The sequence below is a fragment of the Duganella sp. BJB1802 genome, assembly GCF_013369445.1.
In the GTDB taxonomy this organism is placed as follows: domain Bacteria; phylum Pseudomonadota; class Gammaproteobacteria; order Burkholderiales; family Burkholderiaceae_D; genus Rugamonas; species Rugamonas vulcania_A.
In genome coordinates, this window is record NZ_JABWEF010000004.1 from 1 (window position 1) to 110,981 (window position 110,981).

116 protein-coding genes, 1 tRNA gene and 2 pseudogenes (1 of these 119 running past the window's edge) are annotated in these 110,981 nt (G+C 64.5%); 48 read left to right on the plus strand and 71 right to left on the minus strand.

Annotation, left to right across the window (positions count from 1 at the left end; genetic code table 11):
• Positions 1–419, minus strand: a pseudogene (locus tag HUX88_RS07625) (hypothetical protein); the annotation flags it as partial.
• Between the two features lie 420 nt (positions 420–839).
• Here HUX88_RS07625 and HUX88_RS07630 point away from each other — a divergent pair.
• The 10 genes from HUX88_RS07630 (at position 840) to HUX88_RS07675 (ending at position 9,865) form a co-directional block, all read left to right on the plus strand.
• Positions 840–1,895, plus strand: a complete 1,056-nt coding sequence (locus HUX88_RS07630) for a porin (RefSeq protein WP_117012646.1) — start codon at positions 840–842, stop codon at positions 1,893–1,895.
• Between the two features lie 118 nt (positions 1,896–2,013).
• A complete protein-coding gene (locus tag HUX88_RS07635; protein WP_117012645.1) occupies positions 2,014–2,682 on the plus strand; it encodes a DUF484 family protein in 669 nt (222 codons plus the stop codon).
• A gap of 8 nt (positions 2,683–2,690) precedes the next feature.
• Positions 2,691–3,626 (plus strand): tyrosine recombinase XerC, encoded by a 936-nt coding sequence (locus tag HUX88_RS07640; protein ID WP_176361380.1) that lies wholly within the window; start codon positions 2,691–2,693, stop codon positions 3,624–3,626.
• Between the two features lie 131 nt (positions 3,627–3,757).
• Positions 3,758–4,825 (plus strand): GTP-binding protein, encoded by a 1,068-nt coding sequence (locus HUX88_RS07645; protein WP_176361381.1) that lies wholly within the window; start codon positions 3,758–3,760, stop codon positions 4,823–4,825.
• Positions 4,826–4,914: 89 nt separating this feature from the next.
• On the plus strand, positions 4,915–5,364 hold the full coding sequence (gene dksA, locus HUX88_RS07650) for an RNA polymerase-binding protein DksA (RefSeq protein ID WP_070271465.1): 450 nt from the start codon (positions 4,915–4,917) through the stop codon (positions 5,362–5,364).
• A gap of 66 nt (positions 5,365–5,430) precedes the next feature.
• On the plus strand, positions 5,431–6,744 hold the full coding sequence (locus HUX88_RS07655; RefSeq protein ID WP_176361382.1) for an STAS domain-containing protein: 1,314 nt from the start codon (positions 5,431–5,433) through the stop codon (positions 6,742–6,744).
• 71 nt (positions 6,745–6,815) lie between these two features.
• On the plus strand, positions 6,816–7,358 hold the full coding sequence (hslV, locus tag HUX88_RS07660) for an ATP-dependent protease subunit HslV (RefSeq protein WP_117012641.1): 543 nt from the start codon (positions 6,816–6,818) through the stop codon (positions 7,356–7,358).
• Positions 7,355–8,704 (plus strand): ATP-dependent protease ATPase subunit HslU, encoded by a 1,350-nt coding sequence (hslU, locus tag HUX88_RS07665; RefSeq protein WP_176361383.1) that lies wholly within the window; start codon positions 7,355–7,357, stop codon positions 8,702–8,704. Before hslV ends, hslU begins: the two co-directional genes overlap by 4 nt.
• 12 nt (positions 8,705–8,716) lie before the next feature.
• Positions 8,717–8,923: a hypothetical protein gene (locus tag HUX88_RS07670; protein WP_176361384.1), complete on the plus strand. Its 207-nt coding sequence runs from the start codon at positions 8,717–8,719 to the stop codon at positions 8,921–8,923.
• Between the two features lie 186 nt (positions 8,924–9,109).
• A complete protein-coding gene (locus HUX88_RS07675) occupies positions 9,110–9,865 on the plus strand; it encodes a helix-turn-helix transcriptional regulator (protein WP_161091712.1) in 756 nt (251 codons plus the stop codon).
• On the opposite strand, the gene HUX88_RS07680 is transcribed toward HUX88_RS07675, so the two are convergent.
• From HUX88_RS07680 to gpmA, 19 genes are all read right to left on the minus strand, one after another.
• Positions 9,855–12,086, minus strand: coding sequence for a patatin-like phospholipase family protein (locus HUX88_RS07680; RefSeq protein ID WP_176361385.1), 2,232 nt, complete (start codon positions 12,084–12,086; stop codon positions 9,855–9,857). The genes HUX88_RS07675 and HUX88_RS07680 overlap by 11 nt on opposite strands.
• An 8-nt stretch (positions 12,087–12,094) precedes the next feature.
• Positions 12,095–12,673: a type II secretion system protein N gene (locus HUX88_RS07685; protein WP_176361386.1), complete on the minus strand. Its 579-nt coding sequence runs from the start codon at positions 12,671–12,673 to the stop codon at positions 12,095–12,097.
• A 16-nt stretch (positions 12,674–12,689) separates the two neighbouring features.
• Entirely contained in the window at positions 12,690–13,910 is a 1,221-nt protein-coding gene (gspF, locus tag HUX88_RS07690; RefSeq protein ID WP_176361387.1) for a type II secretion system inner membrane protein GspF, read from the minus strand.
• 10 nt (positions 13,911–13,920) lie between these two features.
• On the minus strand, positions 13,921–15,342 hold the full coding sequence (gene gspE, locus HUX88_RS07695; RefSeq protein ID WP_176361388.1) for a type II secretion system ATPase GspE: 1,422 nt from the start codon (positions 15,340–15,342) through the stop codon (positions 13,921–13,923).
• Position 15,343: 1 nt separating this feature from the next.
• Entirely contained in the window at positions 15,344–17,599 is a 2,256-nt protein-coding gene (gene gspD, locus HUX88_RS07700) for a type II secretion system secretin GspD (protein WP_176361389.1), read from the minus strand.
• A gap of 21 nt (positions 17,600–17,620) precedes the next feature.
• Positions 17,621–18,394 carry a type II secretion system protein N gene (locus HUX88_RS07705; RefSeq protein WP_176361390.1) on the minus strand — a complete coding sequence of 258 codons (774 nt, stop codon included), beginning with the start codon at positions 18,392–18,394 and terminating at the stop codon, positions 17,621–17,623.
• A gap of 16 nt (positions 18,395–18,410) precedes the next feature.
• The gene (gene gspM / locus HUX88_RS07710) at positions 18,411–18,929 is read right to left on the minus strand and encodes a type II secretion system protein GspM (RefSeq protein ID WP_176361391.1); all 519 of its coding nucleotides are present in this window, start codon (positions 18,927–18,929) and stop codon (positions 18,411–18,413) included.
• Positions 18,926–19,432, minus strand: a complete 507-nt coding sequence (gene gspL, locus HUX88_RS32935; RefSeq protein ID WP_373886769.1) for a type II secretion system protein GspL — start codon at positions 19,430–19,432, stop codon at positions 18,926–18,928. Before gspL (HUX88_RS32935) ends, gspM begins: the two co-directional genes overlap by 4 nt.
• Positions 19,339–20,172, minus strand: a complete 834-nt coding sequence (gene gspL / locus HUX88_RS07715) for a type II secretion system protein GspL (protein ID WP_301549462.1) — start codon at positions 20,170–20,172, stop codon at positions 19,339–19,341. The genes gspL (HUX88_RS32935) and gspL (HUX88_RS07715) overlap by 94 nt, the downstream gene beginning before the upstream one ends.
• A 27-nt stretch (positions 20,173–20,199) precedes the next feature.
• On the minus strand, positions 20,200–21,168 hold the full coding sequence (gene gspK, locus HUX88_RS07720; protein WP_117012630.1) for a type II secretion system minor pseudopilin GspK: 969 nt from the start codon (positions 21,166–21,168) through the stop codon (positions 20,200–20,202).
• Positions 21,165–21,791, minus strand: a complete 627-nt coding sequence (locus tag HUX88_RS07725; protein ID WP_176361392.1) for a type II secretion system protein J — start codon at positions 21,789–21,791, stop codon at positions 21,165–21,167. The genes gspK and HUX88_RS07725 overlap by 4 nt, the downstream gene beginning before the upstream one ends.
• Entirely contained in the window at positions 21,788–22,159 is a 372-nt protein-coding gene (gene gspI, locus HUX88_RS07730; RefSeq protein WP_117012628.1) for a type II secretion system minor pseudopilin GspI, read from the minus strand. Before gspI ends, HUX88_RS07725 begins: the two co-directional genes overlap by 4 nt.
• Positions 22,160–22,630 (minus strand): GspH/FimT family pseudopilin, encoded by a 471-nt coding sequence (locus HUX88_RS07735; protein ID WP_161091723.1) that lies wholly within the window; start codon positions 22,628–22,630, stop codon positions 22,160–22,162. It lies immediately after the preceding gene.
• Positions 22,631–22,650: 20 nt separating this feature from the next.
• A complete protein-coding gene (gspG, locus tag HUX88_RS07740; RefSeq protein WP_117012626.1) occupies positions 22,651–23,097 on the minus strand; it encodes a type II secretion system major pseudopilin GspG in 447 nt (148 codons plus the stop codon).
• Positions 23,098–23,238: 141 nt separating this feature from the next.
• A complete protein-coding gene (locus HUX88_RS07745; protein ID WP_176361393.1) occupies positions 23,239–25,356 on the minus strand; it encodes an amidohydrolase family protein in 2,118 nt (705 codons plus the stop codon).
• A gap of 30 nt (positions 25,357–25,386) precedes the next feature.
• Positions 25,387–26,136, minus strand: a complete 750-nt coding sequence (locus HUX88_RS07750) for a HesA/MoeB/ThiF family protein (protein WP_117012625.1) — start codon at positions 26,134–26,136, stop codon at positions 25,387–25,389.
• Positions 26,137–26,163: 27 nt separating this feature from the next.
• Positions 26,164–27,720 carry a S41 family peptidase gene (locus tag HUX88_RS07755; protein ID WP_176361394.1) on the minus strand — a complete coding sequence of 519 codons (1,557 nt, stop codon included), beginning with the start codon at positions 27,718–27,720 and terminating at the stop codon, positions 26,164–26,166.
• Between the two features lie 14 nt (positions 27,721–27,734).
• On the minus strand, positions 27,735–29,183 hold the full coding sequence (locus HUX88_RS07760) for a murein hydrolase activator EnvC (protein WP_176361612.1): 1,449 nt from the start codon (positions 29,181–29,183) through the stop codon (positions 27,735–27,737).
• Positions 29,184–29,244: 61 nt separating this feature from the next.
• Entirely contained in the window at positions 29,245–29,991 is a 747-nt protein-coding gene (gene gpmA / locus HUX88_RS07765; RefSeq protein ID WP_117012623.1) for a 2,3-diphosphoglycerate-dependent phosphoglycerate mutase, read from the minus strand.
• A gap of 107 nt (positions 29,992–30,098) precedes the next feature.
• Between gpmA and HUX88_RS07770 the strand changes: the two genes are divergently transcribed.
• From HUX88_RS07770 to HUX88_RS07790, 5 genes are all read left to right on the plus strand, one after another.
• Positions 30,099–30,500 (plus strand): rhodanese-like domain-containing protein, encoded by a 402-nt coding sequence (locus tag HUX88_RS07770; RefSeq protein WP_117012622.1) that lies wholly within the window; start codon positions 30,099–30,101, stop codon positions 30,498–30,500.
• A gap of 10 nt (positions 30,501–30,510) precedes the next feature.
• Positions 30,511–30,771: a glutaredoxin 3 gene (gene grxC / locus HUX88_RS07775; protein ID WP_117012621.1), complete on the plus strand. Its 261-nt coding sequence runs from the start codon at positions 30,511–30,513 to the stop codon at positions 30,769–30,771.
• Between the two features lie 153 nt (positions 30,772–30,924).
• Positions 30,925–31,410, plus strand: a complete 486-nt coding sequence (gene secB / locus HUX88_RS07780) for a protein-export chaperone SecB (RefSeq protein WP_117012620.1) — start codon at positions 30,925–30,927, stop codon at positions 31,408–31,410.
• A gap of 98 nt (positions 31,411–31,508) precedes the next feature.
• Entirely contained in the window at positions 31,509–31,952 is a 444-nt protein-coding gene (locus tag HUX88_RS07785) for an SH3 domain-containing protein (protein WP_176361395.1), read from the plus strand.
• 38 nt (positions 31,953–31,990) lie between these two features.
• A complete protein-coding gene (locus HUX88_RS07790) occupies positions 31,991–33,019 on the plus strand; it encodes an NAD(P)H-dependent glycerol-3-phosphate dehydrogenase (RefSeq protein WP_117012618.1) in 1,029 nt (342 codons plus the stop codon).
• A 111-nt stretch (positions 33,020–33,130) separates the two neighbouring features.
• Here the strand turns inward: HUX88_RS07790 and HUX88_RS07795 are convergent, their stop codons facing one another.
• Genes HUX88_RS07795 through mscL form a run of 3 tightly spaced genes read right to left on the minus strand, consistent with a single transcriptional unit; the run spans position 33,131 to position 35,459 of the window.
• Complete coding sequence (locus HUX88_RS07795) at positions 33,131–33,808, minus strand: DUF2461 domain-containing protein (protein ID WP_176361396.1); 678 nt, start codon at positions 33,806–33,808, stop codon at positions 33,131–33,133.
• 9 nt (positions 33,809–33,817) lie between these two features.
• Positions 33,818–34,987 (minus strand): Do family serine endopeptidase, encoded by a 1,170-nt coding sequence (locus HUX88_RS07800; RefSeq protein WP_176361397.1) that lies wholly within the window; start codon positions 34,985–34,987, stop codon positions 33,818–33,820.
• A gap of 37 nt (positions 34,988–35,024) precedes the next feature.
• A complete protein-coding gene (gene mscL / locus HUX88_RS07805) occupies positions 35,025–35,459 on the minus strand; it encodes a large conductance mechanosensitive channel protein MscL (protein WP_117012615.1) in 435 nt (144 codons plus the stop codon).
• 361 nt (positions 35,460–35,820) lie between these two features.
• Between mscL and petA the strand changes: the two genes are divergently transcribed.
• From petA to HUX88_RS07835, 6 genes are all read left to right on the plus strand, one after another.
• On the plus strand, positions 35,821–36,429 hold the full coding sequence (gene petA, locus HUX88_RS07810; RefSeq protein ID WP_026334826.1) for a ubiquinol-cytochrome c reductase iron-sulfur subunit: 609 nt from the start codon (positions 35,821–35,823) through the stop codon (positions 36,427–36,429).
• 3 nt (positions 36,430–36,432) lie between these two features.
• A complete protein-coding gene (locus HUX88_RS07815; RefSeq protein ID WP_117012614.1) occupies positions 36,433–37,845 on the plus strand; it encodes a cytochrome bc complex cytochrome b subunit in 1,413 nt (470 codons plus the stop codon).
• Between the two features lie 36 nt (positions 37,846–37,881).
• Positions 37,882–38,646: a cytochrome c1 gene (locus HUX88_RS07820; protein ID WP_117012613.1), complete on the plus strand. Its 765-nt coding sequence runs from the start codon at positions 37,882–37,884 to the stop codon at positions 38,644–38,646.
• 114 nt (positions 38,647–38,760) lie between these two features.
• Complete coding sequence (locus HUX88_RS07825) at positions 38,761–39,372, plus strand: glutathione S-transferase N-terminal domain-containing protein (RefSeq protein ID WP_008443913.1); 612 nt, start codon at positions 38,761–38,763, stop codon at positions 39,370–39,372.
• Positions 39,373–39,462: 90 nt separating this feature from the next.
• Positions 39,463–39,942, plus strand: a complete 480-nt coding sequence (locus HUX88_RS07830) for a ClpXP protease specificity-enhancing factor (RefSeq protein ID WP_176361398.1) — start codon at positions 39,463–39,465, stop codon at positions 39,940–39,942.
• 26 nt (positions 39,943–39,968) lie between these two features.
• Positions 39,969–40,044, plus strand: a tRNA-Thr gene (locus HUX88_RS07835).
• A gap of 61 nt (positions 40,045–40,105) precedes the next feature.
• Here the strand turns inward: HUX88_RS07835 and HUX88_RS07840 are convergent.
• The 3 genes from HUX88_RS07840 to HUX88_RS07850 form a co-directional block, all read right to left on the minus strand.
• Positions 40,106–40,525: a HipA N-terminal domain-containing protein gene (locus HUX88_RS07840; RefSeq protein WP_176361399.1), complete on the minus strand. Its 420-nt coding sequence runs from the start codon at positions 40,523–40,525 to the stop codon at positions 40,106–40,108.
• 1 nt (position 40,526) lies between these two features.
• Positions 40,527–40,889, minus strand: coding sequence for a helix-turn-helix transcriptional regulator (locus HUX88_RS07845; RefSeq protein ID WP_176361400.1), 363 nt, complete (start codon positions 40,887–40,889; stop codon positions 40,527–40,529).
• 132 nt (positions 40,890–41,021) lie between these two features.
• Positions 41,022–43,007, minus strand: a complete 1,986-nt coding sequence (locus tag HUX88_RS07850) for a prolyl oligopeptidase family serine peptidase (RefSeq protein ID WP_217916257.1) — start codon at positions 43,005–43,007, stop codon at positions 41,022–41,024.
• Between the two features lie 231 nt (positions 43,008–43,238).
• Here HUX88_RS07850 and HUX88_RS07860 point away from each other — a divergent pair, with 231 nt between their 5' ends.
• Both HUX88_RS07860 and HUX88_RS07865 read left to right on the plus strand, forming a co-directional pair.
• Entirely contained in the window at positions 43,239–43,754 is a 516-nt protein-coding gene (locus tag HUX88_RS07860) for a hypothetical protein (RefSeq protein ID WP_176361402.1), read from the plus strand.
• Positions 43,755–44,309, plus strand: coding sequence for a S41 family peptidase (locus tag HUX88_RS07865; RefSeq protein WP_373886770.1), 555 nt, complete (start codon positions 43,755–43,757; stop codon positions 44,307–44,309).
• A 23-nt stretch (positions 44,310–44,332) separates the two neighbouring features.
• Here the strand turns inward: HUX88_RS07865 and HUX88_RS07870 are convergent, their stop codons facing one another.
• From HUX88_RS07870 to HUX88_RS07915, 10 genes and pseudogenes are all read right to left on the minus strand, one after another.
• A complete protein-coding gene (locus HUX88_RS07870; RefSeq protein WP_176361403.1) occupies positions 44,333–44,920 on the minus strand; it encodes a TetR/AcrR family transcriptional regulator in 588 nt (195 codons plus the stop codon).
• Positions 44,921–44,987: 67 nt separating this feature from the next.
• A complete protein-coding gene (locus HUX88_RS07875) occupies positions 44,988–45,956 on the minus strand; it encodes a dicarboxylate transporter/tellurite-resistance protein TehA (RefSeq protein ID WP_373886762.1) in 969 nt (322 codons plus the stop codon).
• 91 nt (positions 45,957–46,047) lie between these two features.
• Positions 46,048–46,395 carry a carboxymuconolactone decarboxylase family protein gene (locus tag HUX88_RS07880; RefSeq protein ID WP_176361405.1) on the minus strand — a complete coding sequence of 116 codons (348 nt, stop codon included), beginning with the start codon at positions 46,393–46,395 and terminating at the stop codon, positions 46,048–46,050.
• Positions 46,396–46,461: 66 nt separating this feature from the next.
• Positions 46,462–47,166 (minus strand): type 1 glutamine amidotransferase domain-containing protein, encoded by a 705-nt coding sequence (locus HUX88_RS07885; protein ID WP_117012598.1) that lies wholly within the window; start codon positions 47,164–47,166, stop codon positions 46,462–46,464.
• A 192-nt stretch (positions 47,167–47,358) separates the two neighbouring features.
• Positions 47,359–47,883, minus strand: a complete 525-nt coding sequence (locus HUX88_RS07890; RefSeq protein ID WP_147330360.1) for a hypothetical protein — start codon at positions 47,881–47,883, stop codon at positions 47,359–47,361.
• A 6-nt stretch (positions 47,884–47,889) separates the two neighbouring features.
• Positions 47,890–47,988, minus strand: a pseudogene (locus tag HUX88_RS32940) (hypothetical protein); the annotation flags it as partial.
• Positions 47,942–49,009 (minus strand): alcohol dehydrogenase, encoded by a 1,068-nt coding sequence (locus HUX88_RS07900; protein WP_176361406.1) that lies wholly within the window; start codon positions 49,007–49,009, stop codon positions 47,942–47,944. The pseudogene HUX88_RS32940 and the gene HUX88_RS07900, both read right to left, overlap by 47 nt.
• Positions 49,010–49,014: 5 nt before the next feature.
• Positions 49,015–50,124 (minus strand): FAD-dependent oxidoreductase, encoded by a 1,110-nt coding sequence (locus HUX88_RS07905; protein ID WP_176361407.1) that lies wholly within the window; start codon positions 50,122–50,124, stop codon positions 49,015–49,017.
• A 2-nt stretch (positions 50,125–50,126) separates the two neighbouring features.
• Positions 50,127–50,795: a cupin domain-containing protein gene (locus HUX88_RS07910; RefSeq protein ID WP_117012595.1), complete on the minus strand. Its 669-nt coding sequence runs from the start codon at positions 50,793–50,795 to the stop codon at positions 50,127–50,129.
• Between the two features lie 5 nt (positions 50,796–50,800).
• A complete protein-coding gene (locus HUX88_RS07915) occupies positions 50,801–51,079 on the minus strand; it encodes a hypothetical protein (protein ID WP_117012594.1) in 279 nt (92 codons plus the stop codon).
• A gap of 128 nt (positions 51,080–51,207) precedes the next feature.
• Between HUX88_RS07915 and gcvA the strand changes: the two genes are divergently transcribed.
• The gene (gene gcvA / locus HUX88_RS07920) at positions 51,208–52,173 is read left to right on the plus strand and encodes a transcriptional regulator GcvA (protein ID WP_176361408.1); all 966 of its coding nucleotides are present in this window, start codon (positions 51,208–51,210) and stop codon (positions 52,171–52,173) included.
• Here gcvA and HUX88_RS07925 read toward each other — a convergent pair.
• Entirely contained in the window at positions 52,110–52,418 is a 309-nt protein-coding gene (locus tag HUX88_RS07925; protein ID WP_158568754.1) for a putative quinol monooxygenase, read from the minus strand. The two genes, gcvA and HUX88_RS07925, sit on opposite strands and share 64 nt — an antisense overlap.
• A 144-nt stretch (positions 52,419–52,562) precedes the next feature.
• Between HUX88_RS07925 and HUX88_RS07930 the strand changes: the two genes are divergently transcribed.
• Entirely contained in the window at positions 52,563–53,573 is a 1,011-nt protein-coding gene (locus HUX88_RS07930) for a GlxA family transcriptional regulator (protein ID WP_176361409.1), read from the plus strand.
• On the opposite strand, the gene HUX88_RS07935 is transcribed toward HUX88_RS07930, so the two are convergent.
• Entirely contained in the window at positions 53,546–55,048 is a 1,503-nt protein-coding gene (locus tag HUX88_RS07935) for an FAD-dependent monooxygenase (RefSeq protein WP_176361410.1), read from the minus strand. The genes HUX88_RS07930 and HUX88_RS07935 overlap by 28 nt on opposite strands.
• Before the next feature lie 54 nt (positions 55,049–55,102).
• Here HUX88_RS07935 and HUX88_RS07940 point away from each other — a divergent pair, with 54 nt between their 5' ends.
• A complete protein-coding gene (locus HUX88_RS07940) occupies positions 55,103–55,741 on the plus strand; it encodes a TetR/AcrR family transcriptional regulator (protein WP_176361411.1) in 639 nt (212 codons plus the stop codon).
• Positions 55,742–55,826: 85 nt separating this feature from the next.
• A complete protein-coding gene (locus HUX88_RS32145) occupies positions 55,827–56,186 on the plus strand; it encodes a hypothetical protein (RefSeq protein ID WP_229219244.1) in 360 nt (119 codons plus the stop codon).
• Positions 56,187–56,193: 7 nt separating this feature from the next.
• Here HUX88_RS32145 and HUX88_RS07950 read toward each other — a convergent pair whose 3' ends face one another.
• Together HUX88_RS07950 and HUX88_RS07955 are read right to left on the minus strand one after the other, a co-directional pair.
• Complete coding sequence (locus HUX88_RS07950; protein WP_117012588.1) at positions 56,194–56,928, minus strand: ABC transporter substrate-binding protein; 735 nt, start codon at positions 56,926–56,928, stop codon at positions 56,194–56,196.
• A gap of 61 nt (positions 56,929–56,989) precedes the next feature.
• The gene (locus tag HUX88_RS07955) at positions 56,990–57,841 is read right to left on the minus strand and encodes an alpha/beta fold hydrolase (protein ID WP_176361412.1); all 852 of its coding nucleotides are present in this window, start codon (positions 57,839–57,841) and stop codon (positions 56,990–56,992) included.
• Positions 57,842–58,013: 172 nt separating this feature from the next.
• Here HUX88_RS07955 and HUX88_RS07960 point away from each other — a divergent pair, with 172 nt between their 5' ends.
• The 3 genes from HUX88_RS07960 to HUX88_RS07970 all read left to right on the plus strand — a co-directional run bounded on the left by HUX88_RS07960 (position 58,014) and on the right by HUX88_RS07970 (position 60,040).
• On the plus strand, positions 58,014–58,913 hold the full coding sequence (locus tag HUX88_RS07960) for a LysR family transcriptional regulator (protein ID WP_117012586.1): 900 nt from the start codon (positions 58,014–58,016) through the stop codon (positions 58,911–58,913).
• 124 nt (positions 58,914–59,037) lie between these two features.
• Positions 59,038–59,241, plus strand: coding sequence for a hypothetical protein (locus tag HUX88_RS07965; protein ID WP_117012585.1), 204 nt, complete (start codon positions 59,038–59,040; stop codon positions 59,239–59,241).
• 25 nt (positions 59,242–59,266) lie between these two features.
• Entirely contained in the window at positions 59,267–60,040 is a 774-nt protein-coding gene (locus HUX88_RS07970) for a GIN domain-containing protein (RefSeq protein WP_176361615.1), read from the plus strand.
• An 81-nt stretch (positions 60,041–60,121) separates the two neighbouring features.
• On the opposite strand, the gene HUX88_RS07975 is transcribed toward HUX88_RS07970, so the two are convergent.
• The 11 genes from HUX88_RS07975 to HUX88_RS08025 form a co-directional block, all read right to left on the minus strand.
• Complete coding sequence (locus tag HUX88_RS07975; protein ID WP_217916258.1) at positions 60,122–60,814, minus strand: LytR C-terminal domain-containing protein; 693 nt, start codon at positions 60,812–60,814, stop codon at positions 60,122–60,124.
• A 9-nt stretch (positions 60,815–60,823) separates the two neighbouring features.
• On the minus strand, positions 60,824–61,759 hold the full coding sequence (locus HUX88_RS07980; RefSeq protein ID WP_176361414.1) for a type II secretion system F family protein: 936 nt from the start codon (positions 61,757–61,759) through the stop codon (positions 60,824–60,826).
• 10 nt (positions 61,760–61,769) lie between these two features.
• Positions 61,770–62,747, minus strand: coding sequence for a type II secretion system F family protein (locus tag HUX88_RS07985; RefSeq protein ID WP_176361415.1), 978 nt, complete (start codon positions 62,745–62,747; stop codon positions 61,770–61,772).
• Positions 62,748–62,751: 4 nt separating this feature from the next.
• Positions 62,752–64,098 carry a CpaF family protein gene (locus HUX88_RS07990; RefSeq protein ID WP_176361416.1) on the minus strand — a complete coding sequence of 449 codons (1,347 nt, stop codon included), beginning with the start codon at positions 64,096–64,098 and terminating at the stop codon, positions 62,752–62,754.
• A gap of 20 nt (positions 64,099–64,118) precedes the next feature.
• The gene (locus tag HUX88_RS07995) at positions 64,119–65,291 is read right to left on the minus strand and encodes an AAA family ATPase (RefSeq protein ID WP_176361417.1); all 1,173 of its coding nucleotides are present in this window, start codon (positions 65,289–65,291) and stop codon (positions 64,119–64,121) included.
• A gap of 26 nt (positions 65,292–65,317) precedes the next feature.
• Positions 65,318–65,596 (minus strand): hypothetical protein, encoded by a 279-nt coding sequence (locus tag HUX88_RS08000; RefSeq protein WP_117012578.1) that lies wholly within the window; start codon positions 65,594–65,596, stop codon positions 65,318–65,320.
• 13 nt (positions 65,597–65,609) lie between these two features.
• Positions 65,610–67,142, minus strand: coding sequence for a type II and III secretion system protein family protein (locus HUX88_RS08005; RefSeq protein WP_176361418.1), 1,533 nt, complete (start codon positions 67,140–67,142; stop codon positions 65,610–65,612).
• 7 nt (positions 67,143–67,149) lie between these two features.
• Positions 67,150–67,992, minus strand: a complete 843-nt coding sequence (gene cpaB, locus HUX88_RS08010; RefSeq protein ID WP_176361419.1) for a Flp pilus assembly protein CpaB — start codon at positions 67,990–67,992, stop codon at positions 67,150–67,152.
• Positions 67,989–69,341, minus strand: a complete 1,353-nt coding sequence (locus tag HUX88_RS08015; RefSeq protein WP_176361420.1) for an ATP-binding protein — start codon at positions 69,339–69,341, stop codon at positions 67,989–67,991. The genes cpaB and HUX88_RS08015 overlap by 4 nt, the downstream gene beginning before the upstream one ends.
• Positions 69,342–69,441: 100 nt before the next feature.
• On the minus strand, positions 69,442–69,972 hold the full coding sequence (locus HUX88_RS08020; protein WP_176361421.1) for a prepilin peptidase: 531 nt from the start codon (positions 69,970–69,972) through the stop codon (positions 69,442–69,444).
• Positions 69,973–70,027: 55 nt separating this feature from the next.
• Positions 70,028–70,207: a Flp family type IVb pilin gene (locus HUX88_RS08025; protein WP_117012573.1), complete on the minus strand. Its 180-nt coding sequence runs from the start codon at positions 70,205–70,207 to the stop codon at positions 70,028–70,030.
• Positions 70,208–70,673: 466 nt separating this feature from the next.
• Between HUX88_RS08025 and HUX88_RS08030 the strand changes: the two genes are divergently transcribed.
• The gene (locus tag HUX88_RS08030; RefSeq protein WP_117012572.1) at positions 70,674–71,717 is read left to right on the plus strand and encodes a GGDEF domain-containing protein; all 1,044 of its coding nucleotides are present in this window, start codon (positions 70,674–70,676) and stop codon (positions 71,715–71,717) included.
• A gap of 3 nt (positions 71,718–71,720) precedes the next feature.
• On the opposite strand, the gene HUX88_RS08035 is transcribed toward HUX88_RS08030, so the two are convergent.
• Positions 71,721–72,941: an HD-GYP domain-containing protein gene (locus HUX88_RS08035; RefSeq protein WP_117012571.1), complete on the minus strand. Its 1,221-nt coding sequence runs from the start codon at positions 72,939–72,941 to the stop codon at positions 71,721–71,723.
• A 130-nt stretch (positions 72,942–73,071) separates the two neighbouring features.
• On the opposite strand from HUX88_RS08035, the gene HUX88_RS08040 reads away from it, so the two are divergent.
• The 3 genes from HUX88_RS08040 (at position 73,072) to icmF (ending at position 81,173) form a co-directional block, all read left to right on the plus strand.
• The gene (locus HUX88_RS08040) at positions 73,072–74,004 is read left to right on the plus strand and encodes a LysR substrate-binding domain-containing protein (RefSeq protein ID WP_176361422.1); all 933 of its coding nucleotides are present in this window, start codon (positions 73,072–73,074) and stop codon (positions 74,002–74,004) included.
• A 212-nt stretch (positions 74,005–74,216) separates the two neighbouring features.
• Positions 74,217–77,786: an indolepyruvate ferredoxin oxidoreductase family protein gene (locus tag HUX88_RS08045; protein ID WP_176361423.1), complete on the plus strand. Its 3,570-nt coding sequence runs from the start codon at positions 74,217–74,219 to the stop codon at positions 77,784–77,786.
• 99 nt (positions 77,787–77,885) lie between these two features.
• A complete protein-coding gene (icmF, locus tag HUX88_RS08050) occupies positions 77,886–81,173 on the plus strand; it encodes a fused isobutyryl-CoA mutase/GTPase IcmF (RefSeq protein ID WP_176361424.1) in 3,288 nt (1,095 codons plus the stop codon).
• 21 nt (positions 81,174–81,194) lie between these two features.
• On the opposite strand, the gene HUX88_RS08055 is transcribed toward icmF, so the two are convergent.
• The gene (locus HUX88_RS08055) at positions 81,195–81,425 is read right to left on the minus strand and encodes a hypothetical protein (protein WP_117012567.1); all 231 of its coding nucleotides are present in this window, start codon (positions 81,423–81,425) and stop codon (positions 81,195–81,197) included.
• 412 nt (positions 81,426–81,837) lie between these two features.
• On the opposite strand from HUX88_RS08055, the gene HUX88_RS08060 reads away from it, so the two are divergent.
• Positions 81,838–82,263 (plus strand): hypothetical protein, encoded by a 426-nt coding sequence (locus HUX88_RS08060; protein WP_176361425.1) that lies wholly within the window; start codon positions 81,838–81,840, stop codon positions 82,261–82,263.
• A 149-nt stretch (positions 82,264–82,412) separates the two neighbouring features.
• Here the strand turns inward: HUX88_RS08060 and HUX88_RS08065 are convergent, their stop codons facing one another.
• A complete protein-coding gene (locus HUX88_RS08065; RefSeq protein ID WP_229219245.1) occupies positions 82,413–83,858 on the minus strand; it encodes a polysaccharide lyase family 1 protein in 1,446 nt (481 codons plus the stop codon).
• Between the two features lie 297 nt (positions 83,859–84,155).
• Positions 84,156–84,599 carry a redox-sensitive transcriptional activator SoxR gene (soxR, locus tag HUX88_RS08070; RefSeq protein ID WP_176361427.1) on the minus strand — a complete coding sequence of 148 codons (444 nt, stop codon included), beginning with the start codon at positions 84,597–84,599 and terminating at the stop codon, positions 84,156–84,158.
• A gap of 69 nt (positions 84,600–84,668) precedes the next feature.
• Here soxR and HUX88_RS08075 point away from each other — a divergent pair, with 69 nt between their 5' ends.
• Positions 84,669–85,061 (plus strand): RidA family protein, encoded by a 393-nt coding sequence (locus HUX88_RS08075; protein WP_176361428.1) that lies wholly within the window; start codon positions 84,669–84,671, stop codon positions 85,059–85,061.
• Here the strand turns inward: HUX88_RS08075 and HUX88_RS08080 are convergent.
• The 7 genes from HUX88_RS08080 to HUX88_RS08110 all read right to left on the minus strand — a co-directional run bounded on the left by HUX88_RS08080 (position 85,058) and on the right by HUX88_RS08110 (position 92,140).
• Positions 85,058–85,468 (minus strand): type II toxin-antitoxin system VapC family toxin, encoded by a 411-nt coding sequence (locus tag HUX88_RS08080; protein WP_117012772.1) that lies wholly within the window; start codon positions 85,466–85,468, stop codon positions 85,058–85,060. The genes HUX88_RS08075 and HUX88_RS08080 overlap by 4 nt on opposite strands.
• A 14-nt stretch (positions 85,469–85,482) precedes the next feature.
• Positions 85,483–85,695, minus strand: coding sequence for a DNA-binding protein (locus tag HUX88_RS08085; RefSeq protein ID WP_117012563.1), 213 nt, complete (start codon positions 85,693–85,695; stop codon positions 85,483–85,485).
• 63 nt (positions 85,696–85,758) lie between these two features.
• A complete protein-coding gene (locus HUX88_RS08090) occupies positions 85,759–86,772 on the minus strand; it encodes a substrate-binding domain-containing protein (protein ID WP_117012562.1) in 1,014 nt (337 codons plus the stop codon).
• 10 nt (positions 86,773–86,782) lie between these two features.
• A complete protein-coding gene (locus HUX88_RS08095; RefSeq protein ID WP_117012561.1) occupies positions 86,783–88,051 on the minus strand; it encodes a sugar MFS transporter in 1,269 nt (422 codons plus the stop codon).
• A 30-nt stretch (positions 88,052–88,081) separates the two neighbouring features.
• A complete protein-coding gene (gene pgmB / locus HUX88_RS08100) occupies positions 88,082–88,723 on the minus strand; it encodes a beta-phosphoglucomutase (protein ID WP_176361429.1) in 642 nt (213 codons plus the stop codon).
• A complete protein-coding gene (locus tag HUX88_RS08105) occupies positions 88,720–91,044 on the minus strand; it encodes a glycoside hydrolase family 65 protein (RefSeq protein WP_373886763.1) in 2,325 nt (774 codons plus the stop codon). The genes pgmB and HUX88_RS08105 overlap by 4 nt, the downstream gene beginning before the upstream one ends.
• An 88-nt stretch (positions 91,045–91,132) precedes the next feature.
• The gene (locus HUX88_RS08110; protein ID WP_176361431.1) at positions 91,133–92,140 is read right to left on the minus strand and encodes a LacI family DNA-binding transcriptional regulator; all 1,008 of its coding nucleotides are present in this window, start codon (positions 92,138–92,140) and stop codon (positions 91,133–91,135) included.
• A 229-nt stretch (positions 92,141–92,369) separates the two neighbouring features.
• Between HUX88_RS08110 and HUX88_RS08115 the strand changes: the two genes are divergently transcribed.
• Positions 92,370–94,844 (plus strand): TonB-dependent receptor, encoded by a 2,475-nt coding sequence (locus HUX88_RS08115; protein ID WP_176361432.1) that lies wholly within the window; start codon positions 92,370–92,372, stop codon positions 94,842–94,844.
• A 132-nt stretch (positions 94,845–94,976) separates the two neighbouring features.
• A complete protein-coding gene (locus HUX88_RS08120; RefSeq protein WP_117012556.1) occupies positions 94,977–95,318 on the plus strand; it encodes a hypothetical protein in 342 nt (113 codons plus the stop codon).
• A gap of 151 nt (positions 95,319–95,469) precedes the next feature.
• Here HUX88_RS08120 and HUX88_RS08125 read toward each other — a convergent pair whose 3' ends face one another.
• Entirely contained in the window at positions 95,470–96,534 is a 1,065-nt protein-coding gene (locus HUX88_RS08125; RefSeq protein WP_176361434.1) for an MBL fold metallo-hydrolase, read from the minus strand.
• A gap of 88 nt (positions 96,535–96,622) precedes the next feature.
• Here HUX88_RS08125 and HUX88_RS08130 point away from each other — a divergent pair, with 88 nt between their 5' ends.
• Complete coding sequence (locus HUX88_RS08130; protein ID WP_176361435.1) at positions 96,623–97,228, plus strand: TetR/AcrR family transcriptional regulator; 606 nt, start codon at positions 96,623–96,625, stop codon at positions 97,226–97,228.
• Here HUX88_RS08130 and HUX88_RS08135 read toward each other — a convergent pair.
• Together HUX88_RS08135 and HUX88_RS08140 are read right to left on the minus strand one after the other, a co-directional pair.
• A complete protein-coding gene (locus HUX88_RS08135; RefSeq protein WP_176361436.1) occupies positions 97,225–98,313 on the minus strand; it encodes an exo-alpha-sialidase in 1,089 nt (362 codons plus the stop codon). The genes HUX88_RS08130 and HUX88_RS08135 overlap by 4 nt on opposite strands.
• Position 98,314: 1 nt before the next feature.
• Positions 98,315–98,584 carry a MoaD/ThiS family protein gene (locus HUX88_RS08140; RefSeq protein ID WP_176361437.1) on the minus strand — a complete coding sequence of 90 codons (270 nt, stop codon included), beginning with the start codon at positions 98,582–98,584 and terminating at the stop codon, positions 98,315–98,317.
• A gap of 88 nt (positions 98,585–98,672) precedes the next feature.
• On the opposite strand from HUX88_RS08140, the gene HUX88_RS08145 reads away from it, so the two are divergent.
• The 3 genes from HUX88_RS08145 to HUX88_RS08155 are packed head-to-tail and all read left to right on the plus strand — an operon-like array spanning position 98,673 to position 99,636.
• Entirely contained in the window at positions 98,673–98,993 is a 321-nt protein-coding gene (locus HUX88_RS08145; RefSeq protein ID WP_028819641.1) for a hypothetical protein, read from the plus strand.
• A gap of 50 nt (positions 98,994–99,043) precedes the next feature.
• A complete protein-coding gene (locus HUX88_RS08150; RefSeq protein WP_161096320.1) occupies positions 99,044–99,298 on the plus strand; it encodes a type II toxin-antitoxin system HicA family toxin in 255 nt (84 codons plus the stop codon).
• Positions 99,299–99,300: 2 nt separating this feature from the next.
• Positions 99,301–99,636 carry a type II toxin-antitoxin system HicB family antitoxin gene (locus HUX88_RS08155; RefSeq protein WP_176361616.1) on the plus strand — a complete coding sequence of 112 codons (336 nt, stop codon included), beginning with the start codon at positions 99,301–99,303 and terminating at the stop codon, positions 99,634–99,636.
• A gap of 133 nt (positions 99,637–99,769) precedes the next feature.
• Here the strand turns inward: HUX88_RS08155 and HUX88_RS08160 are convergent, their stop codons facing one another.
• Entirely contained in the window at positions 99,770–100,702 is a 933-nt protein-coding gene (locus tag HUX88_RS08160; RefSeq protein WP_308937116.1) for an aminotransferase class IV family protein, read from the minus strand.
• On the opposite strand from HUX88_RS08160, the gene HUX88_RS33245 reads away from it, so the two are divergent.
• Positions 100,701–101,006: a MerR family transcriptional regulator gene (locus tag HUX88_RS33245; protein ID WP_373886764.1), complete on the plus strand. Its 306-nt coding sequence runs from the start codon at positions 100,701–100,703 to the stop codon at positions 101,004–101,006. The two genes, HUX88_RS08160 and HUX88_RS33245, sit on opposite strands and share 2 nt — an antisense overlap.
• A 95-nt stretch (positions 101,007–101,101) precedes the next feature.
• Here HUX88_RS33245 and HUX88_RS08170 read toward each other — a convergent pair whose 3' ends face one another.
• The 5 genes from HUX88_RS08170 to HUX88_RS08190 all read right to left on the minus strand — a co-directional run bounded on the left by HUX88_RS08170 (position 101,102) and on the right by HUX88_RS08190 (position 106,817).
• Complete coding sequence (locus tag HUX88_RS08170; protein ID WP_176361440.1) at positions 101,102–101,395, minus strand: 2Fe-2S iron-sulfur cluster binding domain-containing protein; 294 nt, start codon at positions 101,393–101,395, stop codon at positions 101,102–101,104.
• A gap of 42 nt (positions 101,396–101,437) precedes the next feature.
• On the minus strand, positions 101,438–103,084 hold the full coding sequence (locus HUX88_RS08175; RefSeq protein ID WP_117012769.1) for a PAS domain-containing methyl-accepting chemotaxis protein: 1,647 nt from the start codon (positions 103,082–103,084) through the stop codon (positions 101,438–101,440).
• A 193-nt stretch (positions 103,085–103,277) separates the two neighbouring features.
• Positions 103,278–104,204 carry an ABC transporter permease gene (locus HUX88_RS08180; protein WP_117012548.1) on the minus strand — a complete coding sequence of 309 codons (927 nt, stop codon included), beginning with the start codon at positions 104,202–104,204 and terminating at the stop codon, positions 103,278–103,280.
• A complete protein-coding gene (locus HUX88_RS08185) occupies positions 104,201–105,289 on the minus strand; it encodes an ABC transporter permease (protein WP_175048134.1) in 1,089 nt (362 codons plus the stop codon). The genes HUX88_RS08180 and HUX88_RS08185 overlap by 4 nt, the downstream gene beginning before the upstream one ends.
• The gene (locus HUX88_RS08190; protein ID WP_176361441.1) at positions 105,276–106,817 is read right to left on the minus strand and encodes an ABC transporter ATP-binding protein; all 1,542 of its coding nucleotides are present in this window, start codon (positions 106,815–106,817) and stop codon (positions 105,276–105,278) included. Before HUX88_RS08190 ends, HUX88_RS08185 begins: the two co-directional genes overlap by 14 nt.
• A 275-nt stretch (positions 106,818–107,092) precedes the next feature.
• Between HUX88_RS08190 and HUX88_RS08195 the strand changes: the two genes are divergently transcribed.
• The 5 genes from HUX88_RS08195 to HUX88_RS08215 form a co-directional block, all read left to right on the plus strand.
• Positions 107,093–107,845: a GntR family transcriptional regulator gene (locus HUX88_RS08195; protein WP_117012545.1), complete on the plus strand. Its 753-nt coding sequence runs from the start codon at positions 107,093–107,095 to the stop codon at positions 107,843–107,845.
• A 123-nt stretch (positions 107,846–107,968) separates the two neighbouring features.
• Positions 107,969–108,820 carry an outer envelope protein gene (locus tag HUX88_RS08200; RefSeq protein WP_117012768.1) on the plus strand — a complete coding sequence of 284 codons (852 nt, stop codon included), beginning with the start codon at positions 107,969–107,971 and terminating at the stop codon, positions 108,818–108,820.
• A gap of 24 nt (positions 108,821–108,844) precedes the next feature.
• A complete protein-coding gene (locus HUX88_RS08205) occupies positions 108,845–109,927 on the plus strand; it encodes a BMP family ABC transporter substrate-binding protein (RefSeq protein WP_117012544.1) in 1,083 nt (360 codons plus the stop codon).
• Positions 109,924–110,940, plus strand: a complete 1,017-nt coding sequence (locus HUX88_RS08210; RefSeq protein ID WP_176361442.1) for an aromatic ring-hydroxylating dioxygenase subunit alpha — start codon at positions 109,924–109,926, stop codon at positions 110,938–110,940. Before HUX88_RS08205 ends, HUX88_RS08210 begins: the two co-directional genes overlap by 4 nt.
• Positions 110,937–110,981 carry the 5' portion of a nucleoside deaminase gene (locus tag HUX88_RS08215; RefSeq protein ID WP_176361443.1) on the plus strand. 435 nt of this gene lie beyond the right edge of the window, so the window shows 45 of its 480 coding nt (coding positions 1–45); it begins with the start codon at positions 110,937–110,939; the stop codon falls past the right edge of the window. The genes HUX88_RS08210 and HUX88_RS08215 overlap by 4 nt, the downstream gene beginning before the upstream one ends.

The following is a 110,981-nucleotide window of genomic DNA, read 5'->3' on the forward strand; positions in this document are numbered from 1 at the left end:
CCGGTCTGGTGCGCCAACAGCCATTGCGCCTCGGCCGAGCCGCCGCGCGCGGCGGTCTCCAGCGCCAGCAGCGCCTTGTCGCGCAAATGCAACGCTTCCGGCGGCGCGGCGTGGTTCAACACCAGTTGCGCCAGCACCAGGCCGGCCTGTTCGACCCCGGCGTCGTAGGCGCGGTCGTACCAGGACAGCGCAGACGGCAGGCAATGTTGTGCGTGCTCGAATGGAACGTAGTTGCCGATCAGCATCCAGGCCTCGTCCTGCTCTTGCAGCGCGGCGCGGTTCAGCCAATGCAGCGCCGTTGGCAGGCTGAGCGGCAAACCCGCGCCGCCGAACAAGTAGAGCTTGCCCAGCGCCAGTTGGCAGACCGCGTCTCCCGCGCGCGCCCCCCGGATGATCCCTAACTCTTCTCGATTTGCCATCGTCTCACTATTAGTCCGATTCATCGAAGCGGGCGCAGCCGTGCTGTCTGTGCAGCGTAGGCGACCGTTGCTACTTATGAGTGTAGCGTGCGATCGGCGCCACATCCTAAACAATCTGCGGTTCGCTTTGATTTTGCACAAGCGCCCTACCCCGTTTAGCCCTGTACGCTAAGAGCTGTTTTGGTGCCTGAATGAAAGGAAATAATGCGTTAAACCGGCCTTGGTGGCCTGCGTATCAAGCGTTTCAAAAATACAACAAGAAGCCCGGTTTCTTGGGCTTTCGACCAAAACTAGCCGTCATAATCAACCATTCCAGCGTTTTTGGCCTGGTGAGATATTAAGGTTCCTCTCATCGAGGGTTGGCTTGGCGACCCGCTAGCTTTGGCTGTATGCATGTTCACTCATAAAGGAATAACTCAAATGAAAAAATCTTTAGTGGCTCTGGCTCTCATGGGCGCATTTGCTGGCGCATACGCGCAATCGTCCGTGACCATCTATGGCACTGTGGATGCAGGCATTTCCAAGCGTACCGGCACCACCACCCAGGTGGGCAAGCGCGACAACAACAAACTCGGTTTCAAGGGCGTCGAAGACCTGGGCAGCGGCCTGAAGGCCATCTTCCAGCTGGAGATCCGCTACGAGCCGGATACCGGCGCCGTTGAAAACACCACCGCCACCACCAGCCGTCCACTGTTCCAGGGCCAGAGCCGCGTCGGCCTGCAGGGTGACTTCGGTACCGTGCGCCTGGGCCGTGGCCTGACCGCCTTCCAGGAAACCAGCACCGCCTTCGAGCCATGGAGCGGCATGCCTGGCGTGGCCGGCTACCAGACCGACCTGCAAGTGGCCGGCTACACCAGCGATCCGATGAGCCCGGTCGGCAACTCGAACAACCGCTTCTCGAACGCCGTGTTCTACAACACCCCGATGATCGCCGACATGTTCCAGTTGAACGTCACTGTGGCAGCCAAGGAAGCCAACGGCAATCCGGCCATCGTCGGCAAGGGCACCACGCTCAATCCGCAGTTCCCGGCCAACACCGCTCCGCTGACCACGCCTTACTCGCTGAGCGCCACCGCCGCCAACGGCCCGTTCGCCGCTTACGCCGCGTACGAGAAAAACGCCATCGAAACCAAACTGTGGTCGATCGGCGCGTCGTTCAAGCCAATCAACGACCTGAAACTGATGGGCTCCTACCAGAAGCAGGACCAGAGCAGCAGCACGCTGATCAATCCGAACACCAAGGCCTGGCTGCTGGGCGCCAACTACACCGTCGGCGCCGGCATGATCCGCGTTGGCTATGGCCAGAAGACCCCGGACAACGCGCTGAACAATCCAGCGCTGGCCAAGACCAAGCAAGCGTCGATCGGCTACGACTACAACCTGTCGGCCCGCACCTACCTGTATGTCGATGCCTCGAACAAGAAGGCAGCTACCACGCTGAATTTCTACAGCCTCGGTATCCACCACAACTTCTAAGCCGCGCAGTCGGCAAGAACTGCCGGCGCTTGGGTTGGGGAATGACGGGCATGGGCAACCATGTCCGTTTTTTTTCGTTTAGAATGACTCTTTCCACCCTCGTAAATAAAGTACCTCCATGACTGTCCCACTGGATCACACCCTCGTCGCGCAATACCTGACCGAACACCCGAATTTCTTCGAAGAGCATGCTGAATTGCTGGGAGAGATCAAACTGGCCAGCCCGCTGACGGGACGCGCCGTGTCGCTGCAGGAGCGCCAGATGGAAGTGATGCGCGACAAGTACAAGGCGCTGGAATTGCGCATGAGCAATCTGATGCGCCTGGCGTCGGAAAACGAAGCGATCGCCAACAAGTTCCACCGCTGGACCAAGGTGCTGCTGGAAGCCGAAGATGTGGGTTCCATGCCACACGCCGTGGTCAGCGGCCTGAAGACCAGTTTTGATGTGCCGCAGGTCACGCTGCGCATCTGGGACACCGCGCCGGACTACCTCGGCGAATGGTTCGTCAACGGCGTGTCGGAAGACGCGCGCATCTTCGCCAACAGCCTGATGGCGCCCTACTGCGGCACCAACAAGGATTTCGAGGCGGTGCGCTGGCTGCAGGACGCCACCGGCATCACCTCCACCGTGATCATTCCGCTGCGCAAGCCGGGCAACAAGAACGCCTTCGGCCTGCTGATCATGGGCTCGGCCGACCCGGCGCGCTTCACCTCGCTGATGGCCACCGACTTCCTGGTCCACATCGGCGAAACCACCAGCACCGCGCTGGCCTGGCTGCTGGCCTGAGCGCCGCCATGAGCGCCGGCCCGGACAGCAAGCTGGCCTGGATCGACGCTTACCTGGCCCAGCTGCGCGACCAGCGCCGGCTGTCGCCCCACACCGTCAGCGCCTACGCGCGCGACCTGCAGGAACTGGCCGGCCTCACCGCCGGCCAGGACTGGCCCGGGATCGACCATTTCGCCATCCGCCGCCTCACCGCCAAGCTGCACGCGCGCGAGCTCGATCCGCGCTCGATCGCCCGCAAGCTGTCGAGCTGGCGCGGCTTCTTCGACTGGCTGGGCGGCCAAACCGCGCTGGCGGCCAACCCGGTGCAGGGCGTGCGCGCGCCCAAGCGCGCCAGGACGCTGCCGCGCGCGCTGTCGGTGGACGACGCGGTGCAACTGGTGGCGCCGTCCCGGCCCAGCGCCGGCGCCGCCCCGGTGGCGGCCGAGCTGTGCAACCGCGCCATGTTCGAACTGTTATATTCCAGCGGCCTGCGGGTGTCCGAGCTGGCCGGGCTGGACCTGACCGCCGGCAAGGACGCGCTGGGCTGGGTCGCGCTGGACAATCGCGAAGTCGTCGTCACCGGCAAGGGCAACAAGCAGCGCGTCGTACCGGTGGGCAAGGCGGCATTGGAGGCGCTGGCGGCCTGGATCGCCGTGCGCCCGGCGCCCGCCGACGGCGGCAACGCCCTGTTCCTGAGCACGCGCGGCACGCGGGTGTCGCCACGGGTGATCCAGCAGCGCCTGCAGGCCCATGGCGTGGCCCACGGCGCGCCGGTGCACGTGCACCCGCACATGCTGCGCCACTCGTTCGCCTCGCATGTGCTGCAATCGTCGGGCGACCTGCGGGCGGTGCAGGAGATGCTGGGCCATTCGAGCATTAGTTCGACCCAGGTCTATACCGCGCTGGATTTCCAGCACCTGGCCGAGGTGTACGACAAGGCCCATCCGCGCGCCAAAGTAAAATAGCGCGGCCCGTACTGATGTTGCTCAATCCGGCGAATTGCTAGCGCCGGCCAAATTCCGGCATAATCGCCCGGTTGCATTTCCGCATTTGATCCCCATCTAGGGTTTCCTCCTAGACCAGACTGGTAAGCACCATGGCACTGATACCGACCACCATCCTCACCGGCTTCCTTGGCGCCGGCAAGACCACCCTGCTGAACCGCATCCTACAGGAGCAGCACGGCATGCGCATCGCCGTCATCGAAAACGAGTTTGGCCAGGAAAACATCGACAACGAGATCCTGGTGCGGGACAGCGGCGAACAGATCGTGGAAATGAACAACGGCTGCATCTGCTGCACCGTGCGCGGCGACCTGATCGTCGCCCTCAGCGGCTTGGCGCAGAAGCGCGAAGCCGGCGAGCTGCAGTTCGACCGCGTGGTGATCGAGACCACCGGCCTGGCCAATCCCGGCCCGGTGGCGCAGACCTTCTTCGTGGACGAGGAAGTGGGCACTCACTACATGCTGGACGCCGTGGTCACCGTGGTGGACGCGCGCCACGCCATGGACCAGCTGGACCAGCACGAGGAAGCCCAGCGCCAGGTCGGCTTCGCCGACAAGCTGCTGCTGTCCAAGACCGACCTGGTCAGCGCCGAGGACGTGGCCGCGCTGACCGCCCGCCTCAAGCGCATCAACCCGCGCGCGCCGATCAGCACGGCCGACTTCGGCCGCGCCCCGCTGTCCGAGGTGCTGGACCTGAAGGGCTTCAACCTGAACGACAAGCTGGAGCTGGACCCGGATTTCCTGGAAACCGACCAGGCCCACGACGACGACCACGTGCACGACGAGCACTGCGGCCACAACCACGATCACGAACACGGCCACCACGGGGACCACGGCCACAACCACCACCACGCCCACCACAGCGACGACATCGCCGCGTTTGTGTTCAAAAGCACACGCCCGTTCGACACCGCCAAGCTCGACGAGTTCCTGGGCGGCCTGGTAAATGTCTACGGTCCTCGCATGCTGCGCTACAAAGGCGTATTGTTCATGAAGGACGCCGATCGCAAGGTCGTGTTCCAGGGCGTGCACCAGATCATGGGCAGCGACCTGGGCGCCAAATGGGGAGAAAACGACGTTCGAGGCAGCAAAATGGTGTTTATCGGTAAAAATCTGCCGAAAGATATCTTTATTAGCGGTTTAGAACAATGTCTGGTATAAACTATCCGGGTTTTGTGGGGATGGCTAAAAAGCCACAAATTCCGGGCTGATTAATTGAAAACTCTGTCGTATCGAAGGTAAGCGAAGTTATGACCACCAAAACTAATAAATCGACCCCCGCCGCCGCCGACCGCATCCTGACCGAAGAAGAAATTCTGAAGATGGATGAAAAGGATTATATGAATCCGGCGCAAATGGCCTTCTTCAAAGCCAAGCTGCAAGCGCTTGAAAAGGAACTGCTGAAGAACGCCGGCGAAACCACCGAACACCTGCGCGAAACCGTGCTGGTGCCGGACCCGGCCGACCGCGCCACCATCGAAGAAGAGCACGCGCTGGAACTGCGCACCCGCGACCGCGAGCGCAAGCTGCTGAAAAAAGTCCAGCAATCGATCGTCGCCATCGACGGCGGCGACTACGGCTGGTGCGAGGAAACCGGCGAGCCGATCGGCATTCCACGCCTGATCGCCCGTCCGACCGCGACGCTGTCGCTGGAAGCCCAGCAGCGCCGCGAACTGAAGCAGAAACTGTACGGCGATTAATTCGCCCGGACCTTAAAAAAAGCACGCAACCGCGTGCTTTTTTTACGGCAGCTACCGAGGATCAGCGTGGGACTGTTCTCCATCTTCAAGAAGACCGACGCAACGCCCGCCCCCGCCCCCAGCGACGACGACGAGGCGGCGCGGCTGGCCGCCAACAGCGAGACCGAACGCCAGCAACAACAGGCGCGCCAGCGCGAGATCGCCCGCGCCACCGCGATGAAGATCGACGCCATCGAATCGGCGATGACCTTCGACATCTTCAACGAGCCGGAGCCGGCCTGGGGCAGCCAGCGCGCCGCCCGCCCGGCCAGGCCCAGGGCCGCCGCCCACGCCGGCCCCGACACGCAGGCGCTGGACGACCTGCCCACCACCCTCCTGCTGCGCGACGACGACCTGCCGCAGCAGGCCGTGGCCGCCGAGACCGCGCCGGTGGTGGAGGAAATCGCCATCCTGTACGCCAACGGCCAGGGCGCCGTGGCCGAACAGCTGCTGACCGCCAGCGTCGCCGAGGCCGGCGGCGACCGCACCGTCTGGTGGATGCTGTTCGACCTGTACCAGGTGAGCGGCCAGCGCGAGCGCTTCGACAACCTGTCGATCGACTACGCCAGCACCTTTGAAACCTCGCCGCCGCCATGGAACGCGCCGGCCGAACCGGCCGCAAGCTCGTCCGGCTGGGCCGGCCTGACGCCGACCGAAGCCTTCGCCGGGGTGCTCGACGCGCACATCGACGCCCAGCTGGAGCGCCTGCGCCAGGCGGCCGCCGCCAGCCCGGTGCTGCGGCTGGAATTTTCCCGCGTGACGGCGGTCGAGCCGGCAGGCTGCGCGCTGCTGCTCGACACGCTGCGCAAGCTGCAGGCCCGGCAGCGCGAGCTGATCCTGGTGGGCGCCGACGCCCTGGCCGCGCTGATCCGCGACGGCATCGCGGTCGGCCGCCGCGACGACACCGAGGCGCCGTGGCTGCTGCTGCTGGAGCTGCTGCAACTGCTGAACCGCGAGAAGGAATTCGAGGAAACCGCCATGGACTACTGCGTCACCTTCGAAGTGTCGCCGCCGTCGTTCACCGCGCCGCACAAGGTGGCCACCGCTGCGGCCCGGAAGGTGTCGGCTTCGCCGGACCGCTTCATGCTGCCGCCGCTGCTCGAAGGCCAGCTCGGCCCTTTACTCGGCCAGATCCAGCACTATGCTGATCAGTACCAGACCCTGGTGTTCGACTGCTCGCGCCTGGCGCGCATCGACTACGCCTGCGCCAACCAGCTGCACGCCAGCCTGGCCCAGCTGGACAAGAAGATCGAGTTCCGCGACGTCAACCACCTGGTCACGGCGCTGCTGCGCCTGCTGGGCTTTGCCGACATCGCCAGGATTTACCCGCACAACTACTGAATCTTGCAATTTCCGCGACCAGCCCCACTTTTCAGTCTTGTAGCAGTCCGCGTCTTTACTTTGAGGTAACTATGGAACAATTTCACGGCACCACCATCCTGTGCGTGCGCCGCGGCAAGCAGGTCGCGCTGGGCGGCGACGGCCAGGTCACGCTGGGCAACATCGTCATGAAGGGCACGGCCCGCAAGGTGCGCAAGACCTACCAGGGCAAGGTGCTGGTCGGCTTCGCCGGCGGCACCGCCGACGCCTTCACGCTGCTCGACCGCTTCGAGGGCAAACTGGAAAAACACCAGGGCAACCTGCTGCGCGCCTCGGTCGAGCTGGCCAAGGACTGGCGCACCGACCGCGTGCTGCGCCGCCTGGAGGCGATGCTGCTGGTGGCCGACAGCGAATCGACGCTGGTCATCACCGGCAACGGCGACGTGCTGGAGCCAGAGGACGGCATCGGCGCCATCGGCTCCGGCGGCACCTACGCGCAGTCGGCGGCCAAGGCGCTGGTGGAAAACACGGAACTGTCGCCGGCGGAAATCGTCAAAAAGTCACTGACCATCGCCGGCGAATTGTGCATCTACACCAACCTGAACCACATCATCGAGACACTGGACCCAGCATGAACATGACACCGAAGGAAATCGTCGGCGAGCTCGACAAACATGTGGTCGGCCAGGGCAAGGCCAAGAAGGCGGTCGCCATCGCGCTGCGCAACCGCTGGCGCCGCCAGCAGGTGGAGGAGCCGCTGCGCCACGAAATCACGCCGAAGAACATCCTGATGATCGGCCCGACCGGCGTCGGCAAGACCGAGATCGCGCGCCGCCTGGCCAAGCTGGCCGACGCGCCCTTCATCAAGATCGAGGCCACCAAGTTCACCGAGGTGGGCTACGTCGGCCGCGACGTCGACACCATCATCCGCGACCTGATCGACATCGGCGTCAAGCAGACCCGCTCGGCCGAGATGGCCAAAGTGCGCGCGCGCGCCGAGGACGCCGCCGAGGACCGCGTGCTCGACATCCTGCTGCCGCCGGCGCGCGACTTCGGCTTCCACCCGGCCACGCCGGCCGACGCGCCCAAGGAGGGCAAGGAAGGCGACAGCACCCGCCAGACCTTCCGCAAGCGCCTGCGCCAGGGCGAGCTGGACGACAAGGAAATCGAGATCGAGCTGGCCGAGAACGGCCCGCAGATGGAGATCATGGCCCCGCCCGGCATGGAGGAGATGACCGAACAGATCAAGTCGATGTTCTCCGGCATCGGCGGCAACCGCAAGAAGGCGCGCAAGGTCAAGATCAAGGAAGCGATGAAGGTGCTGATCGACGAGGAGGCCGCCAAGCTGGTCAACGACGAGGAGATGAAGCAGAAGGCCATCCAGAACGTCGAGCAGAACGGCATCGTGTTCCTCGACGAGATCGACAAGATCGCCTCGCGCTCGGAGGTTGGCGGCGCCGACGTCTCGCGCGCCGGCGTGCAGCGCGACCTGCTGCCGCTGGTCGAGGGCACGACCGTCAACACCAAGTACGGCATGATCAAGACCGACCACATCCTGTTCATCGCCTCGGGCGCCTTCCACCTGGCCAAGCCGTCGGACCTGATCCCCGAGCTGCAGGGCCGCTTCCCGATCCGGGTCGAGCTGGAGTCGCTGTCGATCGCCGATTTCGAGCGCATCCTCACCAGCACCGACGCCTGCCTGACCAAGCAGTACGAGGCGTTGCTGGCCACCGAGAACGTCACCATCGAGTTCGCGCCGGAAGGCATCACGCGGCTGGCCGAGATCGCCTATTCGGTCAACGAGCGCACCGAGAACATCGGCGCCCGCCGGCTGTACACGGTGATGGAAAAGCTGCTGGAGGAACTGTCCTTCACGGCCAGCGACGACAGCGGCAAGGTCATCACCATCGACGCCGCCTACGTCAACGCCCGCCTGGACGCGCTGGCGGTCAACGAAGACCTGTCGCGCTACGTCTTGTAAGGAGCGGGGATCATGGCGAACAAGGCACTGGCCACGCGGCAGAAGATGACGATACGGGTCGAGCCGTCGCAGAAGCCGCCGCGCAACCCGGTGGCGCTGGCGGCCAAGGCGCGCGCCGGCGGCGCCGGGCCGCACGCCAAGCCCCACTCCACCGACCGGCAGGCCGCCAAGCGCCTGCTGGCGAAGATCAGCCTGAAGCCGGATCCTGAGGAAAAGTAACCGTTAGCGGACGCCGGTGGTGGCGCCCGCTCTCGGGTTATCCGGTGCCGTCCCTGCTGCGAGGGACAGCGTGCCCGCAGTGTCCCGCACTTCGGCCCGATGTACCAATCGATTATTCCAAGCGCCGCTTTTCACGCCGGCAAGTACCGTGCTACGATACCTTTTGTTAATTTACCAAGGCAGGGTATGAGCTCACCGGAATTGCTGCTGCAAGTGCTGCGGACCCAGATGCGGGCCGCCGGCGTCACCTACAAAATGCTGGCCGAGCGGATCTCGATGAGCGAGTCCAGCGTCAAGCGCATGTTCGGCCAGCAGGACATGTCGCTGTCGCGGCTGGCGCAGATCTGCAAGGCGGCCGGGGTGGCGATGGAGGACGTGCTGCGCGGCGCGGCCGACGCCACGCCGCAGGCGGACGCGCTGACGCTGACGCAGGAAAAATCGCTGCTGGCGCAGCCCCACCTGCTGCTGATGGCGATCTGCTGCCTGGGCCACTGGACCCTGGAGCAGGTGCTGGAAACCTACAACCTGACCGAACCCGAATGCATCCTGCTGCTGGCCGAGCTGGACCGGCTGGGCGTGATCGAACTGAAACCGCTAAACCGCTACCGCCTGCGCGTGTCGAACGCCTTCCGCTGGCTGCCGGACGGGCCGGTGCAGCAGTTCTTCCGCGAGCACGCGGTGCACGATTATTTCAGCGGCAGCTTCGACGGCGCCGGCGAGACGCTGCTGTGCCTACCCGCGCGGCTGTCGCTGCCCAGCGCCGAGGAGCTGGTCGGCCGCATCCAGCAACTGGCCGGCGAGCTGGCGCGGCTGCACCAGGGCGACCGCAAGCTGGCGCCGCAGGACCGCGACGGCTTCACCTTGCTGGTCGGCTTCCGCTCGTGGGAATTCGCCGCCTTCACCGCGCTGCGGCGCGCGCCCGCGACCTCGCTTACCAAATAGGTCCGAGGAACAGATAGGCGCTGCTGTTGCCGCCCTTGGTGGTGCCGGCGCCCAGGTACAACGGACCGAAGCGCGTATCGACCGCGAAGAAGCCGCTGGCCGCCTGGTGCAGCGAACCCCAGCGCAGCGGGCTGGTCGGGCTGTACGCGCCGCCCGCCTCCAGCGAAAAGCCCAACCGCACATCGCCGCCCAGCGCGGCCGGCATCGCGCCGATGCTGCGCGCCATCACCACCCGGCCCAGCAGCGTGCGGTCGCCGATGATCGATTGCGGCGTCGATCCCGACAGGCGCAGGAAGCCGCCCAGGGTGTTGGCCGACGCGCCGCCCTGGCTGCGCGACCATTCCGCGTACACATGGCCGGCCCAGCGGTCCACATGGAAGGCCTGCAGCCCCTGCACCGCCTGCGTGGTCGGCACGGCGCCGGTGGAACCGCTGTGCATCAGGCGCTGCCAGCCCAGCGAGAACAAGGTGCCTCGGGTCGGGAAGGCCACCGTGTCGAGGCTGTCGACATTGAAGGACAGCTGCTGCACCGTCTGCATGTCCGAGCCCTCGGTGCGATCCTCCGGTATGCTTTGGTGATACACCTGCTTCTGGCGCGACACGCTGTAGCGGATATCGCCCCAGCGGCCCAGCTGGCGGCCCAGCGCCAGCTCGCCGACCTGGCGGTTGTAGGCGTAGCGCGCCTGGCGGAAGCCGCTCGCGCTGAAGATGTCGACCGCCGACGAGTCGTATTGCAGCCCCGGCGCCACATACCACTGCGAGCCCGCGCCCAGCGGCTGCCAGAACTGCACGCCCAGCGCGCGCTCGGTGCCGACCCGGCCGACCGTGCGCAGTTCGGCGCCCCAGTCGTTGAGCGACGACAGCACATGCATCACCTTCAGCTCGAACGCGTTGTTCTCGGAAAAATCGCTGGTCAGCTCCAGGCCCACGCGCAGGCGGCTGCGCGCCCAGTCGGCCTCGGTCGGCTTGATCAGCACGTTGCGGCCGTCCTTGTCGTCATGGACCTCGGTCTCCACCCGCGCCAGGTCGCCGCGCCCGAACAGCGCGTTGCCGGCCGCCTGCGCCTGCTCGTTGGTGACCGGCTGCCCCACCTTCAGGCCGGACTGCACCTCCAGCTCCTTCGGATTGATGCGCCCGCTCGGCGCCACCTCCAGCTTGGCCAGCCGCACCGGCTGGTCGATGCCCACCGGCGCCGACAGGCGCTGCAGCTCGTACGCCGCGTACTGCGACTCGGGCAGGGCCAGCTTGACCAGCTTGGCGCTCATGGCCCGCACCGCCGCCTCGCCGGCCTTCATGGCGCGGTCGTGGCGGGCGAAGTCGAGGAAGCCGATGCCGCCCAGGTCCGGCGCCACCAGGATGTCGTCGGGGCGCAGCTCCTTGAGCGAGCGCTGCACGTTCTGCTCGGTCAGGATCTGCAGCATCTGCTGCGCCACGCTGACCGCGCTGATCAATTCCTTTTCCTGCGCCAGCGGCGTGCCGACGTTGACCGCGATGATGACGTCGGCGCCCATGTCGCGCGCCACGTCCACCGGCAGGTTGCGCACCAGGCCGCCGTCCACCAGCAGCCGCTGGTTCACCCGCACCGGCGCGAACACGCCCGGCACCGCCAGCGAGGCGCGCATCGCCAGGAACAGCGGCGTGTCGTTCAGTTCCACCAGCTCGCCCGTCACCAGGTCCGACGCCACCGAGCGGAACGGCAGCTGCAGCAGGTTGACCGGTTTGTCGCGCGCGCCGTGCGGCAGCACGCGGGTCAGCGCCAGCTCCAGCGCCTCGTTGCCGGCGGCGGCCGGCGGCAGCGAAACGCCATCGAGCTTGGCGCCGAACTCGATGCGCGACGGCAGCAGCAAATCCTCCTCGCGGCGGCGGTACACCAGCTCGTCGCGCGGCGGACGGTCGGCCACCACGGCGTTCCAGTCGGTGCGGCGCACCAGCTGCTCCAGCTGCTCGACCGAGCTGCCGGCCGCGTAGGCGCCGCCGACCACGCTGCCCATGCTGGTGCCGACCACGAAGTCGACCGGCACGCGCAACTCCTGCAGCGCGCGCAGCACGCCGATGTGGGCGAAGCCGCGCGCGCCGCCGCCCGACAGCACCAGCGCGACCTTGGGCCGCGGCTTGGGCGCGACGTCCGGCGCGGCGGTTTGTGCGGCGGCGGGCGCGCCGATCGCGGCCGCCAAGAAAAAGCCGCAGCAAAAAGCTGCGGCCAGGGTACGGGAGATCACCATGGGACGGCCTATTGGGTGCGGTCGGGGGCGACCATTGTGCCGGAAACGCTGGAGCGTTGCGGCGGTTGCGGCGGTTGCTGTTGCGGCGGTTGCTGCTGTGGCGGCGGCGCCAGCGGCGGCGCGATCGGCGGCAACGGCTGCTGGCCCGCGCCGGGCAGCAGCGACGGCGGCGCATTGGCGCCCGCGCCGGCGCCGGCATCGCTGGCCAGCTCCACGCGCTTGAGCGCACCGCCCTCGGACAGCAGCACGTAGTTCGGATGGACCTCCTTGACCGTCACGCCGGGCACCACCTCGCGGCCCACGCCCAGCGCCAGCGGCGGCTGGCCGTCGACCACGATGATGGCCGCGCTGTCCTCGCCGCGCGCGGCGACCACGCCCCGCAACTGGTAGTTGCTGACGGCGGCCACGGTGATCTGGCCGCCGAACAGGCCCTTGGCCGCCTCGATGTTCAACGGCGCGGCCACCTGCCGCGGCGGCGCGGCGATGGCGCGCTGCTGCGGCTTGAACAACTGCAGGCCCCAGTAGGCCAGCGACGCCGACAACAGCACCACGGCAAGGACGGTAACGAATAATGGCAAACGCTTCATGGTTCTCTTTACTTCCTCAGCGTACCAGCTGATTAATTTCGATGATAGGCATCAGGACCGCCAGCACGATCAGCAGCACCACCACGCCCATCGCCAGGATCAGCGCCGGCTCCAGCAAGCCGGCGATGGTCAGCGTGCGGCGTTCCAGGTCGGCCTCCTGGGCGGCGGCGGCGCGGTCCAGCATGGCCGGCAGCTCGCCGGTGATTTCGCCGGCCCGTATCATGTGGATCAGCATCGGCGGGAAGTGCTTCTGCGCCGACAGCGAACGCGCCAGGCTCACGCCCTCGCGCACCGCGTCGCTGGCCTCCTCCACCAGCTCCTGCATGGCGACGTTGGACAGCGTGTCGCGGCTGGTCTCCAACGCGCGCAGGATAGGCACGCCGGAACCGGTGGTGATGGCCAGCGTGCTGGCGAAGCGCGCCGTGTTCAGGCTGCGCTCGAATTTACCGTACAGCGGCGCGGTCAGCAGCCAGGTGTGCCAGCGCCGCTTCAGCGCCGGGTTCTGCAAGGCCCGGCGCCACATGAACCACGCGCCCACCAGCAGGATCGCCACCACGATGCCGTAGCTGCGCACGAAGTCCGACACCGCCAGCATGATGACGGTGAGGATGGGCAGCTTCTGCTTGGTGTTGGCGAACACCGAGACGATCTGCGGCACCACGTAGGTCAGCAGGAAGATCACGATGGAGAACGCCACCACCGTCACGATGGCCGGATAGGTGAAGGCCAGCCGCACCTTCTGGATCAAGGCGTTGCGGCGCTCGATGTAGTCGGCAAGGCGCGACAACACGCGCGACAGCTGGCCGATCTGCTCACCGGAGGCGACCAGCGCGCGGTAGATCTCGGCGAAGTCGCGCGGATGCCGTCCCAGTACGTCCGACAGCGAGGCGCCGCCGATCACCTCGGAGCGGATGGAGGCGATCAGGTCGCGCATGTAGGGGCGCTCGGCCTGCTCCAGCAAGGCGGTGAAGGCCTGCTCCAGCGGCAGGCCGGCCTCCAGCAGGCTGGCCAGCTGGCGCGTGAACAGCGCCAGCTCGGTGGCCGACAGGCGCTCGCCGAAGCCGCGGCTCTTGGTCACGCCGGCGGCGTCGACCTGCGCGGCGATGGCGTCCACCTTCAGCGGCACCAGGCCTTGCGTGCGCAGCTCGGAACGCGCCGAGCGCGCGCTGTCGGCATTGAGCACGCCCTTCTTGGTGGCGCCGCCGGCGTCGACGGCTTCATAACGGAATGCGGGCATCGTCGGTCGCCTAGTCTTTGGTCACGCGCAGCAACTCGGCCTGCGTGGTGATGCCGGCGGCCAGCCAGCGCTCGCCGTCCTCGCGCATGGTATGCATGCCGCCCGCCAGCGCCGCCGCCTTGACCTCGGCCTCGGACGCGCGGTTGTGGATCTGCGCGCGGATCTGCTCCGTCGTCTGCAGGAATTCGTACACGCCCACCCGGCCCTGGTAGCCCGTGTGGCCGCAATGCTCGCAGCCCACCGCGTGCCACTGCTGGCCGTCGAAGCTCTTGCAGCTGCCGCACAGTTTGCGCACCAGCCGCTGCGCCAATACGCCCAGCAGCGACGACGACAGCAGGAACGGCTCGATGCCCATGTCCAGCAGGCGCGTGACGGCGGCGGCGGCGTCGTTGGTGTGCAGCGTGGCCAGCACCAGGTGGCCGGTCAGCGAGGCCTGCACCGCGATCTGCGCGGTTTCCAGGTCGCGGATCTCGCCGATCATGATCACGTCCGGGTCCTGGCGCAGGATGGCGCGCAGCGCCTTGGCGAAGGTCATGTCGATGCGCGGGTTGACCTGGGTCTGGCCGACGCCGTTCAGGTCATATTCGATCGGGTCTTCCACCGTCATGATGTTGGTGGTGGCCGCGTTCAGCAGCGACAGCGCGGCGTACAGCGTGGTGGTCTTGCCCGAGCCGGTCGGCCCGGTCACCAGCACGATGCCGTGCGGCTGGTTGATCAGCGCATCGAACTGCGGCAGCATGGTCTCGCTCATGCCCAGGTGGTTCAGGTCCAGCCGGCCCGCTTCCTTGTCCAGCAAACGCAGCACCGCGCGTTCGCCGTGGCCGGTCGGCAGCGTCGACACCCGCACGTCCACCGGCTTGCCGCCGATGCGCAGCGTGATGCGGCCGTCCTGCGGCAAGCGCTTCTCGGCGATGTCCAGCTGCGCCATGATCTTGATACGCGAGATCAGCGAACCGTGGATGGCCTTGCGCGGACGGACGATGTCGCGCAGCGAACCGTCGACGCGGAAGCGCACCACCGAGGTCTGCTCGAACGGCTCGATGTGGATGTCGGAGGCGCTGTCGCGCAGCGCCTGCGTCAGCAGCGCGTTGATCATGCGGATCACCGGCGCGTCGTCGGACGATTCCAGCAGGTCCTCGATGGCCGGCACGTCCTGCAGCAGCTTGGTCAGATCGAGGTCGGCGTCGAACTCCTCGGCCACCATCGAGGCGTTGCCGCCCGAGCTGGCGTAGGCCGCGGCGATGGCCGTTTCAAGGTCGGCGCGCGGCATGCTCTTGAGCTGCACGCGGCCGAAACGGCGCGACACTTCGGCGATGGCCGCGGGCGCGGTGGCGCCGCAGACCAGCACGTCCACCGTGTGTTCGGCTTCGTCGCTGTGCTGCGCCAGCACCACGAAGTCGCGGGCGAAGGCGTAGGGAAGGAGATTGCTCATATCACTGCTGCTTGGCTGGTTCGGCGGCGCCCGGATCGCGCACCGGCGCCGGCGCGGGCGGAATCGGACGGACAAACGCGCCGCCCAGCGGCGTGCCGTTCTGCAGCGCGGGCACTTTCGGCTGGCCGAGATCCCGAACCAGGATGCTTTCCTGCAGCTGGATCGCGTCCTGCTGCGCGCGCATGTAGTCGTAACGGTCGGTCGCCAGCGAGGTGCTCTGCTCCTTGCTGCGGATGACCACGGGGCGCAGGAACACCATCAGGTTGGTCTTCTTGCGGCTGCGGGTCTGGTACTTGAACAGATTGCCCAGCACCGGAATGTCGCCCAGGCCGCGCACCTTTTCCACGCCATCGCCTTCGGTGTCCTCGATCAAGCCACCGAGCACGATGATCTGTCCATCGTCGGCGATCACATTGTTCTCGATCACGCGCTTGTTGATGGTGATGCCGGCCGTGTTCTTCAGCGACGTCGCGTCGACGCTGGAAGTCTCGTGGTAGATCGCCAGCTTGATGGTGCCGCCCTCGGAAATCTGCGGACGCACCTTCAGCGTCAGGCCCACTTCCTTGCGGTCGATGGTCTGGAACGGATTGTTGTTGGTGCCGGAGGTGGTGGTGAACTGGCCGGTCAGGATAGGCACGTTCTGGCCGACCGAGATGGTGGCCAGCTCGTTGTCGAGCGTGATCATGTTAGGCGTCGACAGCACGTTGGCGTTGCCGTCGGTTTCCAGCGAGTGCGCCAGCGCGCCCAGTCCCAGGCCGCCCGCCACCTGCTTGAACACGCCGATGGACAGGCCATTGCCCGGCAGGCTAGGCGCGGTGGTCGTGGTGGAGGACTTGTTGAGCAGCTGCGTGGCCAGCGTGCCGATGTTGTTGCCGCCCGAGGAGTACGATTGCAGGCCGCCGACGCGGTAGGTGCTGTTCTCGTTGCCGGTCGCGCCCACCCACTGCACGCCGAATTCGGACGCCTTGTCGGAGCTGACTTCGACGATCAGCGATTCGATGTAGACCTGCGCGCGGCGCACGTCCAGCTGGTCGATCACGGCGCGCAGGTTGCGGTACACCGATTCCGGCGCGGTGATGATCAGGGTGTTGGTGGTGGAATCGGCCTGGATGTAGCCGGCCGTGCCGCCGCCGCCCTGCTGCTGCTGGTTGGAGCCGGTCAGCAGCGGATTGGATGGGCCGCTGCTGGTGCCGGAGTTGCTGCCGCCGCCCATGCCGCCGGTGTTGCTGCTTTGGCCGCCCAAGCCGCCCTGACCGAGACCGCCCTGGCCGGACTGGCCGGTGCCGGTGCCGCCGACGCCCGTGGCGTTGGCCGCCGACGTGTCGCCGGACACCACGCTGCGCAGCGTCTGCGCCAGCTTGGCCGCTTCGGCGTTCTTCAGGTAGACCACGTGGACGTTGCCCAGTTCCTGGGTCGGCTGATCGAGCTTGGCGATCAGCGACTTGGCCAGGTTGGCGCGCGCCGCCGACGGCGCCCGCAGGATCAGCGCGTTGGTGCGCGGATCGGCCAGCACGCTGACCTTGCCCGCGTCGCCGGCGCCCGCGCCGGTGTCCATCAACTTGTTGACCATCGACGCCAGGTCGCTGGCGATGGCGTAGCGCACCGGGATCACATCGAGGTCGGCGACGGCCGGCGCGTCCAGCGCGGCGACGATCTTGGCCAGGCGCTTGACGTTGTCGGCGTAGTCGGTGACGACCACGGTGTTGTTGCCAGGGTTGGCGTTGATGGTGTTGTTGGGCGAGATCAGTGGACGCAGCACCGTCACCACGTTGGCCGCCGACTCATAATTCAGATGGAAGATCTGGCTGACGATCTGGTCGCCCTTGGCCGAGGCCTGGCTGGCGCCGACCTGGGTCGGCCCGGCCTGCAGCTTGGCGTCCGCCTCCGGCACCACCTTGGCGTAGCCGTCGCCGCTGACCACCGCGTAGCCCTGCAGGCGCAACGCGGAAGTGAGCAGGCCGAACGCCTGCGACTTGGTGACCGGCTTTTCCGACACCACCGTCAGCGTGCCCTTGACGCGCGGGTCGATCACGAAGGTGATGTTGGTGTAGTGGCCGACCGCCTTGATCACCGACTCGATGTCGGCGCCGACAAAGTTCAGCGCGGCGTCGTCGGCCGCGGCGTGGGCGGTGGCGGGCAGCAGCACCAGCAACGGCGTCACGACCGGCACGACGCTCGTCGCACAGCACAGCATCGCGCCCGCGCTCAGGCGGCGCAGCGCGGGAAGGGTGGATTTGCTCACGGACTGTTTTTTCATTGTCTGAACTTTTATCTGAACTTAGTGGAACTCTAAAGCGATGATGTTGCGGTCACTATTCGGTTTGCGCTGGCCCAGCAAATTCAACAGGTTGGCCAGCTGCTCTTCAAATCCTTTTGCTGCCTCGGCCTGCCCGGAAAACCGCAGGCGGCCGTTATTCAGGTTGCCGGAGCCGCTCAACAACAGCGGCCCCTTGACGGAGTTGAGCGTCAGCGCTGCCGACTGCCCCTGCCAGTCCAGCGCCAGCGCGTAGCTGCCCAGCGGCCGCACCGACGACAGCCGCGACGCCATGTCCGTCATCTCCAGCGTGGTGCGGCCGTGGATGGCGATCTGGCGGTCGGCCAGCGCCAGCTCCAGCGCGGTCCACGACAGCCGCATCGTGCCGCTGGGCGCCACGGTGTTCAGCGGCGCGCCAAGGCCGGCCAGTCCCTCGGCCGGCAGCAGCAGTGCCGATGGACTGAGCTGCCATTGCGACCAGCTGCCCTTGAAGGTCAGCGGCTGCGCCAGCGCCTCGCTGTTTTCCAGCTGCAGATCGACCATGCCGATCAGCGCCAGCGGCGATATCTTCCAGCTGAAACGCCCCGGCAGCAGCGGCGTGACCGGGCTGTTGCCGCTGGCCGCGCCGCCGATAAAGGCAGAGCCGCGCCACAGCGTACCCTGCGCGTCCCCCAGCGTCAAACGTCCTCCCGTGCGCGCCTCCACCAGCGAGCCTAGCCAGGCCGCCGGGAAGAACACCGCCAGCGTCGCCGCCACGCTCAGCGCGATGGTCAGCAACCATAGCACGAGGCGCTTCATGGACAGCCTTTTCGCATCACCGGCCGCCCGCGTTCTGGCGCAGCGTCAGCGTGGCGTTGACCATGCCGGCGGTGTCCTGCGCGCTGATGTTCGCTTCCGAGACGGCGATGCGGCTCTCGGTGCGGATCGCGTCCAGCCAGGCGATCAGCGCCGGGAAAGGCACGCCGTTCATCTGCACCTTGGCGTATTCGCCAGTGACGGACACCGATTGCGTGGTCAGGCCGCGCGCACCGAGGCCGGCGTTGAGCATCTCGCGCGTCATCGGCGCCGGGGCGATGGTATTCTGGCCGCGCAGCGCGGCCGCCTCCAGCGCCAGCCCTTGCAGCTCGGCGGCCTGCTGGCGCAGCTCGGGCAGCGACTTGCGCAGCTTGGCGCCGCCGTCCAGCGCCGGCGCGATCAGCACCGAATAAAACAGCGCCACGCCCAGCACCGCGCCGCCGACGCCGAGGAACTTGCGTTCCTGCTCGGTGCGTTCGATCCAGAAGGCCGAGGCGCGGGCGCGGTAGTCTTGCATCGTTTGGGTCAGTTTGTTCATGATTTTCCTCCGCCCGCGCCGCTCGCCGGACGTATCTGCCAGGCGCCCGGATTGGTTTCCGACAGGTCCAGCTTGCGCGCGGCCAGCGCGGAGCGCAGCTGCGCCAGCGTGCCGCTATCGACGGTGTTGGGCTTGACCTTGATCTGCAGGGCGCGGTCGCGGTACTCCAGCGTGGCGATGATGTCCTTGCGCGGCAAGGCGCCCAGCGCCTCGCCCAGGGCGGCGCTCAGCGCGGTGAATTCGTCGGCGGCGGGCTGGCCGCCGTCGGCCTTGGCCAGCGAGATATTCTTGCGCATCTGCGCGGCCGGATCGAGGATCACCGGCTCGTTCGGATAGGCGGCCTTGAAGGTCTGCAGCATGGACTGGCTGACCGCGGCGGCCTCGCGCTTGAGGCGCAGCCATTCGACGTTCAGCCCAACCACGTTGACCAGCAGCGCCAGCGCGGCGATGCGCAGCGGCCAGCGCCAGCGCTGCCACTGGCGCGTTGGCCGCTGGCGCCCAATGCCGGCGCCAGGTCCAGCCCCGCCGAGCGCGAGGCGGCCACCCAGTGCGCCCAGTGGTCTTCCATCAGGGTGACGCCGTGGCCGGCGTCCGCCGTGGCCACCAGCGGCGCGAACTGCGCCATCTGCGCCGGCGCCAGGTACAGCGTGACCGGCTCGTCGCCCGCCATCGCGCGCAGCGTTTGCAGCGCGGCCTGCGGCTGCGCCGGCAGCGTCAAGCCCATGCCCATGGTCTGCGACTGGCGCAGTATCAGTTCGAAGCCGGCGTCGCCGGTGGTCAGCGCGGCCGACACGGAGCCCGGCTGGAAAGGGAGACACAATTGCGCCGGCAGCACGGAGATGTGATGCGCGCCCTGCGCCAGCAGCGCCTTGACCAGCACCTCGATCCAGCTGCGCTGCACCACGGCCACGGTGCGGCCGCCGTCGGCGTCGGCGGCGCCGGCCGCCAGCACGCAGTCGGCCGGATCGCCCAGCACCTGTTCCTCCACCAGCGCCGGCAGCGCGGCCTTCAGGCGCGCGGCGGACAGCGGCGGCGCCACCACGCGCAGCAGCGTGACGTCGGCCGCGGCCAGCAGCAGCACCACGCGACGGGACGATGCCACCAGGTCCGACAGGTTGCCCAGCGGGGAAACGCCCTGCTGCAGCAGGTTGCCGCCATCGCCCACCAGCGCGAACGGGCAGGTCTGGGCCGCGCCGCTGTCGACGCTGGCCTTGGCCGGATAGCGGATAAGTAGTGTAGTCAAAGGGTCTCGCTTTCGTTCATGCCAGTTCTAATATTCCCGTATCCAAACCACCGTCGTGATGCCATTGCTCGCCCGTACCAGCAGGGACTGCGCGTCCAGCGCCGCCCGGTCCAGCCTCACCCGGCTGTAGGCCAGGAAGTAGCGGCTCTTGACATCGTATTTCGTCTTAGGCAGCTTGTCGCTGCCGGACACCTGCGGCAGCGCGTTGAAGTTCGCCTTGTCGCGATAATAAACGCGCTGCCGCGCATTCACCATGGCTGCCGCATCCGACAACGACAGCTGCTGGCACATGGCCGAAAGCAGTTCGGCAGACACGGTATTCACGTTCAATTCCGTTCCGCGCTCCGGCAGGATGATGACGAAGTCGCGCAGCCGCTCTATCGACTGGGGCGTAAAGCCGCTCACCGCCAGCAGATCCTCCACGCGCAGCAGGTCGATCGGCTGCGGCCCCGAGGTCTGCACCGGCTGCTGGCCCTGCCCTTGCTGCCCCTGCTGCGGTGGCGGCGCCGTCTGCGCATTCGCCACCTGCGTGGCCACCGCCTGCGCCAGCGACGGATCGAGCCGCAGATTGGTCAGCAGGCGCTCGAACACCTTCACCTCGTCCCCCTGGATCGCATGGTTCACGGCCAGATTGGCAAGATTGTAACGCGACTGCGCGTCGATCATCTTGCCGGACAGGGTGGCGTTGAAATTCTCCGCCTCGGCGCGTTCGCGTTCGATGTAGTCGTCCAGCCGCGTTTCCTCCAGCGGCGTGGCCCAGACCCCGTTGAGCTGCGTGACCGTTGGCGAATCCAGAGAGTCTTGATACAGCACCAGCCGGCTCAGGTCCAGCGCGCCGCGCACGATCCAGCGGGTCTGCAGTTGCAGACGCTGGTTCTCCATCGAGCGCACCTGCACCTGCTGCTGCCAGAACAAGCTGGCGACGATGGTCACCGCCAATGTGGTCAACAGCAGCGCCGTGATGACGGCGACGCCGCGCTGGCGCCGCAGCCTCACAGTGCCCCCAGCAGGAAGGATTTAATCATCGGCACTTCCACGCCGTCCAGGTTCATCGACACTTCCATGCCGCTCGGCGCTCCCACCGCCGGGGCGGGGGGCGCCGGCACCACGCCGGCCGCCTGCACCCAGCCCTGCGTGGTCCAGAAGCGCATCGTCATGCGCTGCACGCCCGACTGCAGCGCCACGCCATCGGCCGGGTCGGCGTCGCCGGTGGCGGCCTGCCACAGCGTGTCGAGCTGCACCAGGTCGCGCGTGCCGGCCGATTCGCGCCGCGTCAGCACGCCGTCGCGCACGCGGTAGGACACCACCTGCAAGCGCGTCGGCTCGTTCTCGCCCAGCGACACGCGCACCAGCGTGATGCGGCCATCCTCCGCGCGCAGGATGGCGCGGGTGCCGATCAACGCCTGCGGCACGAGATTGGCGCAATCGCTCTGCAGCTGGGCGAAGGCCAGTTGCAGGCCGCGCGTCTGCTCCATCTGCGCGGTCAACGCGCCGCGCGAGCGGATGATGCCGTCCAAACCGCGCCAGCCCAGCACCGCGACGATGGCGAGGATCGAAATCGCCACCAGCAGCTCGATCAGCGTGAAGCCGCGCGCGCGGCGGCGCAATGCGGCCGTCATTGGTTCAGCACCAGTTGGACCAGCTTGATGATGCGCCGCTCCGGCGCGGCCTGGTCGTAGACGCTGACCTCGACCCGGCGGAAGCGCGGGTTCGGGCTGGCGATCACTTCCTCCTCGCACATCAGCTTCATGTCGCCCTGCGGGCATTCGAAGGTCTGCTTGCCGACCGCCGGGAACTGGCGCGTCAGGCGCAGCTGCACCAGCCGGTTCTCGGCCGACCAGGTGGCCATCATGGCGCCGCGCAGGCCATTGCTGTTCTGCGTCAGGCTGCCGACCGCGCGCAGCGAGGCGCCCAGCGCCGTGCCGACGATCACCAGCGCCACCAGCACTTCCAGCAGGGTAAAGCCGCGTTGTCGTTGAAGGCGCATCTAGTCCACCGTGAAATGGCCGATGCCGTCGGCGCGGATGGCGATGCTGGCATCGCCGCCGCTGAGGGTCAGCACAAAGGGTTTGTCGACCGGCTCGCGGCCGAAGACGATGCGCAGGTTGCCGGCGTCCGGGATGCTGGGCGGCGGGTCCAGCATCAGCGTGATGGGACCATGCTTGAATTCGCGCTCGCGCAGCAGGTCGTCCTGCACCGCCAGCGTCCATTCCCGCTCGTTGCGGATCAGGAAGCGGTAGCCGTCCGGCCCCGCCTCGAAGGCGATCTGGCGATTGCGCACGATCGCCTCGTCGCGCGCCAGTTGCAGCAGCAGCGCGATGCGCTGCGCGTCCTCACGCAAGGACTGCTTCTGGCCCGGCAGCGCGTTGAGCGACACCAGCCCAAGCGTGATGCCCAGGATGACCATCACCACCAGCAGTTCGATCAGCGTGAATCCACGCTGGCGGGCGGCGCGCATGAGCCGTGGTCCCCCTGCGATCAGTTATCCCAGGAGCCGATGTCGGCATCGTCGCCGGTGCCGCCCGGCGCGCCGTCGGCGCCGTAGGAGAACACATCGACCTCGCCCTTGATGCCGGGCGAGAGGAACTGGTAGGGATTGCCCCAAGGGTCCTTCGGCATTTTTTCCAGGTAGCCGCCGGACTTCCAGCCGTTGGCGGCCGGGCCGGTGGTCGGCTTGGTCAGCAGCGCCTGCAGGCCCTGCTCGGTGGTCGGGTAGCGCTGGTTATCCAGCTTGTACAGCTTGAGCGCCTGCATGACGGTGGCGATATCGACCTTGGCCGCGGCGACTTTCGATTCGCCGGTGCGGCTGAGCAGCTTGGGCACCACCAGCGCCGCCAGCACACCCATGATGACCACGACCACCATGATTTCAATCAGCGTAAAGCCACGCGCGGCGGCACGACGGGGGACGAAGAGTTTTTTCATATTCGATAACAAATAAAAGTGAGTGCAGAGTATAAGGCCGAATCGCCGCCGCCAGCGAAACCCGAGAACGATTTTTGCGCCGGCAGGCTTAAACAGCGCTTAACCGGACGCGCCTCGCGCCCGGTTTTTACCGCGATTTACTCAATCGCGCTGACGGGCGCTGGCGTCGATGCGGCGCAGCGCGCCCTCGTTGCCGGCACCGTTAATCTCCGCCACGGCGGGCGCGGTTCTCACCACCTGCGGCGCATCCTGGACGAACGGCGCGATGCCCAGCGCGCTGTCGATCTCGCGCGGGTAGATGACGTAGCCGCGCGTGATCACCGCCGCCACCTTGCGGACGTCGGCGATGTCCCTGGTCGGATCGCCGTCCACCAGCACCAGGTCGGCCAGCTTGCCGGCCGCGATGCTGCCACGGTCGTTGCTGGTGCGGGTGTAGCGGGCGCCGTTGCGGGTCGCCACCTGCAAGGCCTGGGCCGGGGTCAGGCCGGCCTTGACCAGCAGCGCCAGCTCCGAATGCAGCGTGAAGCCGGCGATGTCGTCGGTGCCGGCCACGATCGGCACACCAGCCTTGTACATGATGCCGACGAATTCCACCATCTTGGCGTAGGACTTCTGGTAGCGCTTGAGGGTGGCGTCGCCGTCGATCTTCATCGCGCCGACCGCGAGGCTGCGCGCCACGTCCGGCGGCATGTTGGCGGCGAAGGCGCGGTAGGGCTCATTGATATCGCCGTCCTTCTGCTGGATGAAGGCGAAAGCCGACATGGTCGGGTCGATCGAGATCTGCTTTTTCGCCAGGCCGGCCACGAAGTCCTTGAACGGCTTGGTGTTGAAGTCCATGTCGGCGACTTTCTCGGCCGGCAGCAGGAAGCGGTTCAGGTTGCGCGTCTCGGTGTCCGGCTTGACGAGGAAGTTCAGCAGCACCTGGTTGATGTGCTGGATCTCGTCGTAGCCGGCGTCCAGCGCCTCCTGCGCGCGCAAGCCGGCCGGGATGTGGCCGGACACGCGCATGCCACGGCTGTGGGCATAGGCCACGGTGTCCTTCAGGATCGCTTTCGGGAAGGAGTTGTAGATCTTCAGCTGCGGATAGCCGCGCTCCGCGTACCAGTCGATGGCGTCCTTCGCGCCCGCCAGGTCCTTGATGACGAAGCCGTTGTTGGCGCTGAACGGACTCTCGCCCTCCAGGAAGCCGGCCGGCACCACCTGCGGCGCCAGCAGCTTGCCGGCCGCCGTTTCGTCCAGCATGGCCTGCAGCTGCTTGTTGTCGTTGCCCATGTCGCGCACGCTGGTCACGCCGGTGGACATGTTCAGCGCGCCGGACCAGCGGTCGACGTGGCCGTGCATGTCGAACAGGCCTGGCAGCACGATGCGGCCGGCGGCGTCGATGGTGTTGTCGGCCTCGCGCACCGGCGAGCCGGCCGGCAGCACGGCGGTGATGCGGCCGCGCAGCACGTAGATGTCGGACGGCGCGCCGACGGTGGCCTTGTCGCTGTCGAACACGCGGGCGTTGCGCACCAGCGTCAGGCCGGTGAGCGGGTGCTGCAGCTTGGCCGCCAGCTCCTCCAGCATGCGGCTCTCGGCTTTTTTCTGGCGCACGGCCAGCTCCGGTGCGGCGCCCTGCCAGCCCTCTTCCAGCATGTTGGCGAAGCCGGGGATGATCACGCCGAACAGGCGCGGACTGGCGCCGGTGGTGGCCCAGTAAAACCCCGGCGACATGCCGACGCCGGTCTGCGCCACCAGCTGCACGGTTTGTTTCGCGCCGCTGCCGCTGCTAACTTCCGCAGTATCGAGCACGGTCTGCGACAGCGTGCCCGATGGCAGCAGGGCCAGTTTATGCTCGGGCGCCGCGGCCAGCGCGCCGATGTAGGTGGAGACGACTTCGAAGGAACTGTTCAGCGGCAGGTAGCCGGCCGGGCCGCTGACGGCCTTGCTGCCCTGCTCCGAGGTGGACTTCCATTCGGCCTGGCCGTCCTTGCGCGCGAAATGCTCGTCGACCACCGCGCCGAAGGTGGAGTTGCCCTTGACGCTGTACTCGGTCATCACGCCATCCGCGCCCATGCGGAATTGCTCCGTCAGTTCCGGGCCCCGGCCGTTGTCCTTGTAGATGAAATGCACCTTGGTCAGGCCGTCGTCCTGGCGCTCGACGGCCTGTTCGCCGATCTGCTTGCCGTTTTCCGAGATGATCAGGTATTTGGTGTTGGTGGCCGCCTGCGCGGCGAACGCCATGGCCAGCGCCAGCGGCAATACAGCGAGTCGTTTCATCAGCAAGATCAAGTCTCCTTCCGGTTAGTGTTATTTTTTTGCGCAGACCGGGCAATCGCCGTTGCGCCCCACACCGATGCTGGTCCACTCCATGTGCAGACCGTCCAGCATCAACAGGCGCCCGGCCAGCGAGGCGCCCACGCCCATCAGCAGCTTGAGCGCTTCGGCGGCTTGCATCGCGCCCACCACGCCCACCAGCGGCGCGAACACGCCCATGGTGGAACAGGCCACGTCCTCGAACTTCTGGTCCTGCGGGAACAGGCAGGAGTAGCAGGGCTGCGCGCCGCCGCGCGGATCGAACACGCTGATTTGGCCGTCGAAACGTATCACCGCGCCCGACACCAGCGGCTTGCCCAGCGCTACGCAGGCGCGGTTGACGGCGTGGCGGGTGGCGAAGTTGTCGGTGCAGTCGAGCACCACGTCGGCCTGCGCCACCAGTTCGGCCAGGCGGGCGTCGTCCACGCGCTCGTTCAGCGCGGTGACTTCGATTTCCGGATTGATCTGCGCCAGCGTGATGCGCGCCGATTCGGCCTTGGACTGGCCGACCCGCTCCGTGGTGTGGGCGATCTGGCGCTGCAGGTTGGTGAGGTCGACGGTGTCGTTGTCGACCAGCGTGATGTGGCCGACGCCGGCCGACGCCAGGTACATGGCGGCCGGCGATCCGAGGCCGCCGGCGCCGATCACCAGCGCATGCGCGGCCAGCAGCTTTTGCTGGCCTTCGATGCCGATTTCGTCGAGCAGGATATGGCGCGAGTAGCGCAGCAGTTGCGAGTCGTTCATCGTCTCAGGCCGGCGGCGCGCCCGCCGTTATTGGGTCACGGGGTGTTTCAAGGCCGGCTTCTTGTCGCTGGCCTTGGGTTTGGAATCGGGCTTGGCGGCCGGCTTGATGTCGGTCTTGTCGGATTTGCTGTCCGACTTGATCTCGCCAACCTCGCCGCCGGCGGCGGGTGTCGCCTCCACTTTCGACAGCTTGACCGGCAAGCCCTTGAAGTGGTTGATCGCCTGCGCCAGCTGGAAGTCGTCCTTGGAGCCGAATTCCACCGGCTTGGCTTTCTTCGCCAGCGTGGCGGCGCGCTGGTCGTCTTCCAGCTCGTCGCGCTGCGCGGTCAGGGCCTTCTGCGCGGCGCCGTCGCCGTCAGGATCCTTGTCGTTGTTCAGGTGCTTTTGCAGGTCGGATTCGCGCACGCGCAGGCTGTTCAAGCCGTCGCCGTCCGCGGTTTCGTCGACCATCAAATCCGGCACGATGCCGCGCGCCTGGATCGAGCGGTTGTGCGGCGTGTAGTAGCGCGCCGTGGTCAGCTTGACCGCGGTGTCGGCGGTCAGCTGGCGCAGCGTCTGCACCGAGCCCTTGCCGAAGGTCTGCGTGCCCATGATGGTGGCGCGCTTGTAGTCCTGCAGCGCGCCGGCGACGATCTCCGAGGCCGACGCCGAACCGGCGTTGACCAGGACGACCATCGGCACGTCCTTGAGCGCGGCCGGCAGCTTGGCCAGCGGATCGTTCTTGGGACGCGCGGAATAGAACTCGCTGCGGCCGTAGAAGGTCTGTTTGGAGTCGAGCAGCTGGCCGTTGGTCGAAACGATCACCGAGTCCTTGGGCAGGAAGGCGGCCGAGACGCCGATCGCGCCAGGCACCACGCCGCCCGGATCGTTGCGCAGGTCCAGCACCAGGCCCTTGATGTGCGGGTCCTGCGCGTACAGCGCGGTGAGCTTGCGCGCCATGTCCTCGACGGTCGGCTCCTGGAACTGCGAGATGCGCAGCCACGCGTAACCCGGCTCGATCATCTTGGCCTTGACGCTCTGCACGCGGATCTCCTCGCGCACGATGGTCAGGTTGAGCGGCTTGTCCTCGTCCTTGCGGCTGATGGTGACGGTGACCTTGGAGTGCGGCTCGCCGCGCATCTTCTTGACGCTTTCGTCGAGCGTGAGGCCCTTGATCGGCGTGCCGTCGATGCGGGTGATCAGGTCTCCGGTCTTGATGCCGGCCTTGAAGGCGGGCGAATCCTCGATCGGCGAGACCACCTTGATGTAGCCGTCCTCCATACCGACCTCGATGCCGATGCCGACGAATTTGCCGGCCACGGTCTCGCGCATTTCGCGGAAGGCCTTCTTGTCCAGGTAGACCGAGTGCGGGTCCAGCGAGGCCACCATGCCGGAAATGGCTTCGGTGAGCAGCTTCTTGTCGTCGACGTTTTCGACGTAGTCGGTCTTGATCAAGCCGAAGACGTCGGACAGCTGGCGCAGCTCCTCCAGCGGCAGCGGCGAGCCGGTGACCTTTTGCGCGATGGCGGAAAACTGCAGGGAGACGGCGACACCGGCCACCATCCCCAGGCCGATCAGGCCGATACTCTTGACTTTGTTGCCCATTTTTTCCGCAAACCTTAAAACTTGACCCAGCCAGCCGGATCGAATGCCGTGCCCTGATGGCGAAGCTCAAAGTATAGCCCCGATTCCTCGTTGCCGCCGCTGTTACCTGCGCTGGCGATCGAGTCGCCGGGTTTGACGACGTCGCCGACCCGCTTGAGCAGCGACTCGCAATTGCCGTAGATGCTCCAGTACTGGCCGCCGTGGTCGACGATGATCATGTTGCCGAAGCCGCGCAGCCAGTCCGAGAAGATGACCTTGCCGCCGGCGATGGAACGGATCTCGGCGCCCTCGCCGGTGCGGATGAACACGCCCTTCCAGCTTGGGCCGTCGCCGCGCTTGGTGCCGAACTTGGCGGCGAGCTTGCCGCTGACGGGCGCGCGCAGCTGGCCCTTGAGGCTGGCGAACGGCGCGCCGGACGGCACGGCGGGCGCCAGCGCGATGTCCGCCGGCTTGGCGGCCGGCCTGGCCGGTTCCTCCTCGCGCGGCGGCGGCTTGACCGGCTCCGGCGGGCGCTGCGCCACTTTCGGTTCGTCGGCGTCGATGGCGTCGGGCTTGGACGGCGGCGGCTTGATGGTGCCGGACTTGGCGGCATTGGCCTTGGCCAGGCGCTGGCGTTCCGCCTCGGCCGCAGCCTTGGCCTTGGCCAGCGCGCGCGCGTCGGCTTCGGCCTTGGCCCTGGCTTCCGCTTCGGCCCTGGCGCGGGCGGCAGCCAGCTCCTGCCGCTTCTTCTCGGCGGCGGCGGCGATCGCCTGCTCCTGGATCAGCTTGCCCAGCTTGTCGACCAGGCCGGTCAGGCGCTGCTCGTCGCGCTCGACGTTGCCGGCTTCCTTGCGCTGGGCCACCAGCTTTTTCGACAGCGAGGCCAGCAGCGCGGCGCGGCGGCCCTTCTCCTGCTCCAGCTTGGCCTTCTGTTCCATTTCCTCGGCCGCGATTTCCTGCAGCTCGTCCTTGGCGTTTTGCGCCTCGGCCTGGTTGACCTCGACCGCCTTCAGGTTGGCGCGCAGCGAGTCCAGCAGCCGGGCCTGCGCCTGCGACACGTAGGACATCATCTGCAGGTCGCGGTTGATGCGGTTGGGATTGTCGCCGGACAGCAGCAGCTTGATGCGGTCCTCGTTGCCGGCCACGTATTGCTCGCGCAGCAGCTTGGCCAGCTGCTGCTTCTGCTGGGCGACCGTGGCCGCCAGCTTGTCGTGTTCGACGGCGAGCTGTTGCAGCTTGGTGTTGGTGTCGCCCTGCTCCTGCGCCAGGTCGCGCAGCGAGCGGTTGGCGTCCGAAATCGCCTGTTCGGACTCGGCCAGCGTGTCGGCCGCGTCGTCCTTGGCGCTCTCGGTCTTGCCGATGTCTTTCTTGAGCGCGCTGAGTTTCTGCTGCAGGCTGGCGCGCTCGGCCTCGGCCGCCGCTTTCTGCTTGCTGCGCTCGGTGGTCTTGCTGAACGGCGCGGCGTGCGCGCCGTTCAGCATCATCAGCATCAGCGCCGCACTGGTGGCGGCGCCGCGCCAGCCTCGGAAGGAAAAATGCGACAAATTACTTGGCCTTGCCCTGGTTGGCCACGGCGGCTTGCGCTGCGGCGATGGCGTCGGCGTCGCCGAGGTAGTAGTGGCGGATCGGCTTCAGGTCGGCGTCCAGTTCGTACACCAGCGGCTGGCCGTTCGGGATGTTCAGGCCGACGATGTCGTCATCGCTGATGCCGTCGAGCATCTTGATCAGCGCGCGCAGGCTGTTGCCGTGGGCCGAGATGATGATCTTCTTGCCGGCGCGGATGGCCGGGGCGATTTCCTCGTCCCAGGCCGGCATCACGCGCGCCACGGTGTCCTTCAGGCATTCGGTCAGCGGGATCTGCGACTTGTCCAGACCGGCGTAGCGCGGGTCGTTGAAGGAGGCGCGGTCGTCGTTCTCGGCCAGCGGCGGCGGCGGCGTGTCGTAGCTGCGGCGCCATACCAGCACCTGGTCGTCGCCGTACTTGGCGGCGGTCTCGCCCTTGTCCAGGCCCTGCAGCGCGCCGTAGTGGCGCTCGTTCAAACGCCAGTCGTTCTTGACCGGCAGGTACATCATGTCCATCTCGTCCATGGTCAGCCACAGCGTGCGGATCGCGCGCTTGAGCACCGAGGTGTAGGCCAGGTCGAAGGTGTAGCCGGATTCCTTGAGCACCTTGCCGGCCGCCTTGGCTTCTGCGATGCCCTTCTCGGTCAGGTCGACGTCGGTCCAGCCGGTGAAGCGGTTCGACAGGTTCCAGGTGGACTCGCCATGGCGCATGAATACGATTTTATACATTTGAACTATCTTCAAAAAGGATTGAACGGGACGGAAAACCGGTACTGCGAGAACTCTTCCAGCTTCTATTTTATAATGCGCGCATTGACTTAAACCATTGGAACCCCGTGAAATTCTTCATTGACAATATTTTCATCATCGCCATCGTGCTCCTCTCGGGCGGCGCCCTGCTCTGGCCGGTACTGACGCAGCGCGGCAAACGCGCCAGCGCGCAAGAGGTGACGCTGTTGATCAACCGCAGCAAAGCCACCGTTGTTGATGTTCGTGAAGCAACGGAATTTGCCGCAGGCCACCTGCCGGACGCCAAGAACATTCCGCTGGGCGAGCTGTCCAAGCGCATTGGCGAACTGGACAAGTTCAAGAGCAAGAGCGTGGTCCTGGTCTGCCAGAGCGGCGCGCGCGCCAACTCGGCGGCCGGCGTGCTGGCCAAGGCCGGCTTCGCGGACGTGGTCAACCTGGACGGTGGCATTGCTGCATGGCAAAAAGCCGGCCTGCCGCTGGCCAAATAAGGAGGTCGAGATGACAGCCCGTGTAATCATGTACACCACCGCCGTGTGTCCCTACTGCGTGCGCGCCGAGCGCCTGCTGGAAGCCAAGGGCGTGACCACGCTGGAAAAGATCCGCGTCGACCTCGACCCGGAACAGCGCATGCTGATGATGGAAAAGACCGGTCGCCGCACCGTGCCGCAGATTTATATCGGCGAGACCCACGTCGGCGGCTTCGACGATTTGTATGCGCTGGAGCAAGCGGGCGGCCTGACCCCCTTGTTAAACGGCTAAGCGCCCCAAAATAACAACGAGAGGGCCGCAGAAATAGTTTGAAATCTTAATGGTTTTGATACAATTGCCCTCGCGTTTGATTTGAGCTCCATACCAAGCCAACATATTCCGAGCGGCGCGTGCCGCTCGTTTTCACTATAACGAAAGCGTTCCATGTCTGACGAAAACCTGCAACCAGTATTCCAAATCCAACGCGTCTACCTGAAAGACATGTCGCTGGAACAACCGAATTCCCCAGCCATCTTCCTGGAACAGGAAGCGCCATCGATCGAAGTGGCCCTGGACGTCGGCGCCGAGCCGCTGGCCGATGGCGTGTTCGAATCGACCGTCACCATCACCGTGACCGCCAAAGTCAAAGACAAAGTCGCTTTCCTGGTTGAAGGCAAGCAAGCCGGTATCTTCGAAGCGCGCAACATCCCAGCCGAGCAGCTCGATCCGCTGCTGGGCATCGGTTGCCCGAACATCGTCTACCCTTACCTGCGCGCCAACATCGCCGACGTGATCACCCGTGCCGGTTTCCCGCCAGTGCACCTGGCCGAGATCAACTTCGAGGTGTTCTACCAGCAGCGCATGCAAGCGATCGCCGACGCGGCCGCCGCAGCACCAGCAGCAACCGACGGCGCCGCGACCACGCACTAAGCCGTTTCTGAAGTACGACGCTGCCGGGCGCCACGTCCGGCAGCGGTATCACCCCGACACGCCGCGCCTTCGCGCGCTGTCCCTCTGCAAGGTAAGCCATGACATTTCCCCGTTTGATCGCCAGTCTGACTATGTTGTTGGCCATGAGTGCCAGCCACGCGTTCGACTTCAAAACGGTGGGCGCCGCGCCCGTGATCCTGTACGACGCGCCATCGACCAAGGGCGGCAAGCTGTTCGTGGTGCCGCGCGGCGCGCCGCTGGAAGTGGTGCTGGCCTACGGCGAATGGCTCAAGGTGCGCGACGTCAACGGCGAGCTGGCCTGGACCGAGGCCAAGGGCCTGACCGCCAAGCGCAACGTCATCATCCGCACACCCAACCTGAAGATCCGCGCCACGCCGGACGACAGCGCCGCGCCGGTGTTCATCGCCGACAAGGGCGTGCTGCTGGAAGTGACCGAATCGGCCGCCGGCGGCTGGCTCAAGGTGCGTCACCGCGACGGCCTGGTCGGTTACGTCAAGAATTCCGAAGTCTGGGGCATATAATTGCCGTAGCGGCGCCATCCGGCGTCGAATGAGGTCCCATGCAAGATAATCCAAACAAAGCCGCGGGCACCGTCCGCAAGGTGGCCGTGCTCGGCTCGGGCGCCTGGGGCACCGCCGTGGCCATGGCGCTGGCCCAGCGCCATGACGTCATGCTGTGGGGCCGCAACCGCGACGCCATGCAGGACATGGCGCGCACGCGCGAGAACACCGGCTACCTGCCCGGCCATCCCTTCCCCGCCGGCCTCCAGGTCACCGACGATTTCGACGCCGCGCTGGCCCATGTTTCCGGCCCGGACAGCCTGCTGATCGCCGCCTGCCCGGTGGCCGGCCTGCGTCCGCTGCTGGAGCAGTTGAAGACGCGTGCGATCCCGAACGTGGTGTGGCTGTGCAAGGGCTTCGAATACGGCACCGGCCTGCTGCCGCACCAGATCGTGCGGCAGGTGCTGGGCGCCGGCGTGGCCGGCGGCGCCTTGTCCGGCCCGTCGTTCGCGCAGGAAGTGGCCAGGGGCCTGCCGTGCGCGCTGACCATCGCCTCCGACTCGGCCGCCCTGCGCGACTGCGTGGTGGCGGCCGTCCACGGCGGCAATATCCGCGTGTACTCCAGCGAAGACCTGGTCGGCGTGGAAGTGGGTGGCGCGGTGAAGAACGTGCTGGCGATCGCCACCGGCGTGGCCGACGGCCTGGGGCTGGGCCTGAACGCGCGCGCCGCGCTGATCACGCGCGGGCTGGCGGAAATCACCCGGCTCGGCACCGCGCTGGGCGGGCAGACCGAAACCTTCATGGGCCTGACCGGCATGGGCGATTTGATTCTGACCTGCACCGGCGACCTGTCGCGCAACCGCCGGGTCGGGCTCGGGCTGGCACAGGGCAAGCCGCTGGACGCCATCGTGCACGAGCTGGGCCACGTGGCCGAAGGCGTTCCGTGCTCCAAGGCCGTGCGCGAACTGGCGGCGCGGATGGGCGTCGACATGCCGATCACCAACGCGGTGGCCGGCGTCCTGTTCGACGGCGACCAGCCGCAAGCGATGGTCTCGCGCCTGCTGGCCCGCGATCCCCGCGACGAATAATATTGGGGTCAAGTCTGACATTCGGACACGAGCTCTGCCGTAGTGCGCGCGCTACGGCAGAGCTCGTGTCCGAATGTCAGACTTGACCCCAATTTTTTTACGTAAATTTTTTTATTCTTCCTTGGCGGCGCGCATCCATTCGACCAGCGGGTAGGCGTCCTTCAGGCCGCCGGCGATCATCGGCACCAGCAGCTCCGGCTGGTTCAGCGGCAGGTCGATCTCGGTCCAGACAAAGAAACTCTTCAGCTTGATGTATTCGATGTGCTCGTGCTCGGGGTCGTAACCCTTGGGTGGGCGCATCAACTTGCCTTCGTTCTGGATGTCGCCGAAGGTGGCTTTCAATTTCTTGTTCTTCAACACCTTGCTGAAGCCGGCCGCGTCCTCGACCATGTGCTGGCGCAGCGCCTTCAGCCGCGCCGGCGGCGGCATGTATTCGCCCGCGCCGAACAACAGCTTGCCGCTGCCGTCGATCTGCATGTAGTAGGTCGGCCCGCCGGCCTTGCTCGGACGGCGCAGGTCGTTCGGCGCCACTGCGGCCGAGAAGCGCGTCTTGTACGGGCTCTTGTCGTGCGCGAAGCGCACGTCGCGGTTGATGCGGAACATCGCCTTCTTCGGGTTGCAGAACTTGACGGCGGCGTCGAACTTGCCCAGCTCGCCTATCATCTCCGTCACCACCTGCAGGAATTCCTCGCGCAGGATGTCGTAGCGCGGTTTGTTCATGATGAACCAGGGACGGTTGTTGTTGTCCGCCAGTTCCTTGAGAAATTGAGTCAGGTCACGCAGGTGCATTCAGGTTCCTTATTTGGCGCCGGCCGGCCGCTTGCCGACCGTGATGTCGAGCGTGGTCTCGCGGCTCTTGCGCAAGATCCGCATTTTAGCGCTTCCGCCGGGAACGAGTTGGGCGATGAGATTCAGCATGTCGTTGGTGTCGGCCACCGGCTTGTCGTCCACCGACAGCAGGATGTCGCCCGGCTTCATGCCGCCCTTGTCGGCCGGGCCGTTGCGCACCACGCCGGCGATGATGGCGCCGCTCTGGCGCGTCAGCCCGAAGCTCGACGCCAGCTCGGGCGTGATCTCCTGCGTCTCCACGCCGATCCAGCCGCGCACCACGTGGCCGGACTTGATGATGGCCTCCATCACCGACTTGGCGGTCGACACCGGAATGGCGAAGCCGATGCCCACCGAACCGCCCGACTGCGAATAGATCGCCGAGTTGATCCCCAGCAGGTTGCCGTTGGCGTCCACCAGCGCGCCGCCGGAATTGCCGAAGTTGATCGCGGCGTCGGTCTGGATGAAGTTCTCGAAGTGGTTGATGTGCAGGTTGTTGCGCCCCAACGCGGAGATGATCCCCATCGTCACGGTCTGGCCGACGCCGAACGGATTGCCGATGGCCAGCACCACGTCGCCCACCCGCGCCTGCTCGGCCTGGCCCAGCACGATCACCGGCAGCTTGTCGAGCGCGATCTTGATGACGGCCAGGTCGGTCTCGGGATCGGTGCCGACCACCTTGGCGGCGGCCTTGCGGCCGTCGGCCAGGATCACCTCGATCTCGTCGGCCGCCTCGACCACGTGGTTGTTGGTCAGGATATAGCCTTCGCCGGACACGATCACGCCCGAGCCCAGGCTGGACTCGTCGTCGTCGTTCTCGCCGTCGTGGTCGCGGTCGCCGAAGAATTTCTTGAAGAACGGGTCGCGCAGCAACGGATGCTTGCCGCGCTTGGGTTTCTTGCTGGTGATGATGTTGACCACGGCCGGCATGGCCCGCCCCGCCGCCGCCCGGTAGGAACCGACCGCCACGCCGGGCGCCTTGCCCGGCGCCGCCTCCAGCGTCACGGCCGGATGGTCGGCGCTGCCGATCTGCTGGGAACGCACCGGCGCGAGCCGCTCCGGCCCCACCGCCGTGTAGACGAAATACAGTGCCAGTACGACGGTCACCGTTTGCGCAAACAATAACCAGAGTCGTCGCATAGCGTTCAGCCTGCCGCCCGGTGGACGGCGTTCCTTGTTATTTCTTCAGAGAGTCGCGGATTTCGCGCAGCAGCACGATGTCTTCCGGCGTCGGCGCCGGCGCTGCGGCCGCTTCCGCCGCCACTTCCTTGGTGTTGAGCGTGCGCGCCTTGTTCATCAACCGCACCATCTGGAAGATCACGAAGGCCAGGATGACGAAGTTCAGCAGGATGGTGGCGAAATTGCCGTAGGCGAACACCGCGCCCAGCTTTTTCGCTTCGACCAGGCTCAGGTGCGGATCCTGGCCGTTCAGGCCGATGTAGTAGTTGGCGAAGTCCAGCCCGCCGAACAGTTTGCCGATCGGCGGCATGATGATGTCGGCCACCAGCGAGTCGACGATCTTGCCGAACGCGCCGCCGATGATCACGCCAACGGCGAGGTCGACCACATTGCCCTTCATCGCGAATTCTTTAAATTCCTGCATCATTGCCATTCTTCTATCCTCGCTCTGTGGTCATTTGTGAACAAAACTGCGTCTGGATCATACTATTTTTTCAATTGGATTCCAAACTCGCTCGCGCCATGCGCGTTGGACACCGAATTACGCTATAAATTTGTCTTGCATCAATATCTATCGCCTGCGCTCCGCCAGTAGGGGATGGGCCGGCAAAATTCAAGTCCAAAACGGTGCGCAAATGGCGGCAATTGGGGTTACGGCAACGTTTTTGCTTTAATTCGTATCACGCTTACCTTATAATTTAAGGTTGCTAGAAGCGATATTCGTGCTTCAACAAGTTTCAGATTTTGTTCGCGGTTTTCGGATTTTGTTCGCACTTTGACTGATTGGGGTTTGTATGAGTATCGAAAAGCAGGTCGATTCGGGCCGACGCGGATTGCTCGTCGCAACAGGCGCGGCGGGTGGCGTAGTGGGCCTGGCAACCGCCGGGGCACTGGTAAGCACGTTCCAACCGTCCGAGCGCGCCAAGGCCGCCGGCGCACCGGTGGAAGTGGATATTTCCAGCCTCAATCCCGGTGAAATGAAAACCGTCGAATGGCGCGGCAAGCCGGTCTGGATTATCAAGCGTACCCCTGAAATGGTGGCCTCGCTGAAAAAGACCGACGGCAAAGTGGCCGACGCCGATTCCAAGCGCAACCCGGACGAGTTCACGCCGGAATACGCCCGCAACGAATGGCGCTCGCGCAAGCCCGAGCTGCTGGTCGCGGTCGGCATCTGCACCCACCTGGGCTGCTCGCCCTCGTCCAAATTCACCCCCGGCCCGCAGCCATCGCTGCCGGACGACTGGGAAGGCGGCTTCCTGTGCCCATGCCACGGCTCGACCTTCGACATGGCCGGCCGCGTGTTCAAGAACAAGCCGGCGCCGGACAATCTGCAAGTGCCGCGCCACATGTTCCTGAGCGACACCAAGCTGATCATTGGTAAAGACGAGAAAGGCGAGGCGTAAATCATGGCGGCTTTCAAAGAGACTAAATTCCCGGCCGATGCACCGGCCGCACAAAAAGCACTGGGCTGGGTCGACGACCGCTTCCCGCTGACCAAGCTGTGGAACGATCAATGGGGCAAGTACTACGCCCCGAAAAACTTCAACTTCTGGTACATCTTCGGCTCGCTGGCCATGCTGGTGCTGGTGCTGCAGATCGTCACCGGCATCTTCCTGACCATGCACTACAAGCCGGACGCCAACCTGGCCTTCGGTTCGGTCGAATACATCATGCGCGAAGTGCCTTGGGGCTGGCTGGTGCGCTACATGCACTCGACCGGCGCCTCGGCCTTCTTCATCATCGTCTACCTGCACATGACGCGCGGCCTGCTGTACGGCTCGTACCGCAAGCCACGCGAACTGATCTGGCTGTTCGGTTTCGCCATCTTCCTGTGCCTGATGGCCGAGGCCTTCTTCGGCTACCTGCTGCCATGGGGCCAGATGTCGTACTGGGGCGCCCAGGTGATCGTCAACCTGTTCGGCGCCATCCCGCTGATCGGCCCCGACCTGTCGCTGTGGATCCGCGGCGACTACGTGGTGTCCGACGCCACCCTGAACCGCTTCTTCGCCTTCCACGTGATCGCCATCCCGCTGGTGCTGCTGGGCCTGGTGGCCGCCCACCTGATCGCGCTGCACGAAGTCGGCTCGAGCAACCCGGACGGCATCGAAGTGAAGGAAAACCTGGGCGCCGACGGCCACCCGGTCGATTCCATCCCTTCGCACCCTTACTACACCGTGCACGACCTGTTCGGCGTGTCGATCTTCCTGCTGATCTTCAGCACCGTGGTGTTCTTCGCTCCGGAAATGGGCGGCTACTTCCTGGAATATAACAACTTCCTGCCGGGCGACTCGCTCAAGACCCCGCTGCACATCGCGCCGACCTGGTACTTCACCGCGTTCTACTCGGTGCTGCGCGCCACCACCGCCGACTTCATGTGGGTGCTGATGTTCTTCGTGGCCGGCTACGTGGTGTTCATCTGGCTCAAGTCGCGCCTGTCGAGCGCGGTGAAGACCGCCGTCGCCGCGATCGCGCTGGTGGCCATCGTCGGCATGCTGCCGCAGGTGCTCGACGCCAAGTTCTGGGGCGTGGTGTTCTTCGGCGGCTCGGTGGTGATCCTGGCCTTCCTGCCATGGCTGGACAAGTCGCCGGTCAAGTCGATCCGCTACCGCCCGAGCTGGCACAAGTATGTGTACGCCGTGTTCTTCTTCTGCTTCCTGTCGCTGGGCTACCTGGGTACCCTGCCGCCGACCGAAGGCCGCACGCTGTTCTCGCAAGTATGCACCCTGCTTTACTTTAGCTTCTTCCTGTTCATGCCTTGGTGGAGCGCCATGGGCACGTTCAAGAAGGTCCCGGACCGCGTAGTGTTCCACGCGCACTGATCGCCGCCTCCCGCTAAAGTACACAAAGGACATTACATGAATTTTTCTAAAAAACTGCTCGCCATCCTGGCCCTGGTGCCAGGCCTGGTACTGGCCAACGAAGGCGGCGTCGCCCTCGACAAGGCGCCCGACCGTTCGAATAACATGGCGGCCCTGCAAAACGGCGCCAAACTGTTCGTCAACTACTGCCTGAACTGTCATAATGCGTCCTCGATGCGCTACAACCGTCTGCGCGACCTCGGTCTGACGGAAGAGCAAATCAAGGCCAACCTGCTGTTCACCGGCGACAAGGTCGGCGAAATGATGACCACCACGATGAACCCGAAGGATGCGAAAGCATGGTTCGGCGTGGTGCCGCCGGACCTGTCGGTGATCGCCCGTGCGAAAGCCTCGGGCGCCGGCAGCGGCGGCGACTACCTGTACACCTACCTGCGCACCTTCTACAAGGACGACACCCGCCCGACCGGCTGGAACAACCTGGTGCTCAACAACGTGGCGATGCCGCACGTGTTGTGGGAACTGCAGGGCGTGCAGAAGCTCAAAACCAAGGAAGTGGCCGACCCGCACGAGGAAGGCAAGAAGATTCATCAGTTTGACGGCTTCGAAGTGGTCACGCCGGGCAAAATGCAAAAGCTGGAATATGACACTGCGGTGGCCGACTTGGTCGGTTACATGGAGTGGATGGCGGAGCCTGCAGCGCAGACCCGCAAAAAACTGGGCGCATGGGTGGTGCTGTTCATGGCCGCGTTCGCCTTCCTGGCATGGCGCTTGAACGCGTCGTTCTGGAAAGAAGTTAAATAATCGAGAGTGCCGGCTTGCCGGCGCTTGTTTTGCGATGCCCGCGTTGGCGGGCGATCGATCCGGGGTGATCCGTTCGCGGCTTCACCCCCTTTGTTCTTCTAAGGAACTATAAAAATGATGGTTCTCTATTCGGGTACAACCTGCCCATTTTCGCAACGCTGCCGTCTGGTCCTGTTTGAAAAAGGCATGGACTTCGAAGTGCGCGATGTCGACCTGTTCAACAAGCCGGAAGACATCTCGACCATGAATCCCTATGGTCAGGTGCCCATCCTGGTGGAACGTGAATTGATCCTGTACGAATCGAACATCATCAATGAGTACATCGACGAACGCTTCCCGCACCCGCAGCTGATGCCGGCCGATCCGCTGATGCGCGCGCGTGCGCGCCTGATGCTGTTCAACTTCGAGAAGGAATTGTTCGTCCACGTGCACGTGCTGGAAAGCGAACGCGCCAAGAGCAACGACAAGAGCCACGACAAGGCGCGCGCGGAAATCCGCGACCGCCTGACCACGCTCGCGCCGCTGTTCCTGAAGAACAAGTACATGCTGGGCGATGAGTTCTCGATGCTGGACGTGGCGGTCGCGCCGCTGCTGTGGCGTCTGGATCACTACGGCATCGAACTGTCGAAGACCGCCGCCCCGCTGATGAAGTACGCCGAGCGCATCTTCTCGCGTCCTGCCTACATCGAAGCGCTGACGCCGTCGGAAAAGGTCATGCGCCGTTAATCGGACGCAGACCGATTTACTTGAAGTCTATCGGCGCGTTTGCCGGCCTTAGCGGGCGGCGCGCCGGGTTCTACTGCAGTCTGGAAGACCATGTCTGAAATCTCAACCAAGCCCTACATGCTGCGCGCCATTTATGAGTGGTGCACGGACAGCGGCTATACGCCCTACCTCGCCGTCAAGGTCGACGCCTCGACCACGGTGCCGATGGAATATGTGAAAAAAGGCGAAATCGTCCTCAACATCAGCTTCGGCGCCACCTCGGGCCTGAAGATGGACAACGACAGCATCCGCTTCCATGCGCGCTTCGGCGGTGTGTCGCGGGAGATCTACGTCCCGGTCAACAACGTCATGGCGATCTATGCCAACGAGAACGGCCAGGGGATGGCGTTCGAGCCGCAACTGGGCTTTGCCGAGCCGCCTGCCGACGAGGAAACCAGCGCGCCGGCACCGGTATTGGCGGCTGTTCCAGCGCCCGCGCAAGAGGCCAAAACCGAGGCGCCAAGCGCCCCGGACGACGATAGCGACCCGCCAAAAAAGGGTGGTCGGCCTACTCTCACGCGAATTAAATAGCGTATAATTCGCCCCGTACAAGTTTCGCCGACTTAGCTCATTTGGTAGAGCAGTTGATTTGTAATCATCAGGTGGCCAGTTCGAAACCGGCAGTCGGCACCAGCAATATCCTGCAAAAGCCCAGCCCTCACCGGCTGGGCTTTTTGTTTTTCAATGCAGGCCGCTACCGTCGGTAAGACGATCTCGTTGCCGCACTACTCCCGCATAATGGCCTCCGCCAAATCCTTTGGATAGGCGCTTCGTCCGTCGACAATAACTGAATGGCTCCAGCACAGTCGCGGCCGATCGCCGCAAGCAGCCGATAAGGCTCAGTCCCCTCCGTTCTGAAACGCTTCGCAATTCGCCGACGTATCCTGTCGCTGTCGGGCAGCAGATTGTCGAAATAGTTTTCCACCACCGGGCCGCGATGCGGCGCATTCCCCGGCTGGAAAGGCAATGAAAGCGACAGCGGACGTCCCCGCTCATCGCCACGCCACTCGTCAAAATAGGTCAACGTATTGCTTGCGTCCGTGGCATCCCAGTAGCCGACAGGCGTGCCGTTGAGCCAGATATTCAGCCGCTGGGCATGCGCGCGCCGTCCCATGCTACCAAGGCTCCATCTTCTTGGTTGGCGGGAGCACTTTGGATGGCGCGGCCACACTCACCTTCTTGGACTTGGTTGCTGGTACAGGCCGGCTACCTGCCGGCGCACGGTCCGGCATAGCATCCAAGATCGCCGTTTCACCGGGCTCACCGTTTTGAGCCAACACGATCTCCCCACCGAGCAGGCGCAGAATCGTGAACAGCCGCTCGACGCTCGGGGCGGCTGGGTTCGCCTCGATCTTTGCGTAGCTCTGTTGAGTCACTCCAAGCAATGCGGCCACCTGCGCCTGTGACATGCCGGCATGCTTACGGAAGCCGACAAGTAGTGGCCGTATCTGCTGCAAAGTTCGGATGGGGTAATCCATGACCAAGCTCCATTCATCCCTTACTGGGTAGGAGCTGTAAATTCAATTTACAACTTATAAGGTGTAACTATGTCCCCGGTCTGATCCGAAACCGGCAGCCGCATCCTTTCGCTTGGGCCGAGTGACCCACTGCTAACGCGCCACGTCCGCTGCTTGTTCAGCTGGCATGGACGGGCCGATATTTCGTCCCAGGAAAGCTTCGATGTGCTTCCACAGATCGATGCGGTTGGCCTGGGTTTTCCAATCGGTCACGCTGGGCGCATAGGTCAGCCATTCCACGCGGGGATTGGTGGCGCTGAGCTTTTCGTAGAACTTGAGGCCATCGGAGAACGGCACGCGTTGGTCTTCCTTGCCGTAGGCGAGCAGCACTGGCTGGTGTATGCGCGCTGCGTTCTGTAGCGGCGAAGCGTCGTTGAACTGTGCCGCGTCCAGCTTTGGATCTCCAACCATGGCGTGGAGCTCCGTCGTTGGGCGTGCGACGGCAAGACTATCCCCATAGTACTTGAATATGGCGCCGATATCGGTGATGCCGGACCAACTGATGCCGCATTTGAATACCTGCGGATCGCGGATCAGTCCCATCATCGCGGCATAACCACCGTAGCCCGGACCCGCGATGCAGACGCGCGCTGGATCGGTATAACCCTGCTGCACCGACCATTTGACTGCATCGGCAATATCGTCCTGGATGCCGCGCCCCCATTGTTTGGCGCCAGCCGCACTATGGGCGCGGCCAAAGCCGGCCACGCCTCGCGGATCAGGCCGGAGCACAAGATAGCCGCGCGACGCCAGGAACTGCACTTCGTCGTTCCAGGCCCAGGACCCATTGCGCGTCCACTGCGTCTCCCCCATCAGCACGACGGTCGGCAGCATCTTCTTCGGTCCTGCGGCGGGAACGGTGACATAGGCCGGTATCTTCATGCCGTCGCGTGCTGGATAACGGATCATCTCCGAGGTCGCCATGCGCATGACGTCAAGGTCGGGATGGGCTGCGCCCAGCATCAACAACGTCTTGGTCTCCCGGTTGTAGAGCAGGTAGATATGGCTGTGCACATCCGAGTAGCTGTCGATGACCACGAAAGGTGTCGTATTGTGATCGCCGTACGAGAGATTGTTGACCCTGCCGGGCAGCAGCGCATCGACGTCGGCCTGCAGCTGCTTCATTTCTTTGTCGAACCACACCGTGGTTTCGCTTTCGAGATTGAGCCTAAAACCCAGCATCCGTTTTTCGTCCACCAGGAAGTGACCATTAGCGTCGAAACCTGGCGCCGTGATGAGCGGCCCGGGAATGATGGCATTTTTTTTCAGGTCGTAGCGATAGACGGACGATTCGTTGGCGCCGTTGTAGGCGCGTATGTACAGCATGCCATCGGCGAACAGCAGCGGCTCGAAAGCTTCCGGGCTCAGCGGGCTAAAGGCGGCGATCTGGCGCCAGTTGCCGTCGTCCTCGTAAAACACAACGTTTTCGTCTTTGCGCCTCGCTACGGCGATGCGCGGTTCGCCGTCGGCGTCGATCAGCCAATTGAAGGTTTCGAGGGGCGCACGCATGGCGGTGCGCGCGCCATTGCGGGTGTTGAGACGCACCAGCTCGACCCGGTCCTCCCAGCTCTCCACCGCGAACATGGCCTCCTGCTTGCGCGCGGCGAAACCATGAAACGCCGAGCCAGTCAGTGTGGTGTTGTTGTAGGAGGAATCGGTATCGGCAAAGGAGCGTGGCGGCTTTACGGTTTTCGCCAGCGTGGAAAACTTGCCGCCATCACGGTCAACCGCATACAGGCCCGGTACGCCGATGCCGCCACCATGATCGACGTTGATCACCGAAAAGGCCAGGCGCTTGTCGCTCAACCAATAGAAGTGTTCGATATCGGCGTTGGCATAGTTGGCCACAGCTTTCTGCTCGCGCGTCTCAATATTGAGGATCACCAGCATGCTGCGGCCATTTGGCGACTGCGTGCGCATCGCAACGTAATGGCCATCGGGGGAGATGGTGGCGCCCGTCATGACGGGTCTTTTGAAGAAACCCTCGATCGGAAGGAGAGCGGGCTCCGCAGCTAGCGCCCCGCTGATTGCGAGCGAGCAGGCGATGAGCACGGCCGAGCGCCAGGGGGCTGAAGTCATTGTTGATAAATATGGATGCTGGGAAATTAATTTTAGCAGAATACCAGCCCAGCAAAAGGCTTTTAACATCAGCGCCTGGCATGCGCCATGACAGGCAGCGCACAGCCCGAGGCACACGATTAAACGCGGATTAAGGCAAAAGCCCAGCCCCCCGCCGGCTGGGCTTTTTGCTTTCCATATAGTCAAAAATGCAATAGCATGACTGCGCCTTCGACCACTGGAACACCACTCATGCCGCCGTCCCGCACACTGATCGACCGCAGCCTGCGCACCGCCATCTTTGCTTCCTTGCTGGCTTTTTACGGACTGGTCGTGGTGCCGGCCACAATGAAAGCCATCCACAACGGCGAAAAGATGGCCGAACCGCTGCCGCTGGCCGAGCGCGATGCGCTGGTCGACCGCACGCTGTTTTCCGTGCGTGAAAATTACGTCCTGCCAGAGAAAACCCCGCTGGTCGAAGCCGAGCTGCGGCGCCGCCAGGCAGACGGTAGTTACGCCGAGCTGGACGAGGGCCACGGCCTGGCCAGAAGCATCTCGCAAGACATGCAGGTGGCCGCGACGGACCTCGAATTGAAATTGGAATATCTGCCCCTGCCGGCCGCGGGCGAAACGCCGCCCGGAACGGTGCGGGATGTCGAGCCGGTCGAGTCGTGGCCGCAAAGCTGGCTCACCAGCGCGCAACGCGCCATGGGCGACGGCGGGGTCTGGAACGTGCAGATCCTGGAGGGGAATGTCGGCTTCCTGTAGATCCTCAAGTTCGATCACTTCTACAACGCGCGCGACAAGTACGCCAGCGCGATGGACAAGCTCAAGGACACGCGCGCCATCATCATCGACTTTGGCCAGAATGTCGGCGGCTGGCCCGAGGCGGCCAATACCTTCGCGAGCTACTTCTACGACCAGCGCACGCACCTGGGCGATATCTACTACCGCAAGGACCAGCTGACCGTGCAGAATTGGACCGATGCGCAAACGATCGGCCCACGCTACGGCAGCCAGCGGCCGGTGTACATCCTCACCTCGCGCAATACCCATGGCGCGGCGGAGGCGCTGGTCTACGCGATGCAGCAGACGGGCCGGGCCACCGTCGTCGGCGGCCCCACGATGGGCAGCGCCCACCTGGCGGACCGCTTCCCGCTATCGGAACATTTCCAGGCCTGGGTGCCGGTGGCGCGCGCCATCGATGCCACCACCGGCGGCGACTGGCAAGAGAACGGTGTACGCCCCAACGTGGAATGCCAGCGCTGCGATCCCAAGCGTGTCGCGCACAATCTGGCACTTCGCGGGACGAAAACTCCGTAGCAAAGCCGGCCTGCGGCGAACAGTTACTTCTGCTGCAGCAAGGCCAGGAATACCTCGGCGACGTGTTGCGGGCCCTGGTCGATTTGACGGCCGCGTCCCAGCAACATGCTGCCTTCCAATGCGGACAGCAGGAAGTCGGCCAGCATCTGCGGCGGACAGGTGAGCTTGATCTCGCCAGCCTGCGCGCCCTGCTTCAGCACATCCGCCAGCCACGCGGCGTTATGCTCAAAAAACCGCCGCACCTCGACATGCACCACGTCGGGAATCGCGTTCGATTCGGCGCCGAGCATTCCGCAAATGCACAGGCTGCGCTCAGCGGCAAAGGTTTCCGAGAACAGATCGCAATACGCTTGCAGCCGGCCGGCCGAACTCGTGTGACGCCGGACTATCTCCTCCAGCCGCTCCGCAAAGCGATGCGTGTAGCGCTGCACGACAATCACGCCCAACTCGCCTTTGGTCGGAAAATGATGATGCACGCTCGGCTTGCGTATCCCCACCATCCGGGACACATCCTCATACGAGAAGCCGTTGTACCCCACGCTCCGGATCAGGCTTTCCGCCGCATCGACGATGCGTTCCGCCGCCGGCGTAATTTCGCTGAAGTGCTTCATCTGCCTCGTCATCCCGGGTGAGCCTGCTAACTAGTTGGCAGGATTGTATAGAGCCGCTTTTTCAACGTCAAACCACGGCGGCGGAAAGCAGCCGGCCTTGCCACGCAAGGCGCACGGTCCCGAGCAACAGGCCTCCGACGACCAGGCTGGCGCCGGCCAGCGTCAACGGGGCCAGCACCGCTGTCAGCGTGCCCGGCGACCGTTCATGCAGGCGCAGCGTCAAGTTGGCCAGCGCCGCCACGCCAAAGCTGAACGACCAGTACGACGGCGCGAAACGCTGTTGCAAAATCCACGGCAGCAGGCGCAGTGCGAGGGCAGCCTGGTATAAGCCATAGCCCAACAGCATCTGCACGAAAAAATCGGCCGACTCCGGCCGCAGGCCGGTATAGCAGACGCCGGCCACCACCGCCGGTGCGAGCTGTATCCCCAACAGCGGCCGCTGCGCCTCGGGCAACGGCGTATGCGTGGCTGCGCGGCCGAGTATCATCGATTCCAGCGCCAGCCATGAGAACATGCCGGCGCCGAAAAATAATACGCCGAGCTCGGTCCATCCAAACGCCGCGCTGGACATGCCCGCCACCAGGTTCTGCCCCACCGCCGGCAGATAGACTGCCGCGGTAACGTTCGCCGGCGCATTGCCGCCTTTCCAGAAGCGTCCGTATATCCACAGCCCCAACACCATCTGCCAGGCCAGCGCGGCGATCCACAGCGCCAGCCCCGCCGGCCGCGACCAGGCCAGCAGCGTCACCGAGGCCAGCATGGTCGATATCGGCCCCAGCGTCGCCAGCGACGAAGTCAGCGGATCGTACAACTCCGACCAGGCGGCAGCGCGGCGCACGCACCACTTGCACAAATAGGCCAGCAGCAGCACCGCCCAGATCAGCAGCCCCACCGCACCAAGCCAGTGCGAAGGATGCGCCATGCCGGGCCATAGCCGCCCCGCCACCAGCCACGCCTGCGACAGCGCCAGCACGCCGACGGCCATGCCGAAGAAGGCGACCGGCACGCCGGCCAGGCGATCGATAATTTCGGACACGGAATTCGGCATTGTTTTTCCTTTGAAGATGCGACAACGCGCACGGTCCGTCAAAGGGACCATGCGCGCCAGTCAACCAAGCTCAACAGTATCACGCGCCTTGCTGCAGGGCGGCGTGGGCTTCCAGCACGCGAGCCGTATAGGTCAGTGCGGCGCCCGCGTTCAGCGCGATCGCCACGCCCAGCGCTTCGGACATTTCCTCCAGCGAGGCACCGTGTTCAACCGCCTTCTTCGTGTGAACGGCGATGCAGCCATCGCAGCGCGTGGTCACCGCCACGGCCAGTGCGATCAACTCATGCATTTTCGGTTCCAGCTTGCCGGTCTTGACGGCGGCGCCTTCGACGGTCGCCAGGCCGCGCATGACGTCCGGGGTGATCTTGGCGTAGTCGCCCACTTTGGCCACCAGCGCGTCGCGATATGCGTTCCAGTCCTGCATCATGATGTGTACTCCCTTCGAGGTTGTAAGACCCGCGCCTTCAGGCGGCGCGGGCCGGGCGGGCTGGCTTTACGCTTTGAGGCGGTCGGCCAGCGCCTGTGCCAGTGGGGCGGCGGAGGCAGGGCTCTGGCCGGTCATCAGCGGACCGTCCACCACCACGTTCGGCTCCCAGTTGGCCTTGCTCAGGTAGTTGGCGCCACGGTTCTTCAGCTCGTCTTCCAGCGAGAACAGCAGGTGCTTGTCCAGCTCGATCTCGGCATCTTCGGCGTTCTTGAAGCCGGTCAGGCTCACGCCCTTGACCAGGTATTCGCCGTTGTCCTTCTTGACGTCACGCAGGATGGCCGGTGCGTGACACACCATCGCGATCGGACGCTGGGCGGCGTGGAAGTCCTTGATCAGCTTGAGCAGGAACGAGTCCGACGCCAGGTCCCACAGCAGGCCGTAGCCGCCCGGCACGAACAGCGCGTCGAAGCCGGTGTAGTCGATGTTGCGCAGCTTGCGGGTATTCTTGGCCGCGTACAGCGCCACCGGATCCTTCAGGAAGCGCTCGGTGTATTCGGTGGTGAACGGTACTTTGTGGCTCAGCAGGTCGATCGGCGCTTCGCCCCCCTGCGGCGAAGCCAGCACCACTTCGTAACCGGCTTCGGTCAGGATGTAGTACGGTGCCGCCACTTCGGTGAACCAGGTGCCTGTGTGCTTGCCGCTGATGCCCATTTCGTCCAGCGAGCTCATCACCAGCAGTACGCGTTTTTGTTTGTTTCCAGTTGCTTTCATGATCTTACCCTTTCGATAAAGCGCTTACATACCAACTAGTAGGTAGGTTTCTGCGCGAAAAAAACACCATCACCGCCACCCGAAGAAAAACTACTTGGAGCCATTACCGCGTTGCGTTGACAGGTACCCATTATGTCCTTGCAGAGCCTGACAAACAAACCACTTAATCTGTCAGGCGCTGAAAGAAAAACTTTATGCTTCGGCCGCCAATAGGCCGATGGAGGAAAATCCCAGGTGATGCATAAACTCACGCAGGATCAACAGCGTGGCGGCAAACGCGTTGTCGTCGGGGATGCCTTCATGCGCCGCCGGCTTCCCCTGCACGACCGCCGCCAGGCGGCTGAATACGCGCTCCATCGCATCCAGGCCGAGGGACATGTCATCGCCCTCCGGTACGCCGGCAAGCAAGGCGATGCGGCGCAATTCGCCATCCGCCGAGTACAGCTTCGACGCCGGCGGCAACATGCCGTGTGCCTTGATGATTTCATCTTCGACCGGTTCGATGGCGATCTCGAATTCCAGCCGGCCAGGCGGCGACTGCTTGAAGTAACCGCGCGAGGTCCGCATCGAACCTATCGCCAGCGTGCGCACCGCGTCCGCGGCCGGACCGCCGCCGACGGCGACCGCAATTTCCTCCTCGCCGATATGGAGTACCGTAATCTGTCCGACGCTTCCAAGCCGGGAGCGTATAGCTGCATAGTGCTGAGAGATATTCATAGTTGTTTAACGCATGGAGACGAATTCTTCCGCAGCGGTCGGATGGATCGCCACGGTGTTATCGAAGTCCCGCTTGGTCGCGCCCATCTTCAGCGCGACGGCAAAGCTGTTTCATGGTCAACACCATCCGGAACTTGACGTCGCCCGACTTCATCCGGCTGTAGGCCTCGGCGGCCTGCTCAAGCGGCATGATCTCGATGCGCGGCCGCACGCCGGCCAGCACGCTGAAGTCCAGCGTCTTTTCATTGTCGTATGGCGAGCCGGTGATCGAGCCTTGCACGCTGCGCTCGCCAACCACCAGATGGCCGGCAGAGACCGGCAGCGGATCCTTGCCGGCGCCCAGCACCACCAGCCTGCCTCCCGGCGCCAGTCCGCCCATCACCGCCGCCACGGTGGCGGCATGGGCCACCGTCGTGACGATGGCTTGCGCGCCGCCCATGGCTCGCAGCTCGGCCGCCGCGTCCGTTTCATTGCTGTCGATGTAGACGTGCGCGCCCAGCTCCAGCGCATCCTGGGCGATGTCGCTGCCGCGCCCCACGGCGATGACGCGGAAGCCCATGCGCCGCGCATATTGCAAGGCCATGTGGCCCAGTCCGCCGATGCCGAGGACAACCACCGTATCGCCGGCCTGCGCGCCGCTCTTCTTGAGCGCGCTGAACGTGGCCAGCCCTGCGCACAGGATCGGCGCGGCTTCCTCGGCATCGAGCTGATCCGGAATCGAGACCAGTCCGGTGGCGCGGGCCAGCATCATCTCCGCATAGCCGCCGTCGCGCGAGGCGCCGACGAAGGGCTGGTTCCGGCACAACTGGAAATGGCCTTGGCGGCATTGAGCGCATTCATTGCAGTGCCCACCCAGCCGGCCCACGCCCACGCGCTGGCCGACCTTCCAGATGCCCGGCGTGTGCTCGCCCAGCGCCGCGATGCGGCCCACCACTTCATGGCCCGGCACGCGCGGCGGTTGCAGCGCCGGATCGGCACCCTCGATGTCGCCTGTGTCGGCGCCGCAGATGCCGCAGGCCTCCACCTCGATCAGGACTTCGCCGATGCCGGGCGCCGGCGTCGGGCGTTCCACCAATTCCAGCACGCCCGGGCGGCTGATCTGCATGGCGCGGTAGGTTTGCTTCATGGTCGTTACTCCTTGGATGTAAAGTTGTTCACGCCGATAGCGGCCGCCTCAATGGCCCCCGCCACATAACCGGGAAAGCGTGGCGACCATTCGCTGGCGATGCCGGTCAAGCGTCCCTGCCATGGACCGGTGTTGGCGGCCGCCGCAGGCGCGTGGCCGTGATCGCCGCCGGCGTCGAGATCGGCGGCCGTGGCGGTCCAGCGATCCTGCGCCCAGTCCTTGATGATCTCGAAGCGCGGCTCCGCCGCTTGCGGCCCGAACAGCCGGCCCAGTTGCGCGCGGCACTGCGTCAGCAGCGCATCCTCGGACAGGCGCTGGCGGGTGCGCGCCGGCACGCCCAGGAAACCGAACAAGGCCGCGCTGCCATCGGGCATCGAAGCGTCATGGATCTCGCCCATCGGTCCGCTGCCGCTGCGCGCCGAGCCGGACAAGCCCTGCCCGCGCCAGAACGGCGTGTCGTAGATGGCGAGATACTTCGCGTGCGGGGCCATCCAGGTCGCCGTCCCGCGCCACTCGCGCACCAGCGGCGCGGGCAGGGCCGGCTCGAACGCGATGGCGCCGGCGGCCAGGCGCGGCGGCAAGGCCAGCAGCACGTGCGCGACGCGCCAGGTCATGACGTGGCCATCCGCGTCTTCGCTGTCAAGCTCGACGTGCGTGTCCGTGTTGCGCACGCGGCGCACGGCCTGGCCGGTGACGATGCGCGCGCCGTCGAGCGTGGCGTACAACGCGTCGGTCAACGCATTCATGCCACCGACCAGGCGCATCGATTGCGGCGCGCTGACGTAGCCGCGCATGCGCACCGGCGCCTCGCCGGGTGCGCGCTCAACCATCATGTCGCCTTCGTCATGCTGGGCGAAGCGTTGCAGGCCCAGCTCGTCGATGAGGTCATGCAGCTCGCGCTGATGGTCGGGCCAGAACCAGGTGGGGCCGAGGTCGAAGCGGTCGATGGCGGCGGCGCCCGATGTGCCGGGCGCGTGCACGGCGGCGATGCGGCCGCCGATGACATCCCGCGCTTCCAGCAGGACGACGTCGCGGATGCCACGGCGCTCCAGCAAGTGCGCGGCGTACAGGCCGCTCAATCCCGCGCCGACGATGACGATGCGTGCGTGTTCCATGCTTATCCTTTCAAGCGCATATTGGCCAGATGGCGGACCTTCAGGTAGACGGTCGCCCCCTGTTCGCCGGCGACGATGGCGGTCAAGGCTCCCGCAGGCAAGCGCATCCAGCTGCGCGGTGCGTAGGTTTGCTGCTGCGCGACGACATCGCCTTCCAGCACCAGCAATTCCAATCCGCCCTCGGCGTCGGCCAGCAGCGCACCATGCGGCGCAAGACGTTGCAGGCTGACCTGTTCGGACGCGTCGGAAAACAGCGGACAAATCTCGCGTCCCTGTTCGACCCGCCAGGAGGTCGGATCGCACGTATCGATGCGCACATAGGGCTGCTCCGGCGTCGACATCTGCCGCAGTTTCACAAAGATGATGGCGCCTTCGCCGCTGGACGGCTGATGGCTGGAGCCCGGCGGATTACGCAGATACCAGCCGGCGGGATAATCCAGGCCGCCTTCGGAGAAGGTGCCGTCGAGGACCAGTATTTCCTCGCCACCGGGATGCTGATGGCGCGGGAACGAGGAATGCGGGGCGTAGCGCACGATGCTGGTGGCGCGGGCCTGCTCGGCCCCGACACGGTCGAGCATCACGCGCTCCACGCCATCCTGAGGCGAGGCCACCCACTGATACTGGTGGGGCGCCATCGCGACGGGACGGGAGAAGTCGGCGTTGATCAGCATAGCGTTTAGCTTGCGTAGACGCGCACGTCGGGCGCGGCGTCGAGCAATGACTTCAGGCCGCCCACCACATCGGCGTTGAACAGCGCGCTTTGCAGATAGGCGTTGGCGTGTTCCACGGTGTCGAAGCCGTGCAGCACTTGTACATCCTCATCGCGGACCAACAGTTCCTTGGATTGCGCGCCGGCGATGGTGTCGAGGAAGGGCGCCTTGTACTTCTGATAGACGGCAGCGGCGGCGGCGCGGTTGGCGTTGGCGATCTTGAGGATGATTTGCAGGTAGGCCATGTGATGCTCCGGTTGAGTTAAGAAAAACCATTGTGCGCCGCCTGGACAGCCCGGACAAATCAGATTAACTGCTAGTCATTGAAAGAAAATATTGATCGTGAAAATTGCCCCGCGCGTAGAATGACGTTATGAAAACACCCATCCACCTGAACGCCTTGCGCGCCTTTGAAGCCAGTGCCCGGCACCAGAGTTTTTCGGCGGCCGCTGCGGAACTCAACGTCACGCCGGCGGCGGTGGGGCAACTCGTGCGCACTTTGGAGGACTGGCTCGGCGCACCGCTGTTCCACCGGAACGCCGGCGGCAAGTCCCGGCTGGTGACGACCGAAACCGCCGAGCGCGCCCTGCCCGACCTGCGCGCGGGCTTTGACAAGCTGGTGTCCGGCCTCGAACGCCTCAAGGAGGGCGGCCTCGCCGGCGTGCTGACGGTGACGGTCAGTCCGGCCTTCGCCGCCAAATGGCTGTTGCCGCGTATCGAAAGATTCCACGCCATCTGCGCGGACACCGATGTGCGCCTCGATACCAATCTCAAAGCCGTGGACTTCGTCGCCCAGCGCATCGACATCGGCGTGCGATACGGTACCGGAAGCTGGCCGGGACTGACGGCGGACAAGTTGCTGGACGAGGAAATCTATCCCGTCTGCTCGCCGGAATTCCTGCGCAAGAACCCACGCTTGCGCAAACCGGCGGACCTGGCGCAGCACATGCTGATCCATGACCTGTCGATGGACGGCCATGCCGATTTCCCCACCTGGGATGCATGGCTGCGCAAAGCCGGCGTCAGCAACGCCGCCGCCTCACGCGGCATGAAGATCAACAACTCGGCGGCGGTGCTGCAGGCTGCGGCGGAAGGCCAGGGCATCGCCCTCGCCCGCAGCGTGATGGCGCGTGACGACCTCACCTCCGGACGGCTGGTGCGCCTGTGCGGCGACATCAGCTTCCAGTCGCCGCTGGCCTACTACATCGTCTACCGGCCCGAATCGGCCAACTTGCCGAGGCTGGCGACGTTTCGCCGCTGGCTGCTGGACGAAGCTTATGCGACGCCTTTGGCGACCACCAGCTTCAGCGGCGAGATATCCAGCGGGGACGCTAGGTAAGGTGGCACCGTCGCCATGATTTGCGCGGCGGCTGCATCCTTGTAGTGCGCGTCGCGGCCGGCGGCATCGGTAAAGACATCAACGATATAAACGGTATCCGGATCGGTTTCCGATTGCAGGATCAGCCACACCAGCAGCGGCTGCTCCGTCTTGGCATGCGGCAGGGCGGCCGCGACGAGGCGGGCGACTTCATTGCCCTTGCCCGGCTGGGCTTTGAAAGTAACGATTGCGGCGGTTTGAGACATGGTATTTCCTTTGAAGTGGGTTTTCTGTCGATGCCCAATTCGCATTGGGGCAGGACTTCATTCTGAAGTCCGGTCCAAAGTAACGGGGGTGGCAATCCAGCCATATTTCGTGCCGTATTCGCCAACTTGGTTTCCGGAGGTGAGATGAAGGTGGTCATACTTGGCTTTGACGGATGCATGTCGTCCGCAATGGTCGGCTTGCTGGACATGTTCGAATTGGCCCGCCACGCGGTCAGCCGGTCCGATGCTTCGGACAAATCCGGCCAGAGCTTGCCAAGGCAACAGTGGGAAGTCGTGTCCGCGACGGTGGATGGCAATCCCCTGCGCGATGGGCAAGGCCGCGAGGTGGCCGTGAACATGGCGGCGACCGACATCAGCCGCTGCGACGCGGTGCTGATACCGGGCCTGGTCCCGGGCCTCGACGGGCTGCCGCAGCGATCGCCGGAAATGCGGCAGATCGGCGCGTGGCTGCGTGCCCAGCACGCTCACGGCGCATTGATCGGCGGCTCTTGCGCGGGTGTCTTCGTGCTGGGCGAGGCGGGACTGCTGGACGGACGTCGTTGCACCACCACCTGGTGGTTCCAGGACGAACTCAAGCAGCGCTATCCGAAGGCCGTTTTCATGTGGGGCTCGCCGCTGTTGGAGGACAGGCGTGTCGTGAGCGTGGGCGGTCCGCTCTCGTGGGTGGATCTTGCGCTGCATTGCATCCGGCAGCTGGCCGGGCCGGAGGTGGCCCGCATCACCGCCGATTTCGCCGTGGCCGACAACGCGCCCTTGAATCATGTGGTCTATGCGCCCAACGGTTATGTGCGGACCCGCGATCCCTTCCTCTTTGAAGCCGAGAACATGGTCCGCCAGACGCCGCATCTTTTGACGGCAAGCGCCCTGGCGGCCTTGCTGGCGACCAGCGAACGAACGCTGCACCGGCGGCTGAAGGCCCTGGTCGGCGAATCGCCTAAAGCCTTCATCACCCGCGTCCGCCTTGAAACGGCGCGCGTGCTGCTGGAAAAAAAGGCCAGCAACGTCAAGCGCATCGCCCAACAAAGCGGTTACGCCGATGAGAGCAGCTTCCGCCGCGCCTTCACCCGCTTCATGGGCATGAGCCCCAACGCGTATCGGCAATGGGTTCAGCAGAGGGATGGGAACGGCGTCTGAACGAACCAGCGGCGCAGCGCTTCCTGCAAACCATTGATGCCGTCTTCTGCGGCGATCCAGGCGACGCAGGCATCGGGACGGATCAGCATTGACGGCCCGGCCTCGACCGCGACGCAGCGTATTCGTGGCGTCGCGGCGGCAACCAGCCGGGACGCCTCGCCTCCGCTTGACGCGTCGAGCAGAACGCCCATGCCATCCTGCATGCAATCGTAAAGCGTAACGCCGGGGCCTGTCTCCCGGTCGCCCAGCAGGCGGCCGACGCCGTCCTGATCCGACTCCAGGTCGTAACGGGTGGACAGCCCGCTCATCAAGCCGCCGATCAGCCGGTTGACGTCATCGAACTGCATCAGGTTCGCCATCAGGTCCCGCATCGCGCCCGCTTGCGGATCGGGCCGCATGATCGCGAGCTGGGCCAGGGTGTTGGCCAGCACCGCCTCGGCGGCGGGGCGGCGCTCGGCCGTGTAGGTGTCGAGCAGGCTGTCGGGCATTTCGCCGCGGACCACCGCAGCGAGCTTCCAGCCGAGATTGGCGGCGTCCACCAGCCCGAGGCTCATGCCCTGGCCGCCGAACGGCGTGTGGATATGCGCCGCGTCGCCGGCCAGCAGCACCCTGCCCCGGCGATAGCTGTCGACCAGGCGCGTGTTGTCGGTCCACCGGTTGCCGCTCTCCATCGTCCGCACCCGCACATCGGCGCCGCTCACACGGCGCAGCACGGCCTCGATCTCCTCGCGCGTGACCGGCCCCTGCCGGTCCTCCGGCGGACCGCTGAAGTCCAACATGAACAATCGGCCCTGGAAGGCCCCAAACGAGAACACGCCGCCGGATGTGCGCCGCCAGCCTGCCGGCAGCAAGCGGTCGGGATGGTCGATCTCGACCACGGCCTGGTAGAGCGTCAAGGTGGGCGGCGTGCCGGGGAAGTCGAAGCCGGCCATCTTGCGGACGAGGCTGCGCCCGCCGTCGCAACCGAGCAGGTAGGAGCAATGGATGCGTCCCTCGCCGGCCGGCGCGGTCCACGCCACCTCGACGCCGGCCGCCCGCTGGTCAAAGCGGATGACGTCGTGCTCGCGCCGCACCTCGATGCCCAGCGCGCGGGCACGCTCGGCCAGCATGGCTTCGATGGCGTGCTGGTCCGCCGGGTGGGACCGACGTTCCGGCTCCGCCTGCGCATCCTTCCGGATCAGCGACAGGCCGGCGAAATGGCCGCTGAATTTCGACGTGCGGCCACGCAGCTCCGCGACCGCCGGCCCCATGGCCTCGAAGCTGCGCGCTTCGGCGTCGGCGATGGCCGCGCCCATGCCCCGGCGCCGCAGCGCTTCGCCGCCCAGCGGCCCCATCCCCAAGGCCTTGATGACCATGCTCGGGCGCGCCAAGCGCTCCAGCACCACCACGCGCACGCCGCCCAAGGTCAGCTCGATGGCGGCCAGGAGTCCGACCGGTCCCGCACCCACAACGATTACATCGACTTGTTCAATCATATACTCAATCCCAATATGTACTCAGTATATGTAAACTATGCTATCATGCGCCACATGTCAATCCCATCCGATCTCCGCTCCCGCAAACGCCTCGCCACGCGGCAGGGCATTTCCAATGCCGCCACGCGCCTGTTCTTCGAGCGTGGCTTCGACCAGGTGACGGTGGACGAGATCGCGGCGGCCGCCGACGTCGGGCGGATGACAGTGTTCAACCATTTCCCGCGCAAGGAGGACATGTTCTTCGACCGCGACGAAGAGGGCCGCGAGCTCCTGCGCGAGGCATTGCAGCAGCGCGATCCCGGCATCGCACCGATCGAGACCTTGCGCCTGCTCGCCCATCGACTGGCGGAGGAGCAGAGTCCGTATGTCTGTTTCACCGCCGGCAGCCAAAGCTTCATCGCGACCATCGACAGCAGCGAGACCCTCAAGGCCCGGGCCAGGGCGATACGTGACGAGATCGCGCAAGTGGTGGCGGTGGCGCTGTCCGAATGCGCGGGCCGGCAACCGGATGACGCCGACGCCCAACTGGCGGCCTCACTGCTGCTGGCGACATGGAGCGTGGCGCTGCTCCAGGCGCACCAAGCCTATCGGCGAAGCCAGGATCCAGCGGCGGCGAAGGCCGTCTTTCTCGCGATCGTGGACAAGGGAACCATTGGATTAAACGTTGCGCTGGCGGATACGCCCTACGTTTAGCATTCCGCGAAACAGTCCAGCAGATTGATTTCGCTTGAGCGGCCGCAGCCCCGAGCGACCATTTCGGCCATAGCATGAAGCGGCCATGGCCGAGAAAAAAATCATCAATACGGTTTATAAAATTTCCGACAAGCGCGGAAATGGGCTGTTGCGCCGCGAAGTCTGGGTGGATGGAAAAGGACAGGTGACCCGCTACAATCTGGCGTATATTAATCACAATCTGGCAAGCGCTGCGGGAGCAAAAATGAATACTGTGACCATCAAGATCGCAAACGTGGACGACTTCTTCCAGCATGGCCGGCGAATCGCTCAGCTCGCCGACCAGCAGATGGTACTGCCCAACGAAAGCAGCATCAGCTTCGAAGATCCCGCCGATCTGCACAAGTTATTGGCAATCGTAGACGAACTTGAATTGGCAACGTCATCGCGACATCACGAACGGTGATCCTGGCCTACTCGTACCGGGCAGCCAGGCGCTGCCATTCAGGATCGTCCTTGAGTTGCCGGATCACCGGCGCGATCTTTTCATAGACCTCCGCCTTGGCGCGCGGCACCAGGAAGTGGCGTTCGGTCAGGCTGGATGGCAGCTCGTGCAGCTGGAACTTGTCCGCCTCCATCGCGTGCACCTTCATGTAGTAGCGCACCACCGACTGCGCGGCGATCACACTATCGACCCGCCCCACCCGCAGCTTCTCCAGGCTGTGCTCGTCGCTGGGAGCGTCGTTGCGGACCAGGCCTTGCCGGCGTATCCATCCGTCCAGCTCGGGATAGCTGTAGCCCAGCACCAGGCCGACCGTGCGGCCGGTCAGCGCGCCGGAGTTGAAAGGCAGGCCCGCCGGCAGCACGATCACGTACCGGTCAGTGCCGAAGGCCGCCGTCCACAGGTATTTTTTCTCGGCCACGTCGTTGAACCAGTGCGGCATCATGCCGATGACGATGCCGTCCAGCTCGTTGCGCTCCACTTGCAGTTGCAAGCGCTTGCGCGGCAGGTAAACCAGCTTGAAGCTCAACTGGCCGAGCTTCTTGCGGTTCAGGTAGGCCACCAGGTCGGGGTAGATGCCGCTGCCGTCGCCGACCAACAGGGGCGCAACGCGGGCGCTGGTGTAGACGTTGACGAGCTCGCCCCGCGCAGCTCCGTGGAACACGCCAAAGCACAGCATGGACAGTGTCATCAGGAGCTTTCTCATACTGGCAATATAGCACGGAGGAACCGCAAACACAGGGCCCTCGGGGGGCCCTGTGTTCGTTTTAGGACTGGGCGAACGCCAGGAAGTCGGCGTTGAACTTATCCTTGTGCGTATCGGTCAGGCCGTGCGGCGCGCCGGGATAGACGATCAGCTTGGCGTGCTTGACGATGGCGGCCGAGGCCTTGCCGGCGGCGTCGATCGGCACGATCTGGTCGTCGTCGCCGTGGATGATCAGCGTGGGCTTGTCGAACTTTTTCAGATCGTCGCGGAAGTCCGTCTCCGAGAAGGCCTTGATCGAATCGTAGGTGTTCTTGTGGCCGGCCTGCATCCCTTGCGCATACCAGGCCTGGATGATGCCCTGCGACGGCTTGGCGCCCGGACGGTTGTAGCCGTAAAACGGCCCCGAGGCGATATCCAGATACAGCTGCGCACGGTTGGCGACCGAGGCGGCGCGGATGCCGTCGAACACTTCCATCGGCAGGCCGCCGGGATTGGTCTCGGTCTTGAGCATCAGCGGCGGCACGGCGGAAATCAAACCCAGCTTGGCGATGCGCCCGGTGCCGTGGCGGCCGACATACCGCGCCACCTCGCCGCCGCCGGTCGAGAAGCCGGCCAGGATCACGTCTTTCAGGTCCAGCGCCTCGATCAGCTGGGCCAGGTCGTCGGCGTAGTGGTCCATGTCGTTGCCGTCCCAAGGCTGGCTGGAGCGGCCGTGGCCGCGGCGGTCGTGGGTGACGACGCGAAAACCATTGTTAGCCAAGTGGAAGGCTGCCGATTCCCAGCTGTCGGCGTTCAGCGGCCAGCCGTGGCTCAGCACGACAGGCTGTCCGCCGCGTGGACCCCAGTCCTTGTAGTAGATCTGGACGCCGTCGCGGGTGGTGATGGTGCTGGTGGTTTGCGTAACGTTTTGCATGATTTTCTTCCTTTTAGTCGATAGATGGAGTTGAGGTGCTGTGCTACAGTTCCTGGCAAATCTGGCCTTGCGATGGGATGAATCTTAGGCCCGCCGCCGCGTTTGCGGAACAGACAGCCCTGCAAGGTGACTTTGCAAAAATGCAGGCCGCCACCACGAACCGACCCCACCCATGCCACCAACCACCGAATTCGACTGGAACGACATCCCGCTGATCCTGGCGCTGGCCCGCAGCGGCAACATGAGCGCCACCGGCCGCCAGCTGGGCGTGGACGCGTCGACCATCAGCCGCCGCATCGCCGCCGCCGAAAAGTCCCTAAAGCTGCGCCTGTTCATCCGCGATAACACCGGCTACCAGCTCACCGACGCCGGCCAGGTCTTCGTGGCGCACGGCGAGGCGGTGTACGGCAACGTCCAGAGCATGCTGCAGGCCTCGTCCCAGGAGGCCGACGCCACCGCCGGCCCGGTCAACATCACCTCGATCGACTTCCTGTTCGACTACTGGCTGCTGGAGCACGTTCCCGCGCTGCACGCCCAGCATCCCCACCTGCAACTGACGCTGCAGGCGGAAAACCAGAACCTGTCCTTCACCCGCCGCGAGGCCGACTTCGCCCTGCGCCTGGGCAAACCCGGCGAGGACGCGGCGCTGGTCATGCGCAGGCTGGGCGACCTGGGCTTCGCGGTCTACGGCCACGCCGGCTTCGCCGGCATCCCGCGCGAGCGCTGGGGCGAGCAGCCGTGGATCGCCTACGACGACGCGCTGGCCGGCACCGCCGAAATGCGATGGCTGGCGGGGATAGCGCCGACGCGCATCGTGCTCAAGGTGAACAGCCTGAGCACGATGGTGCGCGCCTGCCGCGCCGGCGTCGGCATGGCGCTGCTGCCCTGCATCATGGGACGGCAGGAAGGGCTGGTGCGCATCGGCGAGGGCGTCGAGGTGCTGCGCGACATCTGGCTGCTCAGCCACCGCGACGCCGGCTCCATCGCCCGCTTCAAGACCGTCTCCACCTGGCTGTCGCAGCTCTACGCCGCCAGCCAGGAGTTATTGTGCGGTGCAGCTTTACCCCCCTAATCCGCATTCTGCCCCCCCGTTTTTGCAGTTCGTCACATCCCGGTGGCTGTGCAGAGGGCCCTTGTCTATAGTTCACTCAACGCAAGACAAAACGCAGTGAAACCAACCACCCAAGGAGCTCAAAATGAACATCGCTAAAAACATGGAAGCCATCTTCGTCGCAGCAATCGTGGTCGCCAGCGCCACCTCGTTCGCCACCGCGGCCGTACCAGCCCTGCACACCGCAGCCCCTGCGGCGGCGGTGGTCGCCAAGGCCGACACCAGCAAGATGCAGGTCGTGACCGTCAGCGCCAAGCGCCTGACCGCCGCCGAAAAAGCAGCCCTGTAATTCACGCCGGACGACGGAGCGCATGATGAAAAAATATCTGAAGGCTGCGATGCTGGCCACGGTACTGAGCAGCGGCGCCCACGCCGCGCTGGCCGCCGATGTGATCAGCGAGAACCGCAGCGTCGATGCGCGCGCCGTCAACATCGATCTTGATGGCGTCATCAGCCTCAAGGTCCGGCAAGGTCCAGTCGCGTCGCTGACTCTATACGGAGAGGCTGACGCGCTGAAAAAAGTGACGGTGGAGCAGACGGGCGATACCCTGCACATCGGCACAGTCAAGAGCCGAGGCTTCAGCTTCGGCTTCGGCAACAAGCGGGAACTGCGGGCGGAACTGACGCTGCCGAATCTGCACCAGGTGGTGTCGGGCGGCGTCGGTTCCACGGAAGTGGACGGCTTCAACGGCGACAAGCTGCGCCTGGCGCTGAACGGCGCCGGCTCGCTCAGGGTCAACGCGCAGTACCGCGACGTCGACGTGAAGCTGGGCGGCGTGGGCAGCATGACCGTCAACGCCGGCAGCAGCGACAGCATCGACCTGCACCTGAACGGCACCGGCCATATTGAAATGGCGGGCCAGACCAGGCAGCTGCACGCCAGCCTTGGCGGCGTGGGCGGCCTCGATGCGCAGCAGTTGCGCGCCGACGCGGTGGACGTCGATTTATCAGGACTGGGCAGCGCGTCGGTGTACGCGAAGACCAGCGCGAACATGAAGTTGTCCGGCATGGGCTCGGCCAAGGTGTATGGCAACCCGGCCAGCCGGAACGCCAGCGCCCGAGGCATGGGCAGCATCAGCTGGCAGTAAGGAATGCGGTAGTCCGCAGCAGGAAACACATGGGTGTGTTTTTACCGTCCGAGAGGCTCACTCCTTTCGGACGGATTTTTTTTATTTCAGATAGCGTGACTGCGCCGTGTCGCGCCCCAGCACGATGCGCATGTCGGCGTAGGCCAGCTTGCCGCTCTGCGCCTGCAGCGGCAAGCCCAGTCGCTGCGACAGCGCCTGCGCCAGCAGTTGCTGGTCGCGCTGGTATTCGATGCGGCTGATCGACACCACGAATGGCTTCACGTTGGTCAGACGCGTGGCCTTGATGCCTTCCGCGTCCAGCGTGCGCGCCAGCCGCGCGGCGGCGCCGGTCACGCCGTTGCCGTTGCTGATCTCCAGCTTGACGCCGTGCGCCTCGGCCACCGCCTCCTCGCCGGCGGCGACACGCAACACCTCCACCAGCGCCGCACCGACCCGTCGCACCTCCGTGCGCGGCATCGAGGCGTCGGCCGTGGCCGTGACATTGGCCTGCGCGGCGGCCTCCTTCACCAACGCATAATCGCGCCGCACATCGTGCGCGCGCAGCGTGGCGGCCTGCCGGAACATGGTCGCCGCGCGTTCATGTTCGCCGCCGGCCTCCAGCGCCGCGCCCAGTTGCTCCCATCCGGACGCGCTGGTCGGATCCAGCAGGCAGGCCTGCCCCAGCGCCGCGATGGCGGCGGCCTGCCGGTCCGCCTCCGGTGCCGGCGCGGTCTGCATGCCGCTGCACGCCATCAGTAACGCGCCGGTGCACGCGGCGCCCAGGGTACGTTTCATCATCGCCTCCTATTTCCCCATCAAGGTTGGCAGCATCCGGAAAATCTGGATGCCGGCGGGGCCGATCAACACCAGCATCAACGTCGGGAAGATGCAGAAGATCAGCGGGAACAGCAGCTTCAACGCGATCTTGGCGGCCGCCTCCTCGGCGATCATGCTGCGCTTGGCGCGCAGGTTGTCCGAGTGGACCCGCAACGATTCGCCCATGCTGGTGCCGAAGCGCTCCGACTGGATCAGCATCGCCACCAGCGTGTCGACGTCCTCGACGCCGCTGCGCAAAGCCAGGTTGCGCAAGGCCTTCTCCTTGCTGAAGCCCGCGCGCATCTCCATCAGCGCCAGCTGCAGCTCCTGCGCCAGCGCCACGCTTTTGATGTGGATCTCGCCCGCCACCTTGGCCATCGCGCGCTCCAGGCTCAGGCCCGCCTCCACGCAGACGGTCAGCAGGTCCAGCGCATCCGGAAAGTTCTCGAAGATTTCGCGGCAGCGGCTGACGGCCCTGCGCGACAGGACCACGTTCGGCAGGTAGTAGCCGATGGCCGCCGTCATCAGCAGCAGGTAGACGAAGCCCCTGTTCGCCGCGTTCTCCAGCGTGGCGGCGCCCAGCAGCGCCAGCAGGGACGGAAGCCCCAGCGACAGCAGCGTCTTGGCGGCGAAGTACAGCGATGGCGCCGACGCGCTGCGCCAGCCGGCGTTCATGAAACGGGTGCGCAGCGGCGACCGCTCCCAGCCCTCCTCCGGCAGCGACAGACGGGAGAAGGGCTGCGCCGCATGCGCGACCTTCTCCACCCAGCCGCCCTCCGTTGGCGCCGACGGCTCCGCCGGTCCCATGAAGCCGTTGAGCCGGTCGCGTATCGGCACCGATGAAAAACCCAGCAGCGCCACCAGCGCCACTCCCGCCACCACCGCGAAGACGATCAGGAGGAATACGATCTGCCGGATATCCATGCCGCGCTCCTCACACCCGTATGCGTATCAGCTTGCGCATCCACAGCACGCCGCCCACCGCCATCGCCAGCGTGTACCACGTCAGCGTTATGCCGGCCGGATCGGTCCACAGCACCCGTACGTAGGCGGGATTCACCACCATCATCAGCGCCAGCACGCACAGCGGCAGCAAGCCCAGTATCCACGCCGACATCCGGCCCTCGGCCGACATCACGCGCACCTGCGCCATCAAGCGCAGGCGCGCGCGTATCAGGCGGCTGATGTTGCCCAGGACCTCGGCCAGGTTGCCGCCCGACTCGCGCTGTATCAGCACCGCGATCACCAGGTAGCGCAGATCGGTCAGCGGCACGCGCATCGCCAGGTTGTGCAAGGCCTCGTTCATCGGCACGCCGTAGTTGATCTCTTCGTAGGCGAACTTGAATTCGCCGGCGATCGGCTCCGGCAGCTCTTCGCCCACCATCTGCATGACGTTGGCGAAGGAGTGTCCGGCGCGCAGCGCCCTGCCGAGAAAATCGGCGGCCTCCGGCAGTTGCTGCTCCAGCTTGAGCAGGCGCGCGCGCCGCGTACGCATCAGCATCGCCCACGGCATCGACAGGATCAGCGCCGTCAGCGCGCCCCCCGCCAGCGCGGGCACGTGCAGCATGACCGGCAGCAGCAGGCCGGGCGCGAGCAGCGCCAGCACGCAGGCGATGAACTGCGCCACCGACCAGCGCACGCCCGCCTGCAGCAGCAGCCGGTCCAGCGCGGCCAGGCGGCCGACGCGGCGCAACAGCTTCTCCAGCGCCGGATTGCGGCTGTAGCAGCGCTGCTTGAGAATATCGATGCGTTCCCCGCCGCGCTCCCCGCGCGCCGCCATCAGCCGCAGGCGCTTGGCGATGCGCCGCGCGCCCCTGCCGTGCGCGCCCGACCACCACAGCCAGGCGCCCTCGATCAGCAGGATCACGGCGGCGAACAGCAGCACCTCGAAGGCGGTGAAGATTCCGTCCATGCCGCTACTCGTAGATCTTGTCGGGGTCGAACGCCGTATCGGCCACCGGCACGCCGAACATGCGCAGGCGGTCGGCGAAGCGCGGCCGCACCCCGGTGGCGGAGAATCTGCCCATCACCTTGCCGTTGGCGTCCACGCCCTTTTGCTCGTAGCGGAAGATCTCGTGCATGGCGATCACGTCGCCCTCCATGCCGGTGATCTCCTGCAGGCTGACCAGTTTGCGCGTGCCGTCGGTCAGGCGCGACACCTGCATCACCACCGTGATGGCGGAGCAGATCTGCTGCCGCGTGGCGCGCGGCGTCAGATTCAGGCCGGTCATGCCGACCATGTTCTCCAGCCGCGACAAGGCGTCGCGCGGGGTGTTCGAGTGGATGGTGGCCAGCGAGCCTTCATGGCCGGTGTTCATCGCCTGCAGCATGTCGAGCGCCTCCGGCCCGCGCACCTCGCCGAGGATGATGCGGTCCGGCCGCATGCGCAGCGCGTTGCGCACCAGCGAGCGCTGATTGACCTCGCCCTTGCCCTCGATGTTGGGCGGGCGCGTCTCCAGCCGCACCACATGCGGCTGGCGCATCTGCAGCTCCGCCGCGTCCTCGATGGTGACGATGCGCTCGGCCGCCGGGATGAAGCCGGACAGCACGTTCAGCATGGTGGTCTTGCCGCTGCCGGTGCCGCCGGAGATCAGGATGTTGACCTTGGCCTGGCCCAGCGCCTTGAGCACCTCCATCATCGGCGGCGTCAGGCTGCGGTAGTCGAGCAGGTTCTGCACCGTCAGCGGCGTGACGGCGAAGCGCCGTATCGACAGGATGGGGCCATCGATCGCCAGCGGCGGAATGATGGCGTTCACGCGCGAGCCGTCCGGCAGCCGGGCGTCGACCATCGGGCTCGATTCGTCCACGCGGCGGCCCACGCGCGAGACGATCTTCTCGATGATCTTCATCAGGTGGGCGTTGTCGTTGAAGGTGACGTCGGTCAGCTCCAGCCGGCCGGCGCGTTCGACGTAGACCTGGGCGCAGGTGTTGACCAGGATGTCGGACACGCCGGGATCGGCCAGCAGCGGCTCCAGCGGCCCGAAGCCCAGCATCTCGTGCTGGATGTCGAGCACCAGGCTATGCCGCTCGTGCTGATTGAGCACGATGCGCTCTTCCTCGATGATGCGCTGGACCAGCAGCGCCAGCTCGTGCTTGAACTGCTCGGGCGTGAGGCGCTTCAGGCGCTCCAGGTCGATACGGTCGAGTATCGTCTGGTGCATGCTCTTCTTCAGTTCCTGGTAGGCCGCCGCCGCCAGGCCCGGCGGGCCGTTGACGCCGTGGCGTTTGTCGTCCGGGGAAGCCAGCCGTTCGCGTAAGCTCATGTCATCCTCCGCTGTCTTGGTCAGTCGTTGTCGTTGCGGCCGAACAGGCGGTCGAACAGGCCCTTGCTCTCCGAGACCCGCCGCGCCGTCACCAGTTCCACCAGCTCGGCCAGGCTGCGCGCCACCGCGCTGCTGCGCGACAGCTGCAGCACCGGTATGCCCTGGTTGACCGAGTCGGTGGCCGACAGATAGTCGTTCGGCACCGTGTGCACCACGTCCGCGCCCAGCGCCTGTTCCAGGTCGATCAGCCGCAGCTTGCCGCCCTTTTCGTAGCGATTGACGATCAACCGGATACGTTCGCCGGGGTAGCCCAGCGAGCGGAAGATGTCCAGCAGGCGGCGGCCGTCGCGGATGTCCGGCAGCGCCAGTTGCAGCACCGGGTGGATCACGTCCGCCTGGTCCAGCGCGCGCAGCGAGATGGCGTCGATCTGGCGGCCCACGTCGAGCACGATGAAGTCGTAGTGCTGGCGCGCCAGGCGCAGGATGGCATCCATGTGCTCCGGCTTCATGTCGACCGCGTGATTGGGATCGTCGGCCGCCGCCAGCACGCCGAAGTTCGATGCCACGTGCACCAGGCAGGAATCGAGGAAGGCGCCGTCCATGCGGCTGATCTGCGCGCAGATGTCGGACAGCGTCATCCCCGGCTTCTGGTCCGACACGTACAAGGTGGCGTCGCCGAATTGGCCGTGCAGGTCGATCAGCAGCACCTTCTTGTCGGCCAGCGCGGCCAGCGCGTAGCCGAAGTTGGTCGACAAAAAGGTCGCGCCGCTGCCGCCCTTGCAGGAGATGAAGGCCAGCACCTTGCCGTCGCGCGTCTGGCTCACGCCCGCCGCCAGCTCGATGCGGCTCATCGACTCGTGGAAGGCGCTGTGCACCAGCGGCAGCTGCAGCACCTCGCGCATGCCGGCGCGCATGGCGCGGATCAGCAAGTCCTGCTGCGGCTCGCGCGCCAGCAGCATGAAGGAGGAGGATGGATACAGCTTGCTCAGGCGCTCGACCAGCTCCCCCTCGTCCGGGCCGACGTCGCTGGCATCGAGGATCACCAGTTCCGGCATCTCCGGCAGCTGGCGTTCCACCGCGTCGCGCAGCCCGTTGCGCGACGCCACCAGCTGCACGGCGGGCATGCGCGCGGAACCCTGCGCGGCGACTTCGGCATGCAGCAGGCTGTCCTTGCTGATCATCAGTGCTTTCATATTCATTCCTCGCTTTATCTGCGCGGCTACTTGGTGCCGCTGACGCCGATGGTGAATGCGGACGGCTGCGCCGGCGGTTCGCTGTTGGCCTTCTGATAGCGCTCGTAGGCGGCGTGCGCGGCGCGGCCATCCATGCCGGCGACCGGATCGCGGTTGCGGCCCGCATCCGCGTCGACGGCCTGCTGCGCCAGCGTGACGCGGGTGACGATGCCGAAGTCCCGGTCCCATTGCGGCGTGGTCGGCGTCAGTTGCAGGGCGCAAGAGGCCAGCATGCATGCCAGCGGCAGGCTAAGTAGATGTCGCATAGTCGTATCCCGTTTATTTGCGGTCGGTGCTCGGGGGCGGAGCCCCCTCCATGCGCCCTTCGAGGAAGAGCTGGGCGCGGGTCGGCGTGGTCACGTCGTCGGTCGGCAGCTTGTAGTTCGGCGGCAGCGGCTTGACCAGGTGCGGCGTGACGACGAACAGCAGCTCGGTGCGGTCCTGCTGGAAGTCGGTGCTGCGGAACAGCGCCCCCAGCACCGGCAGCTCGCCCAGCACCGGCAGGCCGCGGATGTTGGTGGTCTGGTTGTTGCTGATCAGGCCTCCGATGGCGAAGCTCTGGCCGTCGAACAATTCGACCGTGGTGGCGGCGCGGCGCGTGGTGATCAGCGGCAGGATGGCGCCGCCCGAGAAGCCGGCCGCCGAGATGCCTATGCCTTCGCGCGAGAGCTCCGACACTTCCGGCGCCACGCGCAGGTTGATGCGGCCGCCGGCCAGCACGGTGGGCGTGAAGTGCAGGCCGACGCCGAACTCCTTCTCCTCCAGCGTGACCTTGTTGTTGTCCTGCGCGACCGGCACGAAGATTTTTCCGCCCGCCAGGAAGCTGCCTTCCTGGCCGCTGATCGCCATCACCGTCGGCTCGGCGAGGATCCGCACCAGGCCATCCTGCTTGTCGGCGGCGATGGCCAGGTGGTTGCCAGTGGCCTTGCCTGCGCTGAGCAGGCCTTTCAACGTCCCGCTGATGAAGTTCGATGCCAGCGTGGTGCTCCAGCTGCCGCCGCCAAAGCCCATCGAGAACCCGGACTCCAGCTTGTCCAGCAGCGTCTTAGAGACCTCGGCGATCTTCACCTCCAACATCACCTGCTGCGGCGCGCCGACGTTGAGGAAGTTGACGATGCGCGTGGCGCCGGCGACGGCGGCCGCCGCCGGCGTTGGCGGCGCGGCCGTCGCCGCAGGTGAGGCGCCACCGGCGCCGCCGCCCTTCTCGCCCTTGGCCGTTTCCAGTGCCTGCGCCGGGCGCCGCACGAACGCGGAGGCCAGCTCCAGCACCCGCGCCGCCGTCGGCGCATCGTCGACCGTGCCGCTGAGGACCAGGGTGTCGCCGGCCGCGCTGACGTGGATGTCCTTCTGCTCCGGCATCAGCGCGGCCAACGCGTTCCGCAGCGCGGCGGGATCGATGCCGACCACCACCTCGATCACGTTGCACAAGCCGCTGCGTCCCTGCACGATCATATTGCTGCTGCCGATATCGGCGCCGACCACGTACAGCGTGTCGGGCGCCACCAGCATCGCCTGCAGCACGGCGGGATTGCCGACGCTGCGCGCCGCCACCGCTTCCGGCATACGCATCAGCGTCGACTTGCCCAGCGCGAGCGTCAGGCTGCCCGGCGTGGCCGCCTGGCCGCTGCAGCGCAGGCCCACCGATTCGCGGGGCGCGCCGTCCGCCGCCGCGCGCGCCGGAGCGGCGCCGGACAAGGCCGCCGCCGGGCGGGCCAGCAGCGCCGGCAGATCGGCGCTGTTGTTCGTGGCGGCCGCCGCCGGCCACTGGCTCGCCACCGCCAGCGTCAGCGCCGCGTATCGTAGTGTCGTCATGGCGCGCTCACAGACATTCCTGCGTGCGCTGCACGCCGGCGATCACGCCGACGCAAGGCCGGCTGCGCGGCGCGGCCTGCGCCAGCTGCGCATGTGGCTTGGGCGCGGCCGCGAGCGGTTCGGCCGGCGCCTCGGCCGGAGCTTGCGCCTTGGCGACGCCCAGCAAGGTGCTCTTGGTGGCGCCGTCGGTCACGCCGGGACGCGGATCGACCTGGTTGCGCAGCACCAGCGACAGCGTGCCGACACTGCGCGCCAGGTCGATGTTCTCGGCCTGCGCCGGCGTCACCTCCAGCGTGACAGCGTTGACCACGCGCGGCTTGGTCTCGTCGCGGCCCACTTCCTGCGCCACGGCCAGCACCAGTATCCGTTCCAGCACGATCTTGGAAATCGCGTTCTCGTTGCCGGTGGCGGCGGCCTGCGTGTTGACGATGATGTCGACAAAATTCCCCGGCAACGCGAAACCGGCGACGCCCACCACGTCGTTGACCCGCACGGTGATGGCGCGCTTGCCTTCCGAGATCAGCGCGGACAGGCCGCCCAGCGTTCCGGCCGGCGCCAGCTTGGCCTCGGTCAGAGGCTCGTCGCGCAGCACGCTGGTTTTCAGCACCCGGCCCGCCAGCTTGGTGCCGTCGCGGATGGCGCCGCGCGGCAGGCTCTCGGCCGGCCAGTCGATCGCCTTGAGCATCTCCGGCGTCAGGCGCTGCCCCAGGCTCACATCGGTGGCGGCGACGACGATCTTGTTGGCCGACGCCGGCGTCTGGTGCAGCAGCCAGCGCGAGGCCAGCACCACCGCCACCAGTCCCAGGACGATGGCCAGCGCCATCATCATCAGTGCGCGCCGGTTGTTCATGCTGCCTGCCCGTAGACCGGCGCCGGTGCCGGCGCGCCGGCGGCGAAGATGCTGGTCCAGGCCTGGTCCAGCGTCTCCACGCTCAAGCGCGCCGGCTCGCCCAGGAAGCCGGCAAAGTCGTTGATGCGGCCGACGATCTCGCGCGGATAGCAGGCCAGCAGCGGCAGGCCGCTGCCCGCGTGCAGCTCATCGACCAGGTAGCGCAGCGCAGCTTCGTCGAACGTCACGCCGGCGCTGACGCACTGTTGGCGAAACAAGGTGCGGTAGTTGGCCGTGTCCAGCGCCCCGACCGGAATCTTGTAGCCGATGCGGCGCAGCGCCGAGGCGTCGAGCAGCGCTTCCGGCGCCAGGCTGGTGGCGAACACCAGCTGCATGCGGCACGGCACGCTGAAGTGGAAGCCGCCGACCAGCGCCAGCTGGCTGCGCTCCAGCTCCCGCGCCTGCGAAAAGCGGTTCAGCAGATCGGCTGCGGCCATGCGCTGGCGGCCCAGGTCATCGACGATCAGCAGGCCGTTGTTGGCCTTGAGCTGCGGCGGCGAGCGATAGCAGCCGTTATGGCTGTCCGGTTGCAGCTCCAGCATGTCGGCGCTCAGGTCCGCGTCCAGCGCCACCACGGGACGCTGGCACAGCACCCAGCGCGGATCGCTGCTGCGGCGCTCCTGCGTCGGCCGCAGCTGGCGCAGATGCTGCGGCGACGGCGCGCGGTGCAGCAGCGCGTCATAGACCTGGACGATCTCCTGTCCCACCACCAGCGCGTGCGGCACCGCGATCACGCCCTGCAGCAGGCTGCCCAGCCGGCGCGCCAGCACCGACTTGCCGCCGCCGGACGGGCCATGCAGCAGCACCGTGCGGCCGGCGTACATGGCCGCGCCCAGCATGCGCTGCACGGCGGGGCTGAGGAAGTCGTCGGCGAATTCGGCGGCCAGTTCGTCGGCGCACAGCTGCGGCGCCTGGACAGCCTGGCGCTCGACCACGGCGCGGTAGGCCTCCAGCGTCACCGGCGCGGGGCCGATGTAGGGGCAGCGGTCCATCCACGCGCTGGCGCGCAGGCGGCCGGCGGAGGTCAGCTGGTACTGCACGTCGATGTCCGACTCGCCGCGCCAGGCCACTTCGGCCACGTGTTCGGCCACCATGAACTCGAGCGCCTCGCGCAGCACGTTGATCGACAGGTGCAGCCGCGTGGTCAGCACCGGCAGGTGGATCTTGCCGCCGACCAGGATGGACTTGGCGATCAGTTCGACGATCATCTGCTGCGTCAAGCCGGTGTCGCGCACCGATTTCGGCTGGACCGGCAGCACCGCGGCGGGATCGGCATGGAGGGCGGAGGTAGGCGTTTCGACGGCGAGCATGACGATCTCCAGCGGTGGAATTAGTTACGTTGAGGAATCAAGTCTATCGGCCCGTGCTTTGTGGATATTGACGCGCAGCAAAGGCGCGGCAGGCGGACCGTCAGCGATGTGCAAGCGCCACAACCGCCATCGTGGCCAGCGCGATCGCCAAACCGTAGGGGATGCCGCCCACGCTGGCGCCCGGCGCCAGCGGCACCGCCTGCAGCGGCACGCCCAGGCTGCGCAGCAGCATCGGCTTGCAGATGATGGCCACGTTGCGCCAGCCGTCCCGCCAGCGGCCGCTGAACATCAGCATCAGCAGGCCCATCACGCCCCCGATCAGCGCGGCCAGCATGGCCACCTCCAGCGCCATCAGCGGCCCGACGAAACTGCCGACCATGGCCATCAGCTTGACGTCGCCGGCGGCCATGCCGCGCAGCAGATACAGCGGCAGGAATAAAAAAAAGCCGGTCAAAGTGCCGGCCATCCAGTGCGTCAGGGGCGCCCAGTGCAGGCCGCCCAGCAGGTGCAGCATCAGCGCCAGCAGCAGGCCGCTGAGCACCAGCACGTTCGGTATCTTGCGCAGGGCCAGGTCGGTCACGGCCGCTTGCGCAACAAGGCAGATCAAGATCACTTCGAGCGCTATCGACATGAGGGTCTCCAACGTAAGGCTTTCCAGCCCGGACAGCAGCTGGAAAGCCCGGTGGTTACGGCGAGGTGATGCTGGTCGCGATGCTGGTGAAGGCGGTTTTCAGCGCCGGCCCCAGCAAACCGAATGCAGCAATGACCGCGGCGACCATCGTCGCCGCGATCAGGCCGTATTCGATGGCCGTGATCCCGTCCTCGTCCTGCACGAACACTTTTGCTGCTGCAATAAGCGAGTTCATGATTTACTCCTCTGGATGAAGTTAAAAAGTACCCCTGGCACGGGCCGGCGGACTGCCCAATCGCCGGTTCCGGGCCATTAAGGACTACTATACGGATCAGAGTTTTCCGAGAGTTGACGTGACGCAAGTTTTCCGTGCGGCATTATTTTTATGGGTTTGATGAAAATCTGCGCACGGGACACACTTCACGGCTGGCTTATGTCAAACTGCATCAGTTTCCCGGCAGGTAAGCTGGAAGGGGTTACCCGGCTGTCGGAAAAAGGTCGCATTCAGATGCAAGGAAAGTTTTTTTTCGCACACATGAATTGCCTTGATTGCAAAAAGCTATTATCCTGCTTAGCTGTTCTTTGGAAAGGCCCCGTGTTGCAGCTTCACTGTGCGCCTGACTATCAAAGAGATTGGCTTGATAGGCGTGAACGAAACGTGGCTAGACACAAGGTTGTGTGATTATTTTCCAGAGAAGAAAATGGATTCCCTACTGAAACACATGGTGGACATGACCGGCCACCGCGATCACACGATGCTCGACATCTCCGTGATCTCGGCGGTGCAGGAGCTTGCCCGCGCCAGCCAGGCCCGCGTACTGACGCTGGCCACAGTCAGGGGCAAGACTTTCGTCCGGGCACGCGCCATCATCTGCGCCGGCGAGGCCGCGCGCATGGTCGACAGTTCCGACCTGCACAATCCCGGCGAACCCATCGAAAACTTCCCGGCCCTGGCCGAATGCATCGCCAACCACGAATCGGGCGCCGACGTCGCCAACGAGGCGGGCGAACACACGCTGTGGCTGCCGATCTGGCTGGGCGACAAGGCCGACACCTGCCTGGAAATCGTCAACCCCACGCCGTACACCAGCGACACCATCCACGTCATCGGCGGCATCGTCAGCGTCTACCGCAACTTCCAGAACTTGCTGGACTACAGCGAACGCGATTCGCTGACCGGCCTGCTCAACCGCAAGACCTTCGACGACCAGCTGGCCAAGATGCTGGCCGCCAGCACCGAACAGGATTCCGTCACGCTGCCGGGCGAACCGGAGCGCCGCAGCCACCACGAGCAGGAAAAGCAATGGCTGGCCGTGGTCGATGTCGACCATTTCAAGCACGTTAACGACCGTTTCGGCCATTTGTACGGCGATGAGGTGCTGATCCTGATCGCCAACCTGCTCACCTCCTCGTTCCGCGCGCAAGACCGCGTGTTCCGCTTCGGCGGCGAGGAGTTCGTCGTGCTGCTGCGTTCGACCACCCTGGACAACGCCAAGAAGATCATCGACCGCTTCCGCATGAACGTGGCGTCGCATGATTTCCCGCAAGTGGGCAAGGTGACGGTGAGCGTGGGCTTTGTCAGCATCAGCGCGCTGGAGGCGCCGGTGATCATCCTGGGGCACGCCGACCAAGCGCTGTACTACGCCAAGAGCCACGGCCGCAACCTGGCCTGCCATTACGACGAACTGGTCGACGGCGGCCTGCTGCACGCCATCGAATCCAACGACACCGCCGAGTTCTTCTAAGCCTTACGCCAGGGTCAGGAAGCGCATCGGATCGACGTTCCACTTGGCGGGCGATTCGTGGCCGACGATCTTGTCGCCGCCGCCAAAACCCAGCCCGCGCGACAAATCCACGGTTTCCGGCTTGATGTAGAGATTTTTCTTGGTGTTGAAGAACACATTGACCTTGGGCGCCAGCAAATTGGTCTCGTGTGGCTCAATTACAACACCCAGCCGTCCCGACTCCAGCATCACCATGGTGCCCACCGGATAGATCCCCACGCAGCGCATGAATTCCTGCGCGTAATTCGGATTGAAGTGGAATTTGCTCCACTCATAGATCTTGCGCAGGGCCGCCGCCGCCGACATGCCCTTGTGGTAGCAACGATCCGCCGTGATTGCGTCATACACGTCAACAATCGCCGCCATTTGCGCCAATTCGCTGATGCCGTCGCCCTCCTGCTTGTTCGGATAGCCGCTGCCGTCGCGCCGCTCGTGGTGGTGCAGCGTGATGTCGAGCGGAATCGGGCCCACCTCGGGCGACTTCAGCAGGATGTTGTAGCCGTCCTGCGGATGGCGCTTGATGATGGCGAATTCCTCGTCCGTCAGCGGGCCGGGCTTGTTCAGGATGGCGTCCGGCACCAGCGCCTTGCCGGTGTCGTGCAGCAGGCCGCCCAGGCCGGCCTGGTGGGTGATCTCGGGGTCCATACCGCGCGAGCGGCAGAAGGCCACCAGCAGCGTACACACGCTCACCGAGTGCAAGAACGTGTAATCGTCCTTGTTTTTGATCCGCAGCAAACCGACCAGCGCGCCTGGATTGCGCAAGATCGATTCGGTGATATTCTGCACCACCGGCTGGACCTGATCGAGTTCGATGGCCTTGCCCAGGCGCGCATCCTGCATCACGGTACGCACCAGCGTCGACGCCTGATGGCGGATCTGCACGGCGCGCTGCATCTCCTCGCCCAGCGAAACGCGGGTGACGACCGGCGCCTTGGCGACGATTTCCACGATTTCGCGTTCGGTCGCCGCCTGCGCTTCATCGACCGAGGGGGCATCCTGCACGTCCAGCCCTTTCGAGTTGTCTATGACAACGTCATGGATGCCGGCATTGATGATCTTGCGGATTTCGTCTTCGCTGGTCAGCAAAAAGCGGTTGCGGACAAACGGGTGGGTCATCCAGTCGCAGCTCAGGTCATGGATGTACATGCCTACTTTTAGCTGGGAAGAGTCGACTTTCTTTAACATACCGGTACCCACTTTGAAGAGGCTGGAAACAGCGGAAAGGGTTGATGCCAGTATAGCAAATAGTTTCCTGTCAGGATTAGATTTACAGGTGCTACCATTTGTTTGTCCAGGTTAAGAACGCTAGCAATTTATGGAATTACGCCAACTTCGTTACTTTGTAGCTATAGTAGACCACGGTTCGCTGTCGCGGGCGGCTGTTGTCCTACATGTTGCGCAACCGGCACTAACGCAACAGTTGCGGCAACTGGAGGAGGAGTTGGGCGTGCAGTTATTGCATCGTTCCGCCCAGGGCGTGCTCAGCACGGACGCCGGCAAGATCTTCTACGAACACGCGCAGGCCATCCTCAAGCAGGTGGCGGACGCCCGCTCGGCCGTGGCGCAGTCGGCCGAGCGCCCCAGCGGCAGCGTCACGCTGGGGCTGCCGCACAGCATTTCCGGCGCGCTGGCGCTGCCGCTGCTGACGGCCGCGCGCGCCCAGTATCCCGAAATCACCCTGCAACTGACGGAAGAGCTGACCGGCAACCTGAGCGACCAGCTCAAGTCCGGCCGCGTCAACCTGGCCGTGCTGTTCGACGACGGCCAGCTGGCCCAGTTCGCCACGACGCCGCTGGCGGAGGAGGAGCTGCAATTCATCTGTCGCGCGGACGCCACCTATGCACAAGGTGAGCAAGCACTCACATTGACCCAGGCGCTGAATACCACGCTGATCCTGCCCGGCCTGCAGCACGGCGTGCGGCCGCGCATCGAAAGCGTGGCGCGCCAGGCCGGGCTCACGGTGGGTAATGTGATCGAGATCAACTCCATCGCCATCCTCAAGTCCGCCATCCTGGCCGACATGGGCGCGACCATCCTGCCGTCGGCGCCTGTCCTGGACGAGCTCGAAAGAGGCGCCATGCGCGCCCACCGCATCCACAGCCCGTCGATTTCGCGCACGGTGGTGCTGTGCGCGTCCAAGAATATTCCGCTGACCAACGCGGCGGCGGCGGTCAGCCGGTTGGTGCAACAAGTCAGCGCGCAACTGTGCGCCGGCGGCACCTGGCCTGGCGCGACCGCCATCGCCTGAGCGCCGCCGGGCCATCATTTTTTCTTATACCCCCATCGGCATTCGGTATTTCCGTATACGTCAACTCGCGCCCATACTGCGCTACAAAGCAGATTTTTAAGCCTAAAATATCTGCACCGCCGCTAACCATGCGGCCCATGGCCTGATCCTGGCGCGCCTACCCGGCGCCACCAAGTTTGGGCGCGATCTGACACAAAACCGGAGACACCGCCATGCCCGATACCACGGCACACGGCCCAGCAACGTCCGCCAGAGACGCCGCCGCCGCCCCATCCCGCCTCACCTCCGTGAGCCTCGACGACAAATACACCGCGATCAAAGGCGACATCTTCCTGTCCGGCATCCAGGCGCTGGTGCGCTTGCCGATGATGCAGCGCGTGCGCGACCAGGCGGCCGGCCTGAACACCGCCGGCTTCATCTCCGGCTACCGCGGCTCGCCGCTGGGCGGCCTGGACGAGAACCTGTGGAAGGCCCAACCGCACCTGGAGTCGCACCACGTGCAGTTCGTGCCGGGCGTGAACGAGGACCTGGCCGCGACCGCCGTCTGGGGCTCGCAGCAGGTCGACCTGATCGGCGAGGCCAAGTACGACGGCGTGTTCGCCATGTGGTACGGCAAGGGCCCCGGCGTGGACCGCTGCGGCGACGTCTTCAAGCACATGAACCACGCCGGCACGTCCAAACACGGCGGCGTGCTGCTGGTGGCCGGCGACGACCATGGCGCCTATTCGTCGACGCTGCCGCACCAGTCGGACCACCTGTTCTCGGCCTCGATGATCCCGGTCCTGTATCCATGCAATGTGCAGGAATACCTGGACCTGGGCATCCACGGCTGGGCCATGTCGCGCTTCTCCGGCTGCACGGTGGCGTTCAAGGCGCTGGCCGACACGGTCGAATCGTCGGCCTCCGTCGACGCCGATCCGTTCCGCGTCGAGGTCAAGATCCCGCACGATTTCGTCATGCCGGAAGGCGGCCTGAATGCGCGCCTGTCCAGCATCCCGCTGGGCCAGCAAGCGCGCAATCAGGAAGCGCTGATGCAGGACTACAAAATCTACGCCGCGCTGGCCTACGCGCGCGAAAACAAGCTCAATCACACCACCATCACCAGCCCGAACGCCAAGCTGGGCATCATCGCCTCCGGCAAGTCCTACCTGGACGTGCTGGAAGCGCTGGAAGAACTGGGCATCGACGAGAAGATGGCGGCCGATGTCGGCCTGCGCCTGTTCAAGGTCGCCATGCCATGGCCGCTGGAGCCGGACAGCGTGCGCGAATTCGCGCAGGGCCTGGACGAGATCCTGGTGGTCGAGGAGAAGCGCCAGATCGTCGAGTACCAGCTGAAGGAACAGCTGTACAACTGGCGCGACGATGTGCGTCCACGCGTGATCGGCAAGTTCGATGAAAAAGGCGAATGGGTCGCGCCGCGCGGCGAATGGCTGCTCACCTCCAAGGCCGACTTCTCGGTCTCGCAAGTGGCGCGCGTGATCGCCTCGCGCGTCAAGCGCCTGATCTCCGATCCTGTGACCTGCGACCATATCAAGGCCCGCCTGAGCTTCCTCGACGCCAAGGACGCAGTGCTGAAGAAGGCCATCAACACCCCGTTCCGTCCAGCGTTCTACTGCTCCGGTTGTCCGCACAACACCTCGACCAAAGTCCCGGAAGGCAGCCTGGCGCTGGCCGGCATCGGCTGCCACGTGATGGCGACCTCGATCTACCCGGAGTTCAACAAGCTCACCACGCACATGGGCGGCGAAGGCGCGCCGTGGATCGGCCAGGCCGCGTTCTCGAAGATCCCGCACGTGTTCCAGAACCTGGGCGACGGCACCTACTTCCACTCCGGCTACCTGGCGATCCGCGCGGCCGTTGCGGCCAAGGTCAACATGACCTACAAGATCCTCTACAACGACGCGGTGGCGATGACGGGCGGCCAGCCGGTCGACGGCATCACCTCGGTGCCGATGATCGCACAGCAGATGGCCGCCGAAGGCGTCAAACGCATCGCGCTGGTCACCGAAGACCTGAACCGCTACACCGACCGCAGCGCCCTGCCGTCCATCGTCAGCCTGCACGACCGCAAAGACATGGACGCGGTGCAGCGCGAGCTGCGCGAAGTGGGCGGCGTATCGGTGCTGATCTACGACCAGACCTGCGCGGCCGAGAAGCGCCGCCGCCGCAAGAAAGGCGAATACCCCGACCCTGCCAAGCGCATGGTCATCAACGAAGCCGTCTGCGAAGGCTGCGGCGACTGCGGCATCCAGTCCAACTGCACCTCCATCCTGCCGAAGGAAACGGAGTTCGGCCGCAAGCGCACCATCGACCAGTCGTCCTGCAACAAGGACTACTCGTGCGTGAAGGGCTTCTGCCCGAGCTTCGTCACGGTCGAAGGGGGATCGCTGAAGAAGACCAAGACCGGCGTCACCAAGGACAACGCCGACGACGGCTTCGGCACCCTGCCGGAACCGGTGCTGCCGTCCTGCGACGAGCCGTACAACATCCTGATCAACGGTATCGGCGGCACCGGCGTGATCACCGTCGGCGCCTTGATGGGCATGGCCGCGCACCTTGAAGGTAAAGGCGCGTCGGTGCTGGACATGACCGGCATGTCGCAGAAAAACGGCTCGGTCACGTCGCACGTCAAAGTGGCGAAGACCCCGGCCCACCTGCGCGCGCAACGCATCGCCACCGGCGAGGCGGACGTGATCCTGGGCTGCGACATGCTGACCGCCGGCGCCGCCGACGCGGTGTCGAAGATGCGTCCGGGCCGCACGCTGGCCATCGTCAACCTGCACGAGCAGCCTCCGGGCACCTTCGCGCAGAACGCCGACTGGCAGTATCCGGTGGAGGAAGTGCGTGCGCTGATCGAGGAATCGGTCGGCGCCGGCGCGGCCGATTTCATCAACGCCACCAAGCTGGCCACCGCGCTGATGGGCGACTCCATCGCCGCCAACCTGTTCATGCTCGGTTATGCATGGCAGAAGGGCCGCATCCCGCTGAAGGAGGAATCGCTGCTGCGCGCGATTGAACTGAACGGCGTCGGCATCGCATCGAACAAGAAGAGCTTCCTGTGGGGCCGCCGCGCCGCCGTGGACCTCAAGCGCGTCGAGCGCGTGGCCACGCCTACGCAAGCGATCGTGATGCAGATGCCGCAAAGCCTGGAGAACGTCATCGGCAAGCGCGTCGAGTTCCTGACGGCGTACCAGAACGCCGCCTACGCTTCGAGCTACGAACAGCTGGTGTCGCAGGTGCGCGCGAAGGAAACCGCTCTGGGCCTGGGCAACAAGCTGTCCACCGCCGTCGCCAAATACGCCTTCAAGCTGATGGCCTACAAGGACGAATACGAAGTGGCGCGCCTGTACACCGATGGCCGTTTCGTCGAGCAGCTCAAGCAGCAGTTCGAGGGCGACTTCTCGGTCAAGTTCAACCTGGCGCCGCCGATGTTCGCCAAGAAGGACGCCAAGGGCCACCTGGTCAAGGCGGAATTCGGCTCGTGGATGTGGAGCGCGTTCAAGCTGCTGGCCAAGTTCAAGGGCCTGCGCGGCGGCGCGTTCGACATCTTCGGCTACACCGAGGAGCGCAAGATGGAGCGCGCGCTGATCGTTGAATACCGCGAGCTGGTCGCCACGCTGATGGACAAACTGTCGCCGGAAAACCACGCCACCGCCGTGGAACTGGCCGGCCTGCCGGAGAAAGTGCGCGGCTTCGGCCACGTGAAGGAAAAGGCCGTCGCCACCTTCCGTACCGAGAAGGCCCGCCTGCTGGCGCAACTGGCGCAGCAGCGCGCCGCGTAAGGCATCACGGGGCGGGCTGCGGCCCGCCCCCATATTTCGCTTGACTTGACGTTAACGTAAACGTCATATAATGAACTGAACAAAAGCACAAGGGACACCATGAACGACCTCTCCGCTCCGAAAATCGCAGCCGTGCCGGATCAGCCGCGCCTGAACAACAAAGTCCGTTTCGTCACCGCCGCCTCGCTGTTCGACGGCCACGACGCCTCGATCAACATCATGCGCCGCATCCTGCAATCGAACGGCGTGGAAGTGGTTCACCTTGGCCACAACCGCTCGGTCGACGAAGTGGTCACCGCCGCGCTGGCCGAAGACGTGCAAGGCATCGCCATCTCCAGCTACCAGGGCGGCCACGTCGAATACTTCAAATACATGATCGACCTGCTGCGCCAGCGCGGCGGCGCGCACATCAAGGTATTCGGCGGCGGCGGCGGCGTCATCGTCCCCGACGAAATCGCCGACCTGCACGCCTACGGCGTCACCAAGATCTTCAGCCCGGAAGACGGCCAGCGCATGGGCCTCGTCGGCATGATCCAGTGGATGGTGCAGCAGTGCGACATCGACCTGTCCCAGTACTCGCCCACCTCGCTGGCGCCGTTGAAGGAAGGCGACATCGCCGCGCGCCATCGCCCGCTGGCCCAGCTGATCACCGCGCTGGAAAATGAAAAAGCCTCCCCCACCCTGCGCGCCGAACTGCTGGCCGCCGCCGAAGGTCTGGCCGTGCCGACGCTGGGCATCACCGGCACCGGCGGCGCGGGTAAATCCTCGCTGACCGATGAACTGATACGCCGCATCCGCCTCGACCAGGGCGACGCCGTCAACATCGCCATCATCTCGATCGACCCGTCGCGCCGCAAATCCGGTGGCGCGCTGCTGGGCGACCGTATCCGCATGAATGCGATCAATCCATGGAATGGGCAGACGCGCGTCTTCATGCGATCCCTGGCCACGCGCGAAGCAGGCTCCGAGATTTCGCAAGCGCTGCCGGACGTTATCGCCGCCTGCAAAGTGGCCGGCTTCGACCTGGTGATCGTCGAGACCTCCGGCATCGGCCAGGGCGACGCCGCCATCGTGCCGCACGTCGATGTATCGATGTACGTGATGACGCCGGAATTCGGCGCCGCCTCGCAGCTGGAAAAAATCGACATGCTCGATTTCGCCGACTTCATCGCCATCAACAAATTCGACCGCAAGGGTTCGCAGGACGCGCTGCGCGACGTCGCCAAGCAGTACCAGCGCAACCGCGAAATGTGGAGCAAGCGTCCGGACGAAATGCCGGTCTACGGCACGCAAGCATCGCGCTTCAACGACGACGGCGTGACCGCGCTGTATCAAGGCCTGCTGCCCAAGCTGGCGCAGTTCGGCCTGAAGGCCAAGCCGGGCAAGCTGGCGCCGGTGGATGTGCGCTTCTCCAGCGGCAAACACGTGATCGTGCCGCCGGCACGCGCGCGCTACTTGGCGGAGATCGCCGACACCGTGCGCGGCTACCACCGCTTCACGCGCAAGCAGGTCACGCTGGCGCGCGAACGCCAGCAGCTGACCGAATCGAAACGCATGCTGGCCATCGCCCACAAGACCGCCGACTTCGACGACCTGATCGCCGAACGCGATGCGGAAATGGACGGCGGCGCCAAGAAGCTGCTGGCCCAGTGGCCAGACATGCAGGCCGCCTATGCGGGCGACGACTACGTCGTCAAGATCCGCGACAAGGAAATCCGCACCCGCCTGGTCCAGCACACGCTGTCCGGCACCAAGATCCGCAAGGTGGCCCTGCCGCGCTATGAAGACCACGGCGAAGTGCTGCGCTTCCTGATGCTGGAAAACGTGCCGGGCTCCTTCCCGTTCACGGCCGGCGTGTTCGCCTTCAAGCGCGAGGGCGAAGACCCGACCCGCATGTTCGCCGGCGAAGGCGACGCCTTCCGCACCAACCGCCGCTTCAAGCTGGTCTCCACCGGCATGGACGCCAAGCGCCTGTCGACCGCCTTCGACTCCGTGACCCTGTACGGCGCCGATCCCGCGCTGCGCCCGGACATCTACGGCAAGGTCGGCAACTCGGGCGTATCGATCGCCACGCTGGACGACATGAAGGTGCTGTACGACGGCTTCAACCTGTGCAGCCCGAGCACCTCGGTATCGATGACCATCAACGGCCCGGCACCAACCATCCTGGCGATGTTCATGAACACCGCCATCGACCAGCAGGTTGAAAAATTCGTCGAAGAGAACAAGCGCCAGCCGAGCGCCGACGAAGCGGCCAAGATCAAGGACTGGGTACTGCAAAATGTGCGCGGCACCGTGCAGGCGGACATCCTGAAGGAAGACCAGGGCCAGAACACCTGCATCTTCTCGACCGAGTTCTCGCTGAAGGTGATGGGCGACATCCAGGAATACTTCGTCCACCACCAGGTGCGCAACTTCTACTCGGTGTCGATCTCCGGCTACCACATCGCCGAAGCGGGCGCGAATCCGATCTCGCAGCTGGCGTTCACGCTGTCGAACGGCTTCACGTTTGTGGAAGCCTATCTGGCGCGCGGCATGCACATCGACGACTTCGCGCCCAACCTGTCGTTCTTCTTCTCCAACGGCATGGACCCTGAATACACGGTGCTGGGCCGCGTGGCGCGCCGCCTGTGGGCGGTGGCGATGCGCGACAAATACGGCGCCAACGACCGTTCGCAAAAGCTCAAGTACCACGTACAGACGTCTGGCCGTTCGCTGCACGCGCAGGAGATCGACTTCAACGACATCCGCACCACGCTGCAGGCGCTGATCGCGATCTACGACAACTGCAACTCGCTGCACACCAACGCCTACGACGAAGCGATCACCACGCCGACCGACGAATCGGTGCGCCGCGCGCTGGCGATCCAGCTGATCATCAACCGCGAATGGGGCCTGGCCAAGAACGAGAATCCGAACCAGGGCTCGTTCATCATGGAAGAGCTGACCGACCTGGTGGAGGAAGCGGTGCTGCAGGAGTTCGAACGCATCGCCGAGCGCGGCGGCGTATTGGGCGCGATGGAGACCGGCTACCAGCGCGGCAAGATCCAGGAAGAGTCGATGCTGTACGAGCACCAGAAGCACGACGGCACGCTGCCCATCATCGGCGTCAACACCTTCCGCAATCCGAAGGCGACCGGCGAGCCGCAGAAGATCGAACTGGCGCGCTCCACCGACGACGAGAAGCAATCGCAGCTCACCCGCCTGGAGGACTTCCACGCCCGTAACGCGGAGCACGCGCCGCAAGCGCTGGCAGCCTTGCAGCAAGCCGCCATCGACAACGCCAACGTGTTTGAAAAGCTGATGGACGCCGTGCGCGTCTGCTCGCTGGGCCAGATCACGACGGCGCTGTTCGAAGTCGGCGGCCAGTACCGCCGCAATATGTAAGGCGGCTAAGCGGGAGGCGTATCAATGCCTCCCGCCGGCTGATTGCAGCAACCTCCGGCCCTTCTCCGAAACGAAGACCTGGCCGGAGGCCCCTCCTTCGCTCGCGATCAGGCCATCGGCACAAGCGTCCTCCCAGATGGTCAACCTGGGGCAGGAGCTGCGCCATACCTCCATCACCTCGGAATATGAATGTGGCCGCTGCTGCAGCCAGTCCAGCATCTGCAACGTCAAATTGTCGTGTGCGTTCGCCATGGCGCTCTCCTTGACGGGTTGGTCCCAATTCAATATAGCCGCAGAACCGGACTGTAACAAGCCGATTACTTCAATTTGCCGGCGCCCGCGTTGGCCGGCACGGAGGCCTGCGCTGCGGTCGCGGTCTGCAGCGCGTACAGATACGGCGGCGTCACACCGCGCTCCGCTTCCAGACCAACCTTGGCCTTAAATTCGGCCGTGTGCAGCCTGCATTTTTTGCCTTCGCTTATTTGCTATCATCCTTTCACGGACGACAGCCTAAACCACCGTCTCAGATTCGGGGGGGGGGGCACTGAATTGGCGTCGGTTTAATTGGCACTACTACCGTTGTGCCAGGCGCGGCAGAAGTAGCTGGAGCGCTACTTACACCTGTTGGTACAACTGCGATGGCAATTGCTCGGGAGGAATGCACATGTCGCCAGAAATAATAACAAAACCGCGAGCTACCCATGTGGCAGATACTATCGGCTTGCTCGTCCTCGCCGCGCTGATGCTGCTGGCTTCAATCTTTGTGCCGGACTCACAAATTCCTGGTATTGCGTGGCTCTTGATTTATCCCGTCGGAGCTGCGTTTTCTCTGTTTATCTGGCACCATCCAAAGGCCCCAAAGGATCCTTCGAAATGGCTCCTTGCGGCGGCTTGCTCCTTGGTGGCGGCACCGCTATGGCTTGGCATAGCGATGTTCGGAGCTAGGATAATGTTTGCGGATGAACCGGGCGGATCTAAGGCATTTGACTTGCTAGTGGCCTTGATCATCGCGCCCGGATTCACCATCGTTGCGATAGTCGGATGGATTCGAGCGTTCGTATCGCGCGACAAATCACCAAGATCACCGTAGCAGAACTCGGTGGCGGAGTAGTCGTTTCTCGGGTGCGGCTTCCGCAGCCAAAAAGCCACTTCGCCGGCACGCTGGACGTATCGACCAGCGTACTGCTGATGCCGACGATGCCACCGCCGCAACACACCTAGCGGAGTGTAACAAGCCCTTTACTTCAACTTACCAGCGCCGGCGTTGGCCGGTACGGAGGCCTGTGCCGCGGTCGCGGTCTGCAACGCGTACAGATACGGCGGCGTCCACAAGTTGGCGGAGCTTGGCGGCGCAAGGCCGCATTGGCCGTCAACCAGGTTGGTGCCCGACTTGTCGCTGACGAAGACATGGCCGGACGAACGGAAGCCGGTGTAGTCCTTGCCCTTGATGACTTTTCCGCAGAACTCGGACAGCTTGAGGCCCGTGAGGTTGTAGTAGTTATTCTCGATCAGCATATTCGAGTGATAGCGCGCATCGGAGCCGCTTTCGAACTTCACATCGGCATCCGTGGTCGACACGCTGCCGGTGACAAGGTTGTTGAACATGTGGACCTGGCCATAGCGATTGAGCGGCAAGCGCGTGGTCGCCCCATCCCACCAGTTGCCGGTGAAGGTGACGTGCATGCGGCCCTCGTCGCTCCATGCGCGGCCGGAGTCGCCGTTGCCCACCAGCGTGGTCTTGTGGTGCTTGCCGAAATAGCTGTTGGCGATGGTGACGTAGTCGCTGCCGCGCACCACGTCCAGAGCGCCGTCGTGCCGCGTGGTGTATGGGGACACGGCCAGCGAGTCCGGCGTGTCGCCGTCGCTGATGGTCAGGTGGTCGAGGTAGATGTTCTGGCCACGCGACACGGTCAGGCCGTCGGCGTAGGCGTTGCCCGAGTCCTCGGGATTGACGTCCCACGGCGTATCGAGCACCAGGTTGCGCACGATGACGTTGCGCGTCCACGTCGGGTAATCGTCGCCGTCCTTGCCGTCGGCGATCCACTTTTTGAAGTCAGTCTCAGGATCGCCGCCGGCCGTCAGCGGCAGCTCGCCGCCGATCAGCAGCGACGTACCGGTGATGCGTGCGGGCCGGCCCTGCGCGTCGTTGATGCCGACCAGCGTGGTGTTGGACGGTATGCTGATCGAGCCGCCCAGCTTCTGGTCCGAATAGCTGGTGTACTCCTTGAAGACCGTATTGTTCTGGCTCCAGCGCAGATCGATATGGCCGATCACGCGGATGATCTTCGGCTCGTTGCCCGCTTCGTTGATGGCGGCCACCAGCTGCTGGCCGTTGTACACCGTGTAGATGCGGTTGGCGGTGGCCGAGCCTCCGCCCGTCACCAGCACCGGCGTCTTGCGCGTGAGCGCGTGCCAGCCGGTGGCGGGGGCGCTGTCGCGCTCAAAGGTCAGCACGCCGCCGGTGGGATCGGCCGAGGCGAACTGCCACACCGGCAGCTTGGGCGCGGCCGCGTAGTTGGCGGGATCGTGCAGGCCGCCGGTCAGCACCGGGGCCGAGTAATTGCGCACGCCGTATTGGGCGGTCTGCAAAGGCGTGCTGGCGCCGACGAGGGTCTTGGCATCGATGGTTGCGGCCTGCGCGGCCGATGCCAGCAGGATGCCGGCGGCGATGAGTGAATATTTCAAGGTTGTCTCCATTTTTTTGAAAGTGACTGGCTGTGCGAGTGACGATTCGTACCCACGTGTCGATGCAATGCGCGCCTGAGCGAGTCAGGATCGATCGTTGCCAACTGGGTGGGTCTGGATAAACATTCAGCATCCGGACTGCGATGACTGAAACAGGCACCTTGCGTACCTGTCGCCGTTGCGACGAGGGCGGGGAGCCGAGGTCGCGCAGGTCAAGGATCGAAGCCGGCCTAAGGATTCACGCCGACATCGATTCAATTAATACTAATCCGCCAGAAAAAAATATGCAACAAGCATTCAACGGGACGCGAAATGCGGTCCGGCGCCCTCTTGCGCCAGCGCGTCCTGCGCATTGCGCAAGGGACAGGCTCTCAGCGACAGGCACCCGCAACCGATGCAGCCATCGAGTTGGTCGCGCAATTGCGTCAGCGTTTTGATGCGCTCCTCCAGCTCCTGCTTCCATGCAGCCGACAAGCGGCGCCAATCGGCGACAGTGGGCGTGCGGCCAAACGGCAGTGCGTCCAACGCCTGCGCAATGTCCGCCAGCGGAAGGCCGACGCGCTGCGCCACCTTGATCACCGCCAGCCGCCGCAGCACCGAACGCGCATAGCGCCGCTGGTTGCCGCTGGAGCGGACCGAATGTATCAGGCCCTTCGCCTCATAAAAATGCAGCGCCGATACCGCCACGCCGGCCCGCGCGGCCAGCTCGCCGACGCCGAGTTCCTTCGGAGGAGATGCCATATAAAATCCTTGACCTCAAGTTAAGTTGAGATTTTATAGTGTCTGCACATTCACCGCCTGAAGGACGCCATGAAATTCATCAATCCCCCCGGACTATACGATCCCCGCCCCAACGGTTACAGCCACGTCGTCATCGCCGAAGCGCCGGCGCGCATCGTCTACATCGCCGGCCAAGGCGGCGAGGATGCTAACGGAGTGCTGTCGGAAAGCTTCGAAGCGCAGGTCCGGCAGGCGCTGGACAATCTGCAAACCGCATTGGCCGCTGCCGATGCAAAGCTGACCGACGTCGCCAAGGTCACGGCACTGATCGTCGATCACAGCGAAGAGCGACTGGGCATTTTCAGCAGCGCGCTGCGCACCGCATGGGGCGAACATCCCGCCCCGGCCTGCACGCTGATCCCCGTGCCACGCCTGGCGCTGGATGGCATGCTGTTCGAAATCGAAGCCACTGCCGTCATTTAAACAAACGGATTCAACAGAACGGCACCCGTCGCAGCAAAGTCATGGACATTGCGGGTTACAACCTCAAGTCCATGAACAATCGCAATCGCCGCAATTTGTCTGTCGATTGGATGGCTTGCCTGCGGAGACATCAAACCTCCCCACACCTGAGCGCAACGCACATCAAAATTCAATATCCGATCCGCATACTCGTGGATAACCAAGTCGAGCCAGGTTTCAAGCCGCACTACTTTATCTGGGCCGCCGCGCTTGCGGACATTTTCGATGCCACGTCTGATTTCCCCAATCGTCTGCACGCAAAGATAGCGGTCGCTGGGCCGACTCGTGAGGAAGAACCTTATAACACCTGGGTTCGCCTGTCGTCCCTTGCGTGCTTCGCTGATGATGTTGGTATCAATCAGATACATAGATACATCGCACACTAACTCTTGCGGACATCGAAATCTTCATCGTCACCCACGTTGGGCATGCTTGCCAGCACGTCGGCAGAGGAACGGCTGTGCAGCCGTTGCAGTGCTTTTTTCAATATATCCAGATGTTCTGCTTCAGGACTACGGCCGTTTGCTGCCGCCCTTCGCTTTAGCGCTAGCGCGAGGTCGTCATCGACATTTCGCACAATTAGATTGGTGGCCATTGCAATCTCCCCTAATCATCGATTTCATAATACATCAATGAAAAAGGAAGCGCGCACCAAGAACTATGCGGGTTGAGCCCGCCCAACAGTAGACCCACCCAGGAGCACCGGCTGCCACAGCTCCTGCAACTCGCTGGCCGGCTTGCCGTCCACCAGCGCCAGCAGCATGTCGGCCATGCGGGCGCCGGCTTGGTGCGCGTCCGGCTGGTCGATAGTGGTGACGTCGATGCCGGCCAGCGTGTCGGCCATGCTGCCCCAGACGATCACCGACATCTCCTTGCCGATATCAACGCCCGCATCCAGCAGCGCGCGCACCGCGCCGACGCCCGACAGATGATTGTCGACGATGACCGCAGTCGGACGCGGCGAACACGCCAGCAGCTGCTGCATCGCCTGGTAGCCGCTGCGGCGGTCCAGCGTGTTGTCGATCAGGTAGCGCGTGTCCACCGCCAGCCCGGCCGACGCCATCGCGGCCACAAAGGCGTCCTTGCGCTGGCGGGCGAAGTTCAATTCCAGCGGCGCGCTGACCAGGGCCACGCGCAGGTGCCCCAATCCCAGCAAGCGCTCCATCGCCATGCGGATGCCGGCCGCGTTGTCGTAGTCGAACCACGCGTACGGCGCGCCAAGCTCGGTGCGGCCATGCGCGACAAAGGGAAACTTGGATTTGCTCAGGAAGGCGATGCGCTCGTCGCGCACCAGCGTGCGGCTCACCACCAGCCCATCGACCCGCCGTCCACGCACGATCTGCTGGTACGACGGCTGCTCCGCCGCCGGCGACACCGGCGCGATGATCAAATTCTTGCTGACCCGCTCCAGCGCGGCCGACATGCCGGCCACCACGTCGAGGAACATCGGGTCGCCCAGGTCCGCCGGCAGCAGCGGGTAGATGATGCCGAATACATTGGTGCGCCCCAGCGCCAGCGAGCGCGCCATCGGATTAGGCTGGTAGCCGTTCTCCTTGGCCGCCTTCAGCACACGCTCGCGGGTCCGGCCATTCACCTCGGGATAGCCGTTCAACGCGCGGCTCACCGTGGTCTTCGACATGCCGAGTAAGTTCGCGAGGCGCTCCAGGTTCATAGACAATTGCTCAATGTTGACCGCTGATTATAGCGGACGGGTCGAAACCACCACCACCGTCATCGACCGCTTTTTTGAAAAAATACAACATAATCAGAACGATAGAAATCGGCACCAGCGTCAGGTAGAAGGCGAAGTGGCCGCTGAAATTGCCGAACACGTAGCCGGTGATCAGTGATCCGGTGGTGCCGCCCAGCGCCGAGAAAATCACCAGCAAGCCGGTCATGGCGGAGTGCTGGTTCTTCGGCAGGGAGCTGAGCATCACCGAGTTGATGCCGGGGTAGATCGGCGCCATGAACAATCCGATCAGCGGGAACAGGAAGGTCGCCAGCGGCGCGCTGGACCAGCTGATGTTCGGATCGGCCACCACGTCATGTGTCAACGGCAGCGCCAGCAGCACCATGGCCGCCATGCCGATCACGCAGGCGTTCATCACCGGGTACCAGTTCAACTTGCGCATCAACACGCCGGCCGACAGGCGCCCGATCGCCAGGCAGGCGGCGAAGATGCTGGTCACCTGCACGCTCATCGCCGCCGGGAGCTTCAGGATCTCGTTGTTAAAGGTCGGCAGCCAGGTGCCCACGCTTTGCTCGATCAGCACATACAAGAACGCGGTGATGACGAACACGCACACCAGCGGCTTGAAGAACAGCTTGAGCATGGCCGCGAAATCCTGCGCGATGCCACGACCTTCCGGCAGCGCTGCCATGTCCTCGTTGAAGTGCGTGGTCAGCACCAGCGCGAAGGTCAGCGCGCACAGCACGGCCAGCACCCAGTACACCTGCAGCCAGCTGCGCGACAGCGGATCGGACGAATCGATGAAGTAGCCGAACACCCAGTAGGCGCTTAACACGCCGACCATGAAGAAGCCCTCCAGCAGGTTCATCATGCTGGCGTGCTGCTTGCGGTCGGTGGCGATCAGGCCCAGTGTCGAATACACCGACACCTTCACCAGCGCGAACGATACGCCGACGCAGAAAAACAGCAGCTTGGTGGTGGCGAACGACGGCAGCACCGGCATCGCCACGCAGGCGGCGGTGACGATGGCCAGCCCGGCCAGCATGGCCTTCTTGTAGCCAAGGCGTGGCAGGAAGGAGGCGATCAGGAAGGACACCGCCGCAATCGGCAAATCCTTGAAGCCTTCCAGCACGCTGGCGCTGGATTTGCTCACGCCGTAGTTGTTGATGATCTGAAGGATGACCGTGCCCACGCTGTTGAGCAGGATCGCGAATACAAAGTAAATCAGAAATAGCGCAAATAGGATGCGGTTGTTCTTCATACTGTCTCCGAATTTTATTATTTATATTATTTAGTATGATTCTAAATTGAAGTCGTTCAGGCGCGTGATCACCACGTCGGCCTGGGTCAGCACAAAGGGATGTCCTATCCCCAGCGCGAACATCCCCGCAGCCTTGATCGACGCCACGCCCGCCACCGCATCCTCCACGCCCAGGCAGTCCTCCGGCGCCACGCCCAGCTCCCGCGCCGCCTTCAGGAAAATCTCCGGGTCCGGCTTGCCGCGCGCGATGGTCGCCGCGTCGACCACGTAATCGAATTTATCGGTGATGCCCAGGCGGCCCAACACCGTAAAGGCGTTCTTGCTCACCGACGCCAGGCCGATGCGCAAGCCCGCCGCGCGCACCACGTCCAGCGCCCGCACCGCGCCCGGCAGCAGATCGGCCGACGACATGGTGGCGATCAGTTCCTGGTAGTGGCGGTTCTTCTCGTCGGCCAGCGCCAGCTTCTCTTCCGCAGTGTACGCCCGCTTGGACGAGGCCAGGATCAGGTCCAGCGATCCCATACGGTCGATGCCCTTCAGGTTCTCGTTGAAGGCATGGTCGAAGTGCACGCCTTGCGATTCCGCCAGGCGCTTCCACGCCAGGTAGTGATAGTGGGCGGTATCGGTGATCACGCCGTCCAGGTCAAAGATAACGGCTTTAAAGCGGCTCATGCAAAGCTCCTCGATTGCGTCGGTTGCGACAGCGTCAGTGCGACAGGTTCGCCGCCGTGGGTGAAGCGCAGCGCCTCGCCTTGCAGCAGGCGATAGTCCGCGCGGCCAGGCTCCACACGCACCTCCAGCAGCGCGCCCTTGAAATGAATCTTGAACGTGTAGTGCTGCCACTGCTTCGGCAGCGACGGCGCGAAATGCAGATCGCCGCCCACCACGCGCATGCCCGCGAAGCCATACGCCACGCCCATCCACGTGCCGGCCATCGCCGCCGTGTGCACGCCGTAGTGCGTATTGCCGTGCGTGTCGTCCAGGTCGAGGCGCGCGGTCTCCATGAAGTAGTCGTAGGCCTTGTCCTGGTAGCCCACCTCCGCAGCGATGATGCTGAAGATGCAGGACGACAGCGACGAATCGTGCGTCGTCACCGCCTCGTAGTAGTCGAAGTCACGGCGCTTGTCTTCCAGCGTGAACTGGTCGGACAGCAGCAGCAGCGCCAGCACCACGTCCGCCTGCTTGCAGACCTGGTGACGGTAGATCACCATCGGGTGGTAGTTCAGCAGCAGCGGATAGTTTTCCTTCGGCGTGTTGGCGAAATCCCACACCTTCTTGGACAGGAAGCTGTCGTCCTGCGCGTGGATTTGCAGCGCATCGTCGTAAGGAAGATTCATCAACGATGCGGCGCGGCGCCATGCGGCTGGCTCGCCCGCATCCAGCGCGGTGGCGGCGGCGATGCGCGCGAATTCCGACGGCGCCTGTGCCTGCAACTGCTCCGCGATGGAGGCCGCAAAGTTCAGGTGCATTTGCGCCATCGCGTTGGTGTAGTAGTTGTTGTTGACCAGCGCCGTGTATTCGTCCGGCCCCGTCACCTGGTTGATGCAGAAGCGCCCTTCGCGGTCGTAGCTGCCGATGCCCATCCAGATGCGCGCCGTCTCCATCACGATTTCCGCGCCGTGCTTCACCAGATATTCCTGATCGTCAGTCGCCTCCATGTACAGCTTGATGGAGTAGGCGATATCGGCGTTGATGTGATACTGCGCCGTCCCCGCCGGGAAGTAGGCCGAGCACTCGTCGCCGGCGATGGTGCGCCATGGGTACAGCGCGCCGGTGGCGTGCGACATCTGGCGTGCGCGCTCACGCGCCTTCGGCAGGCCGGCGTAGCGGTACTCCAGCAGCTTGCGGGCGATCTCCGGCTTCGAGTACAGGAAGAACGGGAAGATGTAAATTTCCGTATCCCAGAAATAGTGGCCTTCGTAGCCCTCGCCCGTCACGCCCTTGGCGGAGATGTTGGTCTTGCCGTCGCGGCCCACCGATTGCAGCAGGTGGAACTGGTTGAAGTGGATGCCTTGCTGGAGCGCGTCGTCGCCGGCGATCTGCACGTCGGCCTGCTGCCAGAAATCGGCCAGGTACTGTTCCTGCGCCATGCGCAGGTCGTCGAACCCTGCGGCCCTGGCGGTGGCCAGCGTGTCCTTGCTGCGCCACATCAGCTCCGCCTCGGCGTAGTCGCGCGACGAGAAGTAGCTGCCGTACTTGGTCAGCACGATGCGCTGGCCCGCCTGCGCCTGCAGCTCGTACGTCTGCGTGAGGCGCTGCTCCACCTGCGCGATCTCGATGGTCGCATCCGCGCCCGCCAGTTCGGTATCGGTGGCGCTGACCAGCACGAAGCCGCTGTTGTGCGTACGCTGCACCAGCGCCGCGAAGCCGACGTTCTGTTCATGCCCCACCATGTGCAGCGACTGGCCCGACACCGCCGACCCCACGCGCGGATCGTCGCCCGCCTCCTGGTTCTTCACCGCGCCGTCCAGCGACGACACCACCCGCACACGACCCGCGAAGTTCAGCGGCGTCACCTCGAACTCGATCGCGAACAGATGCTTGTTCTCGAAGCACACCAGGCGGCGGCTGCGCACCCGCACGCTGCGGCCCTGCGGCGAGGTCCACTCCACGGTGCGCGTCAACACGCCGGTGCGGAAGTCCAGCACCCGCTCGTACGACTGCACCGAGCCGGCCAGCAGGTCGAAGCGCTCGTCCTCCAGCCACAGCTCGATGCCCTTCGCGTTCGGCACGTTCAGCATGAACTGGTTCACCTTGGCCAGGCCGTAGGCCGCCTCCGGATACTGGATCGGCTCCGATTCGTAGAAGCCGTTCAGGTAGGTGCCGTCGAGCGAGGTGCCGGCCGGGCCGCCGTAGCCCTCCTCGCCGGTGCCGCGCAGGCCGATGTAACCGTTCCCCAAAGCGAACAGGGTCTCGTCGAGAAAGTGGGAGTCGGTGTCGAAACTGGTCTCGCGGATGCACCAGGCTTCGAGGGGATAGGTGTGTTGTTGCACAGCGTATTCCTTAAAAATGCGATTCAAAGCGGTTTGAATTTTGAAAAAAGCCGGTTTTTCGAGGTTTTCAGCTTAATTCAGGGGAAAACTAGGTCTGGCGTACCATCAAGGTGGTCGGCAGCATTTCGGACGCCACCGGCTGGCCTTCGATCAGGCCCAGCATCTTCTTGGCCAACAACACGCCGCCGTCGCGCAGATACTGGTGCACGCTGGTCAGCGGCGGCACGAAACTGGCCGCGCCGGGCGTATCGTCGTAGCCGATGACGGAGACATTCTCCGGCACCCGCAAATTCTTCTCGGCCAGCGCGCGGATCGCGCCCATGGCCAGCAAGTCGCTGGCGGCGAACACGCCGTCGAATATGGCGCCCTTCTTTTTCAACAGCGCCGAGATGCTGTCGAAGCCCGCCTCGAAGGTGAATGCCTTGGGACGGATGATGTGCACCGTCGCCCGCCCGCCCATCGCGTCGATGAAACCGGCGCAGCGTTCCTGCACCTCGGCGTGATCGACGTCGCCCAGGAACACCAGCTTCTGCCGGCCCTGCGCGATGAAGCGCTCGGCGGCGCTGATGCCGCCCTTCCGATTGTCCGAGCCGACCACGATGTAGTCGGTGTCGGCTTCCGGCGCGCCCCACACCACCAGCGGCATGCCGGTCTGCTGCAAGGCGCGCACCGCCTCGCCGTGCGAGCCCTGGCCCAGCAGGATCAAACCGTCGGCGCCCTGCACCGGCGCGGTGTTCATCAACTGCTTGGAGGTCAGCACCACGCTGTAGCCGGCGGTGGTCAGCTCCTGCGTTATGCCGCCCAACAGCTCCAGCGGATACGGATCGGACATCGGCCGGCCGCGCACGGGTGTCATTTCCACCACAACCGCCACCGAATAACTGCGGCCCATGCGCAGATTGCGCGCGCTCACATTGAAACGGTAGCCCTGCTCGTTGGCCAAGGTGCGGATCTTCTGCCGCGTCTCCGCCGTCACCAGCGGACTGTCGCGCAGGGCGCGGGAAACGGTGATCTTGGAGACGCCGGCCAGCTTGGCCAGGTCCTCCATCGTCAATGCTGTTTCGGCTTTGCGGGCTACAGACTTATTCGAAGGCATTGATCGCTCATAGGTTGGAAACAGGGTGTGCGAACGCATTATGACAGAAAATTTTCGTTTGTCGCGAAAAATGACATCGATAACATTTCGATTGACATCGATATCATTTCTTGTTTCAATGGCCCATCTTCACGAATCGTGGAAGATGGGGATGGAACTACCGCAGGCGGTTTTTGCTGGTGGCGCGCCGTCCAGGAGACGATTTACACCATAAGAAAGCACAGACCACATGAAAAGCCAGAACCCGTTCTTGTTATCCGCAGTCACGGCTGCCGTCCTCACGCTCGTCAACCAGACCGCCGCGCAAGCCCAGAGCGCCGTCCCCGCCGAACCTTCCACCACCAAGGAAGTCGCCGCCGAAGTCCAGCAAGTGGTCGTCACCGGCGTGGCCTCGGCGCGCGGCGTGCGCAAGGTCGACTCGGCCTTCTCGATCACCACCGCCACCGAAGAACAGCTGAAGCAAGCCTCCCCCAGCAGCACCGCCGACATCATGAAAATCGTGCCGGGCGTGTATGCGGAATCGACCGGCGGCCAGTCCGGCGCCAACATCGAGGTGCGCGGCTTCCCGTCCGGCAGCGATTCGCCGTTCGTCTCGGTGCAGCTGATGGGCAACCCGATCTTCCCGCCGCCGACGCTGTCGTTCTTCGAAGGCTCGTCGGCCTTCCGCCTGGACGACACGGTCGAGCGCGTTGAAGTGCTGCGCGGCGGCCCGTCCACCATCTGGTCCAACGCCCAGCCCGGCGCGACGATGAACTTCATCCTGAAGGAAGGCGGCGACACGTCGGAGGGCTCGGTGCGCTTCACCACCGGCACCGGCAGCCTGCGCCGCGTCGACATGTTCTACGGCGGCAAAATCAGCGACGGCTGGTACGGCTCGGTCGGCGGCTTCTACCGCAAGACCGACGGCGTGCGCGACGCCGGCTTCCCGGCCGACGACGGCCACCAGCTGACCGCCACGCTGACCCGCAAACTCGACGACGGCAAGCTGACCATGTACGTGCGCAACACCGACGACAAGAACGCCTTCTACACCGGCGTGCCGCTGATCTCCAGCAACGGCGGCCACACGATCTCGGAATTCCCCGGCTTCAATCCGCTGACCGGCACGCTGATGAGCGGCGAGATGCGCAACTTCACCATCGAAGCGGCGCCCGGCAAGACGCTCAACCGCGACCTGGCGGACGGGCGCGGCCTGAAAGCCACCGTCTTCGGCGCCGACTTCGACCAGAAGATCGGCGAGTGGAGCGTGTCGAACAAGTTCAACCGCTTCGACGGCGACCTCAACACCAACGCCATGTTCACCGGTAACAACCCGCTGTCGATGAACGACTATTTGAAGGCCGCCATCGCCTCGGCCAACGGCAACGCGGCAACGGTCGCTGCGGCCGGCGGCAAGCTGGCCACGGCCGGCACCGCCACCTATGTGCACGGCGGCGCGGTCGACGGCAACCAGCAGGTGGTGCAGGCCGGGCTGTGGTCGGTGGAAAAACAACTGAAATCGTTCACCGACGAACTGCGCGTCAGCAAGGATATCGGCCACGGCCACACGCTGACCGTGGGCGGCTACTTCGCCGACTACTCGTCGCACGACGTCTGGTACCTGGGCAACAGCCACCTGATGTCGGCCGTGCCGCAAGCCAGCCTGATCAACGTGACCCTGAACAACGGCGTGGTCGTGTCGAAGAACGGCACCGACGGCAACGTGTTCTACGCGCCGGTCGCCTCGTACGACGGCCGCAACACCGCCGGCTTCATCTCGGACGAGTGGAAGGTCAACGACCGCATCAAGGTCGACTTCGGCATGCGCCATGAACAGCAGAAGATCAGCGGCACGATCTCCAACCTGACCTCGGGCGACACCGACAACAATCCGCTGACCGTGTACAACAACGGCACCTCGATGCCGGACGGCTCCAACACCTACCTGAGCCGCACCGACAGCGCCAACTCCTTCACCATCGGCGGCAACTACAAGCTGGCCAAGGATACGGCCGTGTTCGTGCGCGCCAACCGTGGCCACACCTTTATCTCGTTCGACGACCTGCGCGGCGCCGGCAACCAGCAGAGCGCCAACGACCGCAGCATCCTGCCGACGCCGAAGGTGAGCCAATACGAAATCGGCTTCAAGACCGCGACCCAGCTGTACAGCGCCTACATCAACGCCTTCCACACGGAATTCGACGGCATCGCGTTCACGCAGATCCTGGCCGACGGCCGCGAGCTGCATTCGATCAGCGGCTCCAAGGGCAACGGCCTGGAATTCGAAGTTGCCGTGCGCCCTATCGAGAACCTGCAACTGGCCTTGACCGGCGACTACCAGAAATCGGAATACCGCGACAATCCGCAGACCGCCGGCAAAACCGTCCAGCGCCAGCCGAAGCTGCAATTCCGCTTCACGCCGACGTACCGTATTCCCTTCGGCGACGGCAACTCGGCCAAGATCTACGGCACCTACACCTCGATCGGCGAGCGCTGGGCTGACCAGGCCAACCAGCAATACCTGCCGTCCTACCGCACCATCGACGCCGGCGTGCTGTTCTCGCTGGGCGACAAGATCGAAGTGCGCCTCAGCGGCACCAACCTCAACAACGAACTGGGCCTGACCGAAGGCAATTCCCGCCTGACCGCCGGCGGCACCGGACCGATCAACGCGCGTCCGCTGTTTGGCCGCACGTGGGAAGCATCGGTGCTGTACCGCTTCTAAGCAACCTGTCCCCCTCACAGGCAAGGCGTGGTCAGCCTTGCCTTTTTTGTTTTTGTGGCCTACTCTTCAATTGATCGTACTCAATACGATTCTGCCTTACCATGCCTGGAATTCTTGCTTAGGGGTTAGATCGTGGCTTCCGTAACGTCCGTCAGTGCGCTGCAGGCATCGATTGCACAGGCCGAAAGGCAAGTGCAAACGGACCAGTCGCGCGTGAACCAGGACGCCAGCCGGCTGGAGCAAAGCCGCGTGCAGCTGACCAAGGATAAGCAGACGCTAAGCGATACCCAGCAACAAAGCGCTCAGGCATCCGCGCCGCCGCTGAAGGCGACGCCGGCCCCGAATTTGAACAACGCGATAGAAAAACCGTCCCGCGCCGAGCAAGTGCTGCCGGCCGACCTGACCGCCCCGCCCAAGCCGCAGATCAACGCCCAGGGCGAGACCATCGGCAAGCTGATCAACATCATCGCCTAAGTGGGGTCAAGTCTGACATTCGGACACGAGCTCAACCGTAAAATTGGGGTCAAGTCTGACATTCGGACACGAGCTCTGCGGTAGGCACGCGCCAGCCGCAGAGCTCGTGTCCGAATGTCAGACTTGACCCCATTGTTTCGACCCCATTGTTTTAGCTGGCGGACATTGCCGCTTCCAATGCCTTGACCTCATCCCACCAGCGGCCATCCGCCAGCGGCTGGTGGATATCGAGCGCCTTGCCGATTTCCGGCGTGGCCAGCGGCAGCCGGCGTTCCGCCGCCAGCTCGTGGATGCGGTCGAATGGGTCGTGCCAGGCGTGCAGCGACAGGTCGAAGGTGCCGTTATGGATCGGCAGCATCACCTTGCCGCGCAGGTCGATGTGGGCCTGCAGCGATTCCTCCGGCTGCATGTGCACGTCCGGCCATTGCGGATCGTAGGCGCCGGTTTCCACCATGGTCAGGTCGAACGGGCCATGGCGGCGGCCAATTTCCTTGAAACCGTCAAAATAACCGCTATCGCCGCTGAAAAACACCTTCACATCCCGATCCTCGATCACAAACGACGCCCACAGAGTCTTATTGCGGTCGCTCAGGCTGCGGCCGGAGAAGTGCTGCGCCGGCGTCGCCACCAGCCTCAGGCCCGCCACATGGGTCGATTCCCACCAGCTCAGCTGCCGAACCTTGGCGGCCGGTATGCCCCAACCGATCAAGCGGTCGCCCACGCCCAGCGGTGTGATGAAATGCTCGGTCTTGGCGGCCAGCTTGATCACGGCGGCATAGTCCAGATGGTCGTAATGGTCGTGCGACAGGATGATGCCCTTGATCGGAGGCAACTCCTCGATGCTGATCGGCGTCTGGTGGAAGCGCTGCGGCCCGGCCCACTGCACCGGCGACGCACGCTCGGAAAACACCGGATCGGTCAGCCAGAAATGGCCGTTGAGCTTGAGCAGCACCGTCGAGTGTCCCAGGCGGAACAGGCTGCGATCCGGAGCATCCAATAACTGCTGCTGCGTGATCGCATGAACGGGAATGGCCTGGCGCGGCACGGTGTCCTTGGGTTTGTCGAAGGCGAAGCGCAGCATGATGCCCAGCGACTGGATGAAGCCCATCTTGTGCATCTTGACCGGATTGCGGAACTTGCCGTCCCGCGTGCGCGGTGCGCTGGGCACGGACAAGCCGTCGAGGTCGGATTCGGCGATAGCGGATTGATAAGCCATGATGGGCAACTCCAAGGATTGAGAATGTACACTACACAGTGTAGTTCTTATCTTTTAAAAAGTAAACTAGTCGGTGTAAAATAAAGCCATGAACATGCCCCTCAAACTGACCGACCGCAAACGCCAGGCCATCGTCGAAGCCGCCATCGCGGAATTCCGCGTCAGCGGTTTCGAATCGACCAGCATGGACAAGATCGCCGCCACCGCAGGCGTGTCCAAGCGCACGGTGTACAACCACTTCCCCAGTAAAGACGAACTGTTCGCGCAGATATTGCATGAGTTGTGGAATAGTTCGATGGCGCAGGAGCACCAGCCCTACGACCCGGCCGTGCCGATGCGCGAGCAATTACTGGCTTTGCTGTGGAAAAAGATGGCCATGCTCCAGGACAGCTACTTCCTGGATCTGGCGCGGGTGGCGATCGCCGAATCCATCCACTCGCCCGAACGGGCGCAGGAGATGGTGACACGGCTGAGCCGCAAGGAAGAGGAAGCAACGGCCTGGCTGCGCGCGGCCCAGGCCGACGGCAAGCTGCTCAGGGCCGACCCGGTACTGGCGCCGCAAATGCTGGGCGGCCAGTTGAAGACCTTCGCCTTCTGGCCGCAAGTGACGCTCAACCAGCCGCCGCTGGACGCGGCCACGCAGAAAAAAGTGGTCGAGGCGACCGTGGATATGTTCCTGGCCTACGCCAACTAGGCGAAGCTGACCGAGTAAATCGGCGGCAAGGTGGTGGAGATGGTCTGCCACTGCCCGCCGCCATCCTCCGACAGCCAGGCGCCGCCGGTGGTCGACCCCATCAACAGAATCTGGCCGTCGTCGCTGACGGCCAGCCCGTGGCGATACACCAAATCATAGCAATGCTGCTGCGGCAAGCCGCCGCGCCAGGCGGTGAAGGTCTTGCCACCGTCGGTGGTGCGCGTGACCGCCAGCGCCGCATGCGCGGCGTAGCGCTTGCTGTCCGCCTCGGCCGGCACGAACCACGCCGTCTCGCCGTCCGTCGGATGCACCGCCGTCACGAAACCGAAATTGGACAATGGCGCGCTGATCACCTCGGTCCAGTTGGCGCCGTTGTCCACGCTGCGCCAGATGCCGTTGTGATGCTGACACCACAGCTTGTCCGGTTCGCCCGGGCAGCGCACGATGCGGTGCGGATCCTGCACCTGCTGCGTCTCGGCCAGTTCCGGCGGCATGTAGCGGGCCACCATGCCCTTGGCGCGCATGCTCCAGCTTTCGCCGCCGTCGTTGGTCAGCCAGGCGCCGCCGCAGGAGATCCCCACCAGCACCGACTTGCTGTTGCGTGGATCGACGCAGATGCTGTGGATGCCCGGCACATCGTAGCCGCCGCCCATCCACTGTGAGCGCTCCGGCACATTCCACAGCGACTCCACCAGCTGCCAGCTGTCGCCCCGGTCGTTCGAGCGGAACAGTCCGCCCGGCAAGGTGCCGGCCCACAGCACGCCCGGCTGGTCCGGCCCGCCCGCCGCCAGCGACCAGATCTGCTTCAGCGTCCACTCCACCGGATCGGTCGAATCCTGCGGCTTGACGGGAAACGCCGGCACCGCCACCTCGGTCCACTGCTCGCTGCCCGGGTCGCGCCGGTGCAGCTTGGCGCCGAAATGGCCCAGGTTCAGCGCCGCGTACAAGGTGCCGTCGCGCCGGTCCGGCAACACCATCGTCACCGGATCGCCAAGGAAATGCTGCCGGTCCAGATGCCACGCCTCGTGCGTGCGGTAGATTTCGAACAATCCTTTGCGAGTGCCGATGTAGGCGCGGTCGGACATGTCAACCTCCAGAAAGAGCTTGCAAGATATAGACTTTGGAATGCGGCGCGAGCGTATCGTTCAATATTTTTCGCTCTCGGCTGCGCTGGCCGTCGATAAAGATGACGACATTCTCGCGCAAGTGGCCCTGCTCGTCGAGCACATAGCCGCGCAGCCGTGGATGATCGGCGAAGGCGGCATCAAGGGCGCCGCGCAGATCGGCCGCGCCGGTCTCCACCTGCGGCACTTCCATGAAGCGGGCCAGTTGCTGGGTAAAAATGAGTTGCGCCATCGTTATGCTTGTTGGTTTATTCGACGGGAATTCAGATTCTATGCCTGAATCGCATAAAATAAAACCGCATCAACTAACGGAGCGCCGCATGACGATCACACCGCAAGAGCTGGAACTGTTGATGGAGGAAGTGGAGAAGGAAGATCCGATCGATTTCGCCGACCTGCCGTTCGACGAGCACGACCTGCGCGGCCTGATCTCCAACCACCTGTGCGAGATGGCCGAGGCGATGGAAAGCTTCAGCGAGGAGGACAAGCACCTGACGCTGCTGGCCGTGGCGGCCAAGCTGGTGCTGGAGAACATGGTGCTGAACATCCAGCTGATGCGGCGCCACGGCGTGCCGCTCAGCGAATCGACCGACGCGCTGCTAAGCCGCCTGCGCAAACGCGGCGACGACCCGCCCGGCTAAGCCGTACGCGATCGCCTCATGTTGATACCATTTTCTGCTACCATTAACTCATGAAGCGCAAGCACCAACGCACACTTGAGCATGTGTTTTCCCATCCAACGTCCGCGAATGTTCGTTGGACGGATATTGAAGCTCTGTTCGTCGAATTGGGTGGCCACATTGAGGAGCGAGAAGGCTCACGGGTCTTGGTACGCCTGTTCGGCGAGAGGCGCGTGTTCCATCGACCGCATCCCGAACCTGCGACGGACAAAGGTGCGCTTGCGTCCATACGGAAATGGTTCGAAGATCACGGAGTTAAACCATGAGCATGCAGAACACAATGACAATTGACGGCCACCAAGCGGTGATCACATTCGACCCGGAAATTCAAATGTTCCGGGGCGAGTTTCTTGGTCTGAATGGAGGGGCCGATTTTTACGCGAAGGATGTCAAAGGCTTGCAGCGGGAGGGGAAAATTTCGCTAAATGTCTTTCTGGAAGCGTGCGCCGAAGACGGCGTCGAACCACGAAAGAGTTTTTCGGGGAAATTCTCGCTGCGTGTTGCACCTGCGATCCACGAGGCGGCAGCTGTTGCCGCCGCCGCGCATGGGAAGAGCCTCAATCAATGGGCGGAAGACGTACTACGTAAAGCAACTCTAGCTTGATGCTTGAAGTAATACGATCGGTATGTGCTCTGCAACAGGTGTCAGAGCAAGTCAAGTGGCGTCGGCCGCTTCCGGCCAGAAACGGTCATACCTCAGATTGCTCTCAAGCGACCTAACATTGGCTTTTCCAGATCTAGAGGATCAACGCAGGCTCTGCATCGTACGCCTGTCTCAGTAGAGACATGAATTGGTGGGATTCCGAAATAGGAGCTGCGCCCATCGCGGTGACGGGGACACCGGGTGTCCATGAATTCATGACTGCAGCGCCGGACAGGCCCGCTAGATCGCTTGGTCTGATATCTCGACTCTGTTGTTCAATTCCCATCCGTGTCAGCTGTCTTTGAACAATGCCCATCATAGTTCCGATAAGGATGTCGGCGCGGGGCCAGACAACGGACTGGCCATTCCATAAAACAAGGTTCCAGATCGTCGCCTCGCTCAAGCGTTCATTTCGGTCGATAAACACCGCATCATCGAAGCCATGTTCGACGGCTTTGTGCAAATAATATGTCTTAGCTCCTTCCCCAACATGCTTGATACTAGCCAGTGATCTTTCGTGTTCAACGACTGCAAGGCGCAGCGGACCTACGGGGCCATTGGAAGGTGGCGAAGTGCGGACTAGGACTGATGGCGGCATCCCCCTGCCGGCCGCAGTGAATTCACCATGTGTCGAATAAATCGTCGCAGTTAGTGACATGCTCGGAGGGCCTGCGTCAATGGCCCGCCGCAGACTTTGGAGAATTTGTTCATCGGGAATCGCGGCTCCAAACAGCTCAACGGACGCATCGCGTAGCCTCCTAAGGTGTAGATCGATGCCCTTCACCCTGCGCTCGCGTACCTGCATTGCGGTAAAATGTGCGAAACCCGAAAATGCAAACGGTATCAGTTCAGAGTCGTGCACAGGCGTGCCGTTAATAATCGTCGGGTAAGGGTGTGTTTGGACAGACATATTTTGCTCCAGTTGCCATTGAGGAGCAGACAGTATCGAGTCTGACAGTGCTGTCAGAGTCAAGGATAAAATGAAAATCGGCGAGCTATCCCTGCGCTGCGAGGTAAGTGTTCGCATGCTCCGCTATTACGAGGCGCAAGGCCTCTTGAAGCCACGGCGGACGGCGAGTGGCTACCGTGACTTTAGTGACGTTGACGTGCAAACAGTCGAGCGCATCAAGCTGCTAGGTTCCGGCGGGATGACTCTCGCCATGATCAGGCAGTTCGCACCATGCGTACGGGGGGATGCCCCCATCTTTGAACCATGCGATGAGTTACGCGCTGCACTGCATGATTACCTGCGTTTAATCGATCATAAAGCCGAGGAGCTGCGTAGAACCCGAAACATACTCGAGAAGTTTATGCGCGCTGTGGAGTTATAGGAAAACTTGACAGGCGCGCCAGTAGTTCACCTCCGCTTACGCGGAATGTCTGCAAAGGGGCGGTTGCTATCGGTCACAGCACATCGTGCGTCAGGTCAAGCGGACTTGGAGGCGGCGGGCGCCACGATCACCAGATCGGTTTCGGCGATGGCCACGCAAGGCAGGATATAGCCCTCGCGCTTTTCGTCCGCGCTTAGGCCCGGCCACTCGATCAGATAGCGCACCGTGCCGCTGGTGCTCAGGCAGATACAAGTGCGGCAGGTGCCGTTGCGGCAGGAGCTGGGCAGGCGCACGCCGGCACGCTCCGCGCTTTGCAGCACCGTCGCCGGCGCCGGCGCGTCGAAGGTCCATCCCTGCCCCGCCAGCGTTACCCGTACCGCCTTGTCCATGCTGCTTCCCGAAATGCCGTGTCAAACCAGCATGATAAACCGTCAGGCCAGCAGTTTGAGCTTCGGCTTCACCGGGCCGCGCGGCGCGGCGGCGGGACGCCGCACCACCACTCCGCCGCGCAGCTTGAACACCGCCATCGCCTGCGACACGCAACGCGTCTGCTGCGCCAGGTTGCCGGCGGCGGCCGCGGCCTGCTCCACCAGCGCCGCGTTCTGCTGCGTGATGTCGTCGATCTGTATCACCGCCTGGTTGACCTGCACGATGCCGTCGCTCTGCTCGCGCGTCGCGTTCGAAATCTCCTCCACCACGCGCGACACCCGATCCACCGATTCGATCACCTGGCTCATCGTCACACCAGCACTGCTGGTCAGCGCGGCGCCGGCCTGCACCTTCTCGATCGACTGGTCGATCAGGATCTTGATGTCCTTGGCCGCCGTCGCCGAACGCTGCGCCAGGTTGCGCACCTCGCTGGCCACCACGGCGAAGCCGCGTCCCTGCTCGCCGGCGCGCGCCGCCTCCACCGCCGCGTTCAGCGCCAGGATATTGGTCTGGAAGGCGATGCCCTCGATCAGGCCAATAATGTCGAGCACCTTGTTCGACGACGCGCTGATGTCGCCCATCGTCGTCACCACCTGCGACACGATGCTGCCGCCCTGCGCCGCCACAGCGGACGCCCGCTCCGCCAGCTCATTGGCGTTGGCGGCGTTGCTGGCGCTCTGCTGGACGGTCGACGTCAACTCCTCCATGCTGGCCGCCGTCTGCTGCAGGCTCGATGCCTGCGACTCGGTGCGCCCCGACAGGTCCATATTCCCGTCCGCGATTTCACCGGTGGCCAGCGAGATCTGGTCGAAGTTGGCGCGCACGTCGCCGATGATGCTGTGCAGGTTGACATTGGTCTGCCGCAGCGCCGCCAGCAACTGCCCGACCTCGTCGTCGCGCTGGATATCGAAGGCCGCCGTCAGGTCGCCGCCGGCCATCATGCGCGCCGCCCGCGTGGCCTGGCGCAGCGGCAGCGCCACGTTCAGGTACAGGCTGCGGCCGAACCACGCCATGCCCAGCATCGCCATCAACGCCAGCGCGCCCATCCAGCCGCGCGCCGCGACGATGCCCGCGTCGCTCATGCCCAGCAGGGCAAAGGCCAGCAAGGCCAGCACGCCGCCGGTCAGCAGCGTCGCCACGCCGATCTGGCGCGCCAGCGACATGTTCAGCAAACCCGCCAGCCGCGCCACCACGCCGGTCGATACCGCCCGCCCGTTGACGATGCGTAGCCGGCGCGGATTGCCCGCCTTGAACTGACGATACACCTCGTCCGCCTCGCGCACCTGCTCGCGACTGGGCTTGGTCCGCACGGACAGGTAGCCGATCGGCTTGCCCTGCTCGATCACCGGCGTCACGTTCGCCAGCACCCAGTAGTAATCGCCGTTCTTGCAGCGGTTCTTCACCAAACCGGTCCACGGCATGCCCGCCTTGATCGTCCGCCACAAATCGGCGAACGCCTCGACCGGCATGTCCGGGTGGCGCACGATATTCTGCGGCGCGCCGATCAGCTCCTGCTCGGTGAAGCCGCTGACCTCGATGAAATAAGGATTGGCGTAGTTGATATTGCCCTGCAAATCCGTGCTGGAGACGATGGTCTTGCCGTCTTCCATCAGGTATTCGTTTTGGGTGATTGGACTATTGGTTCGCATGGCCATTCCTTTTTTATCGACGGAAGGGGCGTGCCGGGGTCGGGGGAGCGCCATTGGCCAATAGCCAATGGATCCAGAATACGGGAATATCCCTGCGACAAAATCACCAATTGTCGCGGGGAATTTTTACTGCCGGTTTTAATGGTCGAATTTTGACCTGTATCAAATTTTATAAATGCAAATACAACAAATGTCAGTCCGGCTTGAAGTTTTGCCCCAGGGACATTGGCTTATTCAACAATATTGCTTGCGGATTTCGGCAAATGATGACAAGCACCACGATCGTGGCGAGATAGGGCAGCATCGACAGGAACTCCGACGGAATATCCAGCCCCATGCCCTGCCCGTGGAACTGCAGCACCGTCACGCCGCCGAACAGATAGGCGCCCACCATCACGCCGCGCGGCTTCCACGTCGCGAACACCACCTGCGCCAGCGCGATCCAGCCGCGTCCCGCCGTCATGCCCTCGACCCACATCGGCGTCAGCGCCAATGACAGGTAGGCGCCGCCCAAACCGGCCATGGCGCCGCCGAACAGCACCGTGCCGTAGCGCAGGCCGATCACCGGAAAGCCGATCGCATGCGCGCTGTGCGGCGACTCGCCCACCGCGCGTATCACCAGCCCAAGCCGCGTGCGCGCCAGCACCCAGCCCACCAACAGCACCAGCGCCACCGAGCCGTACACCATCGCGTCGAAGCGGAACAGCAGCGGCCCAACGAACGGCAAATCGGACAGCAGTGGAAAATGCAGATGCGGCATCGGCTCCACCGTCTGCCCGACCAGCCCGCGCCCCATGAAGGCCGACAGCCCGATGCCGAACAAGGTCAGCGCCAGTCCGGTGGCCACCTGGTTGGTCTGCAGCGTCAGCACCAGGAAGCCGAAGATCAGCGACATCAGCATGCCGGCCACCATCGCGGCCAACAAGCCAAGCCACATCTGCCCCGTGCCCAGCGTGACGCCGAAGCCCACCACGGCGCCCACCAGCATCATGCCCTCCATGCCCAGATTGAGCACGCCGGAACGCTCGGTCACCAGCTCGCCCATCGAGGCCACCACCAGCGGCGTGGCGGCGCCCGCCGTGCTGGCGAGGAAGGCGATTAACAGTTCGGTGCTGATCATGCGGTTTCTCCAACGGTGACAGGCAGGTGCCGCGCGCGCGGCTTGAAGCGGTAGTGGATGAACAGGTCGGCGGCCAGCAGGTAAAACAGCAGCAGGCCCTGGAACATGCCGGTGATCGCCGACGGCACCTGCAGCTCGATCTGCGCCGTCTCGCCGCCGATGTACAGCAGCGACATCAACAACGCCGACAGCACCACGCCCAGCGGATGCAGGCGCCCGACATACGCGACGATGATGGCCGCGAAGCCGTAGCCCGCCGACACCGACGGCTGCATCTGCCCCAGCGGCCCGGCCACCTCGCCCACGCCGGCGATGCCGGACAAGGCGCCGCTGACCATGAAGGCCAGCCACACGTTGCGCGGTTCGCTGAAACCTGCGTACAGCGCGGCGGCAGGCGCCATGCCGCTCACCTGCATGCGGTAGCCGGCGAAGGTGTGCTTGCAGAAGAACCAGGCCGCAACAGCCGCCAGCAGCGACAGGATGAAGGCCGCGTTCACCCGCAGGCCCTCCACCAGCAGCGGCAAGGTGGCCGAGTCGCTGAACATCTTCGACTGCGGGAAGTTGAAGCCGGCCGGATCGCGCATCGGCCCGTGCACCAGGTAGCTCAGCAAGTGATACGACACGTACACCAGCATCAGGCTCACGAGGATCTCGCTGGTGTTGAAGCGCGTGCGCAGCAGCGCGGGAATGGCGGCCCACAGCATGCCGCCCAGCGCGCCGGCGACGAGCATCAGCGGCAGCACCCACCACGCCTGCACCTCGTCGAAATACAGCGCCACCGCGCCGGCGGCGATCGCGCCCACCGTCAGCTGGCCGTCGGCGCCGATGTTGGCGACGTTGGCGCGGAAGCCGATCGCCAGGCCCACGCCGCACAGGATCAGCGGCGTGGCCTTCAGCAGCAGCTCGCCCACGCCGTACAGCGTGGTCCACGGCTTGATGAAGTAGACGTAGAAGGCATGCAGCGGCTCCTGTCCGAGGAAGAAGAACAGCGCGGAGCCGGTCAGCAGCATGGCCGCCGCCGCGATCAGCGGCGACGCCAGCATCATCGAACGCGAAGGTTCCGGGCGTTGTTCAAGCCGCGACATGTTCTGCTCCCTGGTAGTCGAAATCGCCGCTCATCCACACGCCGATCTGGTTGATGCTGGTGCCGCCCGCCGGCACCGCCTTCGACAAGCGCCCGTCCGCCAGCACGGCGATGCGGTCGCTCATCATGAACAATTCGTCCAGCTCCTCCGACAGCACCAGCACCGCCACGCCCTGGTCGCGCATGTCGATGATGGCCTGCCGTATCAGCATGGCGGCGCCGATGTCCACGCCCCACGTGGGCTGCGCGAACACCATCACCTTCGGCGCCAGCGCGATCTCGCGGCCGACGATGAACTTCTGCAGGTTGCCGCCCGAAAGGCTGGCCGCCGCCGACTGCTCGCTGCCGCACTTGACGTTGAAGCGCTCGATCACCTTGCGCGCGAACGCGCGCACCGCGCCGCGCTGTATCAGCCCGCGCTTGACCATGCCGGTGTTGGCCGCCGGCAGATAGCCGGTCAGCAGCGCGTTGTCGGCCAGCGACAGGTCGGGCGCGGCGCCGCGTCCCAGCCGCTCCTCGGGCACGAAGCCAAGCCCCAGCTGGCGCCGTTGCGCGGCATCGAGCCTGCCCACGTCGCGCCCGCACAGGCGGACCGCGCCGCTGCCGGCGGCCAGCGCGCGCTCGCCGGAGATGGCCTTCAACAGTTCCTGCTGGCCGTTGCCGGAGATGCCGGCGATGCCGACGATCTCGCCGCTGCGCAGCTCCAGGCTCACGTCCTTGAGCCGCGTGCCGAACGGGTCGTCGCTGCGCACATTGAGCTTGTCGAGCGCCAGCAGCACCTCGCCCGGTTCGCGCGGCTTGTGCACGCACACCGGCAGCTCGCGGCCGATCATCAGCTCCGCCAGCGACTTCGCGCTTTCCTCCTTCGGGTTGGCTGTGCCGGACACGCGCCCGCCGCGCAGCACGGTGGCCTTGTCGCACAGCGACTGGATCTCATCGAGCTTGTGACTGATATACAGGATGCTGACGCCTTCGGAGGCCAGGCGCCGCAGCGATTCGAACAGCTTGAGCACGGCGTCCGGCGTCAGCACCGAGGTCGGCTCGTCCATGATCAGCAGGCGCGGCGACTGCAGCAGGCAGCGCACGATCTCCACCCGCTGCCGCTCGCCCACCGACATGCTGTGCACCAGCCGTTGCGGATCGAGCGGCAGGCCGTATTGTTCGGAGACTTCGCGGATGCGCGGCGCCAGCGCGGCCGGGGCGATCTTCTCGTCCAGCGCCAGCGCGATGTTCTCGGCCACGGTCAGCGTCTCGAACAACGCGAAGTGCTGGAACACCATGCCGATGCCCAGCTTGCGCGCGTCGTGCGGCGAGTGGATGTCGACCTGCTTCCCCTCCCACATGATCTGGCCTTCATCGGGCTTGGTCACGCCGTAGATGATCTTCATCAGCGTGCTTTTTCCGGCGCCGTTCTCGCCCAGCACCGCGTGGATCTCGCCCGGCATGACGGTCAGGTCGACCGCGGCGTTGGCCACCACGGAAGGGTAAATCTTGGAGATGCCCAGCATCTTCAGGCGCGGCTCTGTCATCGGCGCTTCCCTCATCGTATACAAATTGAATACAAAAACAGACGCAATTAGCATGCCACACGCGATCCGCCGTAAACGCTCTGTTTTGGACCGGAGAGTGCACTAAATATGACACAGTTTTTCACCAAAAATGTGCGCGACGCTCAAAAATGAGGACAAAACAAAGTATTTTCGTACACAATACAAGACAGCTTCAACGCAGCTTTGTACACGATGTAGTTAGCATGGTTCCTGCTTTATGCAGTGTGAGCACCACCCTCACGGAGAATCGATCGATGCCATTACAAGGCAAACGCAAACCACGCAAGGCCGCCACCGCGGCCGCCGTTGCGGAAGCGCCTGCCGCCATCAAGCGCGGGACCACCGCCGTCGACCTGCGCATCTACCGCGCGGTCGTCAATGCCGTCATGAGCCACCGCCTGCCACCCGGCACCCACCTGGGCGAAGCCGATTTCTGCGAGCTGTATCAGGTCAGCCGCACCACCGTGCGCAAGGCGCTGCAACGGCTGGCGCACGACCACATCATCGAGCTGCGGCCCAATCGCGGCGCGGTGATCGCCTCGCCCACGCCGGAGGAAGCGCGCGACATCTTCGCCGCCCGCCGCGCCATCGAGCGCGAGATCGTGCCGCTGGTGATACGCAACGCCACACCCGCCTCGCTCAAGCAGATCCGCGCCGCGCTGCACGCCGAGGACCAGGCCCGCCGCACCGGCGACCGCGCCGGCTGGATACGATTGGGCGGCGAGTTCCACATCCTGCTGGCGGAGCTGGCCGGCAACCAGGTGCTGCAGCGCTTCATGGCGGAGCTGGTGTCGCGCTGCTCGCTGATCATCGCGCTGTACGAGGCGCCCGGCGCCACCATGTGCGAGAACGATGAGCACCAGGACCTGGCCACGCTGATCGAGCAGCGCAAGGTCAAGGAAGCCGTCCATTTGATCGAGCACCACCTGCTGGAAATCGAAGCGCGCCTACACCTGCATGAGCAGGACAAGAAAGTGAACCTGGCCGAGGCGCTGTCCGGGTACTAGCGGTATGGCCCGGGAATTGCTAGAGATGTCGATGAGATTGAATCCAATCACAAAAACGAATTGGATACAAAAGAAGTTATTACAAACCGTGTCGTTCCTTATCTCACTGAATGGAGTTCCATGATGTCCCGTCTCGCCTCCCGCACCGCCTTTGCCCTTCTCGCCTGCTGCGCCTGCGCCGCCCACGCCGCCGACTGGAGCGACACCTCGCTCAGCTACCGTTACGGCACCAAGTTCGCCGAACCGTTCAACGACAAGGACATCACCAAGAACATCGTCAACCTGAGCAGCGTCTCCGGCTACAAGTATGGCAAGAACTTCTTCAGCGTCGACTTCCTGATGTCGTCGGAAGTGGACCCGTCGTCGGCCGGCGCCAAGAGCGGCGCGCATGAAGCCTACGCGTTGTACCGCCACACGCTGGACCTGGGCAAAGTCACCGGCAACAGCTGGGCCTTCGGTCCGGTGCGCGGCGTCGGCGCCACGGCGGGCTTCGATTTCAACAGCAAGACCGACGCCGGCTACAACTCCAAGAAGCGCATGGTCGTCGCCGGCCCGACGCTGATGATGGACGTGCCGGGCTTCCTCGACGTCAGCCTGCTCGCCCTGTGGGAGAGCAACGCGCCGTACAACACCTTCACCGGCGCCGCGACTCCGCGCTACGCCTACAAGACCCACCCGATGCTGACCGCCGCATGGGGCATCCCGTTCAACATCGGTATCCCGCTGTCGTTCGAAGGCTTCGCCAACTTCATCGGCACCAAGGGCAAGAATGAATTCGGCGGCGACACCGCGCGCGAGACCAACATCGACATGCAGATCATGTACGACATGAGCGCCGTGGTGAGCGCGCCGAAGAACACCTTCAAGGTCGGCGTCGAGTACCAGTTCTGGAAAAACAAGTTCGGCAACCCGGACACCAACAACCCGGGCGCAACGGCCAAGACGCCGATGGTCCGCGCCGAATACCACTTCTAAACCCTGCCCATCAAAGGAAACCGTATGATCAATCGTCGCAAAGTACTGGCCGTGGCCGCGCTGGCCGCCGCCACCATCGGCATGTCCGCCTCCGTGTTCGCTGCGGAGCCGCTGAAGATCGGCTTCGTCTACGTCGGCCCGGTCGGCGACGCCGGCTGGACCTACGCCCACGACCAGGCCCGCCTGGCGATGGAGAAGGAGCTCGGCGCCAAGGTCAAGACCACCTACGTCGAGAACGTGCCGGAAGGCGCGGACGCCGAACGCGTGATCCGCAAGCTGGTGGCCGAAGGGAACAAGCTGATTTTCACCACCTCCTTCGGCTACATGAACCCGACCGAGAAAGTCGCCAAGACCACGCCGGGCGTGGTGTTCATGCACGCCACCGGCTTCAAGACCGGCAAGAACCTGGGCACCTACGAATCGCGCCTGTACGAAGGCGCCTACCTGAACGGCGTCATCGCCGGCAAGATGACCAAGTCGAAGACGCTGGGCTTCATCGCCTCCTTCCCCGTGCCCGAGGTGATCCGCAACATCAACGCCTTCACGCTGGGCGCGCAGAGCGTCAATCCTGGCGTGAAGACCAAGGTGATCTGGGTGAACTCGTGGTACGACCCGGCCAAGGAACGCCAGGCGGCGGAAACCCTGGTGGCGCAAGGCGCGGATGTGATGGCACAGAACACCGACTCGCCGGCCACGCTGCAAGTGGCGCAGGAAAAAGGCGTGTACGCGTTCGGCTGGGATTCGGACATGTCCAAGTTCGCACCGAAGGCGCACCTGACGGCGGCCACCAACAACTGGGCTCCCTACTACATCGAAACCGCCAAGGCGGTCATCGCCGGCACCTGGAAAACCGGTGAATACCGTGGCGGCATGAAGGAAGGCATGGTCAAGATGTCGGGGCTGAACGCCGTGGTGCCGGCCGATGCGGCCAAGGCGTTCGAAGAGAAGAAGGCCGCGCTCACCGCCGGCACCTTCGCGCCGTTCACCGGCCCGATCAAGGACCAGTCGGGCGCCATCAAGTACGCGGCCGGCGTGGCGGCGCCGGTGAAGGACCTGCTGTCGATGAACTTCTACGTGCAGGGCGTGGAAGGCTCGATTCCGAAGTGAGCCTTGATCCAGTCCTGTTGAACGACTGGCACCCGGTCGCGCTCTCGCAAGGGATCGCGGCCGGCGCGGTCACGGCCACCGACCTGCTGGACACGCGCCTCGTCCTGTGGCGCGACAGCGGCGGTGTGCTGCACGCGTGGGAGGACCGCTGCCCGCATCGCGGCACCCGCCTGTCGATGGGCGCCCTGCACAACGACACGCTGCGCTGCGCCTACCACGGCTGGGCCTTCGGCGGCGACGGCCGCTGCAAGCACATCCCCGCTTTGCCCGCGCTGGGCGAAGCCAACCTGAAGGCGCAAGTCGCCACCTACCACGTGCGGGAATGCTATGGCCTGGTATGGGTCTGCCTCGGCGAGCCAGTCGTGGCAAGCCCTCCGCCGTTTCCCGAGTTCGCCGACACTGCCTTGCGCAAGGTCTGGTGCGGACCGTACGACGTGCAAAGCAGCGGACCGCGCATCGTCGAGAACTTCCTCGACATGGCGCATTTCGCCTTCGTCCACGAGGGCATATTGGGCGTGCAGGAACAAGCCGCCATCGCCAACTACACCGTCGAGAACTTCGACGACGCCGACTACGGCAGCGGCGTCTGGGCCAAACAGTGCCGCGCATGGCAACCGCAGGCCAGCAAGGCAGCCACCGCCGGCGCCGACATCGAATACACCTACCGCGTGGTGCGTCCGCTGACCGCCGTGCTGACCAAGCATCCCGTGGACCGCGTGCGCGAAGCCATCGCGCTGATGCTGCAACCGCTGACCGAAACCACCACCCGCGTCTGGATCATCCTGGCGCTGGACGACTTCACCTCCGGCGACGACGAGCTGCGCCAGTTCCAGGACACCATCTTCCTGCAGGACCGGCCGATACTGGAAAGCCAGAGCCCCGCAAGACTGCCGTTGATACCGGGCGCCGAAGTCTCTGTAGCCTGCGACCGCATGTCGCTGGCCTATCGCGGCTACCTCAAACAGCAGGACCTGCGCTACGGCGTCCTGCGCAACGACCAGGAGAACGCATGACCACCGCCACCGCCCAGGACCACGAATTCCTCACCCGCGTG

Coding starts and splice junctions, on each gene's coding strand:
- HUX88_RS07880 (WP_176361405.1), bottom strand. CDS start 46,395: ATGATGCAGGACTGGAACGCATATCGCGACGCGCTGGTGGCCAAAGTG.
- HUX88_RS07995 (WP_176361417.1), bottom strand. CDS start 65,291: ATGAAAGCACTGATGATCAGCAAGGACAGCCTGCTGCATGCCGAAGTC.
- mscL (WP_117012615.1), bottom strand. CDS start 35,459: ATGGCAATGATGCAGGAATTTAAAGAATTCGCGATGAAGGGCAATGTG.
- HUX88_RS07930 (WP_176361409.1), top strand. CDS start 52,563: ATGAAGGTGGTCATACTTGGCTTTGACGGATGCATGTCGTCCGCAATG.
- cpaB (WP_176361419.1), bottom strand. CDS start 67,992: ATGAACAACCGGCGCGCACTGATGATGATGGCGCTGGCCATCGTCCTG.
- HUX88_RS08020 (WP_176361421.1), bottom strand. CDS start 69,972: ATGTCGATAGCGCTCGAAGTGATCTTGATCTGCCTTGTTGCGCAAGCG.
- HUX88_RS07790 (WP_117012618.1), top strand. CDS start 31,991: ATGCAAGATAATCCAAACAAAGCCGCGGGCACCGTCCGCAAGGTGGCC.
- soxR (WP_176361427.1), bottom strand. CDS start 84,599: ATGGCATCTCCTCCGAAGGAACTCGGCGTCGGCGAGCTGGCCGCGCGG.
- HUX88_RS07925 (WP_158568754.1), bottom strand. CDS start 52,418: ATGTCTCAAACCGCCGCAATCGTTACTTTCAAAGCCCAGCCGGGCAAG.
- HUX88_RS08115 (WP_176361432.1), top strand. CDS start 92,370: ATGAAAAGCCAGAACCCGTTCTTGTTATCCGCAGTCACGGCTGCCGTC.
- HUX88_RS07760 (WP_176361612.1), bottom strand. CDS start 29,183: ATGATGCTGAACGGCGCGCACGCCGCGCCGTTCAGCAAGACCACCGAG.
- petA (WP_026334826.1), top strand. CDS start 35,821: ATGAGTATCGAAAAGCAGGTCGATTCGGGCCGACGCGGATTGCTCGTC.
- HUX88_RS08055 (WP_117012567.1), bottom strand. CDS start 81,425: ATGGCGAACGCACACGACAATTTGACGTTGCAGATGCTGGACTGGCTG.
- gspD (WP_176361389.1), bottom strand. CDS start 17,599: ATGAAAAAACAGTCCGTGAGCAAATCCACCCTTCCCGCGCTGCGCCGC.
- HUX88_RS07885 (WP_117012598.1), bottom strand. CDS start 47,166: ATGAAAGCAACTGGAAACAAACAAAAACGCGTACTGCTGGTGATGAGC.
- HUX88_RS07795 (WP_176361396.1), bottom strand. CDS start 33,808: ATGCACCTGCGTGACCTGACTCAATTTCTCAAGGAACTGGCGGACAAC.
- HUX88_RS07860 (WP_176361402.1), top strand. CDS start 43,239: ATGCCGCCGTCCCGCACACTGATCGACCGCAGCCTGCGCACCGCCATC.
- HUX88_RS08145 (WP_028819641.1), top strand. CDS start 98,673: ATGACGATCACACCGCAAGAGCTGGAACTGTTGATGGAGGAAGTGGAG.
- HUX88_RS07705 (WP_176361390.1), bottom strand. CDS start 18,394: ATGAAGCGCCTCGTGCTATGGTTGCTGACCATCGCGCTGAGCGTGGCG.
- HUX88_RS07975 (WP_217916258.1), bottom strand. CDS start 60,814: ATGAAACGTACCCTGGGCGCCGCGTGCACCGGCGCGTTACTGATGGCG.
- hslU (WP_176361383.1), top strand. CDS start 7,355: ATGAACATGACACCGAAGGAAATCGTCGGCGAGCTCGACAAACATGTG.
- HUX88_RS08140 (WP_176361437.1), bottom strand. CDS start 98,584: ATGGCGCAACTCATTTTTACCCAGCAACTGGCCCGCTTCATGGAAGTG.
- HUX88_RS07825 (WP_008443913.1), top strand. CDS start 38,761: ATGATGGTTCTCTATTCGGGTACAACCTGCCCATTTTCGCAACGCTGC.
- HUX88_RS08090 (WP_117012562.1), bottom strand. CDS start 86,772: ATGAACCTGGAGCGCCTCGCGAACTTACTCGGCATGTCGAAGACCACG.
- HUX88_RS07820 (WP_117012613.1), top strand. CDS start 37,882: ATGAATTTTTCTAAAAAACTGCTCGCCATCCTGGCCCTGGTGCCAGGC.
- HUX88_RS07680 (WP_176361385.1), bottom strand. CDS start 12,086: ATGGTGATCTCCCGTACCCTGGCCGCAGCTTTTTGCTGCGGCTTTTTC.
- HUX88_RS08155 (WP_176361616.1), top strand. CDS start 99,301: ATGCAGAACACAATGACAATTGACGGCCACCAAGCGGTGATCACATTC.
- HUX88_RS08030 (WP_117012572.1), top strand. CDS start 70,674: ATGGATTCCCTACTGAAACACATGGTGGACATGACCGGCCACCGCGAT.
- HUX88_RS08015 (WP_176361420.1), bottom strand. CDS start 69,341: ATGCTCGCCGTCGAAACGCCTACCTCCGCCCTCCATGCCGATCCCGCC.
- HUX88_RS08185 (WP_175048134.1), bottom strand. CDS start 105,289: ATGTCGCGGCTTGAACAACGCCCGGAACCTTCGCGTTCGATGATGCTG.
- grxC (WP_117012621.1), top strand. CDS start 30,511: ATGACAGCCCGTGTAATCATGTACACCACCGCCGTGTGTCCCTACTGC.
- HUX88_RS08200 (WP_117012768.1), top strand. CDS start 107,969: ATGTCCCGTCTCGCCTCCCGCACCGCCTTTGCCCTTCTCGCCTGCTGC.
- HUX88_RS08085 (WP_117012563.1), bottom strand. CDS start 85,695: ATGGCCACCAATCTAATTGTGCGAAATGTCGATGACGACCTCGCGCTA.
- HUX88_RS08045 (WP_176361423.1), top strand. CDS start 74,217: ATGCCCGATACCACGGCACACGGCCCAGCAACGTCCGCCAGAGACGCC.
- gpmA (WP_117012623.1), bottom strand. CDS start 29,991: ATGTATAAAATCGTATTCATGCGCCATGGCGAGTCCACCTGGAACCTG.
- HUX88_RS07870 (WP_176361403.1), bottom strand. CDS start 44,920: ATGAAGCACTTCAGCGAAATTACGCCGGCGGCGGAACGCATCGTCGAT.
- HUX88_RS32145 (WP_229219244.1), top strand. CDS start 55,827: ATGGCCGAGAAAAAAATCATCAATACGGTTTATAAAATTTCCGACAAG.
- HUX88_RS07905 (WP_176361407.1), bottom strand. CDS start 50,124: ATGGAACACGCACGCATCGTCATCGTCGGCGCGGGATTGAGCGGCCTG.
- HUX88_RS08170 (WP_176361440.1), bottom strand. CDS start 101,395: ATGGACAAGGCGGTACGGGTAACGCTGGCGGGGCAGGGATGGACCTTC.
- secB (WP_117012620.1), top strand. CDS start 30,925: ATGTCTGACGAAAACCTGCAACCAGTATTCCAAATCCAACGCGTCTAC.
- pgmB (WP_176361429.1), bottom strand. CDS start 88,723: ATGAGCCGCTTTAAAGCCGTTATCTTTGACCTGGACGGCGTGATCACC.
- HUX88_RS07890 (WP_147330360.1), bottom strand. CDS start 47,883: ATGAATATCTCTCAGCACTATGCAGCTATACGCTCCCGGCTTGGAAGC.
- icmF (WP_176361424.1), top strand. CDS start 77,886: ATGAACGACCTCTCCGCTCCGAAAATCGCAGCCGTGCCGGATCAGCCG.
- HUX88_RS07940 (WP_176361411.1), top strand. CDS start 55,103: ATGTCAATCCCATCCGATCTCCGCTCCCGCAAACGCCTCGCCACGCGG.
- HUX88_RS07645 (WP_176361381.1), top strand. CDS start 3,758: ATGGCACTGATACCGACCACCATCCTCACCGGCTTCCTTGGCGCCGGC.
- gspF (WP_176361387.1), bottom strand. CDS start 13,910: ATGCCCGCATTCCGTTATGAAGCCGTCGACGCCGGCGGCGCCACCAAG.
- HUX88_RS08135 (WP_176361436.1), bottom strand. CDS start 98,313: ATGTCCGACCGCGCCTACATCGGCACTCGCAAAGGATTGTTCGAAATC.
- HUX88_RS08025 (WP_117012573.1), bottom strand. CDS start 70,207: ATGAACTCGCTTATTGCAGCAGCAAAAGTGTTCGTGCAGGACGAGGAC.
- HUX88_RS07900 (WP_176361406.1), bottom strand. CDS start 49,009: ATGAAGCAAACCTACCGCGCCATGCAGATCAGCCGCCCGGGCGTGCTG.
- HUX88_RS07935 (WP_176361410.1), bottom strand. CDS start 55,048: ATGATTGAACAAGTCGATGTAATCGTTGTGGGTGCGGGACCGGTCGGA.
- HUX88_RS33245 (WP_373886764.1), top strand. CDS start 100,701: ATGCTCCGCTATTACGAGGCGCAAGGCCTCTTGAAGCCACGGCGGACG.
- HUX88_RS08095 (WP_117012561.1), bottom strand. CDS start 88,051: ATGAAGAACAACCGCATCCTATTTGCGCTATTTCTGATTTACTTTGTA.
- gspG (WP_117012626.1), bottom strand. CDS start 23,097: ATGAAAAAACTCTTCGTCCCCCGTCGTGCCGCCGCGCGTGGCTTTACG.
- HUX88_RS08125 (WP_176361434.1), bottom strand. CDS start 96,534: ATGGCTTATCAATCCGCTATCGCCGAATCCGACCTCGACGGCTTGTCC.
- HUX88_RS07840 (WP_176361399.1), bottom strand. CDS start 40,525: ATGGGACGGCGCGCGCATGCCCAGCGGCTGAATATCTGGCTCAACGGC.
- gcvA (WP_176361408.1), top strand. CDS start 51,208: ATGAAAACACCCATCCACCTGAACGCCTTGCGCGCCTTTGAAGCCAGT.
- HUX88_RS07955 (WP_176361412.1), bottom strand. CDS start 57,841: ATGCAAAACGTTACGCAAACCACCAGCACCATCACCACCCGCGACGGC.
- gspM (WP_176361391.1), bottom strand. CDS start 18,929: ATGAACAAACTGACCCAAACGATGCAAGACTACCGCGCCCGCGCCTCG.
- HUX88_RS08180 (WP_117012548.1), bottom strand. CDS start 104,204: ATGATCAGCACCGAACTGTTAATCGCCTTCCTCGCCAGCACGGCGGGC.
- HUX88_RS07725 (WP_176361392.1), bottom strand. CDS start 21,791: ATGACGGCCGCATTGCGCCGCCGCGCGCGCGGCTTCACGCTGATCGAG.
- HUX88_RS08075 (WP_176361428.1), top strand. CDS start 84,669: ATGAAATTCATCAATCCCCCCGGACTATACGATCCCCGCCCCAACGGT.
- HUX88_RS07745 (WP_176361393.1), bottom strand. CDS start 25,356: ATGAAACGACTCGCTGTATTGCCGCTGGCGCTGGCCATGGCGTTCGCC.
- HUX88_RS07910 (WP_117012595.1), bottom strand. CDS start 50,795: ATGCTGATCAACGCCGACTTCTCCCGTCCCGTCGCGATGGCGCCCCAC.
- HUX88_RS07980 (WP_176361414.1), bottom strand. CDS start 61,759: ATGGATATCCGGCAGATCGTATTCCTCCTGATCGTCTTCGCGGTGGTG.
- hslV (WP_117012641.1), top strand. CDS start 6,816: ATGGAACAATTTCACGGCACCACCATCCTGTGCGTGCGCCGCGGCAAG.
- HUX88_RS07970 (WP_176361615.1), top strand. CDS start 59,267: ATGAAAAAATATCTGAAGGCTGCGATGCTGGCCACGGTACTGAGCAGC.
- HUX88_RS08035 (WP_117012571.1), bottom strand. CDS start 72,941: ATGTTAAAGAAAGTCGACTCTTCCCAGCTAAAAGTAGGCATGTACATC.
- HUX88_RS08005 (WP_176361418.1), bottom strand. CDS start 67,142: ATGACGACACTACGATACGCGGCGCTGACGCTGGCGGTGGCGAGCCAG.
- HUX88_RS08175 (WP_117012769.1), bottom strand. CDS start 103,084: ATGCGAACCAATAGTCCAATCACCCAAAACGAATACCTGATGGAAGAC.
- HUX88_RS08060 (WP_176361425.1), top strand. CDS start 81,838: ATGTCGCCAGAAATAATAACAAAACCGCGAGCTACCCATGTGGCAGAT.
- HUX88_RS07850 (WP_217916257.1), bottom strand. CDS start 43,007: ATGACTTCAGCCCCCTGGCGCTCGGCCGTGCTCATCGCCTGCTCGCTC.
- HUX88_RS07640 (WP_176361380.1), top strand. CDS start 2,691: ATGAGCGCCGGCCCGGACAGCAAGCTGGCCTGGATCGACGCTTACCTG.
- HUX88_RS07990 (WP_176361416.1), bottom strand. CDS start 64,098: ATGAGCTTACGCGAACGGCTGGCTTCCCCGGACGACAAACGCCACGGC.
- HUX88_RS07965 (WP_117012585.1), top strand. CDS start 59,038: ATGAACATCGCTAAAAACATGGAAGCCATCTTCGTCGCAGCAATCGTG.
- HUX88_RS08190 (WP_176361441.1), bottom strand. CDS start 106,817: ATGACAGAGCCGCGCCTGAAGATGCTGGGCATCTCCAAGATTTACCCT.
- HUX88_RS07685 (WP_176361386.1), bottom strand. CDS start 12,673: ATGAAGCGTTTGCCATTATTCGTTACCGTCCTTGCCGTGGTGCTGTTG.
- HUX88_RS08130 (WP_176361435.1), top strand. CDS start 96,623: ATGAACATGCCCCTCAAACTGACCGACCGCAAACGCCAGGCCATCGTC.
- HUX88_RS07635 (WP_117012645.1), top strand. CDS start 2,014: ATGACTGTCCCACTGGATCACACCCTCGTCGCGCAATACCTGACCGAA.
- HUX88_RS08080 (WP_117012772.1), bottom strand. CDS start 85,468: ATGTATCTGATTGATACCAACATCATCAGCGAAGCACGCAAGGGACGA.
- HUX88_RS08110 (WP_176361431.1), bottom strand. CDS start 92,140: ATGCCTTCGAATAAGTCTGTAGCCCGCAAAGCCGAAACAGCATTGACG.
- HUX88_RS07950 (WP_117012588.1), bottom strand. CDS start 56,928: ATGAGAAAGCTCCTGATGACACTGTCCATGCTGTGCTTTGGCGTGTTC.
- HUX88_RS07800 (WP_176361397.1), bottom strand. CDS start 34,987: ATGCGACGACTCTGGTTATTGTTTGCGCAAACGGTGACCGTCGTACTG.
- HUX88_RS07675 (WP_161091712.1), top strand. CDS start 9,110: ATGAGCTCACCGGAATTGCTGCTGCAAGTGCTGCGGACCCAGATGCGG.
- HUX88_RS07815 (WP_117012614.1), top strand. CDS start 36,433: ATGGCGGCTTTCAAAGAGACTAAATTCCCGGCCGATGCACCGGCCGCA.
- HUX88_RS08150 (WP_161096320.1), top strand. CDS start 99,044: ATGAAGCGCAAGCACCAACGCACACTTGAGCATGTGTTTTCCCATCCA.
- gspE (WP_176361388.1), bottom strand. CDS start 15,342: ATGAGCAATCTCCTTCCCTACGCCTTCGCCCGCGACTTCGTGGTGCTG.
- HUX88_RS07750 (WP_117012625.1), bottom strand. CDS start 26,136: ATGAACGACTCGCAACTGCTGCGCTACTCGCGCCATATCCTGCTCGAC.
- HUX88_RS07960 (WP_117012586.1), top strand. CDS start 58,014: ATGCCACCAACCACCGAATTCGACTGGAACGACATCCCGCTGATCCTG.
- gspI (WP_117012628.1), bottom strand. CDS start 22,159: ATGCGCCTTCAACGACAACGCGGCTTTACCCTGCTGGAAGTGCTGGTG.
- HUX88_RS07830 (WP_176361398.1), top strand. CDS start 39,463: ATGTCTGAAATCTCAACCAAGCCCTACATGCTGCGCGCCATTTATGAG.
- HUX88_RS08000 (WP_117012578.1), bottom strand. CDS start 65,596: ATGCGACATCTACTTAGCCTGCCGCTGGCATGCATGCTGGCCTCTTGC.
- HUX88_RS08040 (WP_176361422.1), top strand. CDS start 73,072: ATGGAATTACGCCAACTTCGTTACTTTGTAGCTATAGTAGACCACGGT.
- HUX88_RS07845 (WP_176361400.1), bottom strand. CDS start 40,889: ATGGATTACCCCATCCGAACTTTGCAGCAGATACGGCCACTACTTGTC.
- HUX88_RS08195 (WP_117012545.1), top strand. CDS start 107,093: ATGCCATTACAAGGCAAACGCAAACCACGCAAGGCCGCCACCGCGGCC.
- HUX88_RS07785 (WP_176361395.1), top strand. CDS start 31,509: ATGACATTTCCCCGTTTGATCGCCAGTCTGACTATGTTGTTGGCCATG.
- HUX88_RS07670 (WP_176361384.1), top strand. CDS start 8,717: ATGGCGAACAAGGCACTGGCCACGCGGCAGAAGATGACGATACGGGTC.
- HUX88_RS07735 (WP_161091723.1), bottom strand. CDS start 22,630: ATGCGCGCCGCCCGCCAGCGTGGATTCACGCTGATCGAACTGCTGGTG.
- HUX88_RS07630 (WP_117012646.1), top strand. CDS start 840: ATGAAAAAATCTTTAGTGGCTCTGGCTCTCATGGGCGCATTTGCTGGC.
- HUX88_RS08205 (WP_117012544.1), top strand. CDS start 108,845: ATGATCAATCGTCGCAAAGTACTGGCCGTGGCCGCGCTGGCCGCCGCC.
- HUX88_RS07985 (WP_176361415.1), bottom strand. CDS start 62,747: ATGGACGGAATCTTCACCGCCTTCGAGGTGCTGCTGTTCGCCGCCGTG.
- dksA (WP_070271465.1), top strand. CDS start 4,915: ATGACCACCAAAACTAATAAATCGACCCCCGCCGCCGCCGACCGCATC.
- HUX88_RS08160 (WP_308937116.1), bottom strand. CDS start 100,702: ATGCGAACACTTACCTCGCAGCGCAGGGATAGCTCGCCGATTTTCATT.
- HUX88_RS07755 (WP_176361394.1), bottom strand. CDS start 27,720: ATGGGCAACAAAGTCAAGAGTATCGGCCTGATCGGCCTGGGGATGGTG.
- HUX88_RS07915 (WP_117012594.1), bottom strand. CDS start 51,079: ATGGCCTACCTGCAAATCATCCTCAAGATCGCCAACGCCAACCGCGCC.